At 58.3% G+C, this 115,343-nt stretch carries 102 protein-coding genes (2 of these 102 running past the window's edge); 53 read left to right on the top strand and 49 right to left on the bottom strand.

Annotation, left to right across the window (positions count from 1 at the left end):
- Positions 1-1,400, bottom strand: the 5' portion of a protein-coding gene (locus tag F8B91_RS08875; protein ID WP_196503350.1) for a heme lyase CcmF/NrfE family subunit. The gene continues 571 nt to the left of window position 1, outside the view; only the first 1,400 of its 1,971 coding nucleotides appear in the window; its start codon is at positions 1,398-1,400; the stop codon falls past the left edge of the window.
- A 116-nt stretch (positions 1,401-1,516) separates the two neighbouring features.
- Between F8B91_RS08875 and deoC the strand changes: the two genes are divergently transcribed.
- From deoC to F8B91_RS08840, 7 genes are all read left to right on the top strand, one after another.
- Positions 1,517-2,506, top strand: coding sequence for a deoxyribose-phosphate aldolase (deoC, locus tag F8B91_RS08870; protein WP_196503349.1), 990 nt, complete (start codon positions 1,517-1,519; stop codon positions 2,504-2,506).
- Positions 2,507-2,515: 9 nt separating this feature from the next.
- A complete protein-coding gene (locus tag F8B91_RS08865) occupies positions 2,516-4,906 on the top strand; it encodes an aldehyde dehydrogenase family protein (protein WP_196503348.1) in 2,391 nt (796 codons plus the stop codon).
- A gap of 139 nt (positions 4,907-5,045) precedes the next feature.
- Positions 5,046-6,185, top strand: a complete 1,140-nt coding sequence (locus F8B91_RS08860; RefSeq protein ID WP_196503347.1) for a hypothetical protein — start codon at positions 5,046-5,048, stop codon at positions 6,183-6,185.
- Between the two features lie 106 nt (positions 6,186-6,291).
- The gene (locus F8B91_RS08855; RefSeq protein ID WP_196503346.1) at positions 6,292-6,555 is read left to right on the top strand and encodes a phosphopantetheine-binding protein; all 264 of its coding nucleotides are present in this window, start codon (positions 6,292-6,294) and stop codon (positions 6,553-6,555) included.
- A complete protein-coding gene (locus F8B91_RS08850; RefSeq protein ID WP_348641731.1) occupies positions 6,552-7,769 on the top strand; it encodes a beta-ketoacyl-[acyl-carrier-protein] synthase family protein in 1,218 nt (405 codons plus the stop codon). Before F8B91_RS08855 ends, F8B91_RS08850 begins: the two co-directional genes overlap by 4 nt.
- Positions 7,770-7,779: 10 nt before the next feature.
- Positions 7,780-8,148, top strand: coding sequence for a hypothetical protein (locus tag F8B91_RS08845; protein WP_196503344.1), 369 nt, complete (start codon positions 7,780-7,782; stop codon positions 8,146-8,148).
- Complete coding sequence (locus F8B91_RS08840) at positions 8,145-8,525, top strand: MaoC family dehydratase (RefSeq protein WP_196503343.1); 381 nt, start codon at positions 8,145-8,147, stop codon at positions 8,523-8,525. Before F8B91_RS08845 ends, F8B91_RS08840 begins: the two co-directional genes overlap by 4 nt.
- On the opposite strand, the gene F8B91_RS08835 is transcribed toward F8B91_RS08840, so the two are convergent.
- Together F8B91_RS08835 and F8B91_RS08830 are read right to left on the bottom strand one after the other, a co-directional pair.
- Positions 8,522-10,033 carry a glycosyltransferase family 2 protein gene (locus F8B91_RS08835; RefSeq protein ID WP_196503342.1) on the bottom strand — a complete coding sequence of 504 codons (1,512 nt, stop codon included), beginning with the start codon at positions 10,031-10,033 and terminating at the stop codon, positions 8,522-8,524. The genes F8B91_RS08840 and F8B91_RS08835 overlap by 4 nt on opposite strands.
- Before the next feature lie 85 nt (positions 10,034-10,118).
- Positions 10,119-12,284, bottom strand: coding sequence for a glycosyltransferase family 2 protein (locus F8B91_RS08830; RefSeq protein ID WP_196503341.1), 2,166 nt, complete (start codon positions 12,282-12,284; stop codon positions 10,119-10,121).
- Positions 12,285-12,520: 236 nt separating this feature from the next.
- On the opposite strand from F8B91_RS08830, the gene F8B91_RS08825 reads away from it, so the two are divergent.
- Complete coding sequence (locus F8B91_RS08825) at positions 12,521-14,266, top strand: ABC transporter ATP-binding protein (protein WP_196503340.1); 1,746 nt, start codon at positions 12,521-12,523, stop codon at positions 14,264-14,266.
- A gap of 13 nt (positions 14,267-14,279) precedes the next feature.
- Here F8B91_RS08825 and F8B91_RS08820 read toward each other — a convergent pair whose 3' ends face one another.
- Positions 14,280-15,302: an LLM class flavin-dependent oxidoreductase gene (locus F8B91_RS08820; protein ID WP_196503339.1), complete on the bottom strand. Its 1,023-nt coding sequence runs from the start codon at positions 15,300-15,302 to the stop codon at positions 14,280-14,282.
- A gap of 84 nt (positions 15,303-15,386) precedes the next feature.
- Entirely contained in the window at positions 15,387-16,988 is a 1,602-nt protein-coding gene (locus tag F8B91_RS08815; protein WP_196503338.1) for a hypothetical protein, read from the bottom strand.
- A 64-nt stretch (positions 16,989-17,052) separates the two neighbouring features.
- Between F8B91_RS08815 and F8B91_RS08810 the strand changes: the two genes are divergently transcribed.
- The gene (locus F8B91_RS08810) at positions 17,053-17,880 is read left to right on the top strand and encodes a phosphogluconate dehydrogenase C-terminal domain-containing protein (RefSeq protein ID WP_348641791.1); all 828 of its coding nucleotides are present in this window, start codon (positions 17,053-17,055) and stop codon (positions 17,878-17,880) included.
- Entirely contained in the window at positions 17,880-18,908 is a 1,029-nt protein-coding gene (locus tag F8B91_RS08805) for a Gfo/Idh/MocA family protein (protein WP_348641730.1), read from the top strand. Before F8B91_RS08810 ends, F8B91_RS08805 begins: the two co-directional genes overlap by 1 nt.
- Here F8B91_RS08805 and F8B91_RS08800 read toward each other — a convergent pair whose 3' ends face one another.
- The gene (locus tag F8B91_RS08800; protein ID WP_196503335.1) at positions 18,909-19,619 is read right to left on the bottom strand and encodes a transcriptional regulator NanR; all 711 of its coding nucleotides are present in this window, start codon (positions 19,617-19,619) and stop codon (positions 18,909-18,911) included.
- Between the two features lie 26 nt (positions 19,620-19,645).
- Between F8B91_RS08800 and oiaX the strand changes: the two genes are divergently transcribed.
- Positions 19,646-20,914 carry a 3-oxo-isoapionate-4-phosphate decarboxylase OiaX gene (gene oiaX, locus F8B91_RS08795; protein WP_196503334.1) on the top strand — a complete coding sequence of 423 codons (1,269 nt, stop codon included), beginning with the start codon at positions 19,646-19,648 and terminating at the stop codon, positions 20,912-20,914.
- Positions 20,911-22,134 carry a four-carbon acid sugar kinase family protein gene (locus F8B91_RS08790; RefSeq protein WP_196503333.1) on the top strand — a complete coding sequence of 408 codons (1,224 nt, stop codon included), beginning with the start codon at positions 20,911-20,913 and terminating at the stop codon, positions 22,132-22,134. Before oiaX ends, F8B91_RS08790 begins: the two co-directional genes overlap by 4 nt.
- Here the strand turns inward: F8B91_RS08790 and F8B91_RS08785 are convergent.
- The 5 genes from F8B91_RS08785 to F8B91_RS17010 all read right to left on the bottom strand — a co-directional run bounded on the left by F8B91_RS08785 (position 22,131) and on the right by F8B91_RS17010 (position 25,455).
- Complete coding sequence (locus tag F8B91_RS08785) at positions 22,131-22,316, bottom strand: hypothetical protein (protein ID WP_196503332.1); 186 nt, start codon at positions 22,314-22,316, stop codon at positions 22,131-22,133. The genes F8B91_RS08790 and F8B91_RS08785 overlap by 4 nt on opposite strands.
- Positions 22,317-22,436: 120 nt before the next feature.
- Positions 22,437-24,341: a sensor histidine kinase gene (locus F8B91_RS08780; RefSeq protein WP_196503331.1), complete on the bottom strand. Its 1,905-nt coding sequence runs from the start codon at positions 24,339-24,341 to the stop codon at positions 22,437-22,439.
- 84 nt (positions 24,342-24,425) lie between these two features.
- Positions 24,426-24,605, bottom strand: a complete 180-nt coding sequence (locus tag F8B91_RS08775; protein WP_196503330.1) for a DUF1328 domain-containing protein — start codon at positions 24,603-24,605, stop codon at positions 24,426-24,428.
- Positions 24,606-24,698: 93 nt separating this feature from the next.
- Positions 24,699-25,268: a sigma-70 family RNA polymerase sigma factor gene (locus F8B91_RS08770; protein ID WP_196503329.1), complete on the bottom strand. Its 570-nt coding sequence runs from the start codon at positions 25,266-25,268 to the stop codon at positions 24,699-24,701.
- Positions 25,261-25,455 carry a NepR family anti-sigma factor gene (locus tag F8B91_RS17010; RefSeq protein ID WP_281432906.1) on the bottom strand — a complete coding sequence of 65 codons (195 nt, stop codon included), beginning with the start codon at positions 25,453-25,455 and terminating at the stop codon, positions 25,261-25,263. Before F8B91_RS17010 ends, F8B91_RS08770 begins: the two co-directional genes overlap by 8 nt.
- Before the next feature lie 156 nt (positions 25,456-25,611).
- On the opposite strand from F8B91_RS17010, the gene F8B91_RS08760 reads away from it, so the two are divergent.
- Entirely contained in the window at positions 25,612-26,403 is a 792-nt protein-coding gene (locus F8B91_RS08760; protein ID WP_196503328.1) for a response regulator, read from the top strand.
- Between the two features lie 200 nt (positions 26,404-26,603).
- Here the strand turns inward: F8B91_RS08760 and F8B91_RS08755 are convergent, their stop codons facing one another.
- Together F8B91_RS08755 and F8B91_RS08750 are read right to left on the bottom strand one after the other, a co-directional pair.
- Positions 26,604-27,029 (bottom strand): hypothetical protein, encoded by a 426-nt coding sequence (locus F8B91_RS08755; RefSeq protein WP_196503327.1) that lies wholly within the window; start codon positions 27,027-27,029, stop codon positions 26,604-26,606.
- Between the two features lie 9 nt (positions 27,030-27,038).
- Positions 27,039-27,362 carry a hypothetical protein gene (locus F8B91_RS08750; RefSeq protein WP_196503326.1) on the bottom strand — a complete coding sequence of 108 codons (324 nt, stop codon included), beginning with the start codon at positions 27,360-27,362 and terminating at the stop codon, positions 27,039-27,041.
- Between the two features lie 124 nt (positions 27,363-27,486).
- Between F8B91_RS08750 and F8B91_RS08745 the strand changes: the two genes are divergently transcribed.
- From F8B91_RS08745 to F8B91_RS08735, 3 genes are all read left to right on the top strand, one after another.
- On the top strand, positions 27,487-27,810 hold the full coding sequence (locus F8B91_RS08745; protein WP_196503325.1) for a glycine zipper domain-containing protein: 324 nt from the start codon (positions 27,487-27,489) through the stop codon (positions 27,808-27,810).
- 100 nt (positions 27,811-27,910) lie between these two features.
- Positions 27,911-28,483, top strand: a complete 573-nt coding sequence (locus tag F8B91_RS08740; RefSeq protein ID WP_196503324.1) for a ferritin-like domain-containing protein — start codon at positions 27,911-27,913, stop codon at positions 28,481-28,483.
- A gap of 192 nt (positions 28,484-28,675) precedes the next feature.
- Positions 28,676-28,840 (top strand): hypothetical protein, encoded by a 165-nt coding sequence (locus F8B91_RS08735; protein ID WP_196503323.1) that lies wholly within the window; start codon positions 28,676-28,678, stop codon positions 28,838-28,840.
- Positions 28,841-28,849: 9 nt separating this feature from the next.
- Here F8B91_RS08735 and F8B91_RS08730 read toward each other — a convergent pair whose 3' ends face one another.
- The 3 genes from F8B91_RS08730 to F8B91_RS08720 form a co-directional block, all read right to left on the bottom strand.
- Positions 28,850-37,264, bottom strand: a complete 8,415-nt coding sequence (locus F8B91_RS08730) for a GH36-type glycosyl hydrolase domain-containing protein (protein WP_196503322.1) — start codon at positions 37,262-37,264, stop codon at positions 28,850-28,852.
- A gap of 86 nt (positions 37,265-37,350) precedes the next feature.
- Entirely contained in the window at positions 37,351-37,821 is a 471-nt protein-coding gene (locus F8B91_RS08725; protein ID WP_196503321.1) for a pyridoxamine 5'-phosphate oxidase family protein, read from the bottom strand.
- A 176-nt stretch (positions 37,822-37,997) separates the two neighbouring features.
- Complete coding sequence (locus F8B91_RS08720) at positions 37,998-38,234, bottom strand: hypothetical protein (RefSeq protein WP_196503320.1); 237 nt, start codon at positions 38,232-38,234, stop codon at positions 37,998-38,000.
- Positions 38,235-38,471: 237 nt separating this feature from the next.
- On the opposite strand from F8B91_RS08720, the gene F8B91_RS08715 reads away from it, so the two are divergent.
- From F8B91_RS08715 to F8B91_RS08695, 5 genes are all read left to right on the top strand, one after another.
- Positions 38,472-38,714, top strand: a complete 243-nt coding sequence (locus F8B91_RS08715) for a hypothetical protein (RefSeq protein WP_196503319.1) — start codon at positions 38,472-38,474, stop codon at positions 38,712-38,714.
- Between the two features lie 89 nt (positions 38,715-38,803).
- Positions 38,804-40,381, top strand: coding sequence for a peptide ABC transporter substrate-binding protein (locus F8B91_RS08710; RefSeq protein WP_196503318.1), 1,578 nt, complete (start codon positions 38,804-38,806; stop codon positions 40,379-40,381).
- 74 nt (positions 40,382-40,455) lie between these two features.
- A complete protein-coding gene (locus F8B91_RS08705; protein WP_196503317.1) occupies positions 40,456-41,379 on the top strand; it encodes an ABC transporter permease in 924 nt (307 codons plus the stop codon).
- Positions 41,372-42,475: an ABC transporter permease gene (locus F8B91_RS08700; protein WP_196503316.1), complete on the top strand. Its 1,104-nt coding sequence runs from the start codon at positions 41,372-41,374 to the stop codon at positions 42,473-42,475. Before F8B91_RS08705 ends, F8B91_RS08700 begins: the two co-directional genes overlap by 8 nt.
- On the top strand, positions 42,476-44,065 hold the full coding sequence (locus F8B91_RS08695) for an ABC transporter ATP-binding protein (RefSeq protein WP_196503315.1): 1,590 nt from the start codon (positions 42,476-42,478) through the stop codon (positions 44,063-44,065). It begins immediately after the preceding gene.
- Here F8B91_RS08695 and F8B91_RS08690 read toward each other — a convergent pair.
- From F8B91_RS08690 to F8B91_RS08675, 4 genes are all read right to left on the bottom strand, one after another.
- Positions 44,055-45,302 (bottom strand): NAD(P)/FAD-dependent oxidoreductase, encoded by a 1,248-nt coding sequence (locus F8B91_RS08690; RefSeq protein ID WP_196503314.1) that lies wholly within the window; start codon positions 45,300-45,302, stop codon positions 44,055-44,057. The two genes, F8B91_RS08695 and F8B91_RS08690, sit on opposite strands and share 11 nt — an antisense overlap.
- 12 nt (positions 45,303-45,314) lie before the next feature.
- The gene (locus F8B91_RS08685) at positions 45,315-46,172 is read right to left on the bottom strand and encodes a carbohydrate ABC transporter permease (RefSeq protein ID WP_210324346.1); all 858 of its coding nucleotides are present in this window, start codon (positions 46,170-46,172) and stop codon (positions 45,315-45,317) included.
- A complete protein-coding gene (locus F8B91_RS08680; RefSeq protein WP_196503313.1) occupies positions 46,172-47,026 on the bottom strand; it encodes a carbohydrate ABC transporter permease in 855 nt (284 codons plus the stop codon). Before F8B91_RS08680 ends, F8B91_RS08685 begins: the two co-directional genes overlap by 1 nt.
- A gap of 62 nt (positions 47,027-47,088) precedes the next feature.
- Positions 47,089-48,351 (bottom strand): ABC transporter substrate-binding protein, encoded by a 1,263-nt coding sequence (locus tag F8B91_RS08675; protein WP_196503312.1) that lies wholly within the window; start codon positions 48,349-48,351, stop codon positions 47,089-47,091.
- Between the two features lie 278 nt (positions 48,352-48,629).
- On the opposite strand from F8B91_RS08675, the gene F8B91_RS08670 reads away from it, so the two are divergent.
- Both F8B91_RS08670 and F8B91_RS08665 read left to right on the top strand, forming a co-directional pair.
- Positions 48,630-49,694: an alanine racemase gene (locus F8B91_RS08670; protein WP_196503946.1), complete on the top strand. Its 1,065-nt coding sequence runs from the start codon at positions 48,630-48,632 to the stop codon at positions 49,692-49,694.
- Positions 49,691-50,152 carry a RidA family protein gene (locus tag F8B91_RS08665; protein WP_196503311.1) on the top strand — a complete coding sequence of 154 codons (462 nt, stop codon included), beginning with the start codon at positions 49,691-49,693 and terminating at the stop codon, positions 50,150-50,152. The genes F8B91_RS08670 and F8B91_RS08665 overlap by 4 nt, the downstream gene beginning before the upstream one ends.
- 48 nt (positions 50,153-50,200) lie before the next feature.
- On the opposite strand, the gene F8B91_RS08660 is transcribed toward F8B91_RS08665, so the two are convergent.
- A complete protein-coding gene (locus F8B91_RS08660) occupies positions 50,201-51,076 on the bottom strand; it encodes a helix-turn-helix domain-containing protein (protein WP_196503310.1) in 876 nt (291 codons plus the stop codon).
- A 113-nt stretch (positions 51,077-51,189) separates the two neighbouring features.
- Between F8B91_RS08660 and F8B91_RS08655 the strand changes: the two genes are divergently transcribed.
- The 4 genes from F8B91_RS08655 to F8B91_RS08640 are packed head-to-tail and all read left to right on the top strand — an operon-like array spanning position 51,190 to position 54,953.
- Positions 51,190-52,518, top strand: a complete 1,329-nt coding sequence (locus F8B91_RS08655) for an alpha-glucosidase/alpha-galactosidase (RefSeq protein ID WP_196503309.1) — start codon at positions 51,190-51,192, stop codon at positions 52,516-52,518.
- Positions 52,515-53,303, top strand: a complete 789-nt coding sequence (locus F8B91_RS08650; protein WP_196503308.1) for an SDR family oxidoreductase — start codon at positions 52,515-52,517, stop codon at positions 53,301-53,303. The genes F8B91_RS08655 and F8B91_RS08650 overlap by 4 nt, the downstream gene beginning before the upstream one ends.
- Positions 53,304-53,306: 3 nt before the next feature.
- Entirely contained in the window at positions 53,307-54,368 is a 1,062-nt protein-coding gene (locus F8B91_RS08645; RefSeq protein ID WP_196503307.1) for an ABC transporter ATP-binding protein, read from the top strand.
- A 60-nt stretch (positions 54,369-54,428) separates the two neighbouring features.
- The gene (locus tag F8B91_RS08640) at positions 54,429-54,953 is read left to right on the top strand and encodes a gluconokinase (RefSeq protein ID WP_246714999.1); all 525 of its coding nucleotides are present in this window, start codon (positions 54,429-54,431) and stop codon (positions 54,951-54,953) included.
- On the opposite strand, the gene F8B91_RS08635 is transcribed toward F8B91_RS08640, so the two are convergent.
- Entirely contained in the window at positions 54,938-56,257 is a 1,320-nt protein-coding gene (locus F8B91_RS08635; protein WP_246714998.1) for a PQQ-dependent sugar dehydrogenase, read from the bottom strand. The two genes, F8B91_RS08640 and F8B91_RS08635, sit on opposite strands and share 16 nt — an antisense overlap.
- 119 nt (positions 56,258-56,376) lie before the next feature.
- On the opposite strand from F8B91_RS08635, the gene F8B91_RS08630 reads away from it, so the two are divergent.
- Together F8B91_RS08630 and F8B91_RS08625 are read left to right on the top strand one after the other, a co-directional pair.
- Positions 56,377-57,114, top strand: a complete 738-nt coding sequence (locus tag F8B91_RS08630) for a type 1 glutamine amidotransferase domain-containing protein (RefSeq protein WP_196503306.1) — start codon at positions 56,377-56,379, stop codon at positions 57,112-57,114.
- 11 nt (positions 57,115-57,125) lie between these two features.
- Positions 57,126-58,754, top strand: a complete 1,629-nt coding sequence (locus F8B91_RS08625) for a dihydroxyacetone kinase subunit DhaK (RefSeq protein ID WP_196503305.1) — start codon at positions 57,126-57,128, stop codon at positions 58,752-58,754.
- On the opposite strand, the gene F8B91_RS08620 is transcribed toward F8B91_RS08625, so the two are convergent.
- The 6 genes from F8B91_RS08620 to F8B91_RS08595 are packed head-to-tail and all read right to left on the bottom strand — an operon-like array spanning position 58,755 to position 64,848.
- Entirely contained in the window at positions 58,755-59,873 is a 1,119-nt protein-coding gene (locus F8B91_RS08620; RefSeq protein ID WP_196503304.1) for a Gfo/Idh/MocA family protein, read from the bottom strand. It abuts the gene before it with no gap.
- 1 nt (position 59,874) lies between these two features.
- Entirely contained in the window at positions 59,875-60,672 is a 798-nt protein-coding gene (locus F8B91_RS08615) for an ATP-binding cassette domain-containing protein (RefSeq protein WP_196503303.1), read from the bottom strand.
- Positions 60,672-61,769 (bottom strand): ABC transporter permease, encoded by a 1,098-nt coding sequence (locus tag F8B91_RS08610; RefSeq protein ID WP_196503302.1) that lies wholly within the window; start codon positions 61,767-61,769, stop codon positions 60,672-60,674. Before F8B91_RS08610 ends, F8B91_RS08615 begins: the two co-directional genes overlap by 1 nt.
- Before the next feature lie 59 nt (positions 61,770-61,828).
- On the bottom strand, positions 61,829-62,788 hold the full coding sequence (locus F8B91_RS08605) for a sugar ABC transporter substrate-binding protein (protein ID WP_196503301.1): 960 nt from the start codon (positions 62,786-62,788) through the stop codon (positions 61,829-61,831).
- 36 nt (positions 62,789-62,824) lie between these two features.
- Positions 62,825-63,724: a myo-inosose-2 dehydratase gene (gene iolE / locus F8B91_RS08600; protein ID WP_196503300.1), complete on the bottom strand. Its 900-nt coding sequence runs from the start codon at positions 63,722-63,724 to the stop codon at positions 62,825-62,827.
- A complete protein-coding gene (locus F8B91_RS08595) occupies positions 63,721-64,848 on the bottom strand; it encodes a Gfo/Idh/MocA family protein (protein WP_196503299.1) in 1,128 nt (375 codons plus the stop codon). The genes iolE and F8B91_RS08595 overlap by 4 nt, the downstream gene beginning before the upstream one ends.
- Before the next feature lie 97 nt (positions 64,849-64,945).
- Here F8B91_RS08595 and F8B91_RS08590 point away from each other — a divergent pair, with 97 nt between their 5' ends.
- Positions 64,946-66,391 carry an aminotransferase class I/II-fold pyridoxal phosphate-dependent enzyme gene (locus tag F8B91_RS08590; RefSeq protein ID WP_196503298.1) on the top strand — a complete coding sequence of 482 codons (1,446 nt, stop codon included), beginning with the start codon at positions 64,946-64,948 and terminating at the stop codon, positions 66,389-66,391.
- Here F8B91_RS08590 and F8B91_RS08585 read toward each other — a convergent pair.
- The 7 genes from F8B91_RS08585 to F8B91_RS08555 form a co-directional block, all read right to left on the bottom strand.
- Positions 66,388-67,554: a serine hydrolase domain-containing protein gene (locus F8B91_RS08585; RefSeq protein WP_196503297.1), complete on the bottom strand. Its 1,167-nt coding sequence runs from the start codon at positions 67,552-67,554 to the stop codon at positions 66,388-66,390. The genes F8B91_RS08590 and F8B91_RS08585 overlap by 4 nt on opposite strands.
- Positions 67,555-67,618: 64 nt before the next feature.
- Positions 67,619-68,653 (bottom strand): extracellular solute-binding protein, encoded by a 1,035-nt coding sequence (locus F8B91_RS08580; RefSeq protein ID WP_196503296.1) that lies wholly within the window; start codon positions 68,651-68,653, stop codon positions 67,619-67,621.
- Between the two features lie 29 nt (positions 68,654-68,682).
- A complete protein-coding gene (locus F8B91_RS08575; RefSeq protein ID WP_432432029.1) occupies positions 68,683-69,495 on the bottom strand; it encodes an ABC transporter permease in 813 nt (270 codons plus the stop codon).
- Positions 69,488-70,420, bottom strand: a complete 933-nt coding sequence (locus tag F8B91_RS08570; RefSeq protein ID WP_196503295.1) for an ABC transporter permease — start codon at positions 70,418-70,420, stop codon at positions 69,488-69,490. The genes F8B91_RS08575 and F8B91_RS08570 overlap by 8 nt, the downstream gene beginning before the upstream one ends.
- Positions 70,421-70,422: 2 nt before the next feature.
- On the bottom strand, positions 70,423-71,481 hold the full coding sequence (locus tag F8B91_RS08565; protein ID WP_348641729.1) for an ABC transporter ATP-binding protein: 1,059 nt from the start codon (positions 71,479-71,481) through the stop codon (positions 70,423-70,425).
- A 109-nt stretch (positions 71,482-71,590) separates the two neighbouring features.
- Positions 71,591-72,472, bottom strand: a complete 882-nt coding sequence (gene aguB, locus F8B91_RS08560; protein ID WP_196503294.1) for an N-carbamoylputrescine amidase — start codon at positions 72,470-72,472, stop codon at positions 71,591-71,593.
- Positions 72,472-73,500, bottom strand: a complete 1,029-nt coding sequence (locus F8B91_RS08555) for a histone deacetylase family protein (protein WP_196503293.1) — start codon at positions 73,498-73,500, stop codon at positions 72,472-72,474. The genes aguB and F8B91_RS08555 overlap by 1 nt, the downstream gene beginning before the upstream one ends.
- 96 nt (positions 73,501-73,596) lie before the next feature.
- Between F8B91_RS08555 and F8B91_RS08550 the strand changes: the two genes are divergently transcribed.
- Entirely contained in the window at positions 73,597-75,267 is a 1,671-nt protein-coding gene (locus F8B91_RS08550) for an amidohydrolase (protein ID WP_196503292.1), read from the top strand.
- On the opposite strand, the gene F8B91_RS08545 is transcribed toward F8B91_RS08550, so the two are convergent.
- From F8B91_RS08545 to F8B91_RS08515, 7 genes are read right to left on the bottom strand one after another with little or no spacing between them, the layout of a single operon-like run.
- A complete protein-coding gene (locus F8B91_RS08545; RefSeq protein WP_196503291.1) occupies positions 75,268-76,236 on the bottom strand; it encodes an aldo/keto reductase in 969 nt (322 codons plus the stop codon).
- A 15-nt stretch (positions 76,237-76,251) separates the two neighbouring features.
- Positions 76,252-77,307, bottom strand: coding sequence for an ABC transporter ATP-binding protein (locus F8B91_RS08540; protein WP_196503290.1), 1,056 nt, complete (start codon positions 77,305-77,307; stop codon positions 76,252-76,254).
- Positions 77,308-77,311: 4 nt separating this feature from the next.
- On the bottom strand, positions 77,312-78,157 hold the full coding sequence (locus tag F8B91_RS08535) for a carbohydrate ABC transporter permease (protein WP_196503289.1): 846 nt from the start codon (positions 78,155-78,157) through the stop codon (positions 77,312-77,314).
- Positions 78,157-79,074: a carbohydrate ABC transporter permease gene (locus F8B91_RS08530; protein ID WP_196503288.1), complete on the bottom strand. Its 918-nt coding sequence runs from the start codon at positions 79,072-79,074 to the stop codon at positions 78,157-78,159. The genes F8B91_RS08535 and F8B91_RS08530 overlap by 1 nt, the downstream gene beginning before the upstream one ends.
- A 46-nt stretch (positions 79,075-79,120) precedes the next feature.
- A complete protein-coding gene (locus tag F8B91_RS08525) occupies positions 79,121-80,401 on the bottom strand; it encodes an ABC transporter substrate-binding protein (protein ID WP_196503287.1) in 1,281 nt (426 codons plus the stop codon).
- 15 nt (positions 80,402-80,416) lie between these two features.
- A complete protein-coding gene (locus tag F8B91_RS08520; RefSeq protein ID WP_246714997.1) occupies positions 80,417-81,607 on the bottom strand; it encodes an aminotransferase class I/II-fold pyridoxal phosphate-dependent enzyme in 1,191 nt (396 codons plus the stop codon).
- Positions 81,604-82,350, bottom strand: coding sequence for a FadR/GntR family transcriptional regulator (locus tag F8B91_RS08515; RefSeq protein ID WP_196503286.1), 747 nt, complete (start codon positions 82,348-82,350; stop codon positions 81,604-81,606). The genes F8B91_RS08520 and F8B91_RS08515 overlap by 4 nt, the downstream gene beginning before the upstream one ends.
- An 86-nt stretch (positions 82,351-82,436) precedes the next feature.
- On the opposite strand from F8B91_RS08515, the gene F8B91_RS08510 reads away from it, so the two are divergent.
- The 4 genes from F8B91_RS08510 to F8B91_RS08495 are packed head-to-tail and all read left to right on the top strand — an operon-like array spanning position 82,437 to position 90,151.
- Positions 82,437-83,483, top strand: coding sequence for an amidohydrolase family protein (locus F8B91_RS08510; protein ID WP_196503285.1), 1,047 nt, complete (start codon positions 82,437-82,439; stop codon positions 83,481-83,483).
- A gap of 59 nt (positions 83,484-83,542) precedes the next feature.
- Positions 83,543-86,857 carry a DUF2126 domain-containing protein gene (locus F8B91_RS08505; protein WP_196503284.1) on the top strand — a complete coding sequence of 1,105 codons (3,315 nt, stop codon included), beginning with the start codon at positions 83,543-83,545 and terminating at the stop codon, positions 86,855-86,857.
- Positions 86,858-86,861: 4 nt separating this feature from the next.
- Positions 86,862-89,261, top strand: a complete 2,400-nt coding sequence (locus tag F8B91_RS08500; protein ID WP_196503283.1) for a circularly permuted type 2 ATP-grasp protein — start codon at positions 86,862-86,864, stop codon at positions 89,259-89,261.
- An 11-nt stretch (positions 89,262-89,272) separates the two neighbouring features.
- Positions 89,273-90,151, top strand: a complete 879-nt coding sequence (locus F8B91_RS08495; RefSeq protein ID WP_196503282.1) for a transglutaminase family protein — start codon at positions 89,273-89,275, stop codon at positions 90,149-90,151.
- On the opposite strand, the gene F8B91_RS08490 is transcribed toward F8B91_RS08495, so the two are convergent.
- On the bottom strand, positions 90,141-91,118 hold the full coding sequence (locus F8B91_RS08490; protein WP_196503281.1) for a zinc-binding metallopeptidase family protein: 978 nt from the start codon (positions 91,116-91,118) through the stop codon (positions 90,141-90,143). The genes F8B91_RS08495 and F8B91_RS08490 overlap by 11 nt on opposite strands.
- Before the next feature lie 119 nt (positions 91,119-91,237).
- Between F8B91_RS08490 and F8B91_RS08485 the strand changes: the two genes are divergently transcribed.
- The gene (locus tag F8B91_RS08485; protein ID WP_196503280.1) at positions 91,238-91,423 is read left to right on the top strand and encodes a hypothetical protein; all 186 of its coding nucleotides are present in this window, start codon (positions 91,238-91,240) and stop codon (positions 91,421-91,423) included.
- Between the two features lie 13 nt (positions 91,424-91,436).
- On the opposite strand, the gene F8B91_RS08480 is transcribed toward F8B91_RS08485, so the two are convergent.
- Positions 91,437-92,243 carry a phytanoyl-CoA dioxygenase family protein gene (locus F8B91_RS08480; protein ID WP_196503279.1) on the bottom strand — a complete coding sequence of 269 codons (807 nt, stop codon included), beginning with the start codon at positions 92,241-92,243 and terminating at the stop codon, positions 91,437-91,439.
- 14 nt (positions 92,244-92,257) lie between these two features.
- Positions 92,258-93,286: a LacI family DNA-binding transcriptional regulator gene (locus tag F8B91_RS08475; RefSeq protein ID WP_196503278.1), complete on the bottom strand. Its 1,029-nt coding sequence runs from the start codon at positions 93,284-93,286 to the stop codon at positions 92,258-92,260.
- 215 nt (positions 93,287-93,501) lie between these two features.
- Between F8B91_RS08475 and F8B91_RS08470 the strand changes: the two genes are divergently transcribed.
- From F8B91_RS08470 to F8B91_RS08400, 15 genes are all read left to right on the top strand, one after another.
- Positions 93,502-94,404 carry a substrate-binding domain-containing protein gene (locus F8B91_RS08470; RefSeq protein WP_246715180.1) on the top strand — a complete coding sequence of 301 codons (903 nt, stop codon included), beginning with the start codon at positions 93,502-93,504 and terminating at the stop codon, positions 94,402-94,404.
- Positions 94,405-94,471: 67 nt separating this feature from the next.
- Complete coding sequence (locus F8B91_RS08465; RefSeq protein ID WP_196503276.1) at positions 94,472-95,455, top strand: ABC transporter permease; 984 nt, start codon at positions 94,472-94,474, stop codon at positions 95,453-95,455.
- A 2-nt stretch (positions 95,456-95,457) separates the two neighbouring features.
- Positions 95,458-96,207 (top strand): ATP-binding cassette domain-containing protein, encoded by a 750-nt coding sequence (locus F8B91_RS08460; RefSeq protein ID WP_196503275.1) that lies wholly within the window; start codon positions 95,458-95,460, stop codon positions 96,205-96,207.
- Positions 96,207-97,400, top strand: coding sequence for an aldose 1-epimerase family protein (locus tag F8B91_RS08455; protein ID WP_196503274.1), 1,194 nt, complete (start codon positions 96,207-96,209; stop codon positions 97,398-97,400). Before F8B91_RS08460 ends, F8B91_RS08455 begins: the two co-directional genes overlap by 1 nt.
- A complete protein-coding gene (locus tag F8B91_RS08450; protein WP_196503273.1) occupies positions 97,397-98,506 on the top strand; it encodes a fatty acid desaturase family protein in 1,110 nt (369 codons plus the stop codon). The genes F8B91_RS08455 and F8B91_RS08450 overlap by 4 nt, the downstream gene beginning before the upstream one ends.
- The gene (locus F8B91_RS08445; protein ID WP_196503272.1) at positions 98,503-99,303 is read left to right on the top strand and encodes a 3-methyl-2-oxobutanoate hydroxymethyltransferase; all 801 of its coding nucleotides are present in this window, start codon (positions 98,503-98,505) and stop codon (positions 99,301-99,303) included. Before F8B91_RS08450 ends, F8B91_RS08445 begins: the two co-directional genes overlap by 4 nt.
- On the top strand, positions 99,300-100,160 hold the full coding sequence (locus tag F8B91_RS08440) for a MurR/RpiR family transcriptional regulator (protein ID WP_196503271.1): 861 nt from the start codon (positions 99,300-99,302) through the stop codon (positions 100,158-100,160). Before F8B91_RS08445 ends, F8B91_RS08440 begins: the two co-directional genes overlap by 4 nt.
- Positions 100,161-100,248: 88 nt before the next feature.
- The gene (locus tag F8B91_RS08435; protein WP_196503270.1) at positions 100,249-100,974 is read left to right on the top strand and encodes an SDR family NAD(P)-dependent oxidoreductase; all 726 of its coding nucleotides are present in this window, start codon (positions 100,249-100,251) and stop codon (positions 100,972-100,974) included.
- Entirely contained in the window at positions 100,967-102,112 is a 1,146-nt protein-coding gene (locus tag F8B91_RS08430) for a Gfo/Idh/MocA family protein (RefSeq protein ID WP_196503269.1), read from the top strand. The genes F8B91_RS08435 and F8B91_RS08430 overlap by 8 nt, the downstream gene beginning before the upstream one ends.
- Positions 102,113-102,127: 15 nt before the next feature.
- Positions 102,128-103,042: a sugar phosphate isomerase/epimerase family protein gene (locus F8B91_RS08425; RefSeq protein WP_196503268.1), complete on the top strand. Its 915-nt coding sequence runs from the start codon at positions 102,128-102,130 to the stop codon at positions 103,040-103,042.
- A gap of 44 nt (positions 103,043-103,086) precedes the next feature.
- Positions 103,087-104,106 carry an ABC transporter substrate-binding protein gene (locus F8B91_RS08420; protein ID WP_196503267.1) on the top strand — a complete coding sequence of 340 codons (1,020 nt, stop codon included), beginning with the start codon at positions 103,087-103,089 and terminating at the stop codon, positions 104,104-104,106.
- A gap of 76 nt (positions 104,107-104,182) precedes the next feature.
- Positions 104,183-105,682 (top strand): sugar ABC transporter ATP-binding protein, encoded by a 1,500-nt coding sequence (locus tag F8B91_RS08415; protein ID WP_196503266.1) that lies wholly within the window; start codon positions 104,183-104,185, stop codon positions 105,680-105,682.
- Positions 105,682-106,641 carry an ABC transporter permease gene (locus tag F8B91_RS08410; protein WP_196503265.1) on the top strand — a complete coding sequence of 320 codons (960 nt, stop codon included), beginning with the start codon at positions 105,682-105,684 and terminating at the stop codon, positions 106,639-106,641. The genes F8B91_RS08415 and F8B91_RS08410 overlap by 1 nt, the downstream gene beginning before the upstream one ends.
- Positions 106,638-107,615 (top strand): ABC transporter permease, encoded by a 978-nt coding sequence (locus F8B91_RS08405; RefSeq protein WP_196503264.1) that lies wholly within the window; start codon positions 106,638-106,640, stop codon positions 107,613-107,615. Before F8B91_RS08410 ends, F8B91_RS08405 begins: the two co-directional genes overlap by 4 nt.
- 15 nt (positions 107,616-107,630) lie before the next feature.
- Complete coding sequence (locus tag F8B91_RS08400; protein ID WP_196503263.1) at positions 107,631-108,707, top strand: Gfo/Idh/MocA family protein; 1,077 nt, start codon at positions 107,631-107,633, stop codon at positions 108,705-108,707.
- A gap of 9 nt (positions 108,708-108,716) precedes the next feature.
- Here F8B91_RS08400 and F8B91_RS08395 read toward each other — a convergent pair whose 3' ends face one another.
- The 4 genes from F8B91_RS08395 to F8B91_RS08380 form a co-directional block, all read right to left on the bottom strand.
- Entirely contained in the window at positions 108,717-109,595 is an 879-nt protein-coding gene (locus F8B91_RS08395; protein WP_196503940.1) for a sugar-binding transcriptional regulator, read from the bottom strand.
- 91 nt (positions 109,596-109,686) lie between these two features.
- Entirely contained in the window at positions 109,687-110,619 is a 933-nt protein-coding gene (locus F8B91_RS08390) for a sugar phosphate isomerase/epimerase family protein (protein WP_196503262.1), read from the bottom strand.
- A complete protein-coding gene (locus tag F8B91_RS08385; protein WP_196503260.1) occupies positions 110,619-112,130 on the bottom strand; it encodes a glycerol-3-phosphate dehydrogenase in 1,512 nt (503 codons plus the stop codon). The genes F8B91_RS08390 and F8B91_RS08385 overlap by 1 nt, the downstream gene beginning before the upstream one ends.
- A 10-nt stretch (positions 112,131-112,140) precedes the next feature.
- Entirely contained in the window at positions 112,141-113,721 is a 1,581-nt protein-coding gene (locus F8B91_RS08380; protein ID WP_196503259.1) for an FGGY-family carbohydrate kinase, read from the bottom strand.
- Positions 113,722-114,164: 443 nt separating this feature from the next.
- Between F8B91_RS08380 and F8B91_RS08375 the strand changes: the two genes are divergently transcribed.
- Complete coding sequence (locus F8B91_RS08375; RefSeq protein ID WP_196503258.1) at positions 114,165-114,818, top strand: DUF2291 family protein; 654 nt, start codon at positions 114,165-114,167, stop codon at positions 114,816-114,818.
- Positions 114,815-115,343, top strand: the start of a protein-coding gene (locus F8B91_RS08370; protein WP_196503257.1) for a sugar ABC transporter ATP-binding protein. The gene runs 1,010 nt beyond the window's last position; 529 of the gene's 1,539 nt are visible here — the first part of the coding sequence; its start codon is at positions 114,815-114,817; its stop codon lies off the right edge, out of view. The genes F8B91_RS08375 and F8B91_RS08370 overlap by 4 nt, the downstream gene beginning before the upstream one ends.

The following is a 115,343-nucleotide window of genomic DNA, read 5'->3' as shown; positions in this document are numbered from 1 at the left end:
ACCCAAACCGAACCGACAATGATCCAAGCGGCGAGGCCAATGCCCAAAGCCGTCATCAGATGCGCACCGAAATTCATCACCGCAACCAGCAGAAGCACGGCCATTGCAATCACCAGCGGCCAGTTCAAACCAGCCAGTGCAGTTTTGAGATTATCCTTCTTCCATTTCATGAATGGACCAACCACCATCGTTACAAGAACTGGTAGGAATAAAGGCACAAAAGTAAGGTTATAATATGGCACCCCGACAGAAATCTTATCATCGCCCATCAGGTCAATCACCAGCGGCCAGAACGTCCCGAAAAACACCGTGGAAGTTGCCACCACCAGAAACACATTGTTCAGCAGCAGCCCGGCCTCGCGGCTCACGATGCCGAAGGGCACGCCCTTTTTCACCTGCGGGATGCGCAGCGCATAAAGCAGCAGCGCGCCTCCGGTGAAGCCAAAGATGATCAGCAGGATGAAAAGCCCGCGCCCCGGATCAGTGGCAAAGCTGTGCACCGAAGTCAGCACGCCGGAGCGCACCACGAAGGTGCCGACAAGGCTCAGCGAGAATGTCAGGATAGCCAGCAGCAGCGTCCAGCCCACCAGCGCATGCCGCCGCTCCACCACTAAAGCCGAATGCAAAAGAGCCGTGCCCAGCAGCCAGGGCATCAGCGACACATTCTCCACCGGGTCCCAGAACCACCAGCCGCCCCAGCCCAGAATATAATAGGCCCAGAACGAGCCCAGCGTGATGCCGAGGGTGAGGAAACACCAGGCCAGCAGCACCCAGGGCCGCACCCAGCGCGCCCAGGCGGCATCGACCTTGCCTTCAATCAGTGCAGCCACCGCAAAGGCAAAAGCCACCGAGAAACCCACATAACCCATGTAAAGGCAGGGCGGATGAATGGCCAATCCAGGGTCCTGCAACAGCGGGTTCATGCCATTGCCTTCGATTGGCGCATTGGCCAGCCGAGCAAATGGATTGGATGTGAAAATCGAAAACGCCAGAAACGCCGAAGCAATCATGCCCTGCACGGCCAGCACGCGTGCTTTCAACGGCGCAGGCAAGTTGCTGCCAAAGCTCGCAATCAGCGCCGCGAAGATGACAAGGATCAACACCCACAGCATCATCGAGCCTTCATGATTGGCCCACACGCCGGTCAGTTTGTAAATCAGCGGCTTGGCCGTCTGCGAATTGGCCGCCACCAATTGCACGCTGAAATCATCACTCATGAAAGCAAAGGCCAGCGCCGCAAAGGCAAAGCCCACCAGCAGGAACGAAGTCACCGCCGCAAAGCTGGCCAGCGCCATCAGCGAACGGTCCTGCCGCGCCGCACCCACCAGCGGCAGGCTGGCCTGCACCAGGCTGGTCATCAAAGCCAGGATCAGGGCAAAATGGCCGAGTTCAGGGATCATGCGAACCTCATTGCGAGGGTTATACCATGAAAGCGAGTGGACACTTGGCCGCGCCTTCTTTCCGGGAATAAAATAGGCTAGAAGCGGCCAAGTTTAAAGCAAAGTAGAGGTGTGAGATGTTGGACACGCAAGCCAAGCCGCATGGGGCAGGCCACAATGCCTTGCCGCGCAATCCCGGCACGCCCCTCACGCTGGAATGGTTTGAAGCCCAGCAGGTCAATACCAGCGCCGCCGAGCGCCGGGCCGACAGCCTCACCAAGCGCCGCACGGTGAAGAAGGAATATCAGGCTGCCTGGCTGATCAAGGCCCTGCAATGCATCGATCTCACCACATTGGCGGGGGACGATACACCGGGCCGTGTGCACAGGCTGTGCGCCAAGGCCATGCGCCCGATGCGCGATGATATTGTGCGGTCTCTGGGCCTGAAGGAAATGCCGAAGGTCGGCGCCGTCTGCGTTTATCCTACAATGGTGCCGCATGCGGTGAAGGCGCTGCAGGGCTCTGGCATTCCGGTGGCTTCCGTGGCCACGGGCTTTCCCGCCGGCCTCACGCCGCTTTCCATGCGCCTGGCAGAGATCAGGTATGCCGTGGACGAAGGTGCGGCTGAAATCGATATCGTGATCCACCGCGCGCAAGTGCTGCGGCAGGAATGGTCGGCGCTTTATGACGAAGTGGCCGCGATGCGCGAAGCCTGCGGCCCGGCGCACATGAAAGCCATTCTGGCCACTGGCGATTTGAAGACGCTGCGCAATGTCTACAAGGCCTCGATGGTGGCGATGCAGGCGGGCAGCGATTTCATCAAGACTTCGACTGGCAAGGAAGACGTGAACGCCACTTTGCCAGTCTCGCTCACCATGATCCGTGCACTGAGGGATTATGAAGATCTCACCGGCCACAAGATCGGCTTCAAACCCGCTGGCGGCTTGAAGAGCGCCAAGGATGCGATGAACTGGCTGATCCTGATGAAAGAAGAACTGGGCCGCCGCTGGCTGGAGCCTGATCTCTTCCGTTTGGGCGCATCCTCCATGCTGGCCGATATTGAGCGCCAGCTCGAACATTTCGTGACGGGCCGTTACTCCGCCCTGTCGCACCATCCCGTTGCTTGAGGCTGATCCATGACCACAGTGAATGACGTTCTCGAATCCATGGATTACGGCCCGGCGCCGGAATCCAATTCCCACGTGAAGGAATGGCTGGCCGCGCATGCGAAGGGCTTCGGCCATTTCGTCAACGGCGCTTTCACAGCCTCCAAGGGTAAGACCATCGAAGTCTTCAATCCCGCCAACATGGAAAAACTGGCCAGCACGGCCAATGGCTCCGCGGCTGATGTCGATGTCGCCGTGGCCGCCGCCCGCAAGGCCTTCAAGGGCTGGAGCGCACTCTCGGGCTTCGAGCGCGGCAAGCATCTCTATGCACTGGCCCGCCACATCCAGAAACGCGAGCGTTTCCTCGCCGTGCTGGAAACCATGGACAACGGCAAGACCATCCGCGAAAGCCGCGATATCGACATTCCACTCGTCGCCCGGCATTTCTATCATCACGCCGGCTGGGCCCAGCTCATCGACACCGAATTCAAGGGCTATGGCCCGCTCGGCGTCTGCGGCCAGATCATCCCGTGGAATTTCCCGCTGCTCATGCTGGCGTGGAAAATCGCCCCCGCACTCGCCGCTGGCAACACGGTGGTGTTGAAGCCCGCCGAATTCACGCCACTTACTGCTTTGGCGTTCGCTGAAATCTGCAGCGAAGCAGGCCTGCCGCCCGGCGTGGTCAACATCGTCACGGGCGATGGTGAAACCGGTGCGGCCCTTTCGGCGCACAAGGATGTGAACAAGATCGCCTTCACCGGTTCAACCGAAGTCGGCAAGATCATTCGCAAGCAAACGGCGGGCTCCGGCAAGAAGCTCTCACTCGAACTCGGTGGCAAATCGCCTTTCATTGTATTCGATGACGCTGATCTCGACGCTGCGGTTGAAGGCGTGGTCGATGCCGTATGGTTCAATCAGGGCCAGGTCTGCTGTGCAGGTACGCGCCTGCTGGTGCAGGAAAGCGTCTATGACCCATTCATCAAGCGCCTGCGCAAACGCATGGAATCCCTGCGCGTTGGTGATCCGCTCGACAAGTCGAACGACATGGGCCCGCTGGTGGACCCTGTGCAACTCGCTCGCGTGACCGAGCTGGTGAACAAGGGCAGAGCCGAAGGCGGTACGCTAGTGTCTGCCCCATGCCCGATCCCGGAGAAGGGCAACTATTTCGCGCCCTCGCTGTTCCTCGATGTCGATACATCGTCGACCGTGATGAGCGAAGAGATTTTCGGCCCCGTCATTTCCGCCATGAGCTTCCGCACTGCGGATGAGGCCGCCATGTTGGCCAATCACACCCGCTATGGCCTGGCCGCGTCGATCTGGTCAGAGAACATAAATGTCGCTTTGGAAGCAGGCGCCCGCATGAAGGCCGGTGTGGTGTGGATCAACTGCACCAATAATTTCGACGCAGCCGCAGGTTTCGGCGGCTACAAGGAATCCGGCTTCGGCCGCGAAGGTGGCCGCGAAGGCCTTTACGAATATCTGATCGCCGATTGGATCAAGAATGCCCCCGCAGCGAAGGCCGAAAAGGCTATCGCCCTTTCCGCCATCACCGCGCCCGCGCAAGCCGCCAGCAGCGGCATTGACCGCACATCGAAGCTTTACATCGGCGGCAAGCAGGCCCGCCCCGACAGTGGCTATTCCTACTCGGTCACCAATGCCAAGGGCAAAGTCATTGGCCAAGCCGGCCTCGGCAACCGCAAGGATGTCCGCAACGCAGTGGAAGCCGCGATCAAGGCCACTGGCTGGTCATCAGCCTCCGCCCACAACCGCGCGCAGGTGCTTTATTTCATCGCTGAGAATCTCGGTGCCCGCGCCGATGAGTTTGCCAAGCGCCTGGTTGAAGGCGGCGCTTCAGCGCGTGATGCCAAGCGTGAAGTCGATGCTTCACTGCAGCGCATCTTCTATTACGCCGCGCAGGCCGACAAGTATGATGGCCGCATCCACTCCACCAATGCCAAGCGCCAAACCACGTTGGCCTTCAACGAGCCTTACGGTGTGGTCGGCCTCGTCTGCCCCACCGAAGCGCCTTTGCTATCCATGATCTCGCTCGCTATGCCCGCGCTCGCCATGGGAAACCGTATCGTGCTGGTCCCTTCGCAAGCCCAGCCACTGGTGGTCACCGATTTCTACCAGGTGCTGGACACGTCTGACGTGCCGGATGGTGCGTTCAACATCATCACCGGTGCGCGCGATGAACTGGCCAAGACCATGGCCGATCACGATGAGATCGCAGCCCTTTGGTACCATGGCGATGCGGCAGGCAGTGCCGCCGTTGAGAAAGCCTCGGCAGGAAACCTGAAACCCACCTGGGTCAGCAATGGCACCCGCACCGACTGGTATGATGCCGGTCAGGCTCAAGGCGCTGAATATCTGCGCCGCGCCACGCAGGTGAAGAATATCTGGATTCCCTATGGCGAGTGACATTGTCACCTGACCAAAACGTAGGTTGCCTGCGTCTTCCCCTGCCTCTAAATGACAGGATATGGTCAGCCACGTCAGTGAGCCCCCGGGGGAATTGTTGGATAGACAGGTTAGAGGCACGGTGAAATCCGGACAGTTGGTGAGCGGAAATCTGGTCATCGTGGCGGCGGAAGACAAAGCTTCTCTGGCCGCCTTCATTGACGCGCCCACATTGCTTTATCGTGACATGCCGGGCTTCGAGCCCACTTTGTTCATGGAACAGGACATGTCGCTTTCACCCAAAAAGAGCACATTCTTCCAAACCGGCCAGGCGAAATATTTTCTGGCCAAGCGTGATGGCAAAGTTGTGGGGCGCATATCGGCCCAGATATCGCCTGACACACCGCGCGGCCTGCCGGATAAAACCGGCATGTTCGGCTGCTTCGATGTGTCGGATGATCTGGAAGCCACCAAAGCCTTGTTTGCGGCGGCTGAATCCTGGCTCAGGGAAAAAGGCTGCAAACATGTCTTCGGCCCCTGCACCTTGCACATGAATGGCGAGCCGGGCCTGATGATTTCAGGCCAGAACGTGCCGCGGATGATCATGACACCATGGCACCCGCCCTATCTGGCCGAGTTGGTGGAAGCCAGCGGTTACAAGCCACGCAAGGATCTCTTGAATTGGCGGCTCGATACAAAGGGCGCGAAAGATCGTGGCTATGCCGGGCGCGTAACGGCAAGCGCATTGGGCGCCAACGCCAAAATTCGCATCCTCGACAAGCCCAATATCAAGCGCGATATCCAGTTCATCTGCGATATCTATAATGATGCCTGGTCCGAGAACGAGTTTTTCGTACCCTTGCATCCGATTGATCTTCATGACCTGGAAAAGTCAGTGAAGCCGCTGTTGCCGGCTGATGCTTGTATTTTTGTGGAAATTGACGGCAAGCCGGCGGGCGCGATGGTCATCATTCCAAACTTGTTTGAAATTTTCCGCGGCCTGGGATCACGGCCCAATCCCCGGGGCTGGATGAAGCTCGGTTGGCGCCTGCTGCGTCACCGTTTCAAATCGGGCCGCATCATTCTTTTCGGCGTAGCGCGGAAATACAACAAGTCAGTGCGCGGCATGGCCATTGCGATTGCGCTGGTGGAAGAAGTGCTGAAACGCCGCGGCAAATATGCCGGCGTGCTGCTGGAAGCAGGTTGGGTTTTGGAAGACAATGACCCGCTCAATACCATGCTGAAGCGCTTTGAATTCGAGCCGGCCCGTCGCTTCCGCATGTTTCTGAAAGATCTTTAGCCCGGTTCGAATCTGCCCGAATTGAACTAAACCGCTCAACCAAATGAAATTGCTTCCAATAAATGGCAAGGTTGCATTGCATGGGCATGGGCGGTAAGGAAATTTCATGGCCGAAAATCTCAATCAGGAAACCGTCGAAAAGATCATGGCGATCGTGGCCAAGGAGGGGTTGATTGATCCGTCCAAGCTTTCGCCCGATGCCACGCTGGAAAGCCTGGGGATCAAATCGGCGGATATGGTCATGATTCTGATGGCCATCGAAGAGCAATTCGGCGCCTATATCCCGATTGATGGCCCGCTGTCTGAAGCCAAGACGGTGAAGGACTTCATGGACGCTATTGCACCCCATCTCAAACCTGGTGCGGCGTGAACTCACTGCATAGGCCTGTCTACATCAGCGGCATGGGCGCTGTTTCTGCATTGGGCCTGGGTGTTTCCGCACTGGCGGATGCGGTATTCGAAGGTAAGTCCGGCGTAAGGCCGATTTCCTTTGGTGAAAACAAGCAGCAATTCATCAAGACGGCGGCCAGCCTGCCGGAAATCCCTCTGGAAAAAAATCCGCGCCGGACGACATCGTCCAATGTCGACATTGTCACCACCATCGGATTGTTGGCGGCCAAGGAAGCCATGGAACAGGCCAAGTGGCCTGAAGGCATGCCCCTCGGCCAGGATGCGGCGGTGATTGTGGGCACCGGTATCGGCGCGCTGGCCACTTTGGAAGTTGAATATCACAAGCATTTTGTAACCGGCGGCAGGTCAGATCCCTTCACCATCCCCAAGGTGATGCCCAGTGCGTCGGCCTCGCATATCTCGATGGCTTATGGCGCCCAGGGCCCGTCCTTCAGTGTGTCCAGCGCATGCTCGTCCAGCAGCCAGGCGATTGGCGTGGCCTTGTCACTCATCCGCTCTGGCATGGCCAGGCGCGCCATCGTCGGCGGCACCGAAGCGCTGCTCACCCATACGGGCTTTCGTGCCTGGGAGGCGCTGCGCGTCATGTCACCCACTTTATGCCGGCCGTTTTCCAAGGGCCGTGACGGCATGATCCTGGGCGAAGGTGCTGCGATCATGCTGATCGAAACCGAAGACGCGTTGAAGCAACGCGGTGGCGAGCCGATCTGCGAATTGGCAGGCTTCGGCACCACCAGCGATGCCGCTGACATCCTGCGCCCCGATGCAGCAAGCTGCGCGCGCGCCATGCGCAATGCGCTGATCGATGCGGGGCTCTCACCGCAAGACATTGGCTACCTCAATGCCCACGGCACCGGCACGATCCTGAATGACCAGACCGAAACCCTGGCGATGCAGGAAATCTTTGGTGATCAATTGGCGCAATTGCCCGTCTCTTCCACCAAGCCTGTGCATGGCCACACGCTGGGTGCGGCTGGGGCCATTGAGCTGATCGTTACCATCGAGGCGCTGCGCCGCCAGATGGCGCCGCCCACCATCAATTGGCTGGAAGCCGATGCGCATTGCATCGCAAACCCGGTGCCGAACCAGGCCGTGCCCACCAAGATGAATGCAGCCATGTCGAATTCCTTCGCCTTCGGCGGCATCAATTCCTGCCTGGTGGTCCGCAAGGTCTAGGGTGCTCCGCATGCAGGCCCACGCCTTGGATTTGCACTTCACGATTTCCGAAACGGACGCCACCGCCTATCGCACCGCCATAGGCATGACGGGCACGGAAATTCCCACCGGCCTCATCATGCGGCTGTTGGGGGAGGAACAAGTGCTGGCCTGGTTGCGCAGTCTCTTCGGCGCGCGCATTCCCATACATATCAAGCAGGCTTGCGAAATCATCTCGCCTTTGCGGGCTGGTGAAACTTACGCGGTCACCTTGTCTTGCAATGATTCATCGGCCAAGACCCCGGTTCTGGCTCTCGTTGTTGCATCCCCAGATGGCCAACCCGCACTGATCCTGCGCGTCACGCTGGCTCTGATTGAGGCTGGAGCGATCCCTGCATGAGTTTTTCCGCCAGTTGGAATCTCGGTGTCATGGATCAGGCCAAGGTACGCGCCTTTGCCGATGCCTCGCGCGATCACAATGAAATCCATCTGTCCGCCGAAGCCGCGGCCAAGGCGGGGCTTCCCGATGGCCCAATTGTTCATGGCATGCTGATTTATGGCGCGGTGGAATCCCGCCTGCGCGAAGTTCCCGGATTTTCCCCCAGCAAATTCTCCATGCAGTTCATCAAGCCGCTATTGGTCGGCGCGGTGCTTCATGCCGAGGCCCGGACGTTGAAGGAAGAGCAGGGCTCGATTTTGTTGCGCCTGTTATGCCGCAATGGCGACCAGCAATTGATCGCCATTGCCGAAGCAACGTTGCTTGCCAGAAAAAATTAAGCCAGCGCGGCTTTTGCGGCAGCGTTCGTTTCCTGCCGGATTTCAATTAGGCTCAGCGCTATCACCATGGCGTAGCACAGGAAGAAATACAGCGCCGTCAACACTACGAAGAAATTCAGGTTGATTGCGGCATAGATCATGAAGGCCAGCATCAGGGCCACCATGGCACCCTCCAGCACCATCACCTTGAGAGAAAGCTTGTGTTTGTAGGATTGCGCCAAAGCGCCAATGCTCTGCCCGCGCGGTGGCTTGGGTGTACGCACGAATGAGCTTTTGCGCCCGATCAGCCCGTCAATGACCGACAGCGTGTTCTGCATCGCAAGCCCCATGATCATCAGCAGCAGCATGAAAGTATCATTGGCCACGATGAACGGGTTCACCTTGCCCTCGCGCCGCGCCCGCAAGATGCCCGCCACGAAGAATGGCAACAGCGAAAGTGGCAGCAACGGATAGAGAATGCCGATCAGCGTGCTGTACGCTGCCGTCTGGCCGAAACCCAGTAAGGGCAGCAAGGCCACCGAAAGGGACATCAGCAGCATCGCCGGAAACATCAGGAAGTTGAACACGTGGAACAGGTCAATCACCCGGATCACGAAAGGCGCTTTCTTGGCGAGCATGTGTCCGGCATTCTTGCGTGCCGTTTCGGCGGCACCCTTGGTCCAGCGATGTTGCTGGGTGCGGATTGCGCTCATCACCGAAGGAATGAGGCAGGGCACTTTCAGGTCATCCACGAATTTCAGCCGCCAGCCGCGCGCTTGCGCACGGAAGCTGAGGTCGAGATCCTCGGTCAGCGTGTCGCTCTGCCAGCCGCCGGAGGTCACAATCGCTTCGCGCCGCCACATGCCGGCTGTACCATTGAAATGAATCCAGGCGCCAAGCTCCTGCCGCCCCTGTTGTTCAATTGAGAAATGATCGTCAATGGCGAGTGACATCAACCGCGTGGCTACGTTTTCCTTGCCGTTGATGTGATCCCAGCCAGCTTGGACCAAGCCCATGTCCTTGCCGTCGAACTCCGCCCATAGCTGGCGCAGAATATTGGGCTGGGGCACGAAGTCGGCATCGAAAATGGCAATGAACGGGCTGTCATCCAGCAGCATGCCTTCAGCCAATGCGCCAGCCTTGTAGCCCTGCCGGTTTTCGCGCCGCACATGGACGGCTTTGAATCCGCGCGCTTCCAGCTTGCTCATATTGGCCTGCACGATGCCGGGCGTGTCATCCGTGGAGTCGTCCAAAATCTGAATGGTGAGCTTGTCTGCAGGGTAGCTCAGCGCAGCCAATGCATTGAACAGGTCTTCGATCACGTAGCGTTCGTTATAGAGCGGAATCTGCATCAGCAGCCGCGGCAGCACGTCATCCTTGGGCAAGGGCGGAATGATCCGGCGCGAAGACAAACCGTCACGCCCGGTGCGCAGCCAAAGCCGCGCCGCCATGAAGGTGAGAACGCCTTCGTAAACGTAGAGAACCAGCGCTGAAAACAGCGCAATGCCAAAAAGCAGATAATCAATCATCAGGAGAATCGGAAACCACTATGCAAGTTTGAGGTGTGCGGACATCATATCCGCTTTTCGCCGCCAATCCAATCGCAATGGCGCATCAAAGGTACTTCGCCCAAGGCTTGGGCCTGCGGTTCGCCACCAATTGATACTCGGACGCTTCCAGCGTCAGATTGGGATTGTAATAGCGGTCATTGGCAAGATGCTGGGCCCAGCGTTGATGCATATAGACCTTTTCGAGCCGCGACCTGATCTGCTTTGACGTTGTGTCTTCAGCACCGCGCGATAGAGATTCGTGATGCACCAGCCTCGCAAACGGCGTCCACACATTGCGGTAACCCGCCTCTACCAGCTTGAGACACAGATCGACATCGTTGAAGGCCACCGGCAGATGCTTTTCGTCAAAGCCGCCCACTGCGATGAACTTCTTCTTCTCAACCACAAGGCAGGCTGCGGTGACAGCTGAGACGGCGCGCGTGAGCGAGGCGCTGCCAAAATAACCCACTGCCTTGCCAGGTGATGTGTGCAAAGCGTGCCCGGCAATCCCGCCGAGACCGAGAAGCACGCCAACATGTTGCAGCCTTCCATCCGGAAAGAACAGTTTGGCACCTACGGCACCTACACCCTCACGCACAGCTTCTGTCATCATCTCGTTCAGCCATTCGGAATGGATGACCTCGATGTCATTGTTGAGGAGGGCGAGATATTGCCCTTTTGCTGTCCGCGCCGCGCGGTTGTTGATGGCGGAATAATTGAAGGCGGAGCGATGGCGCAAAACCGTGATGCGGGGGTTACGCTCATAGCGCGCCAGCAGCGCCAGCGCCTCTGGCTCATCGCTGTCATTATCCACGATGATGACTTCGAAGTTGCTGTAATCCGTCTTGCCCAGAACACCGTCAACACACGTGGCCAACAGGGATGCCTTGTTACGCGTGGGGATGATGATGCTGACCAGCGGTGCCGGCTCCGGCATTTTGCGGATCACCCGGGAGAAGTAGCGCAGGTTCTTCTTGTCTACCGGGGCAACGCGCGCCCCTTCACCTTCCAGATCCAGAAAATGCTGGATGGCGGCGCGGGAGGCTTTCACGCATTTTTCCAGGTTGCGCTCGGAGAACGAGGCTTTCCGCCCGCCATGGCGCCAGTGGTACAGCACAACCGGAATGTGGACGATTTCATCATCCTTCAATTCGCGCGCCACGCGCAGCGTGAGGTCATGGTCCTGCGAGCCTTCATAGCCGGCCCGAAGCCCGCCCAGCTTGCGCAGCAATTTGGTTTCATAGACCGAAAGATGGCTGACGAAGTTTTGCCCCAGCAGCAGCTCGATGTTGAAATCTGGCTTGTAGTAGGGTGTGGAGTGATGGCCCTTGGCATCGATGCGGTCTTCATCGGAATAAATCATCCGCGCCTTCGGGTTCCGGGAGATGGCGGCGGCCACTTCGTAAAGCGCCGTTTCGTGCAGCAGATCATCCTGGTCCATGAAGGCCACATAGGGGGCGCTCACCAGTTCCAGTGCTGAGTTCGATGCCAGCGAAATATGCCCATTCACCGCGCGGCGTACGAATTTGATGCGCGGATCATCCTTGGCGAATTGCTTCAGGAGGGCAGGAATTTCCTTATCCGTCGAGGCATCGTCAGCAATGCACAATTCCCAGTTTTCATAGAGCTGCGCCTGAACCGATTTGATGGCCAGTGTCAGGAATTCATGATCGGGATTATAGACCGGCATCAGCACCGCGATCTTTGGCTTGCGGCGCATCCTTCCAATGTGGCGGGAGATGGCAACCATGTCGTCCTTCTGGGTGGGCTTGAAGGCGCTGTGCACATGGTCCTTCGGGCCGGGCTGGCCCGCATTCAACCAGCGCTGATAGGCGAACAGGATGTTTTCGCCACCCAGCTCCACATGCGCCATCCGCTGCACCATGTCAGCAAGCCGGAAAAGCGGGCTGGGATCGCGGCCTTCCAGATGGCCAAAATTGGCAAAATGATAAGGCGCACCTTCACGCCAGACGGCAACATCGGGGTTGCTGGCCAGATAAAAGGCTTCGTCAAACAGCGGCGAACGTTTGACCCGCCTGCCCAGTGCGATCTTCGGCGCGAACCAGGACAGGACAAAATCCGTGAACTTCACATGAAGCGGCCGCTGGCGTTCCATCTGCATGCCCAGCTTGGCCAGAGTTCGCTGCAGGGACTCATGCACACTTTTGTCTTCTGTTGCAGGCAATTGTGGCGCCGGGGCCGGGTTCTGTATGAGTGGTTTTTTCGCCATGGATCTCGTCGTGGGACCGGAACAAAACAGCAGGCTTTCCGGCAGTTCCGCAATGTTTTAACTTGGTGTAGATGGCGTCCTTTAGGGCCTGTGGCAACAACCTCCAAGTTGAAAAAAGTGGCGCCCGAGACAAAATTGGCCTTGCCCTGGGCGGTCTGTTTCGACTGTAAGGTGGCTCGGATTTGGCCCTTCAATCTGCTAGTGTAGGGCCTTGAATTAGGAATCTTGATTTGTTCTTGAAACGTTTGCTGGAGATTTTCTTTTGGGCCCCAGGCGCCAGGCCGATTGCCGTGACGGGTGCCATGTTCATCTCAAGCTTTTCAGACTTGATGAGCATGGGCGCATTGGTGCCACTGGCCAGCCAGCTCAGCTCTGACAGCGGCGCCACTAATTCCTATCTGGGCCGCATCACTATGATGACCCTGAGTGCTATTGGCATCCCTCCAACATTCCTTAACCTCCTGTTGTTTGTCGGCGCGGCTTTGGTCATGAAGTCGCTGATCGCGTTGCTGGCCATCCGCTTTGTGGCCATCTCGGTGGCAAATGTGGCTTATGGCATCCGCACCAGGCTGATGAAGGCCACGCTCGACGCAAGATGGTCCTATTTCGTGGATCACCAACCCGGGCAGATGGCCGCCATGGTGGCAGCCCAGTCACAGCAGGCAGGCGATGCCTATCTCGTCGTCGCGCAGTTGGTCGTCACGGTTATCATGGGCATCGGTCTCATGGTCACTGCTTTTCTGGTGTCCGGCACGCTGGTGATTTTCTGCGTGATTGCGATAGTCACCTTGGCCCTGCCACTGCATTACATTCTGAGCCGCGCGCAAGCTGCGGCCAACAAGCAATTCAAATCCGCCACCAATCTGTCGACTGGCATCCAGGACGTCATCGCCAACATGAAGGCGCTGAAATCCATGGGCAAGCAGGAACGGTTTGTGGAAACCTTCATGGCCTCGATCCGCGACATGCGCGGCAATGTCATCACCATGCTGGTCTCGAAATATTCGGTCTATCATGGCCAGGATATTCTGGCCGCCATCATGATTGTGGCTGGCATTTATATCGGCATTGAAGTCCTGCACACGCCTCTGTCGCAGTTTCTGGTGGTCGGCGTTATTTTCTACCAGATGGTTGATGTGGTGAAACGCACCCAGATGAGCCTGCAGGATTCCTTGATGGCCTCAGCCGGCTATTTCGGCGTACTGGGTGTCATCAAGGATGCTGAGGACGCGCATGAAGCTGATACCGGCTTGAAGCCGGCAGATCTGCATCATTCCATTGAATTGCAGAATGTGGATTTTGCCTATGGCGAAAAGCAGGTTCTGTCTGGGGTGGATATCACCATTCCGGTGGGTGGCATCACGGTTGTGATTGGCCCTTCAGGTGCTGGCAAGACCACATTGGTCGATTTGATCGTGGGCCTTTACAAGCCGGCCAAGGGCGAAATCCTCATTGATGGCGTGAACATGAATGAGATCAGCATGGAGAAATGGCGCTCGCAGATTGGCTATGTTCCACAGGAATTGACGCTGCTGCGCGGCAATATCTTTGACAATATCAGCCTGGGCGATTCTTCCATTACCGAAGATGATGTGATGGAGGCCTTGCGCCTCGCAGGTGCGCTGAATTTCATCATGGAATTGCCGGACGGCATTTATTCAAACATTGGCACGATGGGGGCGAAACTGTCTGGCGGGCAGAGGCAGAGGCTCTCGCTGGCCCGCGCCTTGGTCGGCAAGCCCCGGCTTCTCCTGCTCGATGAAGTGACCAGTGCTTTGGATGAAGTGACCGAGGCGCAGATCTGCGAAAATATCAGTGCGCTCCTGGGCCGCCTGACCATTGTGGCCATTACCCACCGGCCAGCGTGGAAAAACGTCGCCACCAGGATCTATGCAGTGAGCGAAGGCAGCGTCAGCATCGAGCAATTGCCCGGCGATTCAGAGCCGGCCAAGTCAGCCAAGTCAGCCACATTGCGGGCCTGATGTCCCAGAGCTGTTAGCGCCAGCCTAAAGCTGGTGCCACATGCTTCAGGATGGATTCAATCACATGCGCGTTGTAAGCCACGCCCAACTGGTTTGGCACGGTCAGCAGAAGCGTATCGGCTTCCTGGATGCCTTCATCTTCCGCCAGGTCCTTGATCAACTGATCAGGCTCGCCTGAATAGGACTTGCCGAAAATGGCGCGTGTGCGCTCATCGATCATGCCGATCTTGTCGGTGTCCCCGCTCTCGCCGCCGAAATAGGCGCGGTCACGATCATCGATGAGGGCGAAGATGCTGCGGCTCACCGAAACGCGCGGTTTGCGCTTGTGTCCCGCCTCGGCCCAGGCCTTGCGGTAGGCCTTGATTTGCTCGGCCTGCTGCACATGGAAGGGCTGGCCACCTTCATCGTCTTTCAGGGTGGAGCTCTGCAAATTCATGCCATGCTCGGCAGCCCAGACGGCTGTGGCATTGGAGCTTGCACCCCACCAGATCCGGTCATCCAGTCCGTGTGAATGCGGCTCCAGCCGCAACAGACCCGGCGGGTTGGGAAACATGGGCCGTGGGTTCGGCTGGGCAAAGCCCTTGCCCTGTAGCGCACCGAGAAAAGCCATCGCATTCTTGCGCGCCATATCCGAAGCGTTTTGGCCTTCCTTGGGGTCGTAACCGAAATAGCTCCACCCATCGATCACTTGTTCGGGTGAGCCGCGGCTGATGCCCAATTGCAGGCGGCCGCCGGAAATCAGATCGGCAGCGCCGGCATCTTCTGCCATGTAGAGCGGGTTTTCATAACGCATATCGATCACGGCGGTGCCGAGTTCGATCTTCTTGGTCTTGGCACCTGCCGCAGCGAGAAGAGGGAAGGGCGACGCCAATTGCCTTGCGAAATGGTGCACCCGGAAATAGGCGCCATCAGCGCCCAGTTCTTCTGCGGCAACCGCAAGATCAATCGATTGCAGCAGCGCATCTGCTGCGGTGCGGGTTTGCGAATAGCCTGCGGGCGACCAATGCCCGAATGAGAGAAAGCCGATCTTTTTCAAAGGAACTCCACAGAAAACTATTTGGCAGCCGCTAGCATTTTCCGGCGGACAATCCCAATAAAATTGTCTGCTTTCTTGTCAGCCCTATTCCTGCAATTTCCGGAAAAACTGATAAAGCGGCGTGGGCTGGCCCTTCGCATCAAACAGCCCGCGCGGCCCGGTCACATCACACAGCGTGATGCGGGTGAGGCGCGCGTTGGCCGCAGCGGCGATCAGGCCATGATTCCACTCCACTGCGAACGTCCCAATTTGCCTTGGATCGTTGGGCGCAAGGCACATGCGCAGGCGCTTCGGGTTGTCCGCGACATCGGCACCATAGGGGTTCATCCGTGCTGCGATCGTTGACGGGCCAAGATGGTATTCAGCCTTGCCGATGAAGGCGCGCGCCGAGGCGAAAATCGCGGGCAGTGTTTCCAAGGTCTGCATCACCGCAGCATCAGAAGCATCGTGCACGATCGGGCAAACCGAATGTGTGATAAAATCGAACAACCCTTGCGGTGGGCGCTTGCGATTCAGTTCGGTGAAAAACGACAACATGCCGCCGCCAATTTTCGTATCCGGAAAATGCGCATGCGCCGCAGCAGCCATCTCTTCATAGGTCGGCCCCCAAGGGCGAGGCGTGCCAGGCTGGAATGACTTGAGATCATGCGCCTGGGTGACGATCACACTTTCAGGCTTCAATCCCGCGTGGTGCACCGCCTGCGCGATGGCACTCATTTCCAAACCCGCAGGAGCCTTGGCTGGCAGGATGATTTCCAATGCAATCGGAATGCCAGTGGCGTCAGCCAGTTTCGCAAACGATGCAGCGGCGCTGGCAAAGTCACCCGCGCCATCAAGCTGACACATCAAGTGATGCGGGTTCAGCGCTTTGATATCGGCAATGCGCTTCAACGTCGCTTGCACTTCCAGCATCGGCACCGCCAATCCGATCTCTGGTAATTTGCCCTTAAGCGCAGTTGCCTTCGCTTTTAGCTTGGCGATAGCGGCAGGTGCTTTGCCCGTGAGAGTGATCGTGATCTTCTGCTCGAACGCGATCCCGGCCTTCAGCTCATAGGGCCATGGATCGAGCAAGGAACACACATAGGTCTTGTAAGACGCATCACTCCAATTGCGCTGGTCCTCCATTTCAAACTTGTTACCCTCCATCAACACTTGCGCCTTGAGGCCTGGGGCAGGTGCATGTTCCAGCGCGCGAATTTCAAAGAATGGTTGGCCGGGGTTGATCAGTTTCGGAAACTTCGCCTTCTCCTTCTTCCCATCGGTATGCGTAACGGTGACGGGCTTGCCCGCAAGCCCCGCCGGATGCAGCACCACAAAGCCGGTGCGGTTGGTTTTGAAATCCTTGTTGGGTGTGGCCTGAATGCTGAATACCAGCTGGCGCGGCGTGATGCCGATCTGCGCCTTCATCGCCAGCACGCGATCGCCATTGGCAGCTGTGGCCTTGTAGATAATGCTAGCGCCACCTCGGGATTTGGCGATTTTGAGCCCGGAAATCTTCGCAGCACAGGTGCCCCAATTCGCGTCTCGCACGAGGTAAGAGATGCCCCGCAGCACCTCCACGCCGCCAAAAGCGATCTTTCCCAGATTTCCGCCCAGCCATTCCACACTCAGGGCGCCTGCCTGGATCATCTTGCTTTCGCTGGGTTTTTCGGTAGTTCCGTAGAGTTTGAGCAGGTTTTTTGCCATGATTTTCCGCCATTTGGTTGACTCATCATACCAGTTGTGGAATGAAGCGCCACGGGAGTATTAGATCATGAAAATTGCACTATTCGGCGCCGGTGGCAAAATGGGCATGCGCCTGGGCGCCAATCTCAAGAATTCCGCCTATCAGGTCGCCCCGGTGGAAGTGGGCGAGGCTGGCATTACCCGTTTGAAAAATGAACTCGGCTGGTCGCCGGTTGATGTGGATAGCGCCCTGAAAGGTGCCGATATCGTCGTGCTCGCCGTGCCGGATACCGCCATTGGCAAGGTGGCTACAGGTATTATCGACAAGCTGGCATCCGGCACCATGGTGGTGATCCTTGACGCCGCTGCCCCCTATGCCGGCCACTTGCCCGATCGCAAGGACATTACCTATTTCGTCACCCATCCGTGCCATCCGCCGATCTTCAATGACGAGACGGATATGAAGGCCAAGCTGGACCGCTTTGGCGGTGTCGCGGCGAAGCAGGCCATTGTGTGCTGTCTCATGCAGGGGCCGGAAAGTGACTATGCCAAGGGCGAAGCTGTGTCTCAAACCATCTGGGCCCCGGTGATGCGTTCGCACAGATTGACGGTGGAACAGCTCGCATTGCTGGAGCCGGGTCTCGCTGAAACCGTCACCGCCTCGTTGCTCGATGTGATGCGCGAAGCGATGGATGAAGTAGTGCGCCGTGGTGTGCCCCACCAGGCCGCGCGTGATTTCATCCTCGGCCATATGAACATCCTTGCCGCCGTTATCTTCAAGGAGCAGCCGGGCGTGTTCTCCGATGCCTGCAACAAGGCGATTGAATTCGGCAAGCCGGTGCTGATGCGCGATGATTGGAAGCGTGTGTTTGAACCAGACGAAATCGCGGCCTCAATCAAACGGATTACCTAGTGCTGCGCGGCGCCCTCATCGGTTGTGGCTTCTTCGCAATGAACCACCTCCATGGCTGGAAACAGGCCGAGGGGGTGGAAATCGTCGCCATTTGTGATCGCTCTCCTGAGCGCCTGAAAATCGCTGGTGACACTTTCGGCATCAGCGCGCGCTACAGCGACGCCGCTGAAATGCTGAAAAAGGAAAAGCTGGATTTCGTCGATATCGCCACCACAGTGCCGACCCACCGGGCGCTGTGTGAACTCGTCGCGTCGCACAAACTGCCGATGATTTGCCAGAAGCCTTTCGCCCCTACGCTGGACGATGCCAAGGCCATCATCGCCGCGTGTGAAAAAGCCGGCGTGCCTTTGATGATCCATGAAAACTTCCGCTGGCAGTCTGCGATCCGGAAGGTCAAGCAGGTGATGGATTCAGGCGAAATCGGCGATGTGTTCTGGGGCCGCATTTCCTTCCGCTCCGGCTACGATATTTTCTCCGGCCAGCCTTATTTGGCCGAGGGCACGCGCTTCATTGTCGATGATCTGGGCGTGCATGTACTCGACGTGGCCCGCTTCCTGTTGGGTGATGTGAAGGCGGTCAGTGCTCGCACCACCCGCGTCAATCCCAATATCAAGGGCGAGGACGTGGCCACCATGCTGCTGGATCACGGCGCCGGCCTGACCTCCGTGGTGGATTGCTCCTATTCCACCAAACAAGAGCCTGAGGGTTTTCCGGAAACCGTCATTGAACTGGATGGCACCAAGGGCTCGCTGCGCCTCAATCTGGGATACCAGCTGAAAGTCACCGCACCCAGCGGCACGCGTTTCCACGATGTTTCTCCGCCGCTTCTGCCCTGGGCCTCAAAGCCTTGGCACAATATTCAGGAAAGCGTGGCGCTGATCGAGCAGCATTGGGTGGATTGCCTGCAAAACAACAAGGAACCGGCAACTTCGGGCCGCGATAACATCAAGACCTTCGCGTTGGTGGAAGCTGTCTATCAATCGGCAGCGTCAGGCCAAACGGTTGCGCTGGCCCCGTTGCTCGCCTGATCAGCCTTGGCCGGGCAGCACATAAAGCGCGCGCGAACGGTCCAGATGTTTCACCATGGCCGCTTCTGCCGCCTCAGGATCATTGGCGGCCAGATGCGAAATGATCTCTTCATGCTCTGCCAGCGTGTATTTTTCCTTGCCGGTCCAAAGCAGCATTTCGGTGTGATACGAATGCAGCCAGCCCAGCATGCCCTCACTCACCGCCACGAAAATCGGATTGCCGGAGCAGGCGGCGATGCGCTTGTGAAATTGCATGTCGGCCGCCATGAACCGCTCCACGTCGCCAAGGGCGTGACGCTGCTCTTCAAGAATTTTGCGCAGCTCGTCCAAATCTTCCGGCGTGGCTTTCAGTGCCGCCTCGCGCACCATGCCGCGCTCAAAGAACAGCCGCGCCGATTTCAAATGCTCCAGCGACTCGGCCGAGCGCTGCAGCATGATATGTGCGCTCTGGTCCAACTGGCGGAACATCGATTGGGCGTTGAATTCCAGAACCCGCGCCCGCTCGCCATGATTGATTTCAACCATGCCCATGCTGCTCAGCGCCTGCATCGCCTCGCGGATCACCGGGCGGCCCACGCCGAGGCGCAGCATCAATTCACGCTCGGACGGCATGTTGCTGCCGGGCTTCATCGCGTCATCCACGATCATGCGCTTCAACCGGTCAAAAACCTCGTCCGACAGTTTTCGCTTGGCAACGGGCCCATTCTGCATGACTTATGCTTAGCAGAAGTTTTTCAATGACCAAGCCATCAGAATTCATCCGCCTCACTTATTTGATCGAAACGCCAGGCAGCCCTGAAAAGCTGGCTGCCAAGATTGCGTCTGACCAATCGACAGGGACTTTCGTACCCTTGCCCGGCGAAACCGAGGAACTGAAAAACCGCGTGGCCGCCCGCGTGGTGGCGATCCGCCCGCTGCCGCCTGCATTGGTGCCGTCTTTCCCAAGCGATTCCACTGGCCCTTTCAACCGCGCTGAGGCGGATATTGATTTCCCCTTCGACGCCATCGGCACTGATTTATCGGCCCTGATGACCATTGCCGTGGGTGGCCTTTTCGCCATCAAGGGCTTCAGCGGCATCCGCGTGGTGGATATGAAACTGCCGGATGCGTTCAGGGGTGCCTATCTCGGGCCGCAATTCGGCATTGCCGGTTCGCGCCGTTTGACCGGCGTTCAGGGTCGCCCGATCATCGGCACCATTGTCAAGCCGGCTCTGGGCCTGCGCCCGCCGGAGACTGCGGCACTGGTGCGCGATGTGATCGAAGCGGATGTCGATTTCGTCAAGGACGACGAAAAGCTGATGTCGCCGGCTTACTCGCCGCTGGCCGAACGGGTAAAGGCCGTCATGCCGATGATCCTCGAGCGTGAGCAGAAAACCGGCCGCAAAGTCATGTATGCCTGGGGCATCTCCGCCGTCGATCCTGATGAGATGATGCGCAATCATGATCTGGTGCTGAAGGCGGGCGGCAATTGCGCCGTGATCAACATAAATTCCATCGGTTTTGGTGCCATTGCGTTTTTGCGCAAGCGTTCAGGCCTGGTGCTGCATGCCCATCGCAATGGCTGGGACATGCTGACCCGCCATCCCGGCCTGGGCCTGGATTTCAAGGTCTATCAGCAATTCTGGCGCTTGCTTGGCGTGGACCAGTTTCAGATCAACGGCATCCGCGTCAAATACTGGGAGCCGGATGAGAGTTTTGTTTCTTCCTTCAAAGCGCTGCAACAGCCACTGCTGGATGCCGGCGAAGCGGTGTTGCCGGTGGCGGGCTCCGGCCAATGGGGCGGCCAGGCGGCGGACACTTATGCGCGCACCGGGCGCACATTGGACCTAATGTATCTTTGCGGCGGCGGCATTGTCTCGCATCCGGGAGGGCCGGGGGCAGGGGTGAAAGCCGTGCGCCAGGCCTGGGAAGCGGCGGTGGCCGGCGTGCCGCTGGAGATTTACGCCAAGGATCATCCCGAACTGGCGCAGTCGATTGCCAAATTCGCCGATGGGAAAGAGGCATGAGCCGCCTCATCACCTACTATGGCGACGACTTTACCGGCTCCACCGATGTGATGGAGGCCTTGGCCAGTCATGGCGTGAAGACAGTACTTTTCACCAAGGTACCCAGCGCCGCACAACTCGCACCTTTCAAGGATTACGAAGCCATCGGGTTGGCCGGCACCAGCCGCAGCCAGACGCCAGACTGGATGGACACGCATCTTCCCGGTGTCTTCGCATGGCTGAACACTTTGGATGGCCGTTTCTGCCATTACAAGGTCTGCTCGACTTTTGACTCGAGCCCGAAGGTGGGCAGCATCGGCCGCGCCACGGAAATCGGGCTGAAGGTCTTCAACCAGCAGCGTGCCGCACTTGTTGTCGGTGCACCGCAATTGAAGCGATACACGTTCGCGGGCCATCTCTTTGCCGGTTACCAAGGCAAGACCTACCGCATCGACCGCCACCCGGTGATGAGCGTGCATCCAGTAACCCCCATGGACGAGACCGATGTGCTCCGCCATCTGGCCAGGCAAACGGCAGCGCAGGTCGATTTGCTGGATGTGCATGATGCCGCCACGCAGAAAGCCGCGGGCGAGGCACTTCTTAATCTGAAGCCTGACAGCTTGCCATTTATGGTCGGTTCTTCCGGCGTCGAATATGCCTTGATGTCCGCGATGAGCAAAAAGCGCGATGCGCATTTTGCAGCGGTCGCAGCCGTGGCGCAGATGCTTGTCATTTCGGGGAGCGTCTCGCCTACCACTGAACGCCAGATCAAATTTGCAGCCGAAAATGGTTTTTCAGTCCTGCCTGCCGATGCACTCTCTTTGGCAAAAGGCGACGCCTCATCCATCTTAACCCAAGCGCGCACTCTTATGTCTGAAGGCAAAAGCCCGCTGATCTATTCCGCCTCAGGCCCAAGTTCGGATCAAGGTGAGGCGCTGAAGGCCATACCCAAGGGGCGTGAAACACTGTCTAAAACATTGGGAAGCATCGCGCGTAAGCTGATTTCGGAATTCAAACTCAAGCGGCTCGTGATCGCTGGCGGAGACACGTCCAGCCACGCTTTGGGGGAGCTTGATATCTACGCTCTTACCACGCGCTTCCCTCTGGTTGAAACGCCGGGCTCCCCGCTCTGCTTGGCGCGTTCCGCCAGCCCCGATTTTGATGGGCTGGAAGTGGCCATGAAGGGCGGGCAGGTAGGTGGCGATGATTATTTCGTCAGGTTAAAAAACGGCCTGAATTAGTTGGTGGCCGTGGTGGGCGCCATATTCATCCAATCGGGCCAGCCTTTGCCGTTCTGAAGCACCACGCTTTCACCTGAGGTGACGGCATTGAAGCCGGGTTCACGGGCCGAAGCCAGCATCGCGAAAAATGGCAAAACGGTGAATTGCATGACCACCAGGGAAATCAACATGGTAGTGCGCATGATATATCTCCTTTCGGGCTGCAAGGCCGGAATTGGCACTGTGCGATTGTGAATAGAGAACGTCTGAATCAGGGGGAGGTTCCCTCATTTTGACGGCTGTCTACCTTGAATTGCGAGCCTTTAGGCCTCTGCCTGGTGCGAAACCGGCAATTCGGCGTGATAGAGCACGCCACTGGAATTCCAGTGCAATTCCGCCGTACCGCCAAACTGGCTGGGAAAAAGGTCTTGCAGAACCCGCGTGCCGAAGCCCTTGCGCTTGGGCTTGCTCGTGAGATTTGGGTTATGGTCTTCCCATTCCAGAATGAAGGAAACGCCTTCATCCGTGCGTTGCAGCTGGCCACGCAATTCGGATGAACCGCCGTGCCCCAAAGCACCGTGTACGGAGGAATTGGCCGCCAGCTCGTGGAGCGCAATGGCCATCGTCTGGGCCTGTTGTGGATCAAGGCGCAAATTGGGAAGCTGCACTTTCAGCCGCTCGCCATGGGTGGCGGTGAAGGGCTCCAGCGTGCGCGCCGCCACATCGGTCAACTGCACCGAGCCCCAGGCCGTTTCAAACAGGGAATCCTGCGCGGCCTTGAGCGCCACCAGGCGTTCCTGGAACCGGTGATCATAATCAGCAACACTCCGGGCGGATTTCGCCGTCTGCCGGGCCAGGCTGGCCACCAGTTGCACCGTGTTGCGCACCCGGTGCGCCAGCTCACGCACCAGATCATCGCGGCGCATCTCGGCTTCCTTGCGGGCCGAAATGTCAACGATGGTGCAGGCAAATTGTCCTTTGCCTGAACTTGTACGGTAGGCGCGGGAATTGGCCACGCACCAGATCACATCACCGGACTTGCTCAAATAGCGCTTTTCAAATTGCGCCAGGAAAGAGCCCGCTGCGGACAGTTCATTGGCGGCCTGCTCTGATTTTGCCACGTCGTCGGGATGGGTGATGTCGGTGGCCGTCAGCTTCAGCAATTCCTCGCGGCTATAGCCCAGCAATTCGCACAGCGTGTCATTGGCGCGCACGATCAGCCGGCTATCCACATCGGCGATGAAATTTGCGGTGCCTGAGGTTTCAAAAAACGCCTGCTCAGACATTTGCGTATCAGCCAGGGTGGATTGCGTGCCGGAAAGCTGCGCAAGGGTAATGCTGGCACGGTCCCGCAGGATCTGGCTGGCATGAAACACCGTGGCAAGCCCGGTCATCATCAAGCTGACCAGCATGACCGGAATCCAAACGACGGGCTGGCCCGGCAAAACCGGAATGGAAAGCGTGGTCTTCGGCGAAGCTGCGATCACATCGCTTGAAATGCCATTGGCGTTGGCTGGTGCCACGTCTCCCAATGCCAAATCAGGGTGCCGCTCGTCGGAGAGAGATAGCGTCTGGTCGTCGCTCAGATAGGCAACGGTGGCAAGATCATCCTTGGGGATCACGCGCAGCACGCGGTTCAGCGATCCCGCCGTGGCCGCCTCAACCACCAATGCACCTTGCGGCCAGATGGTGCTTTCACCGGGGGCAACCAAAGCATAGACGGCACCCCGGTCAATCATCTTCAAGGTCTTGCCCACCCAGACTTCGGAAGCCAAATTGTAGCCGGGCTGCAATGTGCCCGATGCGCGGTAGGCATAGACCACCGGCAGCAGGCCTTGATCGCTGGCGCCGGAGAGTGACGTGGGTTTGCCGACGAGTTCCGCGAGGTCCTGCAAAGCTGCAGCAGTGTCACCCGCCGGATAACTTCTCACCCAGATCCAGGTCGCAGCCGAAGTAGGTTTCAAATAGGCGGAATTGAGATTGTCGAGAATGGCCGACACGCCGGAATTTGGACTCTTGCTGGCATCGATAAAGGCCAGGACGTTTTGAACGTGGTTGCCTTCCTGCTGCAGCCGCACGATGGCACGTTTCAACGTCAAATCTGCGCGGGCCTTGGCGCGCTGCTGTAAACTCTGATTTTCTGCAAGATGAGCCGCACCCGTGATCAGGGCGGTGAGGCCGAGACCTGTGACCAAGGTAGGCCAAGCGGCTTTAAGGGCTTGCAACATGCAGACAACAGAGCTTCCGGTTCAAACGCATAAGGCCACCCTTGCGGGAGCCCTCACCATGGCAGGACTTACTGAGTGATGAAATCAGGATTTTCTCACCAACCCGATCACCGCTGATATCACTGCCAGGATGATTGCAGCCCAGAAAAGAAATTTGGCCCCTTCAAGAGAGGGGCCCACAATCGTGCCGAAACCGAGGAACGCTGCTACAAGGGCGATAATAAAAAACACTGCAGCCCAATGCAGAAGGTTTGAGAAATTCATGCTGCTCTCCCGGCTCGTACAAAACTTGGCCAAGAGGCACGTCCCGGCTTAGTGAGAATGCGCGGAAACCCAAGGAGTTCCATGCTTTGTAATTTATTCTGAATAGGGCGCCGCAATCGCGGCTTGGATGGTCCGGTCCGGTCCGAATTCCGATCCGGACTCGATGGAAAGGGCACGCGCCAGGCTGGAGCGCGCCCGGTTCACGCGGCTTTTAATCGTGCCCACCGCCACGCCGCAGATCAATGCCGCATCTTCGTAGGACATGTCTGAGGCACTCACCAGCAACAGGGCTTCGCGCTGGTCGGGAGGCAGGTTTTCCAAAGCCGCCTGCATGTCGCGCAGGTCCAGATGTCCGGGCTGTTCCGGTGCCACTGCGGTATTCAGCGCCATCTTGCCATCTGCATCTTCCACCTCGCGCCGGCGCTTGCGCAGAAAGGAATAAAATTCATTGCGCAAGATGGTGAATAGCCAGGCCCGCATATTGCTCCCGGGCTGGAAGCTGTCGCGGTGGGCCCAAGCCTTGGTCAGGGTTTCCTGCACCAGGTCATCGGCGCGGTCCACTTTGCCGGATAGCGAAATGGCAAAGGCACGCAGTGGGCGCACCGAATCGAGCAGCGACCGGTTGAATTCAGCCTCGTTTTGGAGATCAGTGTTTTCAGTCATTCGTCTTGCCGGGTTTGGAGGCAGAGGCAGCATCCAACTTGGCAAGAAGGTCCATAAACCGATCGGGAATGGGCTGGCCAGTGACGCTGTTGTAATAGGCCTTCAACTTGCCGCTCACTGCATCCGCAACGGACGAAGATACATCTGACTCATCGTCCATTTCACTCTGCCGTTTCTTGTCGCTCAAGGAGAAACCCCACTCTTATCCAGACCAAAACGCGGGCGCGGCACATAAGTTCCACGCCAAATAAAATCTTTATTGCTTGCTGCCCGAGTTTCGCAAGCTTAAGACTCTGGTTTTAATTCCGCAATTTAGCAGATATTTGCAAGCAGGAAATTCAGCATGTCTCTTTCTGAAGTGATCGTTCCCCACCTTCCGTTTTTGCGCCGCTATGCACGCGCGCTGACCGGCACGCAGGAAAGTGGAGACACTTATGTGGCCGCCGTTCTGGAAAGCCTGATCGCCAATCCGGCGCTGATCAGCACCTCGAAAAATCACCCCAAGGTCACACTCTATCACATTCTCTCGAAGCTCTGGGGCTCGCTCAAGGTTAATCTGGGCGCTGACACAGGCGCCAACACTTGGGAGAGCCGCGCGCATGCCAAACTCGCCGTGATTCCCGGCCTCCCGCGCCAGGTGTTTTTGTTGAAGACGCTGGAAGGCTTCAACGATGGCGATATCGCGCGCATTCTGTCCAAGAATGAAGCGGACATTGCCGATGCCTTCGATGAAGCCACCGCGCAGATCTCGCAGATGATGTCGGGCTCTGTCATGATCATTGAAGATGAGCCGCTGATCGCGCTCGATCTTGAAGACATCGTATCCTCGCTCGGTCACAGTTGCACTGGCGTGGCCCGCACACATAGTGAAGCCGTCAAATTGGCAGCGAAGAAAAAACCGGATCTGGTTCTGTCTGACATCCAGCTGGCCGATGGCAGCTCCGGAATCGACGCCGTGAGCGACATTCTGAAATCCTACGAAGTGCCGGTGATCTTTATTACCGCATTCCCCGAGCGTCTGCTCACCGGCGAAAAGCCCGAGCCCACTTTCCTGATCACTAAGCCCTTCTCGCCAGACATGGTGAAGGCGATGATCGCGCAGGCGCTGTTCTTCAATTCGGGCCCAAGCGCTTAAAGAGCCCTCATCCGCTTGTCAGCACCTTCTCCCATCGCTAACGCGACGGGCGAAGGCGGCTCGCTGTGGCTCTTGAGACTATCGCCTTCTCCCGTCCCGCTTGGGATGGGAGAAGGTGCCGAAGGCGGATGAGGGCTCTTGCCAAGCAAATGGGCGAGCCTCAAGCCCGCCCATCAAATTCCTAGCTCAGCTGCGAAACTCTAAGCCCGCGTCAAAATTCGCCCCAGCGCAAACCCACCCGCAACAGCCGCAGCGACTGATTTCGTCGGTGTGCCCTTGCGGCTGAAATTCACATCAACCTCTTGAGCCAAATTCTGCACGATGGCGGCAATGTCTGGCACCTGTGCCGGCGGTGCCACGCGTTCACGCAAGACCAGCAACCCGATCAACGCCACAACAGCGCCCAACACAACAAGCCCAAGGCCGATCCAGGTACTGGCGAGAATGGCGCCGTAATGCGCCGCCAGCACCATCCACAAGGCCGAGAGCAGAAACCCTCCGCCGAGAACAGCAATGGCACCAGCAGCAATCTTTACCACCCATGCCTTCGCTGATCGCTTCACATTATGCGCCACCGATTGCGCGGACGCGACCGTAACGGCAAGTTCAAGTAAGCGTGCAATCATCGGCGTGGCCTAGCGGCGCGCCGAAAGACCGAAAATCAGGCCAAGGCCCACAGCGAGGCCCAGCGCCAGCAGCGGCTTTTCGCGCACGAAGCGGCTGGCTTCCGGCACAACATCCTGGGCATAGCCCTGAGCCAGGGCAGCAGCCTTGTTGCTGCGCTTCACGGCGTAAGCTGCGGCATCATTGAGGCTTTCCGCGGCGTGGTCATAACCAGACGCCCAAGCGCTTGAAGCACTATCGGCCAGATCATGAGCGCTTTGGATAGCGCCATTTGCGCCATTATTAATTGCGCGGGTTGCGGCGCGCTTCAGCGCTTCAGTATCAGTGCGGGCCATGGTCGTATCTCCTCTTTGAATTGATGAATGTAAAACGCAAATCCGATCCAAAAGTTCCGTCGTGGAACATCTCCGCCCAAGACGCGTTGAATTGCATAACGCTCAATTCCAGAGGAGAATAACCATGGCTACATTGAATTCGACCACCCGCAAGGCAAAACGCACTGTTGCACAGAGCGTAAACCATCTTGATGCCGCGAGGCGTACAGCAGTGAATGGCGCGCGTGATGTGGCAGGTGATCTGCGTGAAATCGCTGAAGATAATGCTACTGAAGCTGTCAACAGCGCACGCCGCTATGGCAGGGCCAAGGGCACTGAACTTTCAAACAAAGCCCATAGCGCAATCGACAATTCGATCACCAGTCTTGATGGCTTGGTGCGCGAAAACCCGCTTGCTTCTATTGGCATTGCATTGGCGATCGGCTTTTTCCTCGGCGCACGTCGCTGAGGAAAATTGCGGACCCAAGATGGGATAGGAACTCGGCTGCCGTTTGGAACTATGAAAAAGTTGCAAGCTTGACTGGATACGTTTCACAGGACAAATCAAGATGAGCCTTCAAACCAAAAGTGTGCAGAAGCCTACTGCCTTGTCTGATCTCGGCCTTTCCGATCTCTTCGTGCATGGGCTGAAAGACATCTATTATGCGGAAAAGAAAATCGAAAAGTCTTTGCCGAAGCTGATCAAGGCGGCGCAGTCGCATAATCTGACGGAAGCGTTGACAGATCATCTGGCAGAAACGACAGAGCATGTTGCAAAGTTGGAAAAGATTTTTGCCGTGCTGGACATGAAGCCGATGGCGACCAAGTGCGCCGCAATCGAGGGGATCCTGGAAGAGGCCCAGTCCATCATGGACCAGTTCGGAAAGACCAGAGCCGGCGACGCTGCAATCATCTTCGCGGCCCAGGCCGTCGAGCATTATGAAATCACGCGGTATGGCAGCTTGCATGCCTTTGCTCATGTGCTGGGGTTTGAGCAGGTTGCTGAAATCATCTGCAGCATCCTGAAACAGGAAAAATCGGCTGACGAGAAACTCACCCAACTTGCTGAAGCGCGAATCGATTTCGCCGCTGCGACAGTAGAAGCGGTGGTGAGCGAAGCGCACCGCGAGGTCACCCACTAAGGCTTTATCGTTTAAGCTTGTAATCTCTGCCCCTCATACCTATATGAGGGGCAGATGCGTTTGCCCGTGCGCTTGAATAAATTGCCTCGGGGAACCAAATTCTCTTTACAACGTTAATATAACGAGCAAGCGCCGAGGCAAAGCCGGCACGCTTCTCAAGCTTATTCAATTCAAACCCTTCAAGGACAGATCATGATCAAACTGGCCATCGCTACTCTTATGACCATTTCGGCGTCTGCCCTGGCAATTCTTCCAGGCGGGCAAAACTTCGGTATTGAGGCGCTCTTCATCCTGCTTGGGCTTTTCGTTTTCGCCGTTGCATCGGTGAACGCCGTGCAATCCGTACTGCGCGCCTAACACGCTTTATCAGTAAGAGATTTTGATGACCTCGCCAGGTTTCACCTTGGCGAGGTCAATCATTTTCGGCTTGGCGCTCTTGCTGCCGCGCGACAGCTGAAGGGTGATGCGTTTGCCTTGAAAGGAATATTCTGCCGTGAAATCATTCCAGCTCTCCGGCACGCGCGGCGAAACCTGCAGCATCGAACCTTTACGCTCTAAGCCCAAGATCGCTTCAAGCCCCGCACGATAGGCCCAGCCGGCCGCACCCGTATACCAAGTCCAACCGCCACGCCCGCGATGCGGTGCCACGCCATAAACATCGGCCGCAATCACATAGGGCTCAACCTTATAGCGCTTCGCCAATTCGGGTGACGATGCATGGTTCACCGGATTGATCATCTGCAGCAGCTGCAACGCATCGTCAGGCCGGCCGAGTTCTGACAGAGCAAACACCATCCACAACGCACCATGCGTATATTGCCCGCCATTCTCGCGCACACCGGCGGGATAGCTTTGCACATAGCCAGCACTCGGCTTATGATGTTGCAGCGGCGGCCAGAACAGCGACGCCACCTGGTCCTTGAAGTCCACCAGTCTTTCTTTTGCACTATCGACAGCCTGCCGCGCCCGCGCCGGATCACCCGCATGCGAAATCACCGCCCAGGACTGCGCGATGGAATCAATCTGGCATTCATCATCAGCATGTGTGCCCAGCGGCGAGCCATCATCAAAGAACGCGCGCTTGTACCACGCTCCATCCCAAGCCGGCCCATCCAGCGCCTTCGCCAGAGCGGCGCGATGCGAAGCCCACATGTCAGCCGAAGCTGCATCATTGCGCTGGCGCGATACGGCTTCAAACTGTTCCAGCGTGAAGCACAGGAACCACGCCAACCAAACGCTTTCACCGCGCCCGGCCTCGCCCACCTGGTTCATGCCGTCGTTCCAGTCGCCTGTGCCCATCAGAGGCAGGCCGTGACTGCCGGTGGGCAGGTTGCGCTTCAGCGCTCGCACGCAATGTTCGTAAAGCGTGTCGGTGTTTGCTGAAACGCGCGGCACAAAGAAATTGTCATGCTTGCCGGGGTCAACTTGCGGGCCTTCCAGCCAGGCGACCTTCTCATCGAGGATGGATTGATCACCGGTGAGCTGCAGATATTTGCACACCAGATAAGCGAGCCACACCGTGTCGTCGCTGATATGCGTGCGCACGCCCGCACCTGTTTCCTGCAGCCACCAATGCTGCACATCGCCCTCGGCAAATTGCCGCGACGCCGCCAGCAGGATGTGATGGCGCGTGAGATCAGGCCGGACTTGCGCGATCGACAGGCTGTCCTGCAACTGGTCGCGGAAGCCGAATGCGCCGCTCGCTTGATAGAATCCAGAACGGCCCCAGAAGCGGCAGGAAATAACCTGATACATCAGCCAGCCATTCATCATGATGTCAAAGGCTGGCTCCGGCGTCTTGATCTTGAGTGAGCCCGCAAGCGTCTGCCACTGTGCCTTCTGCGCCGCGAGTGCGGCAGCAAATCCCGTCGCACGATATTGGGTAATCAACTTCGCCGCATCATCCGTATTCTCGCCAACACCCATCAGCAGTGTGAAATCGCGCGTCTCGCCGCGCGGAATTTCAACTTCGAATGAAAGTGCAGCGCAAGGATCAAGCCCGCCACCAAAGCTGTCGTCCAACGCGCTGCCGCTCTCGATCATCGCGGGCCGCGAGGTATCGCCCTTCCATCCAAGCACATTCAACCGGTTGCCGCTGGCACTGCTTTGCGCGCCGCTGAAATCCGCGAACAGCACAGCATCACCAAAGTCAGGATTGAACTTGTTGCGCAGGAACAGCGCACCCGTACCAGAATCTTTCTCGCTGGTGACAAACCGTGCGGAGGCAGATCGCTTCTGCCCCAACACCACATCGGCATAAGCCGTGATACGCAGCTTTACGGCTTGATTGGTGAGGTTGCCGACTGAGAGTTGGCTGAGCTTCACCGCATCGTCGCAAGCAATCGTATGTGAGAGACTGAGGTGTAAACCATTTTCCTCAGCTTCATGGATCGTATAGCCGAAGCCATGGCGCGTCTTGAAGACTCCGGCGCGGCGACCCAGCGGCAACACAGTGGGCGACGACAAAGCGCCCGTGCTTTGGTTGCGCACATAGAACGCCTCCGAAGGCGGATCGCCCACTGCATCATTGCTCCACGGCGTCACTTGCCGTTCGCGGCTGTTCTTGAACCAGATATAGCCACCACCTTCAGCTGAAGCGTGCATGCCGAATTTCGGATTGGCGATCACATTGATCCATGGCGCGGGCAGGGCCTCATCGGCGCGGTGATGGATCACATATTCATCACCTTCCGCGCTGAAACCACCAAAGCCATTGAAGAACTGGGCGGGTTCTGGTCTCGGAGCAGACGGCGCAATTGTCTGCGATGGAGATATGGCAGGCAACAGAATGCGGTGGCGCTTGTGCGCAGCCGGCTGTGCCAGCGCGCTGGTAACCTGCTGCTCAAGCGAGCCTGCGCCACTGCGCAGATTGACGGAAGCAGCCGATCTCACCGCCGTGATCACATCGGGGGCTGTTACATCGGTGCGCAGCAGGGTGATGCTGCCAGGCTCGACGCCGCCATGCGGGCTGCGGCCCACATCGGCTTTCGCCACCATGTCCTGCAGGGCATTGCCCAACTGCTGGTCGTAGGACGCGGCCTGCGTGTTGAAGATCACCAGATCAACGGTCAATCCCATCTCCAGCCAGAAATTCCGCGCTTCGAGGATTTGCTTGGCCAGCGGCATATGCTCCTGATCTTCGATCTCGACCAGAACCAGGGGGTTGGTGCCGGAAATTCCTACCGACCACAACAGCCCTTGGCGGCCCATGCCCGAACGGATGACATCAGGGGCCGGTCGCAACATTGGCGATGCATAGATCAGCAAGGAAGCGAGATCTTGGAACAGCCGCGCTTCATCGGTGCTGGTGCCGAGATGGCGCAGCAGAATGCGCGATTGCGTCCAAGCAGTCACCTGCACGCGTTCCATGGCGGCAAACACGCGGTAACGGCTCACCTTCTCGAGCAAGCTCTCGCGGCTGGGCGCGGCGATTGTCCACAGCACACAGGTGCTCTTGCGGTGCGGCTTCAGCTTCACGTGCCGGCGCAAGGCAAACACCGGATCGAGCACGTCACCTACGGTGGACGCAAACTTGGCTCTGCCAGCCAGCATACGGGCATTTTCAAGGCTGTTGCCGCGACTAAGGAAAGCCTCTCGCGATGTTTCATATTCGATGGCAGCGCCATCATCAGTATTGGTGACGATGAATTGCGCCACCCAGATTTCCTGGTCGCTGTCCTGCCGCTTCCGCCGCGTGGCGATCAAGGCTTGCAGTCCGGGTACAAATTCAGTGCGCACAAACATCTTGGAAAACGCCGGATGCGCGTCATCTGCATCAGGTCTGGCGAGGGCCAGCTCCATATAGCTGGTGAGCGCCAGGGTCTTTGACTGGCTGGTGGTATTGGTCAGGTGGATGACGCGCGCTTCGGCATCATCTTCAGAAGCCACCATGCATTCGATATGCGTGCCAACACCGTCATCGCTGCGCTGGAATTCAGCCTTTTCAGGACTGAAAATCGCCAGGGCGCGCGCTCCTTGGCTTGCGGTTGGCGCATCAAGGGTCCAATGTGCGCCACTTTCGAGCACATCGAAATTCAGCGCCATGCCATCGGCATCACGCGTAGGGTCTTCGCGCCAGCGGTTGATGGCGATGCCCTGCCAGCGGCTCCAACCCGTGCCGGTGGCCGTCAGCATCACGCTGTAGTTGCCATTGGAGAGAAGATGCGTAACAGGCCGCGACACGTCGTTGATGGCGAAGACGCGCGCCGGCTCATCATCCGCCGCCATCTTCACTTTGGCCGCTGGCACCTGGTCCAACACCGTCACACGCGAAGGCAGATAATGCGGCGCGCGTTCCTGAAGTAGAAGTTCACTGGCGCGCACTGAAGCTTCGCGGTGGAAATGGTCACGCAGTGTTCCGTTCAAAACGGCATTGCAAATCCCGCAGATAGACATGGCCTGGTGATGCGCAAAATATGCACGCACCAGTTCGTGAGACTCGCCCTTGCGCAGCCGTTGCGGCGTGAAATCGATGGATTCGTAATAACCATACCTGCCAGCCGCACCGAGTTTGGCCAGGTTTCGGTAATTCTCTGCGGCACCCGCAGGATCAACCATTGCCGCCAATCCGGTCGCATAGGGAGCAATCACATGATTGGCCGAAAGGCCGCGCTTCAGCCCCAGCCCGGGCACGCCGAAAGCGGAATATTGATAGGTAAACGCACGGTCGCGCGCGGCAAAGGCCGATTCTGAAATGCCCCAGGGCGTGCCGAGCTCCTTGGCATATTCTTTCTGCCGTTCCACCGAGAGTGACATCGTCTGGTTCAGCAGCGTGCCTTCGCGCGGGCGCAGTACCAGAAGCGGCATCAGATATTCAAACATTGAGCCCGACCAGGAAACGAGGCACGCCGCCCCATCCACCGGAACAACCGGTCGGCCTAACCGCGTCCAGTGCCGCACATCGGCATCATTCTTGGCGATCGCAAAGAAACTGGTGAGTGAGGCCTCGGAGGCCAGAAGGTCGTAGCAGTTTTCATCCAGCACCTCGTCTTCGACGCGGTAGCCGATCGACAGAAGCTGGCGTTGCCGGTTAAGCAGAAAGCCGAAATCCATGCCATTGGCAAAAGCGCGGCAGCGCTGCGCCAACGAAGTCAGGCTGGCAAACAGCGCGTCACGTTGCGCGCCGGCTACGATTGCATCCGCATAAATCGCCTCGGCGCGCGTGATCAGCCGTTCAAGCCAGAACAGGCCTGCGGCCTTGTCCTGCGGAGGTGCTGCCTCCCAAAGCCGCTTGATCGACGTTTCGATGGTACGCAACTGCACGATCAGCCCGATGATGCGCAGCGAAGCCAGTTCAGGCGCAGAACGCATCTCAGCCACCACGCTGCGCGCTGCTGTCAACGCCCGGCCAATGTCACGCGCCGCTGGCACGGCCTTGCGGTGCAATCGCGCCGCATCTTTTACCTGCTCGCGGACCAGCAGCATAAGGTCATCAAAGCCGTCCAGGTTTTCCGGCTTCAGCGTGGCGTCTTCCGCCCAGGTTTCCAATGCATTGGCAACGGCGATGCAATGCCCCGCCAGATTTCCGCTATCGACGGTGGAGACATAGCGCGGCGGCAACGGTGCCAGCGTTTCAGTGTCGTACCAATTGTACAGATGGCCCTTGTGGCGGGGCAGGCGCTCGGTCGTATCCAGCGTTTCGGTCAGCTTGCGTGCAGCTTCTGCGCGGCCGATCCAGCCTGCCTCGCACACGGCCACCGTAGCCAGCAGATAAAGCCCAATGTTAGTCGGCGATGTTCGATGTGCCACGACCAACTTTGGGTCTTCCTGCACATTGTCAGGCGGCAGGAAATTCTCCTGCGCATTCACATGAGTTTCAAAGAAGCGCCAAGTGCGCAAGGCAATGAGGCGAAGTTCTTGCACATCATCAGCTGCGGTTACGGCCTTGGCTGGGTCTTCTGGCGGCAGGCTGATGAAATAGGCAAAGGCCGGCGCCAGAACCCACAGGCCCGCAAGAAACAGCGAAAGTCCACCCACGTGTCCTTGAACGGTGGCTTGCCCCAAGGGCAGCAACGTCGCCAGGATCGCACTCAAAGCCATCGCGCGATAGGTTGACGCAAGCGTGGGCCGTGGGCCTGATTGGGCCTGCGCCGCAGTGGTCCATTCCAGCAGATAGCGATGTGAGACAAACAACCGGTACAGCGTGCGCAACACCGCATCCAGCATCGACACGGCCTGGTTGGCCAACAGGAAAAGCTTGGTGATTGTGAGCACCAAAGCGTGACGCGTATCATCACGCAGCGTGCGCAACTGGCTGGCCACGGTGGTTGCTTCCTGGCGGAAACTGGTGCCGGCAAAAATCGAAAGCAGGCTGGGGAAGAACAGCAGGGCCACGATGAAAAACGTCCAAGTGCTCGCAGCATTGCCGGGCAGAATCCAAACACCAAGTGCAAAGGCCAGCAATGTGAAAGCCGGCGTCACCGAGCGGCGCAGATTGTCAAACATCTTCCACAGGCCCAGCGTGGAAAGCGCCTTGTCCGGCGGGATCATCCACGGCAGCAATTGCCAGTCGCCACGCACCCAGCGGTGCTGTCGGGAGAGATCAACGAGGTAGCGTTCGGGATAATCTTCGACGACTTCCACGTCGGTGGCGAGCGCGGCACGCGCCAGATTGCCTTCGAACAGATCATGGCTCAGGAGCGTGTTATCCGGAATACGCCCGCGCATCGCGGCTTCGAACGCATCGATATGATAGATGCCCTTGCCGGTGAACGATCCTTCGCCAAATAGATCCTGATACACATCTGATGTGGCAGTCACGTAAGGATCAACACCCGCACCCACCGCAAGAATGCGCTGATACCATGAACCCTTGCCGAATTCCGGCAGCGAAATCGTCACCCGCGGCTGGATGATGCCGTAACCGCGATCGACGCGGTTCGTCACGGGGTTCACATGCGGCTGATTGAGTGGATGCGCCATCTTGCCCACAAGTCGGCGTGCGGCACCGCGCGGCAGGATCGTGTCGGCATCGAGCACGATCACATATTTGATGTCCTGCGGAAGTGCTGCCGGTACGGAAATGAAAGGCGTGTCTTCTGCGCCACGCAGCACGCGGTTGAATTCATGCAGTTTGCCGCGCTTGCGTTCCCAGCCCATCCACACGCCTTGCGCCGGGTTCCATTGCCGCCTGCGGTGAAACAGCATGAATTGCTGGATCTGGTATTTGTCATTCAGCGCGGCAATGCCGTCTGTGACAGCACTAAGCAATGCCGTATCATCCGCATGTTGCTCAGCCGGCGCATCGCGCCAATCACTGATGATGGCGTAAGATAATTCGGGATCGGCATTGGAAAGATAATGTTCTTCGAGCCTTGCCAACTGTGTCTCAATGCCATGATGGCTGCCCAGCAAGATCGGCACGGCAATGATGCTCCGATGGGCAGCGGGTATCCCATTCTCGAACGAGAGCGATGGCAACACCACAGGCCGCACCAGCTGCGTCACGGCAAAATTGATCATCGCCATGGCCGCTTCAAACACTGGCGCCAGAAGCGCGAACAGCATCAACGCAACAAGACCCAAGGGCAGGGCCACGCGCCCTATGGTTTCGTATCCCAGATACAGCAGGACGAAGGTGGCAACGCCAGTGGCGGCCGCATAGCCGATGACGCCACTGCGCGCGAAAATCCGGTAGAGCCTTTGATGGGCCGGCAGATTATAGCGTATATGCTTTTCCAGGCCCGGCCTTCCGGCCCCGATCAGCACCGCGCCAATATCATCAGACCCAGCGAGATGAATGGCAGCATCGGTTACGTCGCCTTCCGGCGTGCCCGAGTAATGGGCCAATTCCTCAACCGCCCGGCGATAGGATGTGCGGGTGGCGCTGTCGCAGGTCTTGTAACCAGCCGAGGTGCCGAGCTTCTGGTCGACAGCGCTGACACTCTCGATCCATTTCACCCAGTCTTGCTCGCTGATGCGCTTCAGGCTGGTGAAGATGTTCTGCATGGAAAGATTGTTGGCAGTCTGGCGGCCATGCTCTTCCTGCACCGCCACGGCGTGATCGAAGGGCGTGTGATCATAGAGGCTGCGCAGTTCATCCACTGCCTCGCTGGTCAGGCCGTGATGGGCCCGCGCCGCAGAGAGCAATTGCACCAGGAAAGAGCGCTTGGCGTGATCTTCCAGTTTTTCCAGTGCAGCACGCGCCGCATCGAGCGTGGACGTTTGGCCGCCAAATTCGATGGCGAGATCGGTGGCGGCCCGCCGCGCCTGCATCGAAATGAAAGTGCGTCTGGCGATGCGAGCCGCATTGTCGATCAGCAAGATGCGCAGATAAATCGGCGTGGCCCAAAGCTCGCCCAGTGCCAGCGGCGAAACCTTCTGATAGGCGGTGACGAATTCCGCCAGCGTGTTCGCATTAAAGTGTGAATCTGTATGCGCGATATAGGCCCAGGCCACGGCCATGATGCGCGGGCACATTTCAAGGTGGCCATTGGCCAGCTTCGGCAAGCGTTGATAATAATCGCGCGGCAAGTCCTCCTGAACCTGCAGGGCATGCTGGCTGATGCTGTAGAAATTGTCGGCCAGCCATTCCGCAGCCGGCGTAATCGGCTCTTCACGCGCGATGGCGCCTAACACTTCGGCATGCGCCTGTTTCAGCAACGCATAGTCAGCCCGCACCCGCTTGAACAGATTGCGCCGCGACCAGCCACGGCTGGAAAGCTGGTGGCTTTCCGCCAGGCTGGTCGCATGTTCGCGCAAACGGTCTTCACCGAAAACCTCACTGCGAATGGGGTCTTCGTTGCGCCATGCCGGTGGCGTTTCGGTTTTCAGAAAAGACAATAGTTCACGTGTCCGGGAGGGTGTGTGCAATTGAGGCTCCAAACGCCTGAGGGACATTCAAATGAGGGTGGTAAAAAGCGGCTGGTTCAGAGGCGCAGCCGCTTGTGTTCGCCCATGAAGGGCGTTGTATGCGTGGCCAAGCCATAGGCGAACTTGAGGCCGGCAATAAATTTGTTGTCGCTGTCCCAATATTCCACCATTTCGGGCGTCACGATGATGGCGACGATGGATGGATCTTCAGGCCCGTTCGGCCAGAACAATTGCGCACCCGCACTCCAGCATTCGCGGATCAGGGCGCGGTCATGTTCGATTTCAGCAGTGCCTTCGACAGAGACGTAAGTGCCGCCATCAGAATAGGCGAGGTTCACATGCCGGTTGCGCATGATCTCATTGTCCTTGTCGAGATGCGAATCCGTCAGCATGACGATGTCGCCATATTCAGGCCGCGCCATGGCAGACATCGGCCGCGACCGGATCGAATTTCCTGAAAGTGTGGAAAGCATGCAGACATCAAGCTTGCTGATCAGCCTCCAGACTTTTTTCTCCTGATCTTCCATGATTTAGCCTTTCTCAAGTCCTGCAAGCCAACAGCAAATGGGCCTCGCCGACAGCCTGTCAGAACCTAACGTGCGCGGGCGCAATTAGTTCCAGCCGGAACATGGCGATAAGCGTGATGAGAATGGCTCTGGAAGAGTGCAGGAGAGGGCACAGGCGGAGCTGTGTGCAGCGAAGACTACTCTTCGCCTCTGCTCTTCGTCACGCCTGGGCTAATCATGCCAAAGCTGGAAGACTTCTCGCCGGAGCCTGCGAAGTTCACGCCTTCCGCGGCAAGGCCCAAGCGCAAAAGCTCGCGCACGGCCGCAGCGCGGCTGGGCATGCGCCGAGAAAAGCGCCAGTTATCCAGCGCCTGAAGCTCGTCGGCGGAAAGCATGATTTGCAACCGCTCAACGCGATCTTTTTCACCAGACATGAACTTGCCCCGTTAGTTGGCTGAAAATTAGTCTATTGAGTAAGTAGTGTTAAATACACAATACAAGGCCATAACGCTAATAATGGCTATTTAGTTCCTTGAGGCCGCATCTTCAATGGATGCACTCACTCCCTTACATAAAATTGCTAAGTAAATGAAATAATTAAATAATTTGCATCTGCGGACAAATCGGCGTAGGTTTTTGTTAATGTTTCCCAACAGGGAAGGAAAATCCAGATGACACAGTTACATACGTCGGAAATCCTGAAGCACATTCACGACTGCTTTGCTGAAATGAAGCACACATCGCGCGTGGCAGACGCTGGCGAGATCCTCACCAGCCTGCGCACCCGCTATCCGGACGAGAGCATTTCGATCGAGGACATTGGCAAATTCCTGTTCTCGGCCGCGTCCATCCACGACATGGGCCTGATTCTGCCGGGTCGCCAGGAACAAACCACCCTCAAGGCTGCTGAATAAGCTTGCGGACGCCCAGCCTGCCGCAATTGCAGGCTGGAAGTTTTTGTGCCTAATCTCTCTCAGTTGAATGGATCAACCGGGAGGACCTCATGAAGACATTCAAAAGCCAACTCATCATTTGCGCAGCAGCAATGGCCCTCATGGCAGGTGCCGCCCAAGCCGGCGGAACTTGGAACCGCGGCGAAAACAGCGATATCCAGTCGCTCGATCCGCACAAGACCTCCACCGTTGAAGAACATAACATCCTGGTGGACCTGTTCACCGGGCTGATCATGCCCGATGCCAGCGCCACCGCCTCGCCGGGTGCTGCCGAAAGCTGGACCGTTTCTCCCGATGGCAAGGTCTATACATTCAAGCTCCGCAAGGATGACATGTGGTCAGACGGAACGCCTGTGAAGGCCAGCGATTTCGTCTTCTCTTGGCGCCGCCTTCTCGATCCGGCCACCGGTGCTGAATATGCCTCCATGGCGTTCCCCATTCTCAATGCTGAAGACATCAATGGCGGCAAGAAAAAGGGTGAAGAACTGGGCGTAAAAGCCATTGATGACACCACGCTGGAAGTCACCCTCAAAGGCCCCACGCCCTATTTCCTCGAAATGCTCACCCATCACGCCATGTTCCCGGTGAGCGAAGCCAACGTGACCAAATTCGGCAATGATTTCGTGAAGCCTGGTAATCTGGTGTCCAACGGTGCTTTCACGCTGGCCGAAAATGTGCCGGGCGATCACACCAAGCTGGTCAAGAACCCGAAGTTCTTCGATGCCGCCTCAGTGCAGCTTGATGCCGTTAATTACATCCCGACGGAAGATCGTGCTGCTGGCCTGAAGCGCTACAAGGCCGGCGAAGTCGATTACATGGATGACTTCCCCGGCGAGCAGCTGGACGAGATGAAGAAGGATCTGGGCGACCAGGTTCACATGACGCCGGAACTGGGCACCTATTACTATATCTTCAAGGCCCAGAAAGCGCCGTGGAACAATGTAGAATTGCGCAACGCCATTTCGATGGTGATTGACCGCGACCAGCTGGCCGAAAAAGTCTGGAAGAATTCCATGTTGCCCGGCTGGTCTTTGGTACCTCCGGGCGTGAAGGGTTACACCACGGTGACCATGGACTATTCCACCATGAGCCAGCTGGACCGTGAAGATGCTGCGAAGAAAGTTTTCGACAAGCTGGGCATTTCACCCGAGCATCCGCAGAAGGTGGAGATCCGTTACAACACCTCTGAAAATCACAAGAACACCGCAGTGGCCATTCAGGAGATGCTGAAGCCCTGGGGCTTTGACGTCACCTTCGTCACCACCGATGGCAAAACGCATTACAGCTATCTTGAACAGAAGGGCGATTTTGACATTGCTCGCGCCGGCTGGATCGCCGACTTCAAGGACCCGGTCACTTTCCTCAATCTGGGCCACACCGGTGACGGCAACAATTACGGCGAATATTCCAGCAAGGAATATGACGCGCTGCTTGATCAGGCCTCCACGGAAGCCGATCCTGCCAAGCGGATGGATGAGCTCTCCAAGGCAGAAGCGATCCTGATCAAGGATCAACCACTCCTACCGCTGCTCACTTACGCCAACCACAACCTCGTCTCACCCAAGCTCCACGGCTACGTGGACAATGTGATGGACGTTCATCCGTCGAGGTTTGTGAGCAAGGACTGAGGTTATCTTGCCTCGCTTAGACGCAACGACGCCTTCTCTCGCTTGCGGGGGAAGGCGGAACGACGTGACCTGAAATGCTCCGCTACACCTTCCGCCGCCTGCTCACTGCCATCCCGACGTTATTCCTGATCGTCACTATCTCCTTCTTCCTTATGCATGTGGCCCCCGGCGGGCCGTTTGACATGGAGAAGGGCATCCCGCCCGAGATCAAGAAAAACATCGAGCGGGTGTTTCATCTCGACTTGCCTGTATGGCAGCAATATCTCGAATATCTCTGGAACCTTGCACATGGCGATCTCGGCCCCAGCTATGTGCTGCTGAATTTCTCAGTGGCGGAACTTTTCCGCATCGCTTTGCCGATTTCTGCGTGGATCGGTTTCTGGGCCATGGTTTTCGCGCTGGTGCTGGGCACGGTGCTGGGTGTCATCGCCGCCCTGCGTCAGAACCGCTGGATTGACTATGTGGTTATCGCCATCGCCACTTTTGGTTCCACCTTGCCCACCTATGTCACAGCCCCGGTCTATCAAATCATCTTCGGCGTGTTGCTACGATTGACACCCGTGGGCGGCTGGGGCGATGGCTCGTTCAAACACGCCATCGGGCCGATCATCATTCTGGGCTTGCCGCAACTCGCCATCGTGGCGCGGCTGATGCGCGGCTCTATGATTGAATCCTTGAGCGCCAATCATATCCGTACCGCGCGGGCCATGGGCCTTTCGGAATACGCCGTGATTGTTCGTCACGCTTTGCGCGGCGCGATCCTTCCCGTGGTCTCCTATGCCGGGCCGGCCATGGCACAGCTGATCACCGGTTCGATCATCATTGAATCCATTTTCCAGATTCCCGGCGTGGGCCGCTACTTCATTGATGGCGCGCTGAACCGCGATTACACGCTGGTGATGGGCACGGTGGTGATGATCGCTGTTTTCACCATCATCTTCAATTTCATTGTCGATCTGCTGTATGCGGTGATTGATCCGCGGGTGCGCTATGAGTGAGGCATTGAAGGGCCGCTCGCTCTGGGTCGATGCCTGGCGCCGCCTGAAACAGAACAAGGCGGCCATGGTCAGCCTGGCCTATATGGTGCTGGTTGCGGTGCTGTGTGTCGTGGTGCCCAACATCACTGGGCATGAATTCACCACGCAATACAAAGCCTATTACCGCGTGCATCCCAGCCTCGAATCTTACCCTAAGAAAGAAACGCTGGATGGCGAGATCATCAGCGTGGCCAAGCGCGCCAAGCTTGATCTGAAGGAATGGCATGAGAAGGATGGCCGCTTCTATGTCACCGTCGCCTCAGACAAGCCGATTGACGAGCGGGTGACGCGCTATCTCGACCGTTCGGATTCCTTCCAGAACGCCAAGCTGGAAGAAAAATCTGCAGACGGTTTGACCCTCACAATGAGTGCCGTAGCCAAGCTGAAACATTTCTATTTCGGCACCGATGCACTGGGCCGCGATCTCTTAACCCGCGTCTTCATGGCAGGCCGCATCTCACTGATCATCGGCATGCTGGCGGGTTTCGTGGCGGTTGTCATCGGCACCATCTATGGCTCGGTCTCCGGCTTCTTCGGCGGGCGCGTGGATGAACTGATGATGCGCGTGGTCGATATTCTTTACGCGCTGCCTTTCACGCTGTTCGTGATCATGCTGGTCGTGTTCTTCGGGCGCAATTTCATGTTCATGTTTATCGCCATCGGTGCTGTGCTTTGGCTCGACATGAGTCGCATCGTGCGCGGGCAAACCCTGTCGCTGAAACGGCAGGAATATGTGCAGGCCGCCGAAGCCTTGGGCGTCGGCACGCTCGGCATCCTGCGCCGCCACATCATCCCCAACATGCTGGGGCCGATTGTGATTTATCTCACGCTGCTGGTGCCGCAGGTGATCATTCTCGAAAGCTTCCTTTCGTTCCTCGGTCTGGGCGTGCAGGAGCCGATGTCGAGCTGGGGTGTGGAAATTGCCGAGGGCGCCGCCAATATGGAAGTGGCACCCTATCTGCTCTTCATCCCAACTTTCTTCCTGTCCTCCACGCTCTTCGCGCTGAATTTCATCGGCGATGGTCTGCGTGACGCGCTGGACCCGAAGGACCGCTAGATGAAAGCACTTCTCGACATCCAGAACCTCACTGTCGGCTTCAAAACCGCTGATGGCACAGTTGAAGCCGTGAAGGGCGCAAACTTCACGGTGAATGCAGGTGAGACCGTGGCGATTGTCGGTGAATCCGGCTCCGGCAAAAGCCAGAGCATGATGGCGGTCATGGGCCTGCTGCCGCGCAACGGCATCACCGGCGGCACCGCCACTTATGACGGCCGCAATCTTCTGGCGCTGACCAAGAGCCAGCTAAACGCCATCCGTGGCCGCAAGATCGCGATGATTTTTCAGGAGCCGATGACTTCGCTCGATCCGCTCTATTCGATCGGCGATCAATTGATGGAGCCCTTGCGCGCCCACAGCAAGCTCTCGCCGAAAGAGGCCCATGCCCGCGCGCTGGAAGCGCTGCAACTGGTGAAGATCAATGATCCTGAACGGCGCATGCGTTCCTACCCGCATGAACTCTCCGGCGGCCAGCGCCAGCGGGTGATGATCGCCATGGCGCTCGCGAACAATCCCGATCTGCTGATCGCCGATGAGCCGACCACGGCGCTTGATGTGACCATCCAGGCCGAAATCCTTGATCTGCTCGCTTCGTTGCAGAAGAAGCTCGGCATGGGGCTGATTTTCATCACCCATGATCTGGGCATCGTGAAGCGTATCGCCCACCGCGTCTATGTGATGCGCAAGGGCGAGGTGGTAGAGGAGGGTGACACCAAGGCCATCTTCGCCAAGCCCCAGCACGATTACACCAAGGCGCTGCTGGCCGCCGAGCCTTCGGGTCACAAGGCACCCGTACCGTCCTCCGCACCCATCGTTTTGTCCGGCAATGACGTCAAAGTCAGCTTCCGGCTCGGTGGTGGCTTTTTAGGTGGCGTGCCGCTGGTGATCAACGCGGTGGACAAGGTGTCAGTCGCTTTGCGCCAGGGGCAGACCATCGGCATTGTGGGTGAATCCGGTTCTGGCAAATCCACTTTGGCCCGCGCGCTGCTGCGCCTCTTGCCATCGCAGGGCCGCGTGGTGTTTCTGGGCCGCGATATTGCGAAGCTCGACAAGCAGGCCATGCGCCCCTTGCGCAAGGAATTGCAGGTGGTGTTTCAGGATCCTTACGGCTCGCTCTCGCCACGCCTGACGGCGGGGCAGATCGTGACTGAAGGTTTGCTGGTGCATGAGCCCGGCATTGGCGCCGCAGAGCGTGACAAGCGCGCCATCAAAGCCTTTGAGGAAGTGCAGATTGATCCGGCTTTGCGCAATCGCTATCCGCATGAATTTTCCGGTGGCCAGCGCCAGCGCCTCGCCATCGCACGCGCCATCATCCTGAAGCCGAAGGTGCTCGTGCTGGATGAGCCGACCTCAGCACTTGACCGGCATGTGCAAACGCAGATTGTTGAGCTGCTACGCAACCTGCAGCAGGCGCATGGCCTTTCCTATTTGTTTATCAGCCACGACCTCGCTGTGGTACGCGCGATCGCCGATTATGTGATCGTGATGCGCAACGGCGTGGTGGTGGAGCAGGGCCTCACCGACGACGTGATGAACCACCCGATGGAAAATTATACGCGGCTGCTGATGGAAGCCGCCTTCAAGACGTGAAGCGCCGCGGCGAGAAGGCCGCCGCCTCATCCGAATTCTTGCCGCCCACAATCATCTCCTTCACCAGCCGCCCGGTGATCGCCCCCAGCGTCATCCCAATATGGCCATGACCAAAGGCGTAGATTACGGATGGATGCTTGGACGATGGCCCGATGACCGGCAGTGAATCCGGCAGCGATGGCCGGAAGCCCAGCCAGGTCGAAGCGACCGGCCCCAGCTGCGGAAACACCGCCCGCACGCGCTTCTCGATGTAAGCAAGCCGCTTTTCATTTTGAGGCGCAACCAGCCCGCCCAGTTCCACCGTGCCCGCAGCGCGCAATCGTCCCGTGAGCGGTGTGAGATAGAATCCAAATTCAATCGGGCTCACGGGCCGGTTCAGCAGTGGCGTCTCACAGGCAAATTCGAGGTGATAGCCACGCTCGGTTTCCAGCGGAAAGTCATCTCCGATCCTCTGCGCCAGTGGCTTCGACCAAGCGCCCGCAGACAATACCACCTTGCGCGCAGTGACAGAAAATCCATTGCCCTCCACCCGCACCCGTCCGTCATCCAAAGGTGCAATGCCGGTCACGCTCGCTTGATGCAGAACTCCACCGCGTTTGACCACGGCTGACATAAGAGTCTGGGTCAAAGTCGCAGGATCATCGATGTGCTTGGCATCTGGAAAATAAATACCACCACCTTTCATCGGTGGAAGCTGCGGTTCCAGTTTCGCCACCTCGGCCTCGTTCAGAACTTCCAGCTGCGTCCCATGCGCCGCCCTCAAGCGCGCCGGCCAACCGGTCAGCACCGTGGGATCAGGCTGGTGATAGGCATAGAGGCATCCCTTGGTGTGAAACAGCTGCGCAACACCCGCATCCGCCGCCAGTTGCTGCCATTCCGGCACAGCCCCTTTCAGCAGCGTGGCAATATGCGCCGCATTTGCCCGCGTGCGGCCCGGCGTGCATTCGCGGGCAAAGCGCATCAGCCACGGCAACAGCTGCGGCAGCGCGCTCCACCGCATCGCCAACGGGCTATCGGCACTGAACAGTAGGCCGGGCAGCGAAGAGATAATATCGGGGTGGCCCACCGGTGTAACTGCATAGGGTGCCAGAGTGCAGGCATTGCCGAAGGATGTGCCACCGCCCGCGCCGCGCGGATCAATCAGCATCACCTCGCGCCCCTCACGAGCCAGATGAAACGCCGTGGCCAAGCCAATGATGCCGGCACCGATGATCACGGTTTCAACTTCAGTTTTCATCCGGCCGTTCTATCACTTGCCGGAGCCGGCGAGCAGCCCTGAGATCAGATATTTGTTGAGGAAAATCACCAGCAAGCAGGGCACAAAAATCGCCACGGTGCCGGATGCCATGATCAGGCCGTAGTCGATGAAATTCTTGCCCACAAATTCCGGGATCATCACGGTGAGCGGCTTGGTGGCCTTGGGCGAGAACACCAGCGGCACCAGAAACTGCCCCCATGCACCTAGGAATGTGAGAATGGCCGCCGCCGTTAATCCGGGTGCGGCCAGCGGCGTGATGATCTCGGCAAGGATGCGGATATGGCCCGCGCCATCCATCCGCGCCGCCTCTTCCAGCGAGCGCGGCAGAATGTCGAGAATACCTTTCAGAAGCCACAGGCACAGTGGCAGGAAGGCGGTGACATAGATCAGCGTAACACCGAGATAGGCATCAATCTGGTGCAGGCTCACCATGATGCGGAAGAGAGGAATGAGAACCGCATAACCCGGAATAGCCAACGTGCCGACCACCAGATAGAAAATAATCTGCCGCCCCGGAAATTCCAGCCGCGTGAACGCATAGGCACCCATCAGCGAGAACAGCACGCAAAGGATTGTCGCCCCACCTGATGTGATGATGCTGTTGAGCAGCGCCAGCTTGAACTGGTTGGCCGTGTTCACGCCTCCAATCGTGTTGGCGGTGATGCCGAACAGCCGCGCATAGTGATCCAGCGTCAAATGCCACGGATAAAAGTGGATCGGCCGCATATTGAAATCCATCGCGGGCGTCAGACTGGTGGCCAGCGTCCAATAGATCGGCACCAGCGACCAAAGCAGCAGCAAGCCCACGCCCAACCAAACAACAATCCGGTGAGACCACGCGCTCTGCATCAATCAAGCCTCGTATTCTTGTGGATGCGCATCACATAACCCAGCGACACCAGCAGCGACACAGCAGTCACCATCAAAGACAGCGCCATGCCATAGGAGAAGTGAAATTTACGGAAGGCCTCCAGATAAATCTGAATCAGGATCGGCCGCGTCTCAACGCTGTTGCGCGCAAGCACAATCGCTTCGTCAAACAGGTTGAAGGCGGCGACCGTCGCATTGGTCATCGCCACGGCAATGGCACCGCGCGTCAGCGGTAGCGTGATCGTGCGGAACATGCCAAAGCGTGATGATCCATCCATGCGAGCCGCTTCATAAAGCTCGCCAGGAATGCCCTGCATCGCCGCCAGCACGATCACGATGGTCAGCGGCATCATCCGCCAGACATGAACCAGCGTGATCAGCAGCAGCGCCAATGTGCTGTTATTGAACCAGACGAAATCTTCGAACGGCAACCCCATCGCCGTCAGCGCCCCATTCAGCAGGCCCGGCCCCGGCGCATAAATCCATTCCCAAATGACGGCACTCACCACCGGGGGCAAGGCCCAGGGCAGCACGATCGCCGCCAGCACCCATTGCCGCCCACGCTTCACCTGGTTGATCAGCGCCGCAGCGAGAACGCCAAACACGGTTTCCAGAAACACCGCCAGCAAGACATATTTGAACGTGTTGAACCACGAACGGCCCACTTCAGCATCGTCGAACACCCGCGTGTAATTGGCAATCCCGACAAACGGCGTGCCCTGCTGCAACGGGTCCACCCGGTGCAAACTGTCCCAGAAGGTGGCCAGCAGCGGGTAGAACACCAGGCTGCCCATGGTGAGGATGATCGGCAGAATAAGAAAGAAGCCCAACATGGCGTCGGGATATTTTCCAACGCCAAGGGGCTTCGAAGTCGGGGAGGAGATAATGTGAACAGTCACTGTTTCTTAGCTTCAACCACGGCGTCTGCAATCCGCTTCATGGCATCATCAATCGAAATCTCGCCCTTGGCTACAGAGTTGATCGAGGTGTTCACCGCCAGTGAGAATTGCGGATACCATGTTGGCGCCCCAGCCGGGAAAAGTGGTTCAACGGTCGGTGCTTGCGCGACCAAAGCTTCGCCGCTGATCAGCTTGCCGTCTTTCTGCAAATCGGCCAGCGCTGATGTGCGGGTGGGTAACACGCCGTTGGAATAATTGTGGATCTGGAATTCCTTCGCCGTCATCCACTTCACGAATTCCTTTGCTGCGTCCTGGTTGGGCGAAGACTTCGGAATGCCAAGCCCTTCCAGCAGGCCGAAGCTGCGCGTCGTGCCGCTGGCGGTGGCAACCGGAATGGCCGCCACTTGGCCCGCCACGGTGGATTGCTTCGGATCGGAATATTGGCCCAGGCGGCCAGGCTCGCCGCTGATCATGATGCTGGTCAGGCCCTTCGCAAACACCGTGTCATTGATGTCGCTGTCTTTCAGGCCGGTCGAAGCCGGGTCAACCAGGCCGTCTTTCAGCAGCTGCATTTCAAACGCCATCGCCTTGTAACCGGCGGAGTCCTTGGCGGTGAATAACGGATTCATGTCCTTGTCAAAGAGATCGCCGCCGAACGCCTTGGTCAGCAGATACCAGCTGGTCGATGCGCCTTCGGTGGCCGAAAGCGGCAGGCCAATCGGATATTTGGTGATGCCCTTGTCCTTGATTGCCTTGGCAGCGGCCACAAGTTCATCGAGTGTCTTCGGGATCGCCTTCACGCCAGCATCATCGAAATGCTTCTTGTTGATCAGCATCACGCGGAAGTCATTGGTGTAAGGCACGGCGAGAAGCTGGCCATTGATGTTGAACAGCGCCGAACCCTTCACGTCTTCCTGGGTTTCCTTGCTCACCACATCATTCAGCGGCACATACCAGCCGGCGGCAGCAAACTGCCCTGTCCACGACCAGTCAAACTCGGTCACATCGGCAGGTGCTGTCCCGGCCAGCAATGCGGTTGAAACCTTGACCGATACATCGTCCCAGCTCGCCGTCTGCAGGTCGAGCTTGATGCCGGTGGCCTTCTCGAAATCAGCCGCCATATTGGCATCCTGCGGCGAGGGCAGCAGCACAGTGATTGATTGCCCGGCAAATGGCTTGTCATCGGCAAAGGCCCCATGCGCCACGCCCAGCAACAGGGCGGCAGTGACAAAGGCCAAACGTGATCGGTTGAATTTCATCTTCTCTCTCCTGTTGTGCCGCGCGTAGGCGGCTGAATCCTGTGCTTCTGCGAGCAACTTAAGGAAGAAGGCTATCGCTCGGAAAACCGATTTTCTTGCCGCTTTCGCCGGAACCTTTCTGCTTTTTGAGCGGAATTTCCGGAAAATTTTGGCGCAGGCATCATGCCGAAGCTTGACCGCGCGGCGCGTTCAACCGATGCTCAAAGCCTCATCACCCTGCTGAGGAATGTGCCGTGCCAGCCAAGATCAATGCGGAAAGCTTCTTCGATTTCGAGCCGATGGGCAAGCGGTTGGAAGATCTGGAAACCCCGGTGCCGATCATCGATTTCGATATCATGCTGGCCAATCTGGTGAAATGGCAGGCGCATTGCGACAAGCTCGGCATCGCCAGCCGCCCGCATATCAAGACGCATAAACTCGCTTCAGTTGCGCGTCTGCAAATCGCACTCGGCGCAAAAGGCATCTGCGTGCAGAAACTGGGCGAGGCCGAAGTGATGGCCGATGCCGGCATCAGGGACCAGTTGCTCACTTTCAACGTTCTGGGCCGCGCCAAGCAGGAGCGCTTGGCAAAATTGATGAATCGCACTGATATTGCGGTAGTGGCAGACAGCGTAGAAGTGATCGAGAGCCTAGCCCTCGCCGCCAAGCTCGGCGGGCGCAAACTCGAAGTCCTGGTCGAATGCGATACCGGCATGGGCCGCAATGGCGTGCAATCGCCGGCCGCCGCCGTGGCATTGGCCGAGCGAATTGAAAACACCGCCGGCCTCACCTTCGGCGGCCTGATGACCTATCCGCCCGCCTTCAAGCGCAAGGAAGTGGCGGCCTTTATCGCTGAAGCCAAGCAGGGCCTCAGCAAATCCGGCTTGCCTTGCCCGCGCGTCAGCTCCGGTGGCTCCAAGGACCTGTGGGATGAAAGCGGTCTCGAAGAAGTGACCGAATATCGCGTGGGCACCAACATCTATAATGACCGCACGCAAGTGGCCGTGGGCGCTTACACCTTTGCCGATTGTGCAGAGACTGTTCTCGCTACGGTGGTCAGCACGCCCACGCCGGAGCGCGCGCTGATCGACGCAGGTTCCAAAGCTCTCACCAGCGATCTCTCGCCACTGCCGGGATACGGCGTGGTGCAGGATCTGAACATGATCCCGGTTTATGCCTTGAATGAAGAACATGGCTATCTCGACACAAGCACCAGCCCGCGCCCGCTGAAAGTGGGCGAGCAAGTGCGTATCACCATGAATCACGTCTGCCCGGTCAACAACCTGTTCGACAAGGTGGTCTTCGTGCGGGGCAACGAAGTGCTGGGTGCTGTGAAAGTCGATGCAAGAGGAAAAGTGCAATGACACCTGAAGAACGCCTGCAGCAACTGGGTCTGGTTCTGCCCAAGCCGCCCGTGCCGGTGGCAACTTACGTGCCTTGGCGTTTCGCCGGGCCGTTCCTCTATCTCTCAGGGCAGGGCCCGAAGCTGCCGGAGGGAACTTATAGTGTCGGCCGCCTCGGCCTCACTGCGGATATAGCACAGGGCTATGCCGATGCCCGCACCACCGGCCTGCAATTGCTGGCCACCGCCAAGGCCGCACTCGGTGAATTATCGCGCATCGAGGCGGTGGTGAAATTGCTTGGCATGGTCAATGCCGAGCCGGATTTTTCCGATCACCCCAAAGTCATCAATGGCTGTTCCGATCTCTTCGTCGAAGTGCTGGGCGAGGCCGGCAAACACGCGCGCTCCGCCGTGGGCGTGGGCTCATTGCCAAACCGGATGACGGTAGAGATCGAAGCGATCTTCCTGATAAAAGCGTGACCAGCAAAAGTGGACGCCGGTTTTGCGTCCGGTCACGCGCCACTTTAATTATGACCTGAAGCGGCGGCGATAATCCTTCGGCGTGCAGCCCACCTGCCGCTGAAACGCGTCGTAGAAGCGGGTGAGTGAACCATGCCCGCTTTCATAAGCCACTTCGATGATTGCCATGTCGGTATCGGCCAGCAGCTTCAGCGCATGGTTCAAACGGCGCTGCCGCAAATATTGCGCAATCGATTGCCCCAGCACTTTGCGGAATGTTGCGGTGGCGCTGCTCGGATGCAGCCCGCTCACTTTTGCAACATCCGAAACATCAATCGGATTCATGAAATCGCTGTTGATGAAACTGGTCATCACCTGCACGCGCGCGATGGTGCGCTTGTCGGCAATATGCGCCGTGTCGCGCTTGTGATCCGGCTCCTTCGCGCGCTTCACCTTGTCGGCGCGGCAAGCATTCAACGCCAGCCTGCGCACACGCAGCCGCGCTTCATCGCGCAGCAGGTTGGTCAGCTGCTCTTCGTCACTTTCCCATTCCTGCGCCCAACGCGTCACAGTGGTCACGTCCGTCGGATCAGTCTTGTCGCAAGTCATCACATGCCCGGCCAGAAGCTCATCGCGGAACTCACTCGACACAACGAGTGAAAGAAAATCCGCGAACGGCACATAGACACAAACCAGCTTCGTCTCATCCAGCGCCGAAATCACTTGATGCGGCACCGCGGCCCAGAAGCAATAAATGCCGCCCTCATGCAGATCCACCTGCTTGCCATTGATCAGGTAAGTCATGCCGCCTTTGATAATGACGTTCAGCTCCACATGATCATGCCAATGCGCCTCCGGCATCGGCTCAACCATATGGGTTTCAGCCAGAAAAGATTGCGGCTGCAAGAAGCGGTTGCCGGTTTCGGCGGGGTCAAGCTGGGGCATCGAAGGCCACCTCAACACACTCAAAAACAGGAATCAACAGGGTGTTTTCAGCAAGAATTATCGGAAAACCAGTGGCAAACAGTTTTCACCCGAAATTTCCAGGTGTTTTATCCATGGCCAAGATTTGTCTCGTTGGTGCCGGCAGCACGGTGTTTGCCCGCAATATTCTGAGCGATGTTCTCAGCAATGATGAACTCGCCAGCAGCGAGATTTCGCTTTTCGACATTGATGAAACGCGCCTGTCCACTTCAACCATCATGGCGCAACGCATCTGCCAGACGCTCGGCATCCCCGCCAAAGTCACCGCCACCACCAATCGCGCTGATGCGCTCAACGGCGCCGACTTCGTGATCCTGATGATGCAGGTCGGCGGCTACAAGCCCGCCACGGTAACGGACTTTGCCGTGCCAAAAAAATTTGGCGTGCGCCAGACCATTGCCGATACGCTGGGCATAGGCGGCATCTTCCGCGCGCTGCGCACCATCCCTGTGGTCTTCGATATCGCGAAGGACATGGAGCAGCACTGCCCCAAAGCGTTGATGATGAATTATGTGAACCCCATGGCGATGATCTCCTGGGCGATGGCGGACAAGTTTCCGCACATCCGCTATGTGGGCCTGTGCCATTCGGTGCAGGACACATCGCAATTCCTCGCGCGCACGCTGGGTGAAGACATCGCCAATATCGATTTCAACTGCGCGGGCCTCAATCACGTGGCCTTCTTCACCAAATTCGAAAAGCGCCTGCCCGATGGCGCGCGCGAAGATCTTTATCCGCGCCTGCGCAAGCTGGCTGCGGATGGCGTGTTCCCGCCCAAGGAAGCCGTGCGCTTTGAAGTGCTAAAACGCTTCGGTCATTTTGTCACTGAAAGCTCCGAGCATTTCTCCGAATACACGCCTTGGTTCATCAAGCGCGGGCGCGAGGACCTGATTGAGAAATTCCAGGTGCCGCTGGATGAATATATCACCCGCTGCGAAAACCAGATTGCGGGTTGGCACAATCTGAAGAAAGAATTGGAACAATCGAACGAACCACTCGAAGTGACCAAGAGCCGCGAATATGCCGCCGCCATCATCCATTCCTGCGTCACAGGTGCTCCTAGCGTGATTTACGGCAATGTGCGCAATGACGGCCTGATCGAAAACCTGCCCGATGCCGCCGCCGTTGAAGTGGCCTGCCATGTGGACCGCAACGGCATCCAGCCCATCCGCGTCGGCAAAGTGCCGGTGCAACTGGCCGCTATCATGCGCAGCAATATCAATGTGCAGGAATTGGTGGTCGAAGCGGTGAAGACTGGCAAGCGCGACCACATCTATCACGCCGCCGCGATGGACCCGCACACGGCAGCCGAATTGTCGCTGCCCGAAATCGCCGCGATGGTAGATGAGATGATCGCGGCGCATGGCAACCTGTTGCCGCAGTTTTCGGGTGTGCAGGCGTGAGTGATTTTCGTTTGACCGGCAAGGTGGCTCTTGTCACCGGCAGCCAACGTGGCATCGGCCTCGGCATCGTCAAGGAACTGGCCAGCGCCGGCGCGCAAGTGCTGCTCACCGGCATTGTGACTGATGAAGGCGAGAAAGCCGCCAAGACTTTGCAAGGGCAGGGGCTCAACGTCCGCTTCCGCCATATGGATACAACTGACGAAGGCCAAGTCAGCGCCACCATGCAGGATCTGGTGAGCGAGTTCGGCTCTTTCGACATAGCCGTGGCCAATGCCGCCATCTATCCCAATACCAGCATTGCAGAAATCTCGGCGCAGGAATGGGACGATGTGATGCGGGTCAATCTGCGCGGCGCCTTCACGCTAGCCAAATGCGCCTTCACCCATTTCAAGCGCCAGCAATCAGGCCGGGTGATTTTTCTGTCTTCGATCACCGGCCCGCGCGTGTCGTCGCCCGGCTATGCCCATTACGCCACCACCAAGGCCGGCGTGCTGGGCTTTATGCGCACAGCGGCTCTCGAATGGGCACCATGGAACATTACGCTCAACGCAGTGGAGCCCGGCAACATCCTCACCGAAGGCGTGCTCGAACATCAGCCGCAAAGCTTTGTGGAAGCCCAGCGCGCCGCCGTACCCTTGCGCCGCCTCGGCACGCCGCAGGACATTGCCAATGCCGTGCGCTTCCTTGCATCGGATGAGGCGGGCTATATAACAGGCCAGACATTGGTGATTGATGGAGGCCAGACCTTGCCGGAAATGTCCACCGCCATCCTGCCGGGCGCCTGACCCATGGCGGAAGTGCGCGCCGAAAGTCTGGTCAAAAATTTCGGCGCCGTGCAAGTGCTGCGCGATGTGAGCCTTGAAGCCAAGGAAGGCGAATTTGTTGCGCTGGTCGGCCCCTCAGGCTGCGGCAAGTCCACGCTGCTGCGCTGCATCGCCGGCCTTGAAGAAGTGCAGGGCGGCCTGATCCATATCGGCGGTCGCGTGGTGAACAATCTGGAACCCAAAGAGCGCGACGCTGCGATGGTGTTCCAGAATTACGCGCTCTATCCGCATATGACGGTGCGGCAGAATATGGGCTATTCGCTCAAGCTGCGCGGCCACAAACCGGCGGAGATCAAGCCGCGCGTGGAAGAGGCCGCACAAATTCTGGGCCTCACTGATTATCTGGAACGCCACCCGCGCCAGCTCTCCGGTGGCCAGCGCCAGCGCGTGGCCATGGGCCGCGCCATCGTGCGCAAGCCTTCGGTGTTTCTGTTTGATGAGCCGCTCTCCAATCTCGATGCGGCTTTGCGCGTGCAGATGCGCGCTGAAATCCGCAGCCTGCACAAGCGCCTCGGCGTCACTTCAATCTATGTCACCCATGACCAGATCGAAGCCATGACGATGGCCGACAAGATCGTGGTGATGCGCAACGGCAAGGTGGAGCAGGTCGGCGCACCGCTCGAACTCTATGAGCGCCCGGCCAACACGTTCGTCGCCACCTTCATCGGCTCACCCGCCATGAACCTGCTGGAAGGCGAATGGGCGGATGACTGGTTCGTTGCTAAAACCGGAGAGACCATCGCACTGCCCGGCGGTTCAGCAGGTCGCAAAATCCATCTCGGCATCCGTCCCGAACATCTGGCTCTCGCGCCCTCAAGCGAGAACGCGATGATCTCGGGGACCGTGCTGCAGGCTGAATGCACCGGGGCCACCAGCTATGCTGCCGTGAAAGCGCTGGGCACCGTGTTGCAATTGGCTTTGCCCGGAACCATTCCCTTCACAGCTGGTCAACCCTTGCACCTCACCGCCGCACCACACAGCCTGCATGTTTTTGATTTTGACACTGGTGCCCGCCTCGTTCGCTAGGAATTCACATGCAGCATTCCGCCGTCTTGTATGTGCCATAAAAAGATGTGAAGGGAGGGCATGACATTTCAAGGCGCATGCGTGGTGATGGGGGTAACATGCTGCGGCAAGACCTCCGTGGGCGAAGCGCTGGCTGAAAAGCTTGATGTGAAGTGGTTCGTCGAGGGCGACAAGCTGCACCCAAAGGCCAATATCGCCAAGATGTCCGCCGGCATTCCACTCACTGATACGGATCGCTGGCCTTGGCTGGAGGAAGTCGGCAAGGCGCTGGCTGGCACCGAAGGCAAGATTGCATCCTGCTCCGCCCTGAAGCGCTCTTACCGCGAGCATATTGCCAAGGCGGCGGGCCGTCCGGTGGCCTTCGTGTTTCTCGATGGCAGCCGCGACGTGCTGCAAGAGCGGATCAATGCCCGCAAAAACCATTTCATGCCGCCCTCACTGCTCGACAGCCAGCTCAAGACGCTTGAACCGCCAGCAGCCGATGAATGGTCATTGCGCGTCGATATCGCGCTGCCGCTGACTGAACAGGTGCTGGAGGCTGCGGATTGGCTGGAAGCCGGGCTCGAATTTTACCCGCCCTGGTAAGTCACCCGCCAGATATTGCCGCTGCCATCTTCACTGAAGAACAGTGATCCATCCGGTGCCACGGCTATACCCACCGGCCGACCCCAGACTTCTTTGTCGCTCTTGACGAAGCCGGTGATGAAATCCTGATACTCCCCCGTCGGCTTGCCATCTCTGAACAGCAACCGCACGATTTTGTAGCCGGTGCGCGTGGCCCGGTTCCATGATCCATGCAGAGTGACAAAGGCATCGCCCTTGTATTCAGCCGGAAACGCGCTGCCCTCGTAGAAGGCAATATTCAGCGGCGCTGAATGCGCCTGGATCAGCACATCGCCGATACTGACCTTGCCCTTCAGATCAGGCCGCTCGCTGTCGGGCCGGGTGTCCTGATGGTCGCCCGTATAATACCAGGGCCAGCCGAAATACGCGCCTTGGGGAACATGCGTGGCATATTCAAAGGGCAGATTATCGCCCAACCCATCGCGCTCGTTCACCACGCACCATAAATCCGCATTGGCTGGCTGGATGGTAATGCCCGCACAATTGCGCAGGCCTGTGGCCCAGATTTGCCGGTTCTGCCCGTCGGGTGAAAAGGCCAGCACATTGGCGCGCCCCGCTTCAGCACCCCAGGCGGCACCCAGCGGCTGATTCTTGATCCAGCTTTCAAGTCCATCTTCTGGCGTGGCGGGCATGTCGGAAGCCACATTTCCGCTGGAGCCAACGCTCACATAGAGCAGCTTGCCATCAGGCGAGAAGGCAATGTCGCGCGTCCAGTGGCCCGAGGCCGGGATGCCCGAGATAATCTGCTTGGGCGCTGCGGTGGCGGCCACATCGCCGCTTTTGTAGGAAAACCGCACCACGCCATCGGCATTGGCCACATAGACAAAAGCCGGCTCCGGCCCCGGCGGATAAAAGGCGATGCCGTAAGGTCGGTTCAGGCCCTTGGCATAGATTGATGCGGTCGGCGCTTTGTCTAGCCCGTCACCGAAATGATACATCCGGATCTGGTTGTCTTTGCTATCGGCCACGAACAGGTCGCCATTGGGTGCGAAGCGGATGACGCGTGGGCTGAAGCCAGAAGCGACAAGGCTTGCCGTGAAACCTTCCGGCAGTTTCAAAGTGGCACCCTCGGGCATCGGCACCAGCTTGGCCGGGTTGCTGGCCGATGTATCCGCCGCAGGTGCAGGCACATCTTCCGCCCGAATATGGCGTGTCACTCCCGGCGCGTCCGCCTTCCAGTCGCCAAAGGCCGCAGGCCCGGTCAGCGTATCCGCCAAGGCCGGGCTGGCAAGCGCGAGCAAGATAATGGTGCAAAGCCTCAGCATGGCAGCCTCCCGAAACATCAACAGCATTATCACTTGATCCGGTTGGTGAAATAAAGGCAGACTGATATAACAGATCAATTCGCGCACCAAGACGCAACAGAATCAAAGGAGAGACCCCCATGAACGCCCCCATCCAGAAAGCATCCTTCAACCGGATGCAGGAACTGATGTCCACCTCGCCGGTGCCATCGATTTCCACCGAATTGCTGGCCACAGCCGATGGCGAGTTGAACCGTGAGCTGAATGCCTTCCTGTTCGATCCGCCGTCAAACACGAGCCTGCTCAAAGGCAAGAAAATCGCCATCTGTTGCACCAATGGCGTCGAGGAGGTGGAAATCCTTGGTGCCCAGCGCTGGCTCAGCGAGCATGGAGCAACCGTGCATGTCGTCTCGCCGCGCATTGGCGATTTCCACCCCACCCTTGGCCTGCGCTTTCCGCCGCTCACCAAGACTCATGTTCTGGCCATCCGCCTGATGGAAAATGCCGGCTGGTTGAAGATCGATTGCTACACAGATGAGGCCAAGGCTGAAAACTATGACGCCGTGATCCTGCCCGGCGGCTGCTGGAACCCCGATGCTTTGCGCATGGATGATCATGCCAAGGCTTTCGTCACCGCCATGCATGCCAAGGGCAAGCCCACCTGCGCCATCTGCCACGGCCAATGGGTGCTGGTGAGCGCCGATTTGCTCAAGGGTAAGAAAGCCACCGCCGTGTGGAACATCCAGGTCGATCTGAAAAATGCCGGCGCCACTGTGTTGGATGAGCCTTGCGTGGTGGACGGTAACCTGATCACCGCCCGCTTCCCCTATGACCTGCCGCGCATGGTGAAGGCACTCACCGAACAGCTCCTGAAATAGAGGCAAAGCCGATGGCGCAGTTTATCAACCAGAAGGAAAAGCTGGTTCAGGACGCACTTGACGGTTTGCTGCGCGCGTCCGGCGGCGCCAAGCTGGCACGGCTGGATGGCTTTCCCGGCATCAAGGTGATCATGCGCACCGATCACAAGCCATCGCGCGTGGCCATCATCGCTGGCGGCGGGTCGGGGCACGAGCCGGCCCATGCCAGCTTTGTGGGTGCTGGCATGCTGACTGCTGCTGTGGCCGGCGAAATCTTCGCCTCACCCAGCATTGATGCCGTCTTCGCCGCCATCATGGCGGTAACCGGGCCGGGCGGTTGCCTGCTGATCTTCAAGAACTATACCGGCGATCGTTTGAATTTTGGCCTCGCTGTCGAACGTGCCCGTTCGCTGGGCAAGAAGGTTGAAGTCGTCATCGTGAAGGACGACATCGCCATTCCCGGCATCGCCCAGCCGCGCGGCGTTGCTGGCGTGGTCTTCGTCGAGAAGATCGCAGGGCATTTCGCCGAGAAAGGCTGGCCGCTGCATAAGGTGGCGAAGATCGCGCAGGACGTGGCAGACGCAGCGGTATCGTTGGGCCTTGCTTTGAGCTCCTGCACCATACCCGGCATCGGCCGCGAAGACCGTGTGCCATTAGGCAAGGCCGAGCTGGGCCTCGGTATCCACGGCGAGCCGGGCGTAGAACTGATCGGCTTTGAAGATGCCGCCAAAACTGCCCGCGCATTGACCGACAGGCTGTTCAAGCGTGCGCGCCCGGCGAAATCCTATGCGCTGCTGGTCAACAATTTGGGCTCCACCACGCCGCTGGAAATGGCTTTGTTGACCAATGAAGTTCTGGCTGGCCCGCATGGCAAAAAGATCAAGCTGGTCTGCGGCCCTGCCAATCTCGTCACATCGCTCGATATGCATGGCTTCTCGTTCAGCCTGCTGCCGCTGAAGCCGGAATGGGAAGTGGCCTTGCAATCGCCCGCCTCGCCGCTGGTCTGGCCGAAAGTCTATCGGCATGAAAAACCAAAGCTGGTGAAGCTGCCGAAAGAGTCGAAGATCAAGACTTTCAAACCCAGCAAAAATCCGGCACTCGCCGCAACGCTGGCCAAAGCCTGCGACATCATCATCGCCCATGAAAAGCCGTTGAATGCGCTGGATGCGCGGGTGGGCGACGGCGATACAGGCTCCACTCTCGCCACCGCCGCGCGCTACATCCATGCCAATATCGGTAAATTGCCGCTGGCCAAGCAGGATGATTTTTTCGCAGCCCTCAGCCAGGCGATGACCCATGCCATCGGCGGCTCATCCGGCGTGCTGCTGGCCATCTTCTTTTCTTCCGCCGGGCAGAGCACCGGCAAGAACTGGAAGGCAGCGCTGCAATTTGGCCTGGAAAAGATGATGGCCTATGGCGGCGCAGGTCCCGGCCACCGCACCATGATCGACGCTTTGGCGCCATCGCTTGCCGCATTGTCAGCAAGCGGAGATTTGAACGCTGCCGCGCAAGCCGCCCGCACAGGCGCCAACGCCACTGGCAAGATGACGCGCGCCCAGGCGGGCCGCAGTTCCTATGTCTCGGCGGATAATCTCGCCGGCATCAATGATCCCGGTGCCGAAGCTGTGGCGCTGCTTCTAGAGGGATTGGCGAAAGCCTGATCAGACTTCGACCCAGCGATGTGTTTCCGCCGAAGTGGCAAAGGCATGGATCACTTTTTCAATGCCAATGCCGCGCTCGAAATTCACCGATTCGGATTTACGCCCGGTGATCGCATAAAGCAGCTCGGCCGCTTCAATCACCTTGAGTTCGTTGAAGCCCAGGCCATGGCCGGGGGCAGGGCAGAGCTTGCCATATGCCGCATGATACGGCCCCGACAGAATCCGCCGAAAGCCGCGCTGCTCCGGCGGGCCTTCCGCCACATAGAGGTTGAGCTCATTCATCCGCTCATTGTCGAGCCACAGCATGCCCTTGGAACCATGAACTTCAATCTTGAGGCCATTCTTGCGCCCATGCGCGATGCGGCTAGAAGACAGCACGCCGCGCGCGCCCGATGCAAAACGCACAAGCGCGTGAGCAATGTCATCATTCTCAACTTCGGCCATCTTGCCACCCGCAGCCGGGCGCTGCTTGTGCACCACATCCACCATCGCAGAAAGACTGGAGATATTCCCCATCAGCTCTTGTGCCAGCGAAATCAGATGCACGGTGAGATCGCCCAGCGTGCCGAGCCCCGCATCCTTGCGCGTCAGCCGCCAAGACCACGGCAGCGCCGGGTCGGCCATATAATCTTCATCGACAGAACCGCGGAAATCAAACACCTCGCCAATCGCACCCTCGGCGATCAGCTTGCGCGCAAACTGCAAAGCGGGATTGCGCAAATAGCCATAGCCGAGTGCAGTCGCTTGCCCCTTGGCGTTCGCGGCAGCAGCAGCCATTGCTTCCGCATCGGCAATCGTCAGCGCCATCGGCTTCTCGCACCAGACATGCTTGCCCGCTTCCAGCGCAGCCACCGCCATTTCGCGGTGCAGCCCATTGGGCGAAGTGATGGAGATCAGCTGAATGGATGGGTCGCTCAACAATGAGCGCCAGTCTGTGGTGGATTTGGCAAAGCCCCAATCTGCTGCGCATTTGGCTGTGTGAGCGGCAACCACATCACACAGCACCGCACGGTCCACCACCGGCACATCGCCAAATACTGCTTTGACAGCGCCGTAAGCCATCGCATGGCACTTGCCCATGAAGCCCGTGCCGATGAGAGCAACTCCGATGCGATCCATGCTAGGCGCTCACTTTCGCTTGCTTCAGCTTCTCGATCTCGGCTTCGAGATCGACGAGTTCCTTGCCGCCCGCCATCAGGTTCAGCAATTCATCACGGCTGATCTTGTCCACGCTATGCGTACCCATGCTGCGCCCGCGCTTCAGGATGGTGAAGCGATCCCCCACCACATAGGCGTGATGCACATTGTGCGAAATGAAAATGACGCCAATGCCGCGCGCCTTGGATTGCACAATCAGCTTCAGCACGATCGAGGCCTGATGCACGCCCAGCGCCGAAGTCGGCTCATCCAGGATCAGCACCTTGGCACCGAAATGAATGGCGCGCGCAATCGCAAGGCATTGCCGCTCACCACCCGAGAGCGTGCCCACCGGTTGCTCGGGGTCGCGCAGCTCTATGCCCATGTCGCGCAGTTCGCGATACGCAGTGCGGTTGCAGTAATCAATGTCCAGCTGCTTGAACGGCCCGATGCCCTTCACCGGCTCGCGGCCCAGAAAGAAATTGCGTGCCACGCTCATCAGTGGCACCAGAGCCAGATCCTGATACACGGTGGCGATGCCGCTATCCAAGGTCTCCTTGGGTGAACCAAAACGCACAGGTTTCCCATCCACCAGAATCTCACCCGCATCCGGCGTGTAAACACCAGACAGCGTCTTGATCAGCGTGGATTTGCCCGCGCCATTGTCGCCCAGCAGGCAATGCACTTCACCAGGCAGCACATCGAAAGTCACATCCTTGAGCGCAATCACTGTGCCGAAATATTTGCTGACGGCTTTCAGTTCAACATAGGGCGTGACCATCAGCGGCTCCTCATCGCGCGGTTGCGCACATAAGAGTTGAACAGAACCGCAATCAGCATCATCGCGCCCATGAAGAACTTGAACCAGTCGGTATCAACTCCAGTGTAGAAAATGCCCATCTGCACCACGCCAAAAATCAGCGCGCCGAACAGTGCGCCCACGGCCGAGCCGTAGCCGCCTGTCAGCAATGTGCCGCCGATCACCACGGCGATGATCGCTTCGAATTCTTTCTGTGTGCCGCGCAAAGTGTCGGCCGAGCCGGTGACGAGAACCTGAATGGCCGCAAACAAAGTTGCCGACCAGGCCGTCATCACAAACAGCGTAATCTTGGTACGGTTCACTGGCACGCCCACATTGCGTGCCGCGTTGGGCTCGCCACCCGATGCAAAAATCCAGTTGCCAAACCGTGTGCGTGACAACAGCCACGCACAGAACAGCGTGAGCCCCACCCACCACAGGATGGAAACTGGAATGCCGCTGATCGAAGGCTTGCCATCAGGCCGCAGCCCGATCACGCCGACCGACGCCAGCCATTCAATCGGTCCGGCAAAAACCTGCCCTGAGAAAAGGCTGTTCAGCGGATCGTTGGCCGCAAGCTCATGCAAGCCCGAAACCTGCGTGCGGCCGGAGATGCCACGCGTGATGCCCAGCGTCAGCCCGCGCAGCATGAACAGCCCGCCAAGCGTTACGATGAAAGACGGCAACCCCGTGCGCACCACCATATAGCCATTGGCTGCGCCGATAATGCCCGAAACTGCGAACGCAAAGATAATGCAGGTCCAAACCGGCCAGTGCCAGAACACCGCAGGGATCGCGATCAGAATGCCAGCAAAGCCAATCATCGAACCCAACGAAAGATCAAACTCGCCAGCGATCATCAGGAGCGCCACAGGTGCCGCGAGTATCCCCAACTGCGCCGAGACTTCCAGGAAGTTTACAATGCCCTTGGCACTGAACAATCCACTCGTGCCCGCTACGGCGGCGAAGAATGCAAACACCAGCACCGTGCCGGCAATGGCGCCGAGTTCAGGACGGCTCAGTAGCCGCCCCAGCAAGGGCACTTGCCTTACGCGTTCGTCTTTGGACGTCGAGCTCATGATTCAACCTGCAACGAAAAAAGAGGGGCAGGCGGGGAGGACCACCCGCCCCTGGAGGTTCAGCGTTTGCCCAGTTTGGAAAGTGCAATCACCGAAGCGGCGGTATCCTTGGTCACGAAGCCGGGGCCGGTGGGATAATCCGCAATCGGCGCGATCTTGTATTTCTTCCACAGGTCAAACATCACGACGGGGATATAGCCCATCGCATATTGCTGCGCGTCGATGCCCCATTCCATCTTGCCGTCCACAATGGCCTGCAAAACGTTGGGCGAAAGATCGAACGTGCCGGTCTTGATCTTGCCTTCCAGCCCCATATCCTTCAGCGCGGCCAGCATCGGTTCGGCACCAGTAGCGCCAACGGCGAGGATGAATTGCGTATCGGGATGCGCGGTCAGATAGGCCGTCACGCGGTTCTTCATTTCGGTCGGGTCCATCACACCGTTGAGAACCGGCACATCAACGCCCATGCCCTGCTTGAAACCGTTGCAGCGGTCATCAAGGCTGGAATTGCCGACTTCGTGGTTGGAACAGACAGCCTTCGTGATGCCCAGCGCCTTGATCCTTTCACCCGCCATCACACCAGCCTGGAATTCATCCTGGCCCATGAACAGCAAGCCACCGAGATCATGCGTCAGCTTCGATCCGCCGGAGTCGATCACGATCACCGGCACACCGGCGGCAACAGCATTCTTCACTTGCGTGGAAAGCGCTGCAGCATCAGGGATAGATACAACCAGACCATCGGGCTTCGAGGTTGCGGCGGCATCGATCATCTGGCCCAGCTTGGCCATGTCGAATGTGTCGGGGGAAATATATTCGGCTTTCACGCCCAGTGTCTTGGCGGCATCGTCCATGCCGTTCTTCACGACCGACCAATAGGGGTCGCCGCTCTGGCCGTGCGTGACGAATACCACGCGCGTCTGGTCATCGGCATAAGCCGCGGCACCAGCGCCCGTCCAGATGGTGACTGCTGCGGCAACACCGAGCAGTGACTTCAACATGTCTCTCTTCGTACCCATAGAACCCTCCTGTTATGCCGCACGTTGCGGCGTTCCTTATGCAGTCACCTCAAAGCCGGCTTCGCGCGCCATGCGCGACAGGTTCTTGAAACCCATCGTAGCGTATGTGAGCGGGTGGGCCTTCTTGGGGTCTTGTTCCGCCTCGACCACCAGCCAGCCGCTATAGCCATTGTCGGCCAGCGTCTTGAGGATCGGGACGTAATTGATGGAGCCATCGCCGGGCACGGTGAAAATGCCGTCCAGCACGGCTTGCATGAAGCTCATGTCTTCGCGCCGGGCTTTCTCCAGCATCTCCTTGCGCGGGTCCTTGCAATGCACATGCACGACGCGCTTCACATGGCGCTTCACCAGCGCCAGCGGGTCGCCACCGGAGAACGATGAATGCCCGGTGTCATAGAGCAGGCCCACGGCAGGTCCCGTCAGTTTCATCATCATGTCCACTTCGGCATCGGTTTCCACAATGGTGCCCATGTGATGATGAAACGCCATGCGCACGCCAAAGTCAGCCATCTTCTCCGCCAGAGCGTTGAGCTTCTTGGCATAGGCGGGCCACTCGGCATCGGAAAGCGAGGGGCGCTTTGAAATAGGGTCCCACACGGCACCAAGCCGCCCCAGCGATGTATCGGCATAGACAACATATTTGCTGCCCATGTCTTTCAGCAGCTGCAGATGCGGCGTGATCGCCTCCATCTCGGCATCAACATCTTTCTCAGCGCAACGCCCATCATACCAGCCAGAAATAATGTCCAAGCCATATTGCGCCATGATCGGCTTCAACACGGATGACTGGCGCGGAAATTTTCCACCAAGTTCAGTGCCCGCATAACCGGCCTGCTTGGTTTCAGCGAGGCAGGTTTCCAGCGGCGTGTCGCCGCCCAGTTCCGGCACGTCATCATTGGACCAGGTGATGGGATTAATGCCGATGCGTACGCTCAAAATGATTCTCCGGATTGAAGGCGGGCAGTGGGATGGCTGGCATTCCAGCGGGTGAGATTGGCCAGCAGGTTCATATCGCGATGCGCGTGTTCTGCGGTGTTGCGGACCGGCTTGCCTTCGACGATGGCAGACCAGAAACCCTTCAGCTCTTCGATGAAGGCTTCTTCGTAACCCTTGCGGATATCGCGCGTATGCAATTGGTGGCCATCGCCAGTGCGGATGGTCAGTTGCGTGGGCTGGTGGTTGAGATAGGGCGAGGGGAATTCAAGCTCCAGCGAGGCATCATCGAAATAGAGCGTAATGCGCTCGCGGTAATGCGGCAGTTTCGGTACGGTCAGATGCGTCATCGTCCACAGCGCCTGGCCGCCCAACAGTTTCACGCTGCCGTGGCCACCGTCACCACCCGCATAAAGCTGAGCACCGGAAATCTCGCCATCCGGAACGCCAAGCTTCTTGAGAAGGCCATGCACCGCATTCACATCATGCACGATGGCGGAGCAATAGGCGCCGGTGTAGCCGCGAAAGGTCACATCATTGAGATCAATCCCAACAGCCTTTTTGACTTGCGCCTTTTGCTTGGTGCGCACATCGGCGATCAACGCGTCGGGCACATCCTTGCTGGCCTGCCAATCATGATGGCGGATGAAGGGCCATGCATCAGGATCATTCACTTCGACGGAGACATGCCGCAACGTGGCCTTGGTGCCCGGCATCAGTTCAAGGGCTGCCTCATAGCTCGGGTCGAAGCGCTTCATATAACCCACTTGCAGCACCTTGCCCGCAGCATCACGCGCGGCGATCAGCTCGGCAATGTCGGCCGGCGCGTAACACAGCGGCTTTTCGCAGAACACATGCAGGCCATGGGCAAACCCGGCCAAGGCATGTTCCTTGTGCAGCGCATCAGGCGAAGCCACCAGGATCGCATCCAGCTTCTGTCCTAAAAGCTGATCAATCGTTTCAAAGGTCTGCAGGCCGTAGCGATGGGAAATGAACTGGCGCGTGCTGGCGGAAGGATCACACACACCCGCAATCTCAAACTGCTCAGACAACCGGCGCAAGTTCGGAATGTGTTCGACCTGGGCAATCCCGCCCGCTCCGATCACACCGATCCTGATCCGCTTCATGCCCAAGTGCCGAGTCCCAGCTTGTAAGAGCCACGACGCTACTGCTAGGCTGGTTCTGTGCACAGAACCAATTTGGCTAGATTTTGAGGAACCAAGGGTGACGCTATCTTTTCCTGTTCGCAACATCGTGATTGACCGGGATTCGGAGGCCCCTTTACACCGCCAGCTTTACCGCCAGCTGCGCGAACTGATCGAGGGCCGCAAGCTGCCCAGCGGCGTGGCGCTACCTTCCACGCGCGCCCTGGCCAAAGATATCGGTGTGGGCCGCAACACGGTGATCGCCGCCTATGACCAGCTTTCACTCGAAGGATTCCTCGGCACATTGCGTGGCTCCGGTCCGCTGGTGAAGGAGCTGCCCACCTATTCGCCGCATCCGCGCCAGTTGAACCAATCAGGTGAATCGACGCTATCGGCGCGCGGCCGCATGATGAGCGAGCAGCCCTATCATCACGGCGTGCCCGGCATTGCGGCCTTTCATCCTGGCCTGCCGGATGCCGACAATTTTCCCTTCAACACCTGGTCGAAGCTGCTCACCAAGCGCGCCAAGCAGGCGCGGGGTGATCTATTTGGCACTTATCACGTGACTGGCTATCCGCCGCTTTGCCAGGCCATCGCGCGCTATCTGATGGCCTCGCGTGGGGTGGAATGCCGCCCGGAACAGATCATCATCACCAATGGTGCGCAATCAGCGTTTGACCTTCTGGCGCGGCTGCTGGTCGATCCGGGTGAATCTGTCTGGATGGAGGAGCCCGGCTATTACGGCGCAGGCGCAGCCTTCCTCGCGGCGGGCGCCGAGCTGCAACCGCTGCGCGTCAATGAAGATGGCTGGAATCTGGATCCACCGCCAAAAAATCCACGGGTGATTTTCGTCACACCGTCGTGCCATTATCCGCTGGGTGTGACCATGTCGATGCAGCAACGCCTAACTTTGATGCGCATGGCAAGCGACTGGAACGCCTGGATCATCGAGGATGATTATGACAGCGAATACCGCTTCCAGGGCCAGCCCATTCCCGCGCTGCAAGGCGTGGCCGCTGGTTCACGCGTGATCTTCGTCGGCACCTTCGCCAAGATCCTTTTTCCCGCCATGCGCCTCGGCTACATGGTGGTCCCGCTGAATATCAGGGACCGGGTGATGGCGGCCCTCAGCGCCACCGGGCAATTCGCGCCGCTGATCACCCAAGCGGCACTAGCCGACTTCATCAGCGAAGGCCATCTCGCGCGCCACTTGCGGCGCATGCTGCGGCTCTATACCGAGCGGCGGCAATATTTCACCGAGCAGTTCGAGAAACATCTCACGCCGTGGATGGAGCTGCATCCGACTGACTCAGGCATTCAGCTTGTCGGTCTGTTCCGCAAGCGCCTCGATGATCGCAAGATCGCGGCGGAGGCTGGCAAGCAAGGCATCAATGTCTCGCCCTTGTCGATGCAGTTCCGCGGCACTGGCAAACAGAGCGGCTTGCTGATGGGTTTCGCCGCCGCAGATGCCAATGCCACGCGCCGCGCCATGAGCGGCTTGGCAAAACTGCTGGAACGATACTAGAGGGCTTGCGCCACCGTCTTCAGCGCAGCAAGTGTGGCCATCGTCATTTTCACATTCAAAAAGTCAGGCCAGGTGGAAAGTTTCACCGCCACCATGTCATGCGCGAAATCCACATAGATCAGCTGCCCGAAAACACCACGGCACATCAGATTGCGCGAGACAGGGTCTTCCACCCAGAATTGGTTGTGATACCCACCCTGCGGCAGCGCGATCGTATAGGGCTCACCAAAGAGCTCATGCGGTGCATTGCGCGTCGCTTCAATCCAGGATGCAGGCACAATGCCTTGCCCGCCTGACAGTACCATCTGCCCGAAGCGGCCATAGTCGCGCAGCGTGGCATTGAAACCGCCATCGGCCAGCGCATAGCCTGCACTGTCCACCGTGAAGCACGCACTCTCTTCCACACCGAGTTTCTGCCACAGCTCTTCCGACACGATCTGCGCCAGACGCTTGCCGGTCACCGCCTCCATACAGAAGGCCAGAAGATCAGTTTCAATGGAGCGATACTCAAACGCAGCACCATGCGGCCGCGTGGTGCCCTTGAGGCCCAGAATTTGCTCCCACACATGCGTCGGCCACTTGGCATTCTTGTCAGCATCGGGCGGAATGGGCTTCCACCCGGTGGAAACATCAAGCTGGCCCATATCGGAATTGGGGTCTGTATAGGTCTCGTCAAACTTCACGCCGGTGCTCATATCCAGCACCTGCTGTAAAGTGGCACCCTTCCAGCCCGTGCCTGCAAGTTCTGGAATATAATCGCTCACCAGCTTGCCGGGATCGAGCAGGCCGCGCCCGACAAGAATACCAGCCGTCATGCCCGTGACCGACTTGGCTACCGATTGCGACAGATGCAGCGTGCGCGGCTGCATGTCGTTCATATAGGCTTCAAACACGATCTTGCCGCGATGAAGCACCAGCAAGCCATCGGTAAAAGTCTCGTTCAGAAAATCAGTGAGGCTGGCTTCCTTGCCCGCCAGTGATTTCACCGGCAGCGTGCCCAGCGGCTTCTCAACTCTCTCAAATTGGCGCACAGGCCCGGTGCCGCGCCAGACTTCCACTGTGGGAAGCACTTCGCGCATGTTGAGGAACGACCATCGGTTCCAGGGTGCGCGGTCCCAATCCATCGGGGGCAGGGCATTGCTGCGTGTGGGGCCATTGCTCATGATGCGTATCCTGTGAATGAAAAGCCCCGGCGTTTCAGCCGGGGCCCCGCCATGGCGTTTGAACTCAGCCCTTCAGCTTGGTCCAGATCTTGTTGTAGATTTCGATCACGGCCGGATCGCACGGCGGAACGAATTCCGGTGTTGGTGCACCGGCCGGTAAATGCAACTCAGGCGCATCAGCGAATTCCTTCGGCAGCGCCTTGAGGCCATCGGTGATGCCATTGTCGTAGCCGGCGAATTCCGAAATCAGCGCGGCATTTTCCGGGTCCATCACAAAGTTCTGGAAGGCCTTGGCATTGTCCATGTTAGCAGCACCTTTCAGCACCGACACATTGTCCATCCAGCCTTCAATGCCTTCCTTCGGGAAAGCGAACTTCACGCTCGGCATTTTCTGGCGCATGCGGTAGGCGGCACCATTCCAGGTCTGCGAGACAGAAACGTCGCCGGATGTCACCTTGGTGATCGTGTCATAGCTGAAGGTCTTCCAATTGGCCTTGGCGGCATTCAGCGCATCGCTTACCTTCTTCAGGTTTTCCTTGTCGGCGCCGCAACGTGGCACGCCCACATAGCGCTCGGCCGCATGGGTGAGCGAGTTCATGTCATCGAGCACGTTGATCTGGCCCTTCAGTTCATCCGGCGGATTGAACAGGATACCCAGCGTGTCGATGTCGCCCTTGTACTTGTCGGTGTTGACCACAAAGTTGGTCATGCCATATTGCCACGGCACCGAATAATGACGGCCGGAATCCCAATACACGTCAACGAATTCCGGGCGCATGTTCTTGAAGTTCGGCATGGTGTTCGGCTCGGTCTTTTCGAGCAGGCCGTCATCCGCCATGATCTTCACGGTGTAATCGGATGGCACAACGATGTCATAGCCGGAGTTTCCGGCGCGCACCTTCGACAGCATGGTTTCATTCGAATCGTAAGAATCCAATGTGATTTTCACGTCGAACTGCTTCTCGAATTTTTCGATCAGCTTGGGGTTGGTGTAATCACCCCAATTGTAGATGTGCAGCTCTCCGGCCGCCATGGCGTTGCCCGCGGCAACCGCCAGAACAGCCCCGGCGGCTGCAAGTTTCAAGATGGATTTCAACATAGACATTCTCCCTGGTTGGATTTCAGAACTCATTTGCGCCTGCGCGCGATAAAGAAGGAAATGACGATAAAGGCCATCGAGAACAGCAGCAGGATGGCGGCGATGGCATTGATCTCCGGTGTCATCGGCCTGCGTGTCTGGTTCCAGATGTAAAGCGGCAATGTTGTCTGCCCTGGGCCTGCCACCATTTGCGTGATGGTGAAATCATCGAAGGACACGATGAAGGCAAGGGCCGCACCTGACGCAATGCCAGGCACCAGCAGGGGCAGCGTGACGCGCCTGAAGGCCTGCCACGGCGTGGCATAAAGATCAGCTGCAGCATTTTCCAAGGTCAGGTCCATATCCTCAAGCCGCGCCCGGATGGGCATGAAGGCGAAGGGAATGCAGAACACACAATGAGCCAGCACAATGTTTCCGATGCCGAAATTCCAGCCGAAGCCGCGGGCCAGCAAAGCGAAGAATGACAGCGTCGCCACCGCCGTAATGATTTCAGGCACCATCAAGGGCAGATTGATGATCATGAAGGCGGCACTCATGCCGGGCCAGGCCTTCACCCGCGTCATGCCGATGGCGGCCAGCGTGGCAACGGATGTGGAAACGATTGTGGCAATAATCGAAATGAGGAATGTGTTGCGCGCAGCGGAATGGAAATCTTCGTTAGCCAGCGCAACGCCAAACCATTTCAGGCTCACACCTTCCCAGCTCATCATAAGATTGCCGGAATTGAAGGCAAACACCATCAGCACCAGTATGGGCGTGTAGAGCATCGCCAGGCAGAAGATCGCAACGCCCTTGAAGCCGGGTTGCGTCTTGATATCGACTGCCCCGTCCATCTTAGTCATGATGCATCTTGCCCGTCGCCGAATTGCGCACATAGGCGAACAGCGCGCACATCACAGCCGCCATCAGGATCAGCGCCTGAGCCGCACCCAGAGGCCAGTTGCGGCCCGAACCAAATTGCTGCGCAATGAGATCACCAATCATCAGATGCAAACCACCACCCAGAATAAGCGGGGTGACATAAGCGCCAATCGCGGGGATCAGCACGAGCAAGCAGCCCGCAATGATGCCGGGCTTGGCCATAGGAATGATGATGCGCCAAAGCACCTGGCGCTTGGTGGCGTAAAGATCAAAGCCCGCTTCCACTAGCCGGAAATCCAGCTTCTCCAGGCTGGAATAAAGCGGCAGCACCATGAAAGGCAGATAGGAATAGAGCAGCCCCAGCACGATGGCGAAATTGGTGTAGAGCATGGTGATGGGCTTATCGATCACATGCCAATGCATGAGAAGCGTATTGATCACGCCTTCATCGCGGATGATGAACATGATGGCCAGCGTGCGCACCAGCAGGTTTGACCAGAACGGAATGGTGATCAGCAGCACCCACCAGCTGCGTTGTTCCGGCGGGCGCGTGGCCATGAAATAGGCCGTGGGGAATCCGATCAGCAGGCAGATCACCGTGGTGAGCAGCGCAAACAGAATGGAGCGCAGATAGATATAAAGATAATCCGGCGCGAATTGCAGCGTATCGTCGAAGATGTCGCGCTGGAACAGGAAATTCACATAGGCATCGGTGGTGAATTTCCATTCCACGCCACCGTAAGGCGCAGCCTTCAGGAAGGAATAGACCAAGATCACCAGCAGCGGCAGAATACCGAACAGAGTGATGATGAGCACCGAAGGCAGAGACAGCAATTGATGCCGCCGTGCCGAACGCTTCTGCGAAGCGAGGGCAATTTCAGCGGCTGTGGTGCTTTCTCCTGCCATGATCAGTCGTTCAGGATCCGCAAGGTCTTGGTGGAGAATTCAATGCCCACCTTGTCGCCCGGCTTGCGCGCATTCACCGGTGTTCCTGAATTCTGCTGGCGCGCCATGAACACTGAACCATCCGACAGCTTCACATGGAAATGTGTGTCGGTGCCGAAGAACACCACATTCTCGACCACGCCTTTGAGGTTGCTCTTGGCCACGTCCACCAGCGTGGCATGTTCAGGCCGCAGCACAACCGTCACCTTGCCAGTGAGCGCCTTGCCCTCCGGCGCCTCAGCCGCAATGACAGGCCCCGCATCAAGCTTCACCTGAGCGATCTTCTTGGCCGTGGATTTGACCTGACCATTCAGGAAATTCGTCTCGCCGATGAAATTGGCCACGAAGTGATCGGCCGGCCGGTCATAGATGTCGTGTGGCGAGCCGACCTGTAAAATCTTGCCCTTGCTCATCACCGCGATGCGGTCACTCATCGTCAGCGCTTCTTCCTGGTCATGGGTGACGAAGATGAAGGTGATGCCGGTTTCAAGTTGCAGGCGCTTGAGTTCGATCTGCATTTCCTTGCGGAGCTTATAGTCGAGCGCAGACAGCGGCTCATCTAGCAACAAGACCTTCGGTTTCGGAGCAAGCGCACGTGCCAGTGCCACGCGCTGTTGTTGGCCGCCGGAAATCTGCGAGGTGCGGCGGTCGCGCAGTTCTTCCATACGCACCAGCTTCAGCATCTCGGCCACGCGTGCTTCGATCTCAGCCTTCGGCTTGCCCAGCATTTCAAGGCCGAAGCCGATATTCTGCGCCACCGTCATATGCGGGAACAGCGCATAGCTTTGGAACACGGTGTTCACCGGCCGCTTGTGGGCCGGCAGCAAGGCAATGTCTTCGCCGTACAGCAATATCTGCCCATCGGTGGGAAATTCAAATCCGGCGATCAGCCGAAGGAGTGTGGTCTTGCCGCAACCCGAAGGGCCAAGCAGTGTAAAGAACTCGTTCTGATTGATGGTGACTGACACGTTGTCCAGCGCGGCCACGGCGTCCTGCCCGGCACCTTTGAACACCTTACGCACGTTTTTCGCCGCAATAGCAGCTTTGCTCTCAGCCAAACCCGTAACACCCCTGATACCCTGATTGTCATCCTAGAACGCGAAATTGCGAAACCACAAGCGCAAATGTGGATCACGCCTGCGGCGTTTTCCCATCCAAGGTGAGCAGTGCCCCATAAAGCGCAGGCCGCCGGTCGCGGAACACGCCCCAGCTGCGGCGCAAGGCGCCAATCTCGTCCAGGTCAAAACTGTGAATGCGGAAGCCTTCTTCTGTGCGGTCCATTTCCTGAACCTTTTCGCCCTGATAGTCGGCGATGAAAGATCGGCCATAGAAAATATCGCTGCGCCCATCGGGGGCGGTCTCCTCGCCCGCCCGGTTAGATGCCAGGACCGGCATGATGTTTGCCCCCGCATGGCCGCGCATCACATTTTGCCAATGGTTGCTGGAATCGTAAGTCGGATTGGGCGGCTCGGATCCGATGGCAGTGGGATAGAGCAAAAACTCCGCCCCCATCAAAGCCATGGCGCGAGCGCATTCGGGAAACCACTGGTCCCAGCAAATGCCCAGGCCAATTGTACCGACAGCCGTTTCCCAAACCTTGAACCCGGTATCGCCCGGCGAGAAATAGAATTTCTCCTGATAGCCGCGCCCATCGGGAATATGCGTTTTGCGGTAGAAGCCCAGTTCCGTGCCATCGGCATCCACAATCACCGTGGTGTTGTAATGCGCCTGGCCCGCACGCTCAAAAACGCTGACCGGCAAAACCACACCCAACTCTTTCGCCAGAGCCGCAAAACGCTTTACCGTCGGGTGGCGGTCGAGCTCGATGGCTTGCTGCAAAAACTTGGCGTGCTGCTCGATGCAGAAATAATCGGCATCGAAAAGCTCCTGCAGCAAAACCATTTGCGCGCCCTCGGCCACCGCCGCGCGCACCAGCTTTTCGGCCTTGTCGCAGTTCTTGGCCCAGTCATTTTCCGAGGCCATCTGCGTAATGGCAAGCTTGACCTGCCTCATCAGCCGTTCTCGAATCCGTCGAGCACATTCACCGTATTGATGCCGATGGCGTCAATCGCATAGCCGCCTTCCATCACGAACAGCGTGGGCAGTTTCAACTTCGCAATGCGTGCACCGTAAGTTGTGAAGTCTGCACTTTCAAGTTTGAAGGACGAGATCGGATCATTCTTGAACGTATCAACACCCAGCGAAACCAGCAGCACATCCGGCTTGTAGGCTTTGATCTTGCGGCAGGCCGCTTCCAGTGCCGCACCCCACACATCATATTTGGTGCCGGGCGGCATCGGGTAATTCACATTGAAGCCTTCGCCCTTGCCGCGGCCCGTCTCATCCTTGAAGCCGAGGAAATAGGGGAACGTGTCTTCCGGCTGGCCATGCAGGGAGCAGAACAGCACATCCTCGCGGTCATAGAAAATATCCTGCGTGCCATTGCCGTGGTGAAAATCCACATCAAGAATGGCCACACGTTTCGCACCCGCATCGCGGAAGCCCTGCGCGGCAATAGCCACATTGTTGAGGAAACAATATCCGCCATAAAGATCATGATGCGCATGATGCCCCGGCGGGCGGCACAGCGCGAAAGCCGCGCGCTCGCCGCGTGAAACCAGCGCCTGGCCTTTCAGCGCCGTGGCGGCGGAAGCGGTGGCGGCCTTCCATGTGCCGGCGGTGATCATCGTCTCGGTGCCGAACGTGTAATAGCCCACCTTGCCATCAATGGCGCGCATCGGCTTCTTGCGCAGGCCGGGGACCGGGAACATCGTGGGCAGGATTTCGCCGCGATAGCCCGCCTTGGTCCACTCGCTCCACGCACTTTCCAGAAAGGCGACGAAGTCCTTGTCATGCACTTTCTTCACGGTCTGCATCTTGAGCGCGCCGGGCGCCACGAAATCATTCATCTTGCGCGACTTGAGTTCGCGCAGAATATATTCAACGCGCGAAGGCCGCTCGAACGGCGTGACAAGCTCACCACCATAAACTTCGCCCTGGGGAAAGTGTGCGCGGTGATCATCGGTATAAACAATTTTCATGAGAGGGCTCCGGTCAATGCCGTAAACTATGGCAAAGCCCATTGCAGCCAGCAAGGGCACTTGCTGGCATTCGTGAAGTCCAGCTAAGTTCGCAGCATGACACAATTGGCCGATATCATTATTTTCAACGCTGCCATCCTCACCATGGATGCGGCACAACCTCACGCCAATGCGATTGCGATGGCCAATGGCCAGATCTTGGCCGTCGGCAGTAAAGATTCATTGCACCACTTGGCCGGACCGAGCACGCGGCAGATCGACGCGCAAGGCCACAGCGTGGTGCCCGGCATCAATGAAAGCCACATCCACGTCTTCGGCGGCTCTGCCGTTTTGAACCGCCTTTCCCTATTCAACAAGAACGGCCTTGAAGCCATTACCACCGTCATCCAGGCGCATGCGGCGCAGCACCGCACAGAGCCACTGCTGATTGTCAATTCCACCGATTACACGGTGCTGGGGGAAGGCCGCAGCCTCGACCGCCACATTCTCGACGGTATCTTGCCGGATCAGCCGCTCGCGCTCATGTCGCCAGATTTTCACACGGTCTGGGCCAACACCATCGCCCTGAAGAAAGCCGATCTGCTGCATGGCAGGCAACTCGCGCCCGGCAATGAAGTCGTGATAGGACCAGATGGGCTCGCAACGGGTGAGTTGCGCGAATCCGGAGCCTTCAATCCTGTGATCGCGCTGGATGCATCGGGCGGGCGTGATCGCTTGGGGGTTTCCGCAGATGATGAACCTCAAGGTGGTGTGAGCAGCCAGGAACGGGAGTATGACAAAGCGCTGCTGCGCAATGGCCTGAAACACCTCGCCCGCCACGGCATCACCAGCTTCCAGAACATGGATGGAAATTTCTACCAGCTGCAATTGCTGGCTGAAATCGAGAAAGAGGGGGATCTGCTCTGCCGCGCCCGCATTCCGTTGCATTGCGTTTCAGGCGGTGGTGCAGAAAGAATGAAGAAGGCCGTGGCGATGCGCAGCGAATATCATTCGCGGTGGCTCACTTCCGGCACGGTAAAATTCTTCCTGGATGGCGTGATCGACAGCCACACAGCCTTGATGGCGCAGGACTATGCCGACCAGCCCGGCTGGCGCGGCGAGCCACGCTTCGATCTGGAAAACTTCAAAACACTTTGCATAGAAGCCGACAAACGCGGCCTGCAAATCGCCGTTCATTCGATCGGTGACGGCTCTACGAAAGCCGTGCTCGATGCTTATGAAGCGGTGCGCGCCGCCAATGGAAAATGCGACAGCCGCCACCGCATCGAACATCTGGAACTGGTGCGCGATGCTGACTTTGCGCGCCTGAAGGCGCTTAGTGTCATCGCCTCCATGCAGCCGCCGCATCCGCCAGGCCAATGCGGCTTGCCACTGGAACCCACAATCAGCGCCATTGGTCAGCAGCATTGGCCCCGCGCCTATGCCTGGCGGCGCATTCGTGATCTAGGGATCCCGCTGGCCTTCTCGTCGGATTGGCCGGTGTCGTCGGTTAATCCATGGGAGTCCATTCATTCCGCCGTCACCCGCAAGCCATGGGCCGTTGGCCTGCCGGACAACCGCCAGACGGTAGCGGAAGCACTGCAATCCTACACCTTGACCGGGGCCTATGCGGAGTTTGCGGAAAACTGGAAAGGCATGCTGAAGTCGGGCTACGTTGCCGATCTGGTCATTCTGGACCGCAACATCGAAAACTGCGATCCAGAAGAATTGGCGGAAGTGATGCCGGTCCTAACCATGTGCGGCGGCCGCGTCACCTTCGAGGCCTGATCAATCCGGCGAATAAGTGCGCGTCGCTTCCGGGTCACCACTTTCAAACGGCAGCGCGAGCAATTCATCCCAAGCCGCTTCCGGGATTTGATAGTTGCTCCATTCAATCGTCTGCGCAATGCGCTCCGGCTTGCTGATGCCGATGATTGTCGAAGCCACACGCGGGTCGCGCATCGAAAACTGCAAAGCCGCAGCACCAGGTGGAATGCCGTGCTTCGCGCAAACATCCTCAACGCGCTTCACGGGTGCGAGCACTTCTGCCGTCGCTTCCTGATACACATAGCGCTTGAGGTTCGCTGTGCCCTTGGCCAGCACGCCGCTGGCATAGGGCGCTGCATTCAGCACGGCCACGCCGCGCTCCTGCGCCAGGTCCATCATCGGCGCGGCATTGCGGTTCACCAGCGTGAAGCGGTTATGAGTGATCAGGCAATCAAAATCCCAGTTGCGCAGCAAAGGCATCATCACATCCACCACGCCGGCAGCAAGGCCAATGGATTTGGTCAGTCCTTCTTCCTTCATCTTCACCAGTTCGGCCAGCGCCTGTTCCACATCCTGCGGCGACGAAGCATATTCAGGATCATGTAGATGCAGCATGCCGAAATGATCAACACCCAGGGCTTTCAGGCTTTGCTCCAGTGAGCGGCGTGCTTGCGCACCATCGAATTTCAGTGTGTCCATGTCGCGGTCAAGCTTGGTGGAAATCACAAAGCCCTTCGGAATGCCACCGCGCACACGGATCACTTCACCGATGCGTTCTTCACTTTTGCCCAGGCCGTAATTGCGCGCCGTATCGAGAAAATTGATCTCGCTGTCGAAAATCGCATTCACCGTGGCATGTGCCTGTTCGACGGTCACGCCATGGCCATAGGTCCCTGGCATGTCGCCGATGGGGGCAAGGCCAAAGCATAGCCTGCTGACGGAAACGCCCGTTTTGCCAATGGCCACTCTGCTTGATTGTACAGATGTCATGAAGTCACTCCCGAATTATTCGATTCTCTGGCCGCTGGCCTTGTCGAAAATATGCACATGTGAAGGGCTGATGGCCAGCTTCACCTTGTCGCCGGGTGAAATGTCGCTGCGTTCCAGCACCATCAGTTCCACATGGGTGCCTGCAGCCTTCACCACCACTTGCGTCATCATGCCGAGCGGTTCAACCACCAGCACTTCGCCGGCAAGTCCTTTGGCCGCCATCTGCAAATGCTCCGGGCGGAAACCCAGCGTGAGCTTCTGGCCATCCTTCACGCCCTTGGCGGAGATGGGCAGGCTGGAACCATCAGCCAGCACCGCACTGCCTTTGCCCTTGGCCACCGCATCTACAAAATTCATCGTCGGCGAGCCGATGAAGCCCGCCACGAAAACATTGGCTGGCCGGTCATAGACTTCCAGCGGCGGGCCCACCTGCTGGATCACGCCTTCATTCATCACGGCGATGCGGTTGGCCATGGTCATCGCTTCCACTTGGTCATGCGTGACGTAAACCGCAGTCGTTTTCAGCGATTGGTGCAGCGCCTTGATCTCGGTGCGCATCTGCGCGCGCAGCTTGGCGTCAAGGTTTGACAGCGGTTCATCAAACAGAAACACTTTCGGATCGCGCACAATGGCGCGGCCCATCGCCACGCGCTGGCGCTGCCCGCCAGAAAGCTGCTTCGGCAACCGCGCCAGCAACGCACCAAGCCCCAGCTTGCCGGAAGCCGCATCAACGCGTGTCTTGATCTTGGCCGGATCTTCCTTGCGCAGCATCAGGCCGAAACTCATATTCTTGGTCACATCCATATGCGGGTAAAGCGCATAGGACTGGAACACCATCGCAATGTCACGGTCGCGCGGGGCCACATCATTCACCACGCGGTCACCGATCTTGATCTCGCCGCCGGTCACATCTTCAAGCCCGGCGATGGAGCGCAGCAGCGTGGACTTGCCGCAGCCCGATGGGCCAACCAGCACCACAAACTCGCCATCGGCAATGGTCAGATTGATGCCGCTCAGCACTTTTACGGCACCGAACGTCTTGCTCACATTGCTCAGCGTGACGGAAGACATGTCATTATCCCTTGACGGCGCCGGCGGTCAGGCCAGTCACCAGATAGCGTTGCAGGAAACCGAAGAACAGGCAAACCGGAATCAGCGCCAGCACCGAGGCCGCCATCATCTGCCCCCAATCCACCGCGAATTTGCCGATGAAAGTGAGCAGCCCCACCGAGAATGTCTTCTGGCTTTCACTGTTGATCAGCATCAGTGCGAACAGCAATTCGCTCCACGCCGCCGTGAACACAAAGGCCACCGTGGCGCCCATGCCCGGCAGGGTGAGCGGCAGGATGATCCGGCGCAGAGCCACAAAGCGGCTGCAGCCATCAATCATCGCGGCCTCTTCCAAATCCTTCGGCACGCCATCAAAGAACGACTGCATGAGGAACGTGGCAAAGGCGATATTGAACGCCGTATAGATGATGATCAGCCCATAGAGATTATCGGTAAGCCCCAGCTGCCCCATGATGCGGAAGATCGGCGGGATCACCATCACCAGCGGAAAAGTCTGCGTCAGCAGCAGCAGCAGGCTCACGCCCACCTTGCCGCGAAATTGAAAGCGCGACAGCGCATAGCCCGCCAGTGAAGCAATGACCGTGACGATCAGCGAGGTCGATATCGACACCACCACGCTGTTCAAAAAGTAGCGCGGGAAGTCTGACGCGGCCAGAACCGAGCTGTAATTCTCCAGCGTCATCCGGCTGGGCCACAACTTGATACCTTCGCTGTAGAGCAGCTTCTGCGGGGTGACTGAAATCTTCACCGTCCAGTAAATCGGAAACAGCGCGAAGGCCACATAGAGCGCGACAGCACCATAAAGCCCAACACCCTCAATGATCCGCCGCGCCGCGCTCTTGCCGACCATTACATGTCCCTCATCAGCCGGCGCCGCATCTGGATCACCACAAGCGCATAGAGAATAAGCAGGAACAACAACAGCACCGCAATCGCCGAGGCATAGCCCTTGTCCAGCGTCTTGAACGTGGAGACATAGATGTAAGTCGCAATCGTCTCGGTCGAGCCCGCAGGCCCACCCGCCGTCATCACATAAATGAGATCAGCAAAGGTGGCGATCCACACCGTGCGCAGCATCACCGTGATGGCAATGGTGGGAGCGAGAAAGGGCAGGGTCACTTTGGTGAATTGTTGCCAAGCAGTCGCACCATCAATCGATGCCGCTTCATAAAGCTCCGTCGGAATGGACTTGCGCGCCGCCAGCAGCGTGATCGCAAAGAACGGAATGCCATACCAGACATTGGCCAGAATAGGCCCCCACATCGCATGATCCGGGCTGGCCAGAATGGTCACCGCTTCCTTCTGGATGCCAAGGTAATACATCACGTGAGGAATGGGCCCGATCAGCGGGTTGAACAGCCAGGCCCAGGTCAACCCGGTCAGAAATGTCGGCACCGCCCAAGGCAAAAACACCACCGCCTGCACCAGCTTGCGCCCAAAGAACGCGCGGTTGAGGATCAGCGCCAGCCCCAGCCCCAGAAAGAATTGCAGGATCAAACTGCCGGCCGTCCACCACAGCGTATTGTACAGCGAGTGATACAGAACCGGGTCCGTCGCCAGCGTGCGGTATTGGTCAAGCCCGGCCCATTCCGAACGGAAGGCGGAGAACTTGTAGAAGGAATAGCAAATGCCGATCACCAGCGGCACCAGCAAAACAACAACAATGAAAATCAGCGCCGGGCTCAGATAAAGCCATGGCTCCGCCATTGCAGCCCAGCGGCGCATCCGTGCTTGCCTGTTGATTTCATCAGCGCGTGAAAGTGTCATGCCATAAAGAAAGGGCGCGGCATCTCTGCCGCGCCCGGTCCCGATATTACTTGTGAGCCGCCATATATTTCTGCTGCTCGTCCGTCAGGAACTTGGCCCAGGTATCGGCGACTTCCTTGGCGGTTTTCTGGCCCAGCAGCACGGCCTGGAAATTCTTCGGCACTTGTGAATCATAGAACACGCCCAGATTTTCCAGATAGGTCGGCGGCGTCGTCAGCTCATACTTGCTCGCGTCTTTGAGCTCGGTGAACCAGCCGGCAAATTGTTCGGTCTTGAAGTAATCGTCGGATTCTGCGCCATTGTGGATGGGCAGCGTGCCCACTGTCTTGGCCCAGCCGAGGTTCTGCTTGTTGTCCAGCAGGAAGGACATCACTTTCCACGTCTCATCCTTGTGCTTGCTGGCCGACATCATCGCCCAGCCAGCATAACCCAGTGCAGGATACGCCTTGCCCGACGGACCGACCGGCCATGGGGCAACTGCGAAATCATCGGCATTCATTTTTTCGGCAATACCGATCAAGGCGTCCGGGTCCTGGTTCAACATGGCGCAGGTCCCGGTATAGAAGCCGGTCACCAGCTCATTGAAACCCCAGCTGACGGAGTCCTTCGGGGCCCAGCCCTTCTGATAGATATCAGCCAGCATCTGCAGGCCCTTCACAGCGCCTTCTTCATTGAAGATCGAGGTGCCGTCGGCGTTGAAATAGCCAGACTTGCCGGCCATGTTGTCCATGAACTGCTGGATCGAACCGAAAGCACCCGGCCCGCCGCGCAGGCAATAGCCATATTTGCCGGGCAGCTTTTCAGCGATCTGCTTGGCATCGGCCGCAAACTCATCCATCGTCTTCGGCGCACCATCGATGCCGGCTTCCTTGAACATCTTCTTGTTCCAGAACATGGCATTGATGTAGTAGCCGTAGGGGATCATGAACTGGGTGTCCTTGACGGTGGAGCCCAGCTGCTTGGCGCGGTCGCCCAGCGTCTTGAACTCATCCCACTTGTCCATATAGGGGCCCAGCGCTTCGAGCTGGCCGTTATTGGCATAAAGGCCCATCCAGCGTTCAGGCATTTCCACCATGTCGGGGATCTGCCCGGCCTGCACCATGCTGAGGAATTTTTCGAAGGCTTCACCCCACGGCAGCGAGACGACGTCGACGTGAATGCCGGGATTGGCTTTTTCAAATTCGGCCAATTGGCCTTTGAGGAATTCGGTGCGCTGCGGGCTGGTGATCACTTCCACCAGTTGCACCGTGGTGTCAGCGAGAACGCTGGCGGTGCTGAGGGCCAAAGCGGCAACGCCGAAGGCCATGGACAATGCGAATTTTCTCATTTTACTTCCTCCCATTTATGTTTTCAGACTGGACGCAAGTGCAGTTTCCAAATCGGTCCAGAGGGTTTCCACATCCTCAAGGCCGACATGAAGGCGAATGGCGCGCGGGCTCACCGCAAAGCGCTCGAATGAGTTCACGCCGGGCGTCTGCGCCAACGAAGCGGCGACAGGAACGATCAGGCTCTCATGGCCACCCCAGCTCACGCCGAGGCGGAAATATTTAAGTGCATCAGAGAAGCGCGCAACATCAATTGTCTCGTCCACCTCAAAAGTGAACAGTCCGGTATAACCCATCAGGGTGGCACGGCCGGGGTGATTGGAATAAAACGGATGATGCACCTTCACCACGTGTGCATGCGCCTTCAGCCGCGCCGCAATGGTCAGCGTGCTGTCCATATGCTGCTTCAGGCGGAGCGGAAGCGTGCGCAATCCGCGCGTGAGCAGAAACGCATCCACCGGTGCCAGCTTGGCCCCGAAGAAGGGATGCGTCAGCTCATTGATCTTGGCGATATGCGCGGCGGAACCTGCTACCACGCCCGCCACCACATCACTGTGCCCGCCAATATATTTGGACGCAGAATGCAGCACCAGATCAATGCCCAGCATATGCGGCTTCTGGAAAATCGGCGTGGCCCAGCTGTTATCGATCGTTGTCACCACGCCATATTTCTTGGCAGCCGCAGCCAGCCGCTCCAAATCCTGCAACTCGAACACCATCGAAGTCGGGCTTTCGAGATAGAGCAATTTCGCGCCGGGCAAGGCTGCCTCAACAGCATCAGCATCGGTGCCGTCAACATAGTCAACCTTCACACCCATGCGCGGCAGCAGCTTTTCAAAAAAGCGATAAGCATCACCATAAAGATGGCGCACCGCGACAATGCGGTCTCCCGCCTGCACGACAGACATCACGGTGGCGGTAATCGCCCCCATGCCGCTGGCGAAGCCACGCGCGGCTTCTGCACCTTCCAGCGCAGCGATGCGGCGTTCGAAGTCGTGTACAGTCGGATTGCCCACACGCGTGTAGACATAACCATCCTTGCGCTGCCCCGCGAACGCCTGCTGCATCTCGGCAAAGTCTTTGAAGGTGAACAGCGAGGTCTGATAAATGGGCCCAACCACCGGCTGGTGCTCATGCGGTGCATCTTCGCAAACAATGCGCGAGGCTTCGGCCAGTGCGGCGGCGGCGCGCGCGGGATCGGGCATCATGATTGCGATTCCTCAGGAAACGCCTCGCGGATTTCCCGCTCCACGGAATCAATCAGCTTCCACGCTTCAGCGCGCGCCGTATCTGGGTCGCGCGCGCGAATGGCTTCATACATCGTGCGGTGAAACGGAAACGAAGCCGCCGCAAAATCCGGCAGCTTCAACGTGTTCTCCCACAGCTGATGCAGCAAATCGCGCATCGAGCTGATGATCTGCGGAAAGAATGGATTGCCAGTGGCATGATAAAGCGTCTGATGGAATTGCCAGTCAGCCTCGGAACCATCGCCCGCCGCATGTGCGGTTTCCATCGTCTCCAGCGCGTCGCCGATTTTGGCAACCGTCGCATCGCTGGCGGAACTGGCGCACAAAGCCGCAGCTTCGCCTTCCAGCGCGCGCCGCACTTGCAGGATTTGCAACAGGCTGCGCACATTGGATGGCTTGGCCAGCACCAGCGGCACATGCACCAGATTGGTGCCCACTTTCACCCGCAGATAAACACCGCTGCCTTGCCGGCGTTCAATGATGCCTAAAGTTTCCCAGCGCTTCAGCGCCTCACGCAAGGTGGAACGGCCCACGCCCAGTGCCTCGCACAACACGCGCTCGCTCGGCAAACGCCCACCGGGATTGATTGCCGCGCGGTCAATGAATTCGACCAATGATTCCAGCACCGCAACTTCCAGCGCCTTTGGCCGCGCCAGGCGGCGAAGCTCCAATGAGTTGACTTGCGAGGGAACTGCGAGTGTCATACTGGTCCGATGGTCTGGTTGTCAGACCAATCTAGGAATGAGTTGGCGGCCAAGTCAATGCGCCAGTTTCATGCGTGAGACATAAAATGACAAAACTTGCGCTCGACGACTTCTCACCCAGGCCGCAACTGGTGCGCCGCGAAACAAGGATTGAGCGTCCGCGCTTTCCAGTCATCGACGCGCATAATCATCTCGGCCCCGATTTCGGCGGTGGTTGGGATACCAAACCCGTTTCACAATTGATCGATACGCTCGACCGCGCCGGCGTGCGTTGTTACGTCGATCTTGATGGTGGTTGGGGCGAAGACATTCTTGATGCCCGCTTGAAGAAATTCAAGGAGCCGCATCCCGATCGCTTCATCTGCTTCGGCTCACCGGGTTGGAAGCACTGGGCTGACGATGGCGCGCAATTCGGAGAGAAAGCGGCCAAAGGATTCCGCGCGCAAGTCGCACGCGGCGCGCAAGGCCTGAAAATCTGGAAGAATTTCGGCCTGCATGTGAAGGATCACACAGGTGCGCTGGCGAAGGTGGATGATCCATCACTGGCACCGCTGTGGGAAACCGCAGGCGAACTCGGCGTGCCGGTACTCATCCATGTGGCCGATCCCGTTGCCTTCTTCGATCCGCTGGATGCCACTAACGAACGCTGGGATGAACTTCACGCCCATCCCGATTGGCAATTTCCATCGCCGCCATTCCCCAGCTTCATGAGCATCATGGACGCTTTCGCCAATCTGGTACGCCGCCACAAGCAAACCACTTTCATCGGCGCGCACGCCGCGTGCTACGCCGAAAATCTCGGCTGGGTCGATACGCTGATGGACGAATGCCCAAACCTGCTGATTGATTTCAGCGCGCGCATATCGGAGCTGGGCCGCCAGCCCTTCACCGCGAAGAAGCTGCTCACCAAACACAAACACCGGGTTCTCTTCGGCACCGACAGCGGCCCCAGCATTCCCATGTACCAGACTTACTATCGCTTTCTCGAAACTGAGGATGAGTATTTCGATTACAATCCCCTCGGCCCGCCCACTCAGGGCCGCTGGCAGATCTATGGCCTGGCGCTGGGCGATGAGGTTTTGAAGCCCATCTACTATGACAACGCCGCGCGCCTGTTCAAATTGCCGCAATAATTCAATTTGTGCATCGCAACGAAATGTGAAAGCCTAAGGCCATAGGAACTTGAATTCACATGGCCATCAAGGCAGCACTGTACCATCTGACCCACTACAAATATGACAGGCCGGTTTCGCTGGGTCCGCAAGTCATCCGCCTGCGGCCAGCGCCGCACAGCAGAACGCGGGTGATTTCGCACTCGCTGAAAGTCTCGCCCGCCGATCATTTCGTGAATTACCAGCAAGACCCTTACGGCAATTGGCTGGCGCGTTTCGTTTTCCCCAATCCGGTCACTGAGTTCAAAATCGAAGTCGATCTCGTCGCTGATATGACGGTCTATAATCCTTTCGATTTCTTCGTCGAAGACAGTGCCAAGGATTGGCCTTTCCAATATGACATGGATATCGGCCCCGATCTGGTCATCTACCGCGAGGTGGAACCGCCTGGCGCGCTTCTGAACAAATTTCTCGCCAGCATTGATCGCACCCCGAAAAACACCGTGGATTTCCTGGTCGATCTCAACGCCCGCGTGGCGCGCGATGTGGGTTACATCGTGCGCATGGAACCCGGTGTGCAAACGCCGGAAGAAACCTTCGAACGCGGCACCGGCTCTTGCCGTGATTCAAGTTGGCTGCTGGTGCAAACGCTGCGCCATCTCGGCTTCGCCGCTCGCTTCGTCTCCGGCTATCTCATCCAGCTGAAGCCCGATCTCGTAGCGCTCGATGGTCCCGCCGGAACTGATCATGATTTCACCGATCTTCATGCCTGGGTGGAGGTGTATATCCCCGGTGCAGGCTGGATCGGGCTTGATCCCACCTCCGGCCTGCTCACCGGTGAAAGCCACATCCCGCTGGCCGCCACGCCGCATTACCGCAACGCCGCGCCCATTTCCGGCGCCGCCAGTTTCGCCAATGTGGAATTCGGTTTTGACATGCGCGTCACCCGCGTGGCCGAACATCCGCGCATCACCAAACCGTTTTCTGATGAAGCCTGGGCCGCATTGCTGGAGCAGGGCAAGGCGGTGGATGCCGCGCTGGAAAAAGGCGATGTGCGCCTCACCATGGGCGGCGAGCCGACTTTCGTGTCCATCGATGATTTCGAATCTGGCGAATGGAATGCCGATGCCGTAGGCCCCACCAAACGCGTGCTGGCCGACAAGCTGATCCGCCGCCTGCGCGACCGTTTCGCCCCCGGCGGCTTTCTGCATTACGGCCAAGGCAAATGGTATCCCGGCGAGACTCTCCCGCGCTGGACCTTCTCGCTCTATTGGCGCCGCGACAAGCAGCCGATCTGGTCTGACCCCACTCTGATCGCCAAGGAAGATTCGGCGAACAAGCCCACGCCCGAACTGGCCGAGCAGCTGCTCAAGACCATCGCGTCCGAACTCGGCGTGGAAACAAAATTCGTTGCCCCCGCCTACGAAGACCCCGCCGAATGGATCATGAAGGAAGGCAATCTTCCCGATAACGTCACACCAGAAAATTCCGAACTGAAGGACCCGGAAGAGCGCAACCGCATCGCCCGCGTCTTCACCCGTGGCCTCACCACGCCATCAGGTTTCGTGCTGCCCATCCAGCGCTGGCAATCGAAAGCCAGCGGTCAGTCCTGGCGCTCCGAATCTTGGAAGACCCGCCGTGGTCACTTGTTCCTCGCCGCCGGTGACAGCCCGGTGGGTTACCGCCTGCCGCTGGGCAGCCTGCCGCATGTGAAGGAATCTGATTATCCCTTCATGCATATTGCCGACCCCAGCGTTCCGCGCGGGCCGCTGCCCACTTTCACTGCAGAAGAAAAACCCCGCGAACAAGCCGTCGCTTCATTCAACGCCGCCGAACCCACGCAGGAGCGTATCGAACAAAAGCTCGGCGATGTCGATGGCGTGGTGCGCACCGCGCTGTCGGTGGAGCCGCGCGATGGCCGCCTGAATGTCTTTATGCCGCCCACGGAAAAGCTGGAAGATTATCTCGAGCTCGTCGCCGCCGCGGAAGCCGCCGCCAAGGCGCTCGGCGTTCCGGTGCATATCGAAGGCTATGCCCCGCCGCCCGATCCGCGCATGAATGTGGTGCGCGTGGCGCCCGATCCCGGCGTGATCGAAGTGAACATCCATCCCGCCACCAATTGGGATGAATGCGTTTCCATCACCCAAACGGTTTACGATGAAGCGCGCCAATGCCGCCTCGGCGCTGACAAATTCATGATTGATGGCCGCCATGCCGGCACCGGCGGCGGCAACCACGTGGTCGTCGGTGGCGCAACCCCTCTCGACAGCCCCTTCTTGCGCCGGCCCGATCTGGTGAAGAGCCTCGTGCTCTATTGGCAGCGCCATCCCAGCCTCTCCTATTTGTTCTCCGGCATGTTCATTGGCCCCACCAGCCAGGCCCCGCGCATCGATGAAGCACGGCATGACAGCCTCTACGAACTCGAAATCGCGCTCGGCAACGTGCCAAGCAAAGACGCGCCACGCCCGCAGCCTTGGCTGATCGACCGTCTGCTGCGCAACATTCTGGTCGATGTCACCGGCAACACCCACCGCGCCGAAATCTGCATCGACAAACTCTATTCGCCCGATGGTCCCACGGGCCGTCTGGGTCTGGTGGAATTCCGTGGCTTTGAAATGCCGCCCGATCCGCGCATGAGCCTGGCGCAGCAATTGCTCATCCGCGCCATCATCGCACGCCTTTGGGCATCGCCCCTCGAAGGCACCCCGGTGCGCTGGGGCACCACATTGCATGACAGGTTCATGCTGCCACATTTCGTCTGGGATGATTTCAAGGACATACTCGCTGATCTCTGCCAGCACGGTTTCAAGATGCGCGAAGAATGGTACGAAGCGCAGGCCGAATTCCGTTTCCCCTTCTGCGGCGATATTGAAGTGGAAGGCGTGAAACTGGAACTGCGCCAAGCGCTAGAACCGTGGCATGTTCTGGGTGAAACCGGCGCCATCGGCGGCACCGTGCGCTATACTGACAGCTCGGTGGAACGCCTGCAGGTGAAACTCACCACCGCTGATGCCAGCCGCTACAAAGTTACTTGCAACAAGCGCGTAGTGCCTTTGCAGCGCGCCGGAAATTCCAGCGTTGCCGTGGCCGCCGTGCGTTACAAGGCGTGGCAGCCCACATTGGCGCTGCATCCCACCTTGCCCGTCAACGCGCCTTTGACCTTTGATATCTATGACACCTGGTCAGGCCGCGCGATCGGCGGCTGCGTCTATCACACCGGGCATCCCGGCGGCCGCAGCCATGATACGTTCCCGGTCAACAGCAACGAGGCCGAGGCCCGCCGTCTCGCGCGCTTCGAAGCTCATGGCCACACGCCGGGTGCCTTTGTGCCCGCAGCAGAATCGGTCCATCCTGACTTTCCCTTGACCCTTGATCTCCGCCGCGCCCCCGCCTGACAGAATGCAAACCCAGCGACAGCCAGCATCCGGACATTCAAAATTGCTGGAGCATTATCGCGCACTCGACGGCACGCCCGATGAATTGATCGGTCCCGAGGGTCAGATCAGACCGGCCTGGGCACCGCTCATTGCAGCACTCGAAAGCATGACACCGGCAGACCTCGCGCACAGAATCTCGCGCGGCACGCGTTACCTGCGCGATGCCGGCGTGTTCTACCGCCGCTACGGAACCTATGATTCAACTGAGCGTGAATGGCCGCTCAGCGCCATGCCGGTGGTGATCGACGAAGACGAATGGGCCGGCATCAGCCAAGGCCTCACCGAGCGCGCCAATCTGCTGGAGCAAGTGGTCAGCGATCTCTACGGCGCCAACACGCTGGTCGCCAATGGGCATCTTCCCGCCAATCTGGTGGCGGATAATCCGGAATGGTTGCGGCCCCTCGTTGGCGTAAAACCGCGGGGCGGAAACTTCCTGCATTTCCTCGCCTTTGACATTGGCCGCGGGCCGCAAGGCCAATGGTGGGTGCTGGGTGATCGCACGCAGGCGCCATCAGGCTCTGGCTTCGCGCTGGAAAACCGCATCGCCACTTCGCGCATCTATTCAGAGATTTTCACCGGCTCGCACGTACATCGCCTGGCCGGATTCTTCCGCACATTTAGAGACACTCTTCTGGGCCTGCGCGCTGAAGAAGACAGCCGCGTCGGCATCCTCACCCCCGGCCCGATGAACGACACCTATTATGAGCACGCCTATATCGCGCGCTATCTCGGCTTGATGCTGCTGGAGGGTGAAGACCTCGTCGTGCGCGAAGGCCGCCTGATGATCCGCACAGTCGCGGGCCTGCATCCGGTCAGCGTGTTGTGGCGCAGGTTGGATGCCGCCTGGGTTGATCCGCTGGAGCTGGATGAGAACTCGCATCTTGGAACGCCGGGCTTTCTCGAATCTGTGCGGCAGGGCTCCGTCACGCTGGTCAATGCGCTGGGCTCCGGCATTCTCGAAACCCGCGCCTTCCTGGCTTTCCTGCCGCGCATCTCACAGGTGCTGGCAGGAAAGCCATTGGCCCTGCCCAATGTAGCCACTTGGTGGTGCGGACAGGAGGCCGAGCGGAATTATGTGAAGGCTAATGCCGATCGCATGACACTGGGCAATGCCTTCGCCACTCGCCTGCTGTTTGATTTTGATGACATGCGCACTGCGAAAGACACCGTGGCGGCATCCCTTCACGATCAGATGTCCGGCTTTGTGGATCGTGGTGCTGGCAATCTGGTCGCACAGGAAGTGGTGACCCTTTCAACTGCGCCGGCCTTCAAGGATGGCAAGCTGTCGCCGCATCCGATGAGCCTGCGAGTGTATCTCGCCCGCAATGCTGATGGTTGGCAGGTGATGCCGGGCGGCTTTGCCCGCATCGGCCGCGCCGGTGGTACGCCTTCGCTTAACATCCAGAATGGTGGCGCCGCCGCCGATGTGTGGATCGTTAGCAAGAAGCCGGTACGCGCCGAAACCCTGCAGGAATCAAGTACTGCACCCTTCGCGCGCCAGCAGCAGGCGATCCTGCCCAGCCGCGCGGCGGATAATCTGTTCTGGATGGGCCGTTACGTGGAGCGCGCCGAAAACATGATGCGCATGCTGCGCGCCTTCCATCTGCGGCTCGCCGAAGCGGGCACCACCGAAACGCCTTTGCTCGAACACATCGCCGAACATCTGGAATGGCTGGGCGCAGAATCTGAAACCGGCATTTCTTCAGGCGTGGCGCAAACCTTGGCCTCAGCCACGGGCGCTGCCAGCCGCATCAGAGACCGCCTATCGGTTGATGGCTGGAATGCCTTGGCCGATCTCTCCAAGACCGTGGGCCAATTGGCTAAGACGGCAAAGCCGGGTGATGACATGGCCCGCGCCATGGGCGTGCTGCTGCGCAAGATCACCGGCTTCTCAGGTCTGGTGCAGGACAATATGTACCGCTCGCAAGGCATGCGTTTCCTTAGCGTGGGCCGCAGCCTGGAACGCGCCAGTGGCCTTGCTTCGCTACTCGCAGACTTTGCTGATCCAAAGGCTGTCGAAGGTTGCCTCGATCTCGCGGTGGAAGTGGCCGACAGTGTAATGACCCACCGCCAGCGTTACGCTGTGGCCACCAACCGCGCCACGGTCGTTGATCTGCTCGCGCTTGATCCCTTGAACCCGCGTTCAATCCTCTATCAGCTCAACCAGATTTCGGAACACACCTCGCATCTGCCGGGCGCAGATCCTGAAAGCCCGCTGACACCTTTGCAAGGCGCGATCCTGCAGGTGCGGACCAGCCTTTCGGTGGCCAAGCCGGAGTCCATCGATACAGAATTCCTCTCTGGCATCGCCGATGAAATGGCGCGGCTATCTGACCTGCTCACCTCGGCCTATTTGCGGTAGGGTGGAAGCGGATGCTTTACGATATCACCCTCAATGTCAGCTACACTTACGATTACCCCGTACAATCCAGCCGCCAGATCGTGCGCCTGCTGCCCGCCGATCTTGAGGGCGAGCAGCGGCAGATCGCTGGCATTCTGGATGTTGATCCCAAGCCCGCCGAATGGCGCATCCACACGGATTTCTTCGGCAACAACGCCGCTGAACTGGTCTTCTACGATGCACACGAGGATGTCGAATTCTCCGTCAAGTCGCGCGTCGAACGCTTCGAGCGCGCTGCACACAATGGCGATCTGTCCTTCGATCAGTTGAAGGCCGACATCACCAATCACCGCAGCCTCGGTCCGTGGTCGCCGCATCATTTCATCGGCGCCACCTCACGCGTGCCGCTGGACCGCGCCACCACGGACTATGCGCGCAAGGCGCAGGGCGATGAAACCCAAGTCATCGCAGCCATCATCGCCATCGCCCGCGCCATCAAGCGCGACTTCAAATTCGATCCCAAGGCAACGACTGTTGAAACACCTTTGCTCAAAGCCTTCCATGGCCGCCGTGGCGTTTGCCAGGATTTCTCCCACATCATGATTGCCTGCCTGCGTGGCATCGGCATTCCTGCAGCCTATGTCAGCGGCTATCTGCGCACCATTCCGCCGCCAGGCAAGAAGCGCATCCAGGGCGCCGATGCCATGCATGCTTGGGTGCGGGCTTGGTGTGGCGCTTCCGTCGGCTGGATTGAATACGACCCCACCAACGCGATGTATGCCGGCGCTGACCATGTCATCATCGCGCGCGGCCGCGACTATGCTGATGTCGCCCCCATCAAGGGCGTGCTGCGCAGCCAGGGCGAACACACCAGCACCCAGAAGGTCGACGTGATCCCCGTCAATGCGTGACGTGGATCAGCTCATGGATGAATTTCAGTTTCGCAGCGATCCCATCTGACAGCACGAAGGGATAGAAGTCGCTATTGCCGATGGACCGGTTCATCGCGTTCATCGCCACCGTCAGCGGCACCCAGGCGTTGATCAGGGCCTCAAAGTCATAAGCCTGATAGGGTGATGCCCCTTGGGCAAAAAGCTGCTCGGTCGGCCCGATGGAATATCCCTCCGCCGTCTCAAGCCCATCCACCATGTGGAAATAATGCGCCCAGGTCTCGGCAAAATCCTCCCACGGATGGGCGGTGGCATAGGCGCTCACAAAGCTCTTCTCCCAGCCAAGAGGTGCGCCAGATTGGTAGTGGTTTTGAAGGGCCACACCATAGTCCTGCCGCTCGTCTCCAAACATGCTCCGAAAAGCCTCTAAATGGCTCCCATTTGCTACCAAACGGTCCCAATAATAGTGCCCGATCTCGTGTCGGAAATGGCCTATCAAAGTGCGGTAAGGCTCGCCCATCGCCACCCGGTGGCGCTCGCGCACATCATCGTCAGCCTCCGCAATGTTGATGGTGATGAGCCCGTCATCGTGCCCGGTCGTAACGTTTCGGTGCTGCCCTCCAGGCAAAAGTTCATCGGATTTAAATTCGAATTTCAAAACATGCCCATCCGACCCGTCGATAGGTAGGCCGAATTTCAGTAATGAATAGAACAACATACGCTTGGCGCGTTCCAGCCGTGCCCAACGATCAGCATTCCCCATAAACGACAAATCAGGAATAACTTTCGTATGCCGGCAGCTCATGCAAAGCGATGAGTTATCAGTTTCCCAGTTGCACCCAATTGCAACGCGATTGGCGCAAGGCAGCGTGAGAAGCTGAAACTGATCACCCAGATGAGAATAAATCAGTTCACTCCCACACGACAAACAAGCCGTGTTTTCAAAATGAATTTCATTCGAGCATTTCGGACAAAAGTATCGACGCATGCGCGCTGTTTACAGCGTTGCCGCGCGTTGCAACAGGCCAGCGCGAAAAAAGAAACTGCCATCTGTGATGGGAACCAGTTCGCACGTGCAACGTTGATGGCGAACCACGGAGGGTAAACATGCAACTGGAATTCCAAGTCATCAAAGAAGGCGCTGTCGTTTTCAAATCCACCTTTGCGGAAACACTACGCACGCGCATGGCCGATCTGACTAACCGGGCGCTTGAAGACTTTCAGGAAACCAGTCCGCATATTTCCCTGACCGACGTGACGATGAAATGGGAAACTGTGCCGTCAGAGGCATGATGGCAGGGCGTGGCTATTCCACGCCCATGACCAATCCTTCGATATCGTGCTTCTGCGAAATCGGCACCAGCTTGTCCACCACGCGGCAGATCAAATGCTTCCGAACCACTTCGGGCAGCGCATCGTAATAGTCCTGCGTGACCATCATATCATGCAACGCTGAATGCCCGGCCCCTGGTGCATCGACGCCTAGCACCATCACTGGCCGCGCAATCGGCGAACCATGCGCGGTGCCGCGGTGGATAGTCAGCGCAGAGCGGCAAGAAATATCGCCCCGCTTGGGAAATTTACGAACGCCACGCGCTGCAAATAGGGGCCATTCTTCCTTGACCGGGAACATTTCATGGTTCCAAGCGCGGCCGTCTTCCCACTGTGTGCCGACAGCGATTTCAAACGGCCCCATGTCCTCCGTGACATCAACGCCCGTCAGGTTGAATGCGAGCGAAGTGATCTTCTTCTGTTCATAGGTATCTGACGGTGAAGGAAAGTCTCGGTGCCAGGGCTGGTTCTTCGCACCCTGGAACGGCACATCAAATCCGATCTCTACGATTTCATAATCCGGCCCGCATACCGCCCGCGCCATATCAACCACCCACGGATGCGAGGTCAGTTCGGCAAATCCTTTGAAATCCTGCGGGTGGATTTCAACATACCAGCGCCGTGGCCCGCGCCCGACGGCACCGCCCGGGCGCTGGATGGCAGACCAGAAGGCCGTCATCATGTCTTCGCGCATGGCATCAACCCATTCGGCGGGGAATGCGCCTTTGTGCGCAACGATGCCGTCTTGATAGAGCGTCTTTACGTCGTCAGTTACAGCCATATCTATTTCCTGCCTCAAACTTCTGGAATGTTTTCACGGAATATCACTTGTAGGCGCGGCGCATGCTTTTCAAAATGCTTGCCGGTGATCGCACCTTCGAGAGCGTTCAACGCCTCGCGCGCTTCCACGCGCGGGTTCTGGTCGATGACGGCATCAAGCGTGCCATCCAATAACAGGCGCCTGGTGTCTTCTGTTGCTTCATGGCCGATCAGCAGCACGTGCCGGCGCAAATCCTTGTCGCGCAGTGCGCGCCCGATCCCGGAATTGCCCGCACCCACATTATAGATCGCGGTCAAATCCGGATGCCGGTCCAGCACCTCCATCGAAATTTCATAAGCGTGGTCCGGATCGTCCATCATTTCCAGCTGCTCGACGATCTGTAGTTGCTGACTTTCTTCCGCCAGCACATGCCTAAAACCCATCTCGCGTTCTTCATGCCCGCGATAGGATAACGAGCCCGAGAACATTGCGACCTTGCCGGACCCGTTGCCCGCGTAGAAACGATGCACCAGATAGCCTGCCAGTCGCCCAGCCGCGCGGTTGTCGATGCCGATATAGGCCACGCGTGGCACATGCGCGATGTCGGATACGATGGTAACGATCTTGACGCCACGCGACGCCACGCTGCGGATCGCCTCGCGTACATCCGGATGATCCAGTGCGACAATACCGATGCCATCTGAGGCGCCGTCGAAGGATCGGATTGTCTCGGCAAGCACATGCGGGTTGATGCCGTCTACCCCAGTGACTTTCACATCAAGATTGGTGCGCCCGGCAGCTTGCGCTTCAATCTCACCACGCAGCAAGTCCATGAACTGGTTGCGCGCGGTAGGTAAGATGAAATCGAGTTTGAGCCTTGGCCCCACTGGGCCAAGCTTGTCGGCTTCCTCTTCGCGGCCCTCGAAATGGCCGAGTTGCCGGGCGACCGAAAGCACTGAAGCCTTGGTGCGGGCCGACACATTGGCTCGGCCATTCAGCACACGGTCCACTGTCGCCGTCGAAACGCCAGCTTGCCGTGCAATGTCTTCTATGGTGGTGCGCAACCTAAAAAGTCCCTTTGATCAGCCCATTTTGATGGAAATTGATGTGCTTGACAATCAAATTGATTGCTTATTAGCTGCCCTCAGGCATTTTCCTCTGATGCCGCCTTGCCTGCCTGACTTGAACAAAATCAAAAATTCGCAATTCAGCGAAAACATAATGGGAGAACGCTATGTTGAAGAGACGCAATCTGCTGTCGGCTGCCGCAGCACTGCCAATGGCCGCGCTTGCTGGCAAAGCCAAAGCCGCAGGCGCCGGAAAAACCTATTACTGGATTTCACATGGCGGCCCCGCCGACCCGGTTTGGACCTACTTCCTCGCAGGTGCAAATATGTGGGCCGCCGATACCGGTGCCACGGTGAAAACCTCTTTCCATTCGGGTGACGTACCGTCGCATCAGGAGGCCGTGCGCGCCGCCATCGCGGCAAAGCCCGCAGGCATCGTGACCACCAGCCCGGATCCGGGCAGCCTTGTTCAGGTTGTCGATGAGGCGCGCGCCGCTGGCATTCCCATCATTAATTTCAACACGCCAGACCCCAAGGCCAATTTCCAGGCCTATGTCGGCGCTGATCTCGGCGTCGTTGGCAAAGGCTGGGCCGCCTATCTGGTGGACAAGGGCCTGGTGAAGGATGGCGGCTTCATCTGGATGCCGGTTGAGGTTCCGGGCGCCACCTATGGCGTGCAGGAAGCTGAAGGTGCATCGACGATCCTGAAGCCCAAAAACATCACCTGGGAAGTAACCGATACCACGCTCGACCAGGCCGAAGTGATCAACCGCATGGCGGATTATCTCACCGCCAACCGCAAGAAGATCAACGGCATCATCGGCCTCGGCGATCTGGTCACCGGCAGCATCAAGCGCGTGTTTGACCAAGTGGGCGTGAAGCCCGGCGAAATCCCGGTCGTCGGTTGGGGCAACTCGACGGATACGACACAAGAAGTGCTGAACGGCTATGTGAATGCTGCCCAATGGCAGGACCCGCAGGCGACGAGCTATATGGCCCTGTCGCTGGCAGCCATGGCATCCAACGGCATTCCACCCGGCTTCAACATCATCACCGGCGCGCTCTATGGCAAAGACACCGCCGCCGTTTACGACAAGATCCTTTCCTCCAAGTAAGGTGCCACCAAAGTCCGGTCCGCTTTCCTCGCGGGCCGGACAACTTGTTTCTCAGGAGAGATCACTCATGGAACGTAAATGGGTGCAGCAATTGATCGCGAAGCCGGAACTCGGCCCCTTCATCCTGCTGCTGCTGGAGCTCATTGTCTTCACCGCCATCAATCCGGAATTCCTTTCGGCGTTGAATGTATCCAACGCACTCACCTTCACAGTGGAGCTTGGCCTCATCGCGCTGGCAATGACCCTTCTTATGACATCAGGGGAATTTGATCTCTCGGTCGGTTCCGTCTTCGGTTTTTCTGCCGTGATGATGTGGACTCTGTTCAATACCGGCTGGGTCTCCATGCCCATCGCTTTCGTCATCACCTTGGCGGCCGCCATGTTTATCGGCTGGGCCAATGGGATGCTGGTGACCAAGCAGGCGATCCCATCATTCCTTGTCACACTGGGCATGTTGCTGGTGGTGCGCGGCACGGCGCTCTACACCACGCAAGGTTTCCCGCAAAACACCTGGCGCGCTGATAATCAATGGCTGGCGCAGGTTCTGGTGGGTGACACCACCGTCTTCGGCATCAGGCTTTACATGTCGATGCTGTGGTTTGTGCTGGCGGCACTTGGCACCCATTATGTTCTCACCCAAACGCGCGTGGGCAACTGGATTCAGGCTTCAGGCGGCAATGCCGGCGCTGCGCGGGCGCGCGGTGTGCCGGTGGCGCGCGTCAAGATTATGCTTTTCATGTTCTCTTCGCTGATGGCAGGCTTGGCAGGCATCATCAGCTCAATCCGCACCCAGGCGGCCAACCCCAATTCAGGCACTGGCTACGAATTGGAAGTGATTGCGATGGTGGTGATCGGCGGCACAGTATTAACCGGCGGTCGCGGCACCATCATCGGCACGGTGTTGGGCATTCTCATCCTGCGCCTGATGCGCAATGGCATCGTGCTCATCGGTGTGCCGGGTCTCGCCTATAATATCTTCATCGGAGGCATCATCCTGGGCATGATGGTTCTGCACAATTACCTCGAACGCCGCCATCATGCGGGGACTTGATCATGGCTGATGACCTCATTCGCATGTCCAACATCAATAAGCACTATGGCCGGGTGCAGGCGCTGACCAATGTCAACCTTTCCGTCCGCCACAACGAGATCGTCGGCCTGTTGGGTGATAATGGCGCTGGCAAATCCACGCTGATCAAGGTGCTCTCGGGCGCTGTTCCGCTGAGTTCTGGTGAAATCCACATCAAAGGCAAGAAGGTGGACATGCACACCACCGCCGATGCCATCGCCAATGGCATCGAGACGATCTATCAGGATTCCGCCCTCGTGCCGCAGCTGTCGATTGCCCGCAATCTCTTCCTCGGGCGCGAGCCGGTCAAAGCGCCGCGCTTTCTGAACCGCATGGATCATGAAGCGATGAATGGCGTGGCGCGCGATCTTCTGAAGCGCGTTGGCATTTCAAAGAACATCCCGCCGTCAACGCCCATCGGTTCGCTTTCGGGCGGCGAACGCCAGGCGGTGGCCATTGCGCGTGCCATGCATTTCGACAGTGATCTGATCATTCTCGACGAGCCCACCAACAATCTGGGCGTGGCTGAAACCCAAGGTGTGCTGCGCTTCGTGCGTGGTGCACGTGACAGCGGCCATTCCTGCATTTTCATCGCGCACAATATTCATCACGTGTTCCAGGTGGTGGACCGTATTGTGGTCATGCGCCGTGGTACGGTGGTGGCAGACGATATCGATCCCAAGAAAAAGACCATTGCGGAGGTCGAAGACATCATCACCGGCGAGATGCACTGATGACAACACTTTACGGCAAGAAGCAGAACGCTGCTTCCCTAGCGGAACGCGCCGGCAGCCTCACGCAATTTGGCGGCGTGCGGCTTGTCACTTTTGGCGATGGCGTGGAACGCGGCATCCGTGTGCTCGAATTCCGCACGGGTTCAGGCCTTACATTCTCGGTGCTGGTGGACCGCGCCATGGATATTTCCGATCTCGCCCATAATGGCCGCGCCATGGGCTGGCATTCGCCCACCGGCTTTCGTCACCCCGGCCTGCATGAGCCGGAAGGCGAGCAGGGCCTTGGCTGGACCAGATCTTTTTCCGGCTTCCTCAGCACCTGCGGGCTCGATCACATCCTGGGCCCGGAAGAAGTGCCCGCCGAAAACTATAATTATCCGCGCAAAGCCACCGTGAAGCAGTCCTTGCATGGCCGCATCAGCGGCATTCCCGCGCGTCTTACCGGCTACGGCGAAACCTGGAATGGAGATCGCTGCGTGCTCTGGGCCGAAGGTGTGATCATCCAGGCCGCCGTGTTCGGCGAAGTGCTGCAATTGCACCGCCGCATTGAAGCGGATCTGGGCGGCAATGAAATCCGGCTCACCGACCGTGTGGTCAATGCCGGTTTTGCGGTGACACCACACATGTTCTTTTACCACATCAATATGGGCTATCCGCTGGTCGATGAAGGTTCGCGCTACCTCGCGCCCATCAAGGATGTGTCTTGGGCCTCGCATGAATCCGGCGGATTGGAGAAGCAGGGCGTGGGGTATCGCCGCTGCCCATCACCGATCAATGGTTTCAGTGAACAGGTCTGGGAATACGACATGGGCGCTGATGCAAAAGGCCATACGCCTGTCGCCGTGGTCAATGATGCTCTCGGCATCGGCATGTTGATCGAAACGCAGAAGTCGCAATTGCCCTGTTCCTATCAGTGGCAGAATTTCCAGTCCGGCCACTACGTGATGGCAGTTGAACCCTCAACGCATCATGCAAAGGGCAATCTGTTTGCGCGCGGGCGTGATGAAATGATCTGGCTGAAAGCTGGCGAACAGCGGACCTATGACACACGCTTCATGGTGTTGGATGGCGCAGCGGACATCAAGAAGGCAGAGCAGCAAATTGCCGCCATTGCCCGCCAGCCTGACACCGATTATCCAAAGCCTTCGGGAAAGTTTGTCCCACTGCATGGAGCCGCAGGAAAGAAACCATGACGATCTCCGCTGCCGCCTATAAGAAGCGCGACTACAGTCTGACCGGTGAAGAGAACCGGCGTGCCGTGCAATTGGGCCTAGCCTCGGCGGATTGGTATCATTCCGAAATTCCGCGCGCCACGATGAAGGAACTGATGCAGCGCAAGGATGGTCCCGCTATCCGCGATACCATCATCTGGTTTGCCCTGCTGCTGATCTCGGCTGCGGGCGGAATCTATTTCTGGGGCTCGTGGTGGGCTGTGCCTTTCTTCCTGGTGTATGGCGTAATGTATGGCTCGGTGTGCGATTCACGTTGGCATGAAGCGGGCCATGGGACGGCGTTTCGCACCCGCTGGATGAATGATGTGGTCTATCACATTGCGTCATTCATGGTGATGCGCAACCCGACCAGCTGGCGCTGGAGCCATGCGCGCCATCATTCCGATACGATCATCGTGGGCCGCGACCCTGAGATCGGCTTCATGCAGCCGCCCGACATCATAATGGGCGTGCTGCATTTCATCGGCATCCCCGACATCTATTATCACTTCAAGATCATCTTCAAGAATGCATTGGGCATCGTCACGGCGGATGAGCAGGATTACATCCCGGAAAATGAGCGCAAGAAGGCGATCATGTGGGCGCGCATTCATGTTGCGATCTACGCTGCGGCCATCATCTGGGCAGTGGCTACGTGGTCCATTCTGCCACTAATGCTGATCGGCTTGCCGCGCATCTATGGCACGTGGCACATGGTGTTGACGGGCCTGATGCAGCATGCTGGCCTCGCCGAAGATGTGCTGGACCATCGCCTGAACAGCCGCACGGTCTATATCAACCCGATCAGCCGCTGGATTTATTGGAACATGAATTACCACGTGGAACACCACATGTTCCCTATGGTGCCCTATCACGCGCTGCCGCGCTTGCATGCCTTGATCAAAAATGATCTGCCCACGCCCAATTCATCCATGTGGAATGCCTATGTGGAAATGGCGCGAGGACTTCTGCGTCAACGCAAGGAGCCCGGCTATTACATTCGCCGCGAATTGCCGCCCGGCGCACGGCCCTATAAAGACGGCTTCCACAATGTCAGCATCGAACAGGGTGAGATCGCAGCGGAATGACATCGCCACGCAAAAAGCCGACGGTCGCAGACCTCAAGGCACTGAAGGGCAAGACGCAGCTCACCATGCTGCGTTATTTCTCTATGGATGAAGCAGCGGCGGCAGAGCGCGCCGGCATTGATATCGCATCGGTACCAGAGGCGCTGGTGACAGATCCCGAATACCGCAAGGCCGCACCAACCGTGTTCTCGATGACGGGCAAAGCCCATCTTGAAGCTGGCACGCCGGATGAATACCTGCGTTATTCTGGCAAGATGCTGATGGCAGGCGCCGATGCGATTTACTGCTCAGGCAGCATGGAAACGGTGAAATATCTCACGAAAGAATTCATCCCCATCGTCGGCCATGTCGGCCTCGTGCCGTCACGCGCCACTTGGACCGGCGGTTTCGTCGCCGTGGGCAAAACCGCTGAATCCGCAATTGCGCTCTATGACGAATGCCGCCGCTATCAGGATGCGGGCGCCTTCGCGGTGGAAATCGAAGTGGTGCCCGTCGAAGTCGCAACCGCGATCAGCGCCAAGCTCGATCTGTTGCTTTGGTCAATGGGCGCTGGCCCGGGCTGCGATGCACAATATCTTTTTGCCGAAGATATCCTCGGCACCAATCGCGGGCACATGCCCCGCCATGCCAAAGTGTACCGCAATTTCGCCGCCGAGTATGACCGTCTGCAGGAAGAGCGCGTGAAGGCGTTTCAGGAATTCCGCAGCGATGTGGCGAGCGGGGCCTATCCGCAAGACAAGCATGTGGTAAAGATGGACCCAAGGGAACATGCAAAGTTCCTCAAGGGCATCGAATGAAAACAGCCGGAAAACGCGCGTCCAAAGTACCTCGTGACTATGAAGCTTTAAGAACCGAACTCGTTGATCGCGCTGGAAAATTTCCGAAGCGGTTGGAACAGGTGGCGCGCTATTTTTTGAACCATCCGGAAGAGGTGGCGATCAACACTCTGGTGCGCCTCGCGGAGCAGGCTGAAGTTCCACCGGCAACTATTACAAGATTCACCAAAGAGCTTGGCTTTGCAGGATTTGCTGAACTGCAGGGCGTATTTCGCGAGCGCCTTCTGGGTCCGCGTCTGCCCTATGCCGCACGCATGGCGGAGCCTCGCATGCAGCCAGGTTCGAGTGCTGATTTGGACGAGCCAAAGCAGGTTTTTGGAGGTTTTATCGAGGCGGCCGTACAGTCTCTGTTACGCATCGAAGAGGCGCTCGACCGGAAGCAATTGGATGCCTTTGTGGATGCTCTGGCGAAGTCAGACTCGGTCTATGTGGCAGCCGCACGCGGTGCCTTTGGCCTCGGTGCCTATGCGGTTTACGGCCTCTCTAATGTAGGCAAAAGGGCGCATTTGGTAGACAATTTGGGAGCCATGCGGAGGCTCCAAGTGGCTGCGATGAGGCCCGGTGAAGCCCTGTGGGTGATGACCTTCGATGACTACACACCGGAAACGGTGGAGGCCGCCAAACTTGCCGCCAAACAGGGCAACCCGGTACTGGCGATCACCGACAATGAACTCTCGCCGGTGGCCAAACTGGCCAAGCATGTTCTCTATGTGAATGAGGCCCGGCTTGGCCATTTTCGTTCGCAGGTGCCAGCCATGGTCGTATGCCAGGCAATCATTGTCAGCCTCGGCCGCCGGCTCGGTCTCCCGGCAAAATGAAATGAAATATTCAAAAATGAAAAAATGAAATGAAGATTGCATTTCCGTAAGAAGGTGATATCGTTTCGGCCAAGGAAGAAACGACAAGATGAGTAAACTCACATTTGATTTTTCCGGCGCCCGTGTACTGGTCGTCGGAGCCAGCCGCGCAGGAATTGGCGCTGCCATTGCGCGCGCCTTTCAGGATGCGGGAGCGCATGTTGAAATCACCGGGGCTGAAGCAGCACCTGCGCCAGAAGACCAGGCGCGCTTCACCTATCATCAGCTGGATGTAACTGATCTCAACGCGGTGCGCGCACTCGCAACCAAAACCGAAAAGCTCGACATTCTCGTGAACGGCGCGGCCATCACCTCGCGCGGCGAGGAAATGGCGCCGGAATTTTTCCAGAAGGTTGTTGACGTAAATCTGTTCGGCACCTTCCGCACGGCGGAAGCTTTTCATGCGCAATTGAAAGCGGCGAAGGGCGTGTTGATCAACATCGCTTCCATGTATGCCAGCTTCGGCAGCCCGCGCAATCCGGCTTACGGCGCCAGCAAAGCCGCTGTGCAGCAGCTCACGAAATCACTCGCTATCGCCTGGGCACCGGATGGCATCCGCGTCAACGCGATTGCGCCGGGCTTCATCGTGACCGAGCAATCGGCCAAGAGCCGCACTGATCCCAATCACGTCGCCGCCGTCAATCTGCGCACGCCGATGGGGCGCTGGGGCAAGCCCGAAGACATCGCACCACCCGTGCTGTTCCTCGCCTCGCAAGCCGCAGGCTTCATGACCGGCACATGCCTGGCCATTGATGGAGGATATTCCGTTGTCTGATCCAAGCGCGATTGGTGCAGCCGTCATCGGCACAGGCTTCATCGGCACAGTGCATATCCAGGCGCTGCGCCGCCTTGGCGTGAAAGTTGTCGGCGTGTTGGGTTCATCGCCCGAACGTTCCTCCACTCGCGCAGGCGCACTCGGCATTGCCAAGTCTTATGGCTCGCTCGATGAGTTGCTAAAAGACCCGGCAATACAAGTTGTGCATGTCACATCGCCGAACCACGCACATTATCCACAAGTAAAGCAAATCCTCGCCGCTGGCCGCCATGTCATCTGCGAAAAGCCATTGGCGATGACCTCGGCTGAATCGGCGGAAATGGTGAAGCTCGCCGCAGCCTCCGGCAAGGTCGTCGCAGTCTGTTACAACACGCGCTTCTATCCCTTGAACCAGCAAGCGCGCGGCATGGTACAGGCGGGTGACCTCGGCGACATTCGTTTTGTGACCGGGCATTATCATCAGGACTGGCTGGCCAAGCCGACTGACTGGAACTGGCGGCTGGAAACCGATCAGGGCGGCGTGCTGCGTTCAGTCGGCGATATCGGCACGCACTGGCTTGATCTTACCAGCTTCATCACCGGCCAGCGCATCACGGCTGTGATGGCCGAGCTTTCGACCTTCATCACCGAGCGGCAGAAGCCCACGGGTCCAGTTGAAACTTTCACCCAGTCGAAAGGCGCCACGGAAGCTCGCAAGATTGAAACCGATGATGCCTCCACCATCATGTTGCGCTATGCCAACGGCGCGCGCGGTGTGATGTCCACCAGCCAGATCAATTTCGGCCGCAAGAATTCACTGCAATGGGATGTGGCGGGTGCTGCTGCATCAGCCTCATGGGATTCCGAAACGCCGGATCATTTGTGGATCGGCCACCGTGATGGGCCGAACCAGATTTTGCAGCGTGACGCTTCGCTGATGAACCCGATGGGTGCCGCTGCAGCCAGCCTGCCGGGCGGCCATGTGGAAGGCTTTGCCGATACATTCTTCGCGCTGTTCCGCCAGGTCTATGAGGACGTGGCCAAGGGCAAGCGATCGCCCACTTCAACCTATGCGAGCTTTGAAGATGGGCACTATGAAATGCTGGTCTGCGATGCTGTAATCAAAAGCGCCATGACCGGAGCGTGGGTCAGTGTTTAAGCAACGGGCGATGACATGAAACTTGGAATCCTCACGGCGCCATTCGCCGATACTGAATTGAATGCCGTGGCCGATTGGGCCGGCTCTGTTGGATTTGAAGCACTGGAAGTGGCCTGCTGGCCCGCCGCTGCTGGAGAAACCCGTCGCTATGCCGGAACATCTCACATCAATGTCGATGGCTTGAGCAAGGGCAAGGCCAGCGAAATCACCGGCGCGCTGAAGGACAAAGGCGTCAGCATATCCGGCCTCGGCTATTATCCCAATCCGCTGCATGCCGATGCCGAGCACCGCGCACAAGTGATCGGCCATTTGAAGAAGGTGATCAGCGCCGCCGCTTTGATGAAAGTGCCTGTCGTCAACACCTTTCTCGGTGGTGACCGCACCCTCAACGTGGATGAAAACTGGAGACGGGCCGAAGGCATTTTCGGTGAAGTCGTCTCCCACGCCAAAGACAACGGCGTGATGCTCGCCATCGAAAATTGCCCGATGATTTTCTCCTATGACGAATATCCCGGCGGCCACAACATCGCCTATTCGCCGAAAATCTGGCGCCGCATGTTTGAAACCTGGGGCAAGGATATCGGGATGAATTTCGATCCCAGCCATCTGATCTGGCAGATGATTGACCCGGTGCGTTTCATCCATGAATTTGGCGAGCGCATGGTGCATGTTCATGCCAAGGATTTGATGATCGACCAGGACAAGCTTTACGAAAATGGCATCATGTCACTCGGCATTGGCTGGCAAGTGCCGCGCATGCCGGGGCTTGGTGATGTGAAATGGAATGACATATTTGCTGCGCTTTATCGTGCTAAATACGATGGCTCAGTGATCATCGAACACGAAGACCGGACGTTTGAAGGAACAGACGAAAAGGTCAAAAGGGGATTCCTGTTGGCGCGGGATATACTGCGCCCCTTCGTGAAATAACGCGCCTTGAGAAGAAACTGAAAACCCAAAGGGAGAAGACGAAAATGATGAAAGTGTTACTCGCAACCACGGCTTTGGTCGTTGCAATTGCTGGCGTGGCTGAAGCTAAGCCTTACAAGATCGGCATTTCCAACACCGTGCAGGGCAATGGCTGGCGCGAAGAAATGGTCTGCGCCATGAAGGCTCAGGCTTTGGCTTCGGGCGAAGTGGCTTCGCTGAACATCGCTCACCGCAACACTGACGCTGCTGGCCAGCTTGAAGACCTGCGCAACCTGATACAGGCCGGCGTGGATGCCATCGTGGTGAACCCTGCCAATCCGGATGGCATCAATGCGGCCATCAAGGAAGCAACCGCCAAGGGCATCGTTGTGGTGGCCGTTGACCAGGCTGTGACCGAACCTTCGGCCTACATCCTGTCCAACAACCAGGAACAATATGCCTATCTGGGCGCCAAGTGGCTGTTCCAGAAAATGGGCGGCAAGGGTGCGGTGCTTTATATGCGCGGCGCTGCCGGTGCATCGGCTGATACCGATCGTGATAAGGGCTTCAAAAAGGCCCTGGCTGAATTCCCGGACGTGAAAGTGGCCCAGGAAGTGTTCACCGGCTGGCAGCAGGACAAGGCCAAGCAGCAGATCAACGACATGATCTCGTCTGGCGCTGCCTTTGACGGCGTGTGGACTTCGGGCATCGACAATGTGATCGTCGATGCGATGAAGGAAGCCGGCGGCAAGATGGTGCCGGTGGTCGGTGCTGACAATGCGGGCTTCGTGAGCCAGCTGCTGAACGAGAAGGATCTCGTCGGTGCTGCTGTCACCAATCCGGGTTCTGTCGGTGGTGCGGGCGTTGCCCTTGCTTTGCAGATCCTCGATGGCAAGAAGCCAGCCAGCAACACCGTTCTGGTCGACCCTGTTCTGTGGGATAATTCCACCCCGGAAGGCAAGGACATGATCGCCAAGGCGCAGAACCCGAAGCTCTCGCCGGAATGGCCGGTGAGTGTTTCGATCCCGAATTACACCACCTATTCGATGGATCAGGTTATTGCCTGCAAAGGCCCGGGCGAATAAGTTAGCTTGAAGCAACACAATGCTGGACCCTCGGCCGTGCGCCGGGGGTCTTTCTTCACTGGAATGGTGGCAGGAGATGAATACGCAAGCTGAAGAGGCGGCTCTGATCCTGGATGCGCGCGGCGTATCCAAAAGGTTCGGCGCTGTTCTGGCTTTGCGTGATGCCGCGCTGAAATTGCACCGTGGCGAAGTGGTCGCCTTGATGGGCGCCAATGGCGCCGGCAAATCCACCTTTGTCAAAATTCTTACTGGCGCGCTGAAGCGCGACACCGGCGAGGTTGAAATCAGTGGTGAAAACCGTTCGATTGGCTCGCCCGCTGCCGCGCGCCGCGCTGGCTTGGTGCCGGTTTATCAGGAGCCATCGCTCATTCCGGATTTGAGCGTGGCGGATAATCTGCGCCTTGGCGACACGCCGGTGGCAGACTTTGTGCATTGGACGCGGGAGCTTGGCATTCCCGATCTTGATCTGTCTTTGCACACGCACGAACTGCCGCTGGCCACCTTGCGCATTCTCGATCTGGCCCGAGCGCTGGCCAGTAAGCCGGATATTTTGTTGCTCGATGAAATGACAGCGGCGCTGCCGGCTGATCTGGTGGAGCGGGTGTTGAAGGTCGTGCGCAAGCATGCCGATGAAGGCATGGCGGTGATTTATGTGTCGCATCGCTTCACCGAAATTGCGCAATTGTGCGACCGTGCCACTGTGCTGCGCGATGGCAAGACGGTGGGTGACTTGCCGATTGAAGCGGGTGTCGAAGAACATATCGTGGAACTGATGCTGGGCGCGGCCTTGAAGCCCACGACACGCGCACAGGCAGCGCAGCATGAACAAACATCTTCCAAAGTTCCGCGCCTGAATGTGCATGGAATTGCAGCTGGCACCAGATTGACCGATGTCAGCTTTGAAATGTTTCCGGGCGAAGTACTTGGCGTGGTCGCACTCGAAGGCCAAGGCCAGGACGAATTGTTCAACGTGCTGGCCGGTTTTCAAAAGCCAAAGGCGGGCACGTTGGAAGTGGACGGCAAGAATATGAGCTTCGATCATCCCGCCGCCGCAATCGCCGCCGGAATCAATTTGGTTCCTGGCGACCGCGTCAGTGCGCTACTTATGTCACGCTCGGTGCAGGAGAACATCGCATTGCCGCGCGTCGCAGCGTTAAAGAACTGGGGCATCGTGGCGCTGAAGCGCGAAGCCGAAAAAGTAAACGCCGCCATCGCGCGTCTGCAGATCGACACGCGTGCGCAAGGTGAAGTGCGCCGTCTTTCCGGCGGTAACCAGCAGAAGGTCACCATCGCCCGCTGGATCGCGCGCGGCGTGGAAACCTTGCTGCTGTTCGATCCCACCCGCGGTATCGATGTGCGTACCAAGCAGCAGATTTACACATTGGTGCGCGAACTGGCGGATCAGGGCGCAGCCATACTCTTCTACACATCAGAACTCGCAGAAATCCGTATGGCCTGTGACCGCGCCGTCGTGATCTTCAACGGCCGCGTGGTCGACATCATCGACGCCAAGGACGCCGACGATCAAACCCTGATGCGCGCCGCCTACGGCCTCACCGCGCAAGGTGCTGCGTAATGGCTGGCTTTGTCTCCCGCAACGCCTGGACTTTCGGCCTCGCGGCTTTCCTCGCGCTGCTGCTGGTGGCCACCAAAATCATCCAGCCCAGCTTTGGCATTGATGGCCTCGACTCCGTCTCGCGTGCCGCCTTGCCTTTCGCACTGGCTACGCTCGGCATGTCGATCGTCATCATCGCCGGCGGCATCGATCTCTCCATCGGCTCTATCATGGCGGTAGCCAGCGTCACCGCCGCCGTGATGATGCAGGGCCAGAGCGATGGGCTGTCCGTACCCATTGTGCTCTTCGTGCTGGCCTTCGGCGCGCTGATCGGCGCCATCAATGGCGCGCTCATCGTCATCACCCGCGTACCCGATATCGTCGTCACCCTGGCCACGCTTTTCGTGCTGGAAGGTGCGGCCATCCTCATCCTCGAATCCCCCGGCGGTGCCATCGCGCCCTGGCTGCGCGAGTTGATCGTGGGCGGCCTTCCCATTCCCGGCCTCGGCTGGATTCCAAAATCACTCGTCGTGCTTGTGGTCTCCGCCGCAGTGATCTGGATGCCGATCAGCCGCTCCAAACTGGGTCTCATGCTCTACGCCATTGGCAGCGACAAGCTCGCCGCCTTCCGTTCCGGTGTTCCCGTTTCGCGCACCAAGATTATTTCCTATGCGCTGGCCGGATTGTTCGCGGCACTCGGCGGCCTCGCCGTCACCATGAGCACCGGCATCGGCGAACCCATTCCCGGCCCTTATTTGCTGGCCAGTGTGGCGGCTGCTGTGCTGGGTGGCGTATCACTCACCGGCGGCAAGGGCGGATTGATCGGGCCGATCCTCGCGGTCTTCATCCTGCGTCTGATGCGGTTGGACCTCACGCTTCTGTCGGTTGATCCCAATGCCACATCGATCATCGAAGGCACCGTGATGGTGGCCGTGGTCATGTTCGGTGGCCTGTTGGCTGTGAGAGGGAAAAAATCATGAGCATCGCAGCCGAAACCGCTTCGCCCATGTCGCGCCTTGGGCGCTTCCTGAAAGACAATCCCACGCTTCCTCTGGTCATCCTGCTGCTCATTCTGGTGGGCCTGCTGGAAGTGATCCGCCCCGGCATCGTCAACGACCGCTGGATCAGCAACACCATCCGCTTCGCAACACCGCTGGCCATGCTGGCCGCCTGCCAGACTTTGGCGATGTTGACGGGCGGCATCGATCTTTCTGTTGGCGTTGTCGCCACCATCACCGGCTATATGCTGGCCACGCTGTCGCCCATCGTCGGCGTGCCTCTAGCCACGGTCTTGGCCCTCATTCCGGCTTTGCTGGTGGGTCTCATCAATGGCTTCGGCGTAGCCTTCTGCCGGGTCCATCCCCTCATCATGACATTGGGCACGGGGCTTATCGCCACCGGTTGCCTGCAGGTCTATCAGCGCGCTGTGATCGCCACCGGTGTGCAATTCCCCGATCTCTGGGTCTGGCTTGGCTCCGGCCGCACTGGTGTTTTCCCCAATGCGCTGTTCCTGTTCGTGCCCTTCGCTGCGATCATTGTCCTGGGCCAGCGCCGCACCGGCTTTGGCCGCTTGCTCTATGCTATTGGATCGAATGAACGCGCCGCCCGCCTGTCCGGCGTGCATCCCTGGCAGGTCTATGTTCTGCTTTATGTCTTGTCGGCACTCATCGCTGGCCTTGCAGGCTTCCTCGATCTCGGCCTGATCAAGACTGCCTCGCTCTCACTCGCCATGCCGCTGGTTCTGCCCTCCGTGGCAGCGGCGGTGATCGGCGGCACCTCGATCTTCGGCGGGCGTGGCGGCTATGGCGGCACCATCATCGGCGCGCTGATCCTGACCGTACTGGGCACGCTGCTCACCCTGCTGCAAATGCCGGAAGGGGCCCGCCGCATGGTGTTTGGCCTCATTATCCTCGCGGTCACCGCGCTTTATGCAAGGCTCACCGATCAAACCTAGAAACGGAACTCACGCATGGCCAAGTTCAAAGTCGTCGGCATTTCTTTTGATCACATGCATATGGGCGATTTGCTGCGCCTCGTGCATGAAAATCCCGATGCGGAAATCGCCGGCATTTTCGATCCCAACCCGGCCAAGATGGAAAGCGCCATTGCCAATTTCGGTCTTGGCGCCGACAAAGTGTTCACTGACTTTGACGCCTGCATGAAGGCCACCAAGCCTGATCTCGCCATCCTCTGCGCTGCCACCGCTGATCACGCCACTTACACCGAGCGTCTCGCCAAATACGGCGTACATGTTTTCGTGGAAAAACCCTTCGCCGCTTCTGTGGCCGATGCCCGCCGCATGATGGCGGCGATGAAACCCACGGGAAAGATCATGGCGATCAACTGGCCTTTGGTCTGGGTGCCCAGCCATGTGACTGCCAAGCGCCTGATCGCCGAAGGCACCATCGGCACATTGACGAGCGTGCATTTCAATGACGGAAATCGCGGCCCGCTCTATCACCTCGCCGACAAGGTGGAAGTCTCCGCCGCAGAGGTCGAGAAGCAAAAGCCGGGCTCATGGTGGTACAAGCGCAGCTCCGGCGGCGGCAGTCTGCTCGACTATCTGGGTTACGGTTCCACCTTAGGCACTTGGTACATGGATGGCGAGGCGCCGTCGGAGGTGACCTGCACAGTGGATCACACGCCAGGCATCGAGGTCGATCAGCATTCGATCACCGTGTGCCGCTATGCGCGTGGTCTCTCCCGCATGGAAACGCGCTGGGGCACGTTGACCGACCCATGGACCATCCAGCCACAGCCCACCTGTGGCTTTGTTTTCGTCGGCACTGACGGAAGCATTTCCAGCCCGGATTATGCCACGCATGTGTCCGTGCAAACCCGCGCCAAGCCGGAAGCCACTTTGGTGCCGGTCGATACGCTGCCGGTGGGCAAGCGCAATGCGATTGAGTATGTGTTGGGCTGCATCAAGAACGGTACGAAGGTCACAGGCCCACTCGATCCCGAAGTCAGCCTGATGGGCCAGCGCATTGTCGATACGGCCGCTCAATCAGCCAAGGAGAAGCGCACGCTGGCGCTCTTGCCGTAGTACAAAACGTTAGCGCGCCAGCAGCGCCTTCGCCGTCGCCTCATCGGTGATCAGCCCGCGCAACCTGCGGCTCTGCAGCACGGCATGAATCGCATCCTGCTTTTCCTTGCCACCGGCAATCGCAACAATCTGATCCGAACCATGCGCGCCGAATGACACAGAAAGCGTGCGCGCGGTGAGCGCGGTTTGCAGCACGCGGCCATGCTTGTCGAAGAAATAGCCCAGCATTTCACCGATGCCGCCATCGGCCTGAATGGCCTTGATTTCGCGCGGCTCCACCATGCGGGAAATGGCCAGCGTGGCGCTACTGCCCACTGTGCCGATGCCGACGATTTTCAGTGTTGATTTGTTGGCCAGATCCAGAATGTCATGCACGCCGCGCTGTGCGAGCAGCACTTCGCGGTCTTCCACCGAATTGGCGAAGAACGGCACCGGCAGGAAATGCGCGCGCGCACCGGTTTTTTCGGCGATCGTGTGCATGACGTCATGTGGGTTCACGGAATAGTCGGGCGTCACGCCACCCAGCAGCGAGACGAAGCGCACATCGGCCACATTCATCCGCGCCATCTGCTGCACCACGGCGGCCAGTGTGCTGCCATGGCCGAGGCCGATCACCTGATGCGCGCCGCCTTCAATTTGCCGGCGCAGATAATTGGCACCTGCAGTACCGAGTGCGCGGAACGGCTGGCCCTCTTCATCGAGATCAGGCGCCACCATGCAGAAATCCAGCGCGAAGCGGGTGCGCAACTCGTTCTCAAGCTCCACGCATTCAACAATGTCGCCTTCGATGGTGATCTTAACCACGCCTTCAGCGAGTGCGCGCGAAATCAGGCGGTGCGCCTTGACGGAAGTGATGCCCAGCCGTTCGGCAACGGCGGCCTGGGTCATCCCGCCGCGATAATGCAGCCAGGCGGCCCGCACCGCCAACGATCTTTCATCACTTGCCTGAGACACGCCTTGCCGCCTTCCTCATCCCGCCTCAGATGTTCAGGTGTTCGGCGCCCGTGTCAATATGCGGCGCCCAGAAAGCCACACTTTCCGCAATCTGCGGAATGACCTCGCGGTCATTCGGCTCGCGTTCCTTGAAGGAAAGCTCGAGGCAGATTTCATTGTCCATGGCACCACCCTCGGCGAACGCCTTGAGCAAAGGTGCGGGCTGGATGCGGCCTTTCGCATTAAAGGCGGCGGTGAAGGGCCGGTGCCCGCCCTTGTCCATCAGGCTCTGCTTGATATGGATGATGGGAGAGTAAGGCGGCACGGCGCGCGCCCAGGCGTAAGGATCAAAATCATCCGGATTGGCGCTGGTCACATCGCCATGGTCAATATCCGCCATCATCCACATGGGCACGGCCATATTGGCGTCGGTCAGCCGCTTTTGCAAAGCGAGGCAGGAGGCAATCGTATCACCGAATTCGCGGCCGATGCTCATCGGCTCCCAGAACACATATTTGAGCCCAGCCTTCTTGCCGTGCTCGGCCACTTCGGCCCAGCTGTCGATGGCGATCTGCGTCAGCTCTTCGCGGCGCTTGGCGTCGTCGAAATCCTTGTAGGTGAAAATCGCAAATTGCGTGCCCACCGATAACCCGCCGAGTTCGGCAGTAATGTCGACGAAGGTTTTGAACCATTCGATATAGTAACGCCGCACATCCTTGTCCGGATGGCCGAAATGATTGAGCCTGCCATAAGGCCCGGTCATGCCGGAGGTGACGCGCACGCCGGTGCGCTTCAGCGCCGCTGACATTTGTTTCGTGAGACGAGCGATCACCGGGGCCGACCATGACGGGTTGATGAATTCATGGGTGAGCTGCAGGTCGCGCAAGCGCAAATCCCGCGCCACGGTGTCAATCAGATCATCCGGATCGGCAAAGCGGTTGACCAGCGGATTGGTGTTCAGTGAGAGAGTGAGCCCCATTACGCCAGCACCTTCTGTGCGCTCAGCCACTTGTCCAGTGCGGCGATTTCCTTGTCTGAGATCACGAGACCCAGCTTGGTGCGGCGGGTGAGAATGTCATCCGCCGTTTGCGCCCATTCATGGCGGCGCAGATAATTCACTTCAGCTTCGTGCAGGCCAGCGCCGAAATCCTTGCCGAGGTCGTTCACCGATTTGGCATTGCCGAGCAGCGTGGAGGTGCGCGACCCATAAAGCCTTGCATAATGCTGCACCAGTTCACGCGGCAGCCATGGATAGGCCTCGCGCAACTGATTCACAAAAGCGGGGAAATCCGCATTCGCCAATTCGCCACCCGGCAGAATTCCACCGCGCGTCCAGTCACCGCCCATCTGCGGAAAGAACTTGGCGAGGCGTTGCACGGCATGTTCTGACAGCTTGCGGAAGGTGGTGATCTTGCCACCGAACACGCTGAGCATCGGCGCGCCGCCAGCCTCGTCGAGATCAAACACATAGTCGCGCGTGACAGCAGAAGGGTTGCCCTTGCCATCATCAAACAGCGGGCGCACGCCGGAATAGCTATGCACCACATCGGCGCGGCGCAGCTTCTGCTTGAAATAGCGGTTCACTGCCGCGATCAGATAATCGGTCTCGGTGTCTTCGATCTTCACGTCTTCGACCTTGCCGTCATAGGGAATGTCGGTGGTGCCGATCAGCGCCAGTCCGTCCTGATAGGGATTGATAAAGATCACCCGCTTGTCGTGGTTCTGCACCAGATAGGCGTGCTGCCCGTCCCAGAATTTCGGCACGATGATATGGCTGCCTTTGACCAGGCGCACATTGCGGCTGGAATTCACGCCAGCCACGCGCCCCACAATATCATTGACCCAGGGCCCGGCTGCATTGACCAATGCCTTGGCTGTGACAGTGCGAACGCCCGTCTTGTCTTTCAGTTGCACATTCCACACGCCACCCTCGCGGCGCGCGCTGACGCAGGTCGTGCGCGTGAGAATCTCGGCACCCTTCTCGGCGGCGTCGATGGCGTTCAGCACGACGAGCCGCGCATCATCCACCCAGCAATCGGAATATTCAAAACCCTTGGTGAATTGCGGCAGGATGGGCGCACCCTCCGGCGCACGGCGCAGATCGAGGCTGCGCGTGCCCGGCAGGCGTTTGCGTCCGCCGAGATTGTCGTAGAGAAAAAGTCCCAGTCGCACTAGCCAGGCGGGCCGGTCATCCGGACTGTGCGGGAGAACAAAGCGCATCGGCCAGATGATATGCGGCGCCGAATTGAGCAACACTTCACGCTCGATCAGTGCTTCGCGCACCAGGCGGAATTCGTAATATTCGAGATAGCGCAAGCCGCCATGCACCAGCTTGCCAGAGCGTGACGAGGTGCCCTGCGCCAGATCATCCTTCTCGCACATCAAAACCTTGAGGCCGCGGCCTGCGGCATCGCGTGCGATGCCTGCACCATTCACCCCGCCGCCGATCACCACAAGATCGAACGCGTCATTTTCATTTTTCTTCAGCATGGCATTCACTTCAGGATTTCTCGTGGGGCAAGGCGGCGAGGTCTTTCCAGATCGGCAACATGGAGACTCGCGTCTTGCGGTAAACTTCAAAGCGTTGGCGGTAGATGTCTGCGGCCTCGGCATCAGGCGCTTCCGGCGCACCCAGCAGCGGCGTCACCCATTTGGCGATGCAGGTTTCCACGTTGGGATAGGCCTTCACCGCCACGGCGGCCATGATGGCGGCACCGGCAGCGCCCGCCTCTTCGCGGGCCGACACACGCACCGGCGCATTGACGGCGGCAGACAGAACCTGGCGCAAAGCCGCAGAGCGCGCCGCACCGCCAGTGATGCGCAGCTCCTTCGGCATGTCGCCCATCATTGCATAACAATCGCGCATCGCGAGGCCCAGGCCCTCGATCACCGCTCGCACCAGATCAGCATAGGAATGCGTGGAAGAAAGCCCGGTGAATTGCGCGCGCGCGGCTGCATCGACGAAAGGCCCACGCTCGCCTGCTTCGGAGATATAGGGATGATACAGAAGCGCGCCGGGCTTTGTGCGTGCCAGCCAGCCATCAATCTTGGCCACCATGGCGCCATGGCTCTCTTCCTGGCCGAAATCCTGCAACACTTGCTGGCCCAGCCGCAGCACCCAATCGAGATTGAGCGTGGCCGCCATATTGGTCTGCACCTGCGTGACGATCCCGGGCGAGGGCAGGGGGATCACATAGCCCGTGCCTTCATCATTCAGGAAGACATCATGCGCCTTCACCGCGCGCATATGCACGCCGGTGGAGCCGATGACGGAACAGGCCGCGTCCTTGTCGCCGGTATAAACGCCAGCGCCAAACGCCGTCATAGCCATATCGACATAAGCCAGCGTCACCGGAATGCCGGGGCGCAGGCCGGTGGCCTTCGCCGCATCCGCAGTCAGCGGAAATGTTGTCTCGCTGCCTTCCACAATCGGCGGCAGCAAGTGGCGCTGCTTGCTGAGGCCTAAAGCCTCGAGCACATCGTCGTTATACTGCCGCGTGCGGAAATCACCGAAGGTGAAACTCGCTTCCGAAGGATCAGTGGCGCGCGTGCCAGTGAGATTGAGGAATAGCCAATCCTTGCAATGCAGCGCAACTTCCGCCCGCGCCAGAAGATCAGGAGCGGTGGCCAGCATATGCGCCAGCTGCGTGCCTTGCTGGCAGGTGTTGAGGCCAGTGCCCGTAAGTTCGAAGCGAGCGCGGTTTGCTGATGAAGCGGCAAGCCGCTCAACTGTGGGCGCGGCCCGCGCATCAAGCCACAGCCACGCATCACCCACGGGCTTATTGTCTTTGCCGACAAGCCATGTGCCGTCGCCCTGGCCAGTGACGGCGAGTGCGATGGTGCGCGTGGCGAGGTTTGGAATCTTGCTGCCCAGATTGCGCAGCGCCTGCGCACAATCAAGATAGGTCTGCTCCAGCGATTGAGTGACAGCGCCGCCCTGGCCTGTGTGATAGCGGTTCGGAATGGCGGCGGCATCCAGCTGGCGGCCTTCGAGATCAAAGGCCACGGCCTTGATCACCGACGTGCCGGCATCAACACCGATGATCACATCGCCCGATGCGCTGTGTGGCGAACCCTTCATGCGGACGCACTCTTCTCCCGTTGGTGTAATTTATTATCGTTGTGAATATTATTTCACTGTAAATCTCATCTGTCAATTGGCTCTTTTGAGGACTCTGCGGCCTCAGGCAGATTTATTGACCGGGAACCGGAGCGGTCGCCGCTCGGATAATTCTGAAATTACTCACGTATCTCGCAATCATCTCTAGATGCGGATCATTCATCGATAATTTGCTTCCCGCAATTGCTTTGTTGCAGTGCGAAATAATGTGCAGTGCAATGAATAAATTTCAGCATTGGCAATTGACATGAACTGAAATTCATTCCACAGTGAGTAAATAATTACTCGTGAAGGCGCCGCAGAGCGCTTGAGTGAATGGGAGACGAAATGGAAGCCGGGTCAGGTCTTCGCATCACATCAAAAGTTCAATTGCGCGGCCACGGCTTCGCGCTGCGAGGCCGCTCATGTCGCTGAATGAAACCCGCACCTCGTCTTCACTCTCGTCCCGCAAGGGCTGGATCATCCTTGGCGTCGCGGCGGTCGTGCTGTTCGGCGCAATGGCAGCGAGCACCAAGGTCGTGGTCGTCGGTTCGGCCGATGATGTGCGCAAGAAGGTCTTCTCGAAAGAAGAATACGGCGCGGCGAAATTCCCTGACGTGCAGAAATTCATTCTCGAACATGCCGTGGATTCAAAAGAGCTGGGCGCAGCCATCGCAACCGACGCTACGGCCGCCGGCACGAAATATGGCGTAGCCACCAATACGGGTCCGGTGATCCCTGTCACTTTCACCGGCACGGCGGGCGAAGGCTCATCCGGCATCTATAAAGTGGCTGTTGATGGCTTGCCCGAAGGCACGCTGGTGCGTGTGCAGATGGGCCCGGCGATCAATGGCACCGATCTGCGTGACGCGACCGGCACCATCAAGTTCGGCCAGTTCACCAACCAGATTGAATATCAGGACGCCGGTTCTGCCCTCAACAATGAGATGAAGAAGCAAACGCTGGCTGGAATCGATGCGGCCAATCTCACCGGCAAGAAAATCACCGTCACCGGCGTGTTCAAGCTGATCAATCCCAAGGGCTGGCTGGTCACGCCCGTCAAGGCGTCGGTGGAATGAACAAGCCCGCACCAGCAGGGGCGAACATTGACGGCGTGGTGCTGGAAGCGCGCAATGTCAGCAAGTCCTTCGGCAACATCCATGCCTTGAAGGGCGTGAATTTCAGCGTCTATCGCGGCAAGGTGACAACCTTGTTCGGTGAAAATGGCGCCGGAAAATCCACGCTGATGAAAATCCTCTCCGGTGTGATCCAGCCTTCGGGCGGCGAGATCGTTCTCGATGGTGCGCCGATCAGTTTTGTTTCATCCACGGACGCGCGCAACCGTGGCATCTCGATCATTCACCAGGAACTGAGCCTCGCGCCCAATCTGACCGTGCGCGACAATATTTTCATGGGCCGCGAGCTGATCAAGGCGGGTCAGGTGGATTTCGCTGAAGAAGAACGCCAGGCGCGCACTTTGATGCAAGAACTGCAGCAGGATATCGATCCCCTGACCAAGGTGGAAGACCTGCGCCTGGGCCAGCAGCAGATCGTGGAAATCGCCCGTGCTCTGTCCGTCAATTCACGCATCCTCATCATGGATG

Origin of the sequence: Aestuariivirga litoralis, from assembly GCF_015714715.1 — a bacterium.
Taxonomy (GTDB): Bacteria; Pseudomonadota; Alphaproteobacteria; order Rhizobiales; family Aestuariivirgaceae; genus Aestuariivirga; species Aestuariivirga litoralis_A.
The sequence above is the reverse complement of the archived record's forward strand: the minus strand, read 5'-3'. Positions and strand labels throughout refer to the sequence as shown.

Coding starts and splice junctions, on each gene's coding strand:
- deoC (WP_196503349.1), top strand. CDS start 1,517: ATGTTGGACACGCAAGCCAAGCCGCATGGGGCAGGCCACAATGCCTTG.
- F8B91_RS08865 (WP_196503348.1), top strand. CDS start 2,516: ATGACCACAGTGAATGACGTTCTCGAATCCATGGATTACGGCCCGGCG.
- F8B91_RS08855 (WP_196503346.1), top strand. CDS start 6,292: ATGGCCGAAAATCTCAATCAGGAAACCGTCGAAAAGATCATGGCGATC.
- F8B91_RS08845 (WP_196503344.1), top strand. CDS start 7,780: ATGCAGGCCCACGCCTTGGATTTGCACTTCACGATTTCCGAAACGGAC.
- F8B91_RS08840 (WP_196503343.1), top strand. CDS start 8,145: ATGAGTTTTTCCGCCAGTTGGAATCTCGGTGTCATGGATCAGGCCAAG.
- F8B91_RS08835 (WP_196503342.1), bottom strand. CDS start 10,033: ATGATTGATTATCTGCTTTTTGGCATTGCGCTGTTTTCAGCGCTGGTT.
- F8B91_RS08830 (WP_196503341.1), bottom strand. CDS start 12,284: ATGGCGAAAAAACCACTCATACAGAACCCGGCCCCGGCGCCACAATTG.
- F8B91_RS08815 (WP_196503338.1), bottom strand. CDS start 16,988: ATGGCAAAAAACCTGCTCAAACTCTACGGAACTACCGAAAAACCCAGC.
- F8B91_RS08800 (WP_196503335.1), bottom strand. CDS start 19,619: ATGCAGAATGGGCCCGTTGCCAAGCGAAAACTGTCGGACGAGGTTTTT.
- oiaX (WP_196503334.1), top strand. CDS start 19,646: ATGACCAAGCCATCAGAATTCATCCGCCTCACTTATTTGATCGAAACG.
- F8B91_RS08790 (WP_196503333.1), top strand. CDS start 20,911: ATGAGCCGCCTCATCACCTACTATGGCGACGACTTTACCGGCTCCACC.
- F8B91_RS08785 (WP_196503332.1), bottom strand. CDS start 22,316: ATGCGCACTACCATGTTGATTTCCCTGGTGGTCATGCAATTCACCGTT.
- F8B91_RS08780 (WP_196503331.1), bottom strand. CDS start 24,341: ATGTTGCAAGCCCTTAAAGCCGCTTGGCCTACCTTGGTCACAGGTCTC.
- F8B91_RS08775 (WP_196503330.1), bottom strand. CDS start 24,605: ATGAATTTCTCAAACCTTCTGCATTGGGCTGCAGTGTTTTTTATTATC.
- F8B91_RS08770 (WP_196503329.1), bottom strand. CDS start 25,268: ATGACTGAAAACACTGATCTCCAAAACGAGGCTGAATTCAACCGGTCG.
- F8B91_RS08760 (WP_196503328.1), top strand. CDS start 25,612: ATGTCTCTTTCTGAAGTGATCGTTCCCCACCTTCCGTTTTTGCGCCGC.
- F8B91_RS08755 (WP_196503327.1), bottom strand. CDS start 27,029: ATGATTGCACGCTTACTTGAACTTGCCGTTACGGTCGCGTCCGCGCAA.
- F8B91_RS08750 (WP_196503326.1), bottom strand. CDS start 27,362: ATGGCCCGCACTGATACTGAAGCGCTGAAGCGCGCCGCAACCCGCGCA.
- F8B91_RS08745 (WP_196503325.1), top strand. CDS start 27,487: ATGGCTACATTGAATTCGACCACCCGCAAGGCAAAACGCACTGTTGCA.
- F8B91_RS08740 (WP_196503324.1), top strand. CDS start 27,911: ATGAGCCTTCAAACCAAAAGTGTGCAGAAGCCTACTGCCTTGTCTGAT.
- F8B91_RS08735 (WP_196503323.1), top strand. CDS start 28,676: ATGATCAAACTGGCCATCGCTACTCTTATGACCATTTCGGCGTCTGCC.
- F8B91_RS08725 (WP_196503321.1), bottom strand. CDS start 37,821: ATGGAAGATCAGGAGAAAAAAGTCTGGAGGCTGATCAGCAAGCTTGAT.
- F8B91_RS08720 (WP_196503320.1), bottom strand. CDS start 38,234: ATGTCTGGTGAAAAAGATCGCGTTGAGCGGTTGCAAATCATGCTTTCC.
- F8B91_RS08715 (WP_196503319.1), top strand. CDS start 38,472: ATGACACAGTTACATACGTCGGAAATCCTGAAGCACATTCACGACTGC.
- F8B91_RS08710 (WP_196503318.1), top strand. CDS start 38,804: ATGAAGACATTCAAAAGCCAACTCATCATTTGCGCAGCAGCAATGGCC.
- F8B91_RS08705 (WP_196503317.1), top strand. CDS start 40,456: ATGCTCCGCTACACCTTCCGCCGCCTGCTCACTGCCATCCCGACGTTA.
- F8B91_RS08700 (WP_196503316.1), top strand. CDS start 41,372: ATGAGTGAGGCATTGAAGGGCCGCTCGCTCTGGGTCGATGCCTGGCGC.
- F8B91_RS08695 (WP_196503315.1), top strand. CDS start 42,476: ATGAAAGCACTTCTCGACATCCAGAACCTCACTGTCGGCTTCAAAACC.
- F8B91_RS08690 (WP_196503314.1), bottom strand. CDS start 45,302: ATGAAAACTGAAGTTGAAACCGTGATCATCGGTGCCGGCATCATTGGC.
- F8B91_RS08685 (WP_210324346.1), bottom strand. CDS start 46,172: ATGCAGAGCGCGTGGTCTCACCGGATTGTTGTTTGGTTGGGCGTGGGC.
- F8B91_RS08680 (WP_196503313.1), bottom strand. CDS start 47,026: ATGTTGGGCTTCTTTCTTATTCTGCCGATCATCCTCACCATGGGCAGC.
- F8B91_RS08675 (WP_196503312.1), bottom strand. CDS start 48,351: ATGAAATTCAACCGATCACGTTTGGCCTTTGTCACTGCCGCCCTGTTG.
- F8B91_RS08670 (WP_196503946.1), top strand. CDS start 48,630: ATGGGCAAGCGGTTGGAAGATCTGGAAACCCCGGTGCCGATCATCGAT.
- F8B91_RS08665 (WP_196503311.1), top strand. CDS start 49,691: ATGACACCTGAAGAACGCCTGCAGCAACTGGGTCTGGTTCTGCCCAAG.
- F8B91_RS08660 (WP_196503310.1), bottom strand. CDS start 51,076: ATGCCCCAGCTTGACCCCGCCGAAACCGGCAACCGCTTCTTGCAGCCG.
- F8B91_RS08655 (WP_196503309.1), top strand. CDS start 51,190: ATGGCCAAGATTTGTCTCGTTGGTGCCGGCAGCACGGTGTTTGCCCGC.
- F8B91_RS08645 (WP_196503307.1), top strand. CDS start 53,307: ATGGCGGAAGTGCGCGCCGAAAGTCTGGTCAAAAATTTCGGCGCCGTG.
- F8B91_RS08640 (WP_246714999.1), top strand. CDS start 54,429: ATGACATTTCAAGGCGCATGCGTGGTGATGGGGGTAACATGCTGCGGC.
- F8B91_RS08635 (WP_246714998.1), bottom strand. CDS start 56,257: ATGCTGAGGCTTTGCACCATTATCTTGCTCGCGCTTGCCAGCCCGGCC.
- F8B91_RS08630 (WP_196503306.1), top strand. CDS start 56,377: ATGAACGCCCCCATCCAGAAAGCATCCTTCAACCGGATGCAGGAACTG.
- F8B91_RS08625 (WP_196503305.1), top strand. CDS start 57,126: ATGGCGCAGTTTATCAACCAGAAGGAAAAGCTGGTTCAGGACGCACTT.
- F8B91_RS08620 (WP_196503304.1), bottom strand. CDS start 59,873: ATGGATCGCATCGGAGTTGCTCTCATCGGCACGGGCTTCATGGGCAAG.
- F8B91_RS08615 (WP_196503303.1), bottom strand. CDS start 60,672: ATGGTCACGCCCTATGTTGAACTGAAAGCCGTCAGCAAATATTTCGGC.
- F8B91_RS08610 (WP_196503302.1), bottom strand. CDS start 61,769: ATGAGCTCGACGTCCAAAGACGAACGCGTAAGGCAAGTGCCCTTGCTG.
- F8B91_RS08605 (WP_196503301.1), bottom strand. CDS start 62,788: ATGGGTACGAAGAGAGACATGTTGAAGTCACTGCTCGGTGTTGCCGCA.
- F8B91_RS08595 (WP_196503299.1), bottom strand. CDS start 64,848: ATGAAGCGGATCAGGATCGGTGTGATCGGAGCGGGCGGGATTGCCCAG.
- F8B91_RS08585 (WP_196503297.1), bottom strand. CDS start 67,554: ATGAGCAATGGCCCCACACGCAGCAATGCCCTGCCCCCGATGGATTGG.
- F8B91_RS08580 (WP_196503296.1), bottom strand. CDS start 68,653: ATGTTGAAATCCATCTTGAAACTTGCAGCCGCCGGGGCTGTTCTGGCG.
- F8B91_RS08575 (WP_432432029.1), bottom strand. CDS start 69,495: ATGACTAAGATGGACGGGGCAGTCGATATCAAGACGCAACCCGGCTTC.
- F8B91_RS08570 (WP_196503295.1), bottom strand. CDS start 70,420: ATGGCAGGAGAAAGCACCACAGCCGCTGAAATTGCCCTCGCTTCGCAG.
- aguB (WP_196503294.1), bottom strand. CDS start 72,472: ATGAGGCAGGTCAAGCTTGCCATTACGCAGATGGCCTCGGAAAATGAC.
- F8B91_RS08555 (WP_196503293.1), bottom strand. CDS start 73,500: ATGAAAATTGTTTATACCGATGATCACCGCGCACACTTTCCCCAGGGC.
- F8B91_RS08550 (WP_196503292.1), top strand. CDS start 73,597: ATGACACAATTGGCCGATATCATTATTTTCAACGCTGCCATCCTCACC.
- F8B91_RS08545 (WP_196503291.1), bottom strand. CDS start 76,236: ATGACATCTGTACAATCAAGCAGAGTGGCCATTGGCAAAACGGGCGTT.
- F8B91_RS08540 (WP_196503290.1), bottom strand. CDS start 77,307: ATGTCTTCCGTCACGCTGAGCAATGTGAGCAAGACGTTCGGTGCCGTA.
- F8B91_RS08535 (WP_196503289.1), bottom strand. CDS start 78,157: ATGGTCGGCAAGAGCGCGGCGCGGCGGATCATTGAGGGTGTTGGGCTT.
- F8B91_RS08530 (WP_196503288.1), bottom strand. CDS start 79,074: ATGACACTTTCACGCGCTGATGAAATCAACAGGCAAGCACGGATGCGC.
- F8B91_RS08525 (WP_196503287.1), bottom strand. CDS start 80,401: ATGAGAAAATTCGCATTGTCCATGGCCTTCGGCGTTGCCGCTTTGGCC.
- F8B91_RS08520 (WP_246714997.1), bottom strand. CDS start 81,607: ATGATGCCCGATCCCGCGCGCGCCGCCGCCGCACTGGCCGAAGCCTCG.
- F8B91_RS08515 (WP_196503286.1), bottom strand. CDS start 82,350: ATGACACTCGCAGTTCCCTCGCAAGTCAACTCATTGGAGCTTCGCCGC.
- F8B91_RS08510 (WP_196503285.1), top strand. CDS start 82,437: ATGACAAAACTTGCGCTCGACGACTTCTCACCCAGGCCGCAACTGGTG.
- F8B91_RS08505 (WP_196503284.1), top strand. CDS start 83,543: ATGGCCATCAAGGCAGCACTGTACCATCTGACCCACTACAAATATGAC.
- F8B91_RS08500 (WP_196503283.1), top strand. CDS start 86,862: ATGCAAACCCAGCGACAGCCAGCATCCGGACATTCAAAATTGCTGGAG.
- F8B91_RS08495 (WP_196503282.1), top strand. CDS start 89,273: ATGCTTTACGATATCACCCTCAATGTCAGCTACACTTACGATTACCCC.
- F8B91_RS08490 (WP_196503281.1), bottom strand. CDS start 91,118: ATGCGTCGATACTTTTGTCCGAAATGCTCGAATGAAATTCATTTTGAA.
- F8B91_RS08485 (WP_196503280.1), top strand. CDS start 91,238: ATGCAACTGGAATTCCAAGTCATCAAAGAAGGCGCTGTCGTTTTCAAA.
- F8B91_RS08480 (WP_196503279.1), bottom strand. CDS start 92,243: ATGGCTGTAACTGACGACGTAAAGACGCTCTATCAAGACGGCATCGTT.
- F8B91_RS08470 (WP_246715180.1), top strand. CDS start 93,502: ATGGCCGCGCTTGCTGGCAAAGCCAAAGCCGCAGGCGCCGGAAAAACC.
- F8B91_RS08465 (WP_196503276.1), top strand. CDS start 94,472: ATGGAACGTAAATGGGTGCAGCAATTGATCGCGAAGCCGGAACTCGGC.
- F8B91_RS08460 (WP_196503275.1), top strand. CDS start 95,458: ATGGCTGATGACCTCATTCGCATGTCCAACATCAATAAGCACTATGGC.
- F8B91_RS08455 (WP_196503274.1), top strand. CDS start 96,207: ATGACAACACTTTACGGCAAGAAGCAGAACGCTGCTTCCCTAGCGGAA.
- F8B91_RS08450 (WP_196503273.1), top strand. CDS start 97,397: ATGACGATCTCCGCTGCCGCCTATAAGAAGCGCGACTACAGTCTGACC.
- F8B91_RS08445 (WP_196503272.1), top strand. CDS start 98,503: ATGACATCGCCACGCAAAAAGCCGACGGTCGCAGACCTCAAGGCACTG.
- F8B91_RS08440 (WP_196503271.1), top strand. CDS start 99,300: ATGAAAACAGCCGGAAAACGCGCGTCCAAAGTACCTCGTGACTATGAA.
- F8B91_RS08435 (WP_196503270.1), top strand. CDS start 100,249: ATGAGTAAACTCACATTTGATTTTTCCGGCGCCCGTGTACTGGTCGTC.
- F8B91_RS08425 (WP_196503268.1), top strand. CDS start 102,128: ATGAAACTTGGAATCCTCACGGCGCCATTCGCCGATACTGAATTGAAT.
- F8B91_RS08420 (WP_196503267.1), top strand. CDS start 103,087: ATGATGAAAGTGTTACTCGCAACCACGGCTTTGGTCGTTGCAATTGCT.
- F8B91_RS08415 (WP_196503266.1), top strand. CDS start 104,183: ATGAATACGCAAGCTGAAGAGGCGGCTCTGATCCTGGATGCGCGCGGC.
- F8B91_RS08410 (WP_196503265.1), top strand. CDS start 105,682: ATGGCTGGCTTTGTCTCCCGCAACGCCTGGACTTTCGGCCTCGCGGCT.
- F8B91_RS08405 (WP_196503264.1), top strand. CDS start 106,638: ATGAGCATCGCAGCCGAAACCGCTTCGCCCATGTCGCGCCTTGGGCGC.
- F8B91_RS08400 (WP_196503263.1), top strand. CDS start 107,631: ATGGCCAAGTTCAAAGTCGTCGGCATTTCTTTTGATCACATGCATATG.
- F8B91_RS08395 (WP_196503940.1), bottom strand. CDS start 109,595: ATGACCCAGGCCGCCGTTGCCGAACGGCTGGGCATCACTTCCGTCAAG.
- F8B91_RS08390 (WP_196503262.1), bottom strand. CDS start 110,619: ATGGGGCTCACTCTCTCACTGAACACCAATCCGCTGGTCAACCGCTTT.
- F8B91_RS08385 (WP_196503260.1), bottom strand. CDS start 112,130: ATGCTGAAGAAAAATGAAAATGACGCGTTCGATCTTGTGGTGATCGGC.
- F8B91_RS08380 (WP_196503259.1), bottom strand. CDS start 113,721: ATGAAGGGTTCGCCACACAGCGCATCGGGCGATGTGATCATCGGTGTT.
- F8B91_RS08375 (WP_196503258.1), top strand. CDS start 114,165: ATGTCGCTGAATGAAACCCGCACCTCGTCTTCACTCTCGTCCCGCAAG.